Annotated in this window: 96 protein-coding genes, 1 tRNA gene, 6 pseudogenes and 1 riboswitch (1 of these 104 running past the window's edge); of the genes and pseudogenes, 52 read left to right on the top strand and 51 right to left on the bottom strand. The window is 53.2% G+C overall.

All coding sequences use genetic code 11. From position 1 onward, the window contains the following. Nucleotides 1–23 carry the start of a glycerol-3-phosphate 1-O-acyltransferase PlsY gene (gene plsY / locus HA51_RS12750; protein ID WP_084934861.1) on the bottom strand. 577 nt of this gene lie to the left of the window's left edge, so 23 of the gene's 600 nt are visible here — the first part of the coding sequence; its start codon is at nt 21–23; its stop codon lies beyond the left edge, outside the window. A 107-nt stretch (nt 24–130) separates the two neighbouring features. Between plsY and folB the strand changes: the two genes are divergently transcribed. Continuing rightward, nucleotides 131–490, top strand: a complete 360-nt coding sequence (folB, locus tag HA51_RS12745; RefSeq protein WP_084934860.1) for a bifunctional dihydroneopterin aldolase/7,8-dihydroneopterin epimerase — start codon at nt 131–133, stop codon at nt 488–490. Nucleotides 491–680: 190 nt separating this feature from the next. Beyond that, nucleotides 681–1499: an undecaprenyl-diphosphate phosphatase gene (gene bacA / locus HA51_RS12740; protein WP_084934859.1), complete on the top strand. Its 819-nt coding sequence runs from the start codon at nt 681–683 to the stop codon at nt 1497–1499. A gap of 17 nt (nt 1500–1516) precedes the next feature. Here the strand turns inward: bacA and HA51_RS12735 are convergent, their stop codons facing one another. Both HA51_RS12735 and HA51_RS12730 read right to left on the bottom strand, forming a co-directional pair. Beyond that, nucleotides 1517–2749, bottom strand: coding sequence for a multifunctional CCA addition/repair protein (locus HA51_RS12735; RefSeq protein WP_084934858.1), 1233 nt, complete (start codon nt 2747–2749; stop codon nt 1517–1519). Between the two features lie 140 nt (nt 2750–2889). Then, on the bottom strand, nt 2890–3513 hold the full coding sequence (locus HA51_RS12730; protein WP_084934857.1) for a TIGR04211 family SH3 domain-containing protein: 624 nt from the start codon (nt 3511–3513) through the stop codon (nt 2890–2892). A gap of 204 nt (nt 3514–3717) precedes the next feature. On the opposite strand from HA51_RS12730, the gene HA51_RS12725 reads away from it, so the two are divergent. The 3 genes from HA51_RS12725 (at nt 3718) to hldE (ending at nt 9405) form a co-directional block, all read left to right on the top strand. Next, on the top strand, nt 3718–5028 hold the full coding sequence (locus HA51_RS12725) for a CYTH domain-containing protein (protein WP_084934856.1): 1311 nt from the start codon (nt 3718–3720) through the stop codon (nt 5026–5028). 31 nt (nt 5029–5059) lie between these two features. Next, nucleotides 5060–7915 carry a bifunctional [glutamate--ammonia ligase]-adenylyl-L-tyrosine phosphorylase/[glutamate--ammonia-ligase] adenylyltransferase gene (gene glnE, locus HA51_RS12720; protein ID WP_084934855.1) on the top strand — a complete coding sequence of 952 codons (2856 nt, stop codon included), beginning with the start codon at nt 5060–5062 and terminating at the stop codon, nt 7913–7915. 65 nt (nt 7916–7980) lie between these two features. Continuing rightward, nucleotides 7981–9405, top strand: a complete 1425-nt coding sequence (hldE, locus tag HA51_RS12715; RefSeq protein ID WP_084934854.1) for a bifunctional D-glycero-beta-D-manno-heptose-7-phosphate kinase/D-glycero-beta-D-manno-heptose 1-phosphate adenylyltransferase HldE — start codon at nt 7981–7983, stop codon at nt 9403–9405. Between the two features lie 161 nt (nt 9406–9566). On the opposite strand, the gene ubiK is transcribed toward hldE, so the two are convergent. Continuing rightward, nucleotides 9567–9872: a ubiquinone biosynthesis accessory factor UbiK gene (gene ubiK / locus HA51_RS12710; RefSeq protein WP_034828368.1), complete on the bottom strand. Its 306-nt coding sequence runs from the start codon at nt 9870–9872 to the stop codon at nt 9567–9569. 171 nt (nt 9873–10043) lie between these two features. Further along, nucleotides 10044–10193: riboswitch (FMN riboswitch) on the top strand. A gap of 111 nt (nt 10194–10304) precedes the next feature. On the opposite strand from ubiK, the gene ribB reads away from it, so the two are divergent. Both ribB and ygiD read left to right on the top strand, forming a co-directional pair. Beyond that, nucleotides 10305–10961 (top strand): 3,4-dihydroxy-2-butanone-4-phosphate synthase, encoded by a 657-nt coding sequence (gene ribB / locus HA51_RS12705; RefSeq protein WP_084934853.1) that lies wholly within the window; start codon nt 10305–10307, stop codon nt 10959–10961. A 237-nt stretch (nt 10962–11198) separates the two neighbouring features. After that, nucleotides 11199–11984, top strand: coding sequence for a 4,5-DOPA-extradiol-dioxygenase (gene ygiD, locus HA51_RS12700; RefSeq protein ID WP_084934852.1), 786 nt, complete (start codon nt 11199–11201; stop codon nt 11982–11984). A gap of 37 nt (nt 11985–12021) precedes the next feature. Here ygiD and HA51_RS12695 read toward each other — a convergent pair whose 3' ends face one another. From HA51_RS12695 to tolC, 3 genes and pseudogenes are all read right to left on the bottom strand, one after another. Next, on the bottom strand, nt 12022–13185 hold the full coding sequence (locus tag HA51_RS12695; RefSeq protein ID WP_084934851.1) for a glutathionylspermidine synthase family protein: 1164 nt from the start codon (nt 13183–13185) through the stop codon (nt 12022–12024). Nucleotides 13186–13193: 8 nt separating this feature from the next. Next, nucleotides 13194–13884 (bottom strand): annotated as a pseudogene (locus tag HA51_RS12690) (DUF1190 family protein). A 141-nt stretch (nt 13885–14025) separates the two neighbouring features. Continuing rightward, nucleotides 14026–15499 (bottom strand): annotated as a pseudogene (tolC, locus tag HA51_RS12685) (outer membrane channel protein TolC). 212 nt (nt 15500–15711) lie between these two features. On the opposite strand from tolC, the gene nudF reads away from it, so the two are divergent. The 5 genes from nudF to parE are packed head-to-tail and all read left to right on the top strand — an operon-like array spanning nt 15712 to nt 20158. Next, nucleotides 15712–16347, top strand: a complete 636-nt coding sequence (nudF, locus tag HA51_RS12675; protein ID WP_084934850.1) for an ADP-ribose diphosphatase — start codon at nt 15712–15714, stop codon at nt 16345–16347. Further along, entirely contained in the window at nt 16344–16769 is a 426-nt protein-coding gene (locus HA51_RS12670; RefSeq protein WP_084934849.1) for a DUF1249 family protein, read from the top strand. Before nudF ends, HA51_RS12670 begins: the two co-directional genes overlap by 4 nt. A 33-nt stretch (nt 16770–16802) precedes the next feature. After that, nucleotides 16803–17630: a 3',5'-cyclic-AMP phosphodiesterase gene (cpdA, locus tag HA51_RS12665; RefSeq protein ID WP_084934848.1), complete on the top strand. Its 828-nt coding sequence runs from the start codon at nt 16803–16805 to the stop codon at nt 17628–17630. A 3-nt stretch (nt 17631–17633) separates the two neighbouring features. Beyond that, entirely contained in the window at nt 17634–18215 is a 582-nt protein-coding gene (gene yqiA, locus HA51_RS12660) for an esterase YqiA (RefSeq protein ID WP_084934847.1), read from the top strand. Between the two features lie 47 nt (nt 18216–18262). After that, nucleotides 18263–20158 carry a DNA topoisomerase IV subunit B gene (parE, locus tag HA51_RS12655; protein WP_084934846.1) on the top strand — a complete coding sequence of 632 codons (1896 nt, stop codon included), beginning with the start codon at nt 18263–18265 and terminating at the stop codon, nt 20156–20158. Between the two features lie 85 nt (nt 20159–20243). Here the strand turns inward: parE and HA51_RS12650 are convergent, their stop codons facing one another. Then, complete coding sequence (locus HA51_RS12650) at nt 20244–21521, bottom strand: MFS transporter (protein WP_084934845.1); 1278 nt, start codon at nt 21519–21521, stop codon at nt 20244–20246. A gap of 7 nt (nt 21522–21528) precedes the next feature. Beyond that, the gene (locus tag HA51_RS12645; RefSeq protein ID WP_084934844.1) at nt 21529–22656 is read right to left on the bottom strand and encodes a mandelate racemase/muconate lactonizing enzyme family protein; all 1128 of its coding nucleotides are present in this window, start codon (nt 22654–22656) and stop codon (nt 21529–21531) included. 107 nt (nt 22657–22763) lie between these two features. Here HA51_RS12645 and HA51_RS12640 point away from each other — a divergent pair, with 107 nt between their 5' ends. Next, nucleotides 22764–23474: a FadR/GntR family transcriptional regulator gene (locus tag HA51_RS12640; protein ID WP_084934843.1), complete on the top strand. Its 711-nt coding sequence runs from the start codon at nt 22764–22766 to the stop codon at nt 23472–23474. 72 nt (nt 23475–23546) lie between these two features. Here HA51_RS12640 and HA51_RS12635 read toward each other — a convergent pair whose 3' ends face one another. Then, nucleotides 23547–25814 (bottom strand): FepA family TonB-dependent siderophore receptor, encoded by a 2268-nt coding sequence (locus HA51_RS12635; protein WP_084934842.1) that lies wholly within the window; start codon nt 25812–25814, stop codon nt 23547–23549. A gap of 289 nt (nt 25815–26103) precedes the next feature. Between HA51_RS12635 and HA51_RS12630 the strand changes: the two genes are divergently transcribed. Beyond that, complete coding sequence (locus HA51_RS12630; protein ID WP_084934841.1) at nt 26104–27003, top strand: LysR substrate-binding domain-containing protein; 900 nt, start codon at nt 26104–26106, stop codon at nt 27001–27003. Between the two features lie 33 nt (nt 27004–27036). Here HA51_RS12630 and HA51_RS12625 read toward each other — a convergent pair whose 3' ends face one another. Together HA51_RS12625 and HA51_RS12620 are read right to left on the bottom strand one after the other, a co-directional pair. Next, nucleotides 27037–27345, bottom strand: coding sequence for a putative quinol monooxygenase (locus HA51_RS12625; RefSeq protein WP_084934840.1), 309 nt, complete (start codon nt 27343–27345; stop codon nt 27037–27039). Between the two features lie 31 nt (nt 27346–27376). Beyond that, a complete protein-coding gene (locus HA51_RS12620) occupies nt 27377–27958 on the bottom strand; it encodes an NAD(P)H-dependent oxidoreductase (protein WP_084934839.1) in 582 nt (193 codons plus the stop codon). A gap of 162 nt (nt 27959–28120) precedes the next feature. On the opposite strand from HA51_RS12620, the gene HA51_RS12615 reads away from it, so the two are divergent. Continuing rightward, entirely contained in the window at nt 28121–28885 is a 765-nt protein-coding gene (locus tag HA51_RS12615; RefSeq protein WP_211282933.1) for a transporter substrate-binding domain-containing protein, read from the top strand. Nucleotides 28886–28988: 103 nt separating this feature from the next. On the opposite strand, the gene HA51_RS12610 is transcribed toward HA51_RS12615, so the two are convergent. The 6 genes from HA51_RS12610 to HA51_RS12585 all read right to left on the bottom strand — a co-directional run bounded on the left by HA51_RS12610 (nt 28989) and on the right by HA51_RS12585 (nt 34491). Further along, complete coding sequence (locus HA51_RS12610; RefSeq protein ID WP_084934838.1) at nt 28989–29852, bottom strand: ketose-bisphosphate aldolase; 864 nt, start codon at nt 29850–29852, stop codon at nt 28989–28991. A gap of 284 nt (nt 29853–30136) precedes the next feature. Further along, nucleotides 30137–30988, bottom strand: coding sequence for a class II fructose-bisphosphate aldolase (locus tag HA51_RS12605; protein ID WP_084934837.1), 852 nt, complete (start codon nt 30986–30988; stop codon nt 30137–30139). Nucleotides 30989–30997: 9 nt separating this feature from the next. Further along, nucleotides 30998–32089 carry a PTS fructose transporter subunit IIC gene (locus HA51_RS12600; protein WP_084934836.1) on the bottom strand — a complete coding sequence of 364 codons (1092 nt, stop codon included), beginning with the start codon at nt 32087–32089 and terminating at the stop codon, nt 30998–31000. A gap of 11 nt (nt 32090–32100) precedes the next feature. Next, nucleotides 32101–32415, bottom strand: coding sequence for a PTS fructose transporter subunit IIB (locus tag HA51_RS12595; protein ID WP_034828411.1), 315 nt, complete (start codon nt 32413–32415; stop codon nt 32101–32103). Between the two features lie 24 nt (nt 32416–32439). Then, on the bottom strand, nt 32440–32910 hold the full coding sequence (locus HA51_RS12590) for a PTS sugar transporter subunit IIA (RefSeq protein ID WP_039328602.1): 471 nt from the start codon (nt 32908–32910) through the stop codon (nt 32440–32442). A gap of 18 nt (nt 32911–32928) precedes the next feature. Continuing rightward, nucleotides 32929–34491 carry a BglG family transcription antiterminator gene (locus tag HA51_RS12585; RefSeq protein ID WP_084934835.1) on the bottom strand — a complete coding sequence of 521 codons (1563 nt, stop codon included), beginning with the start codon at nt 34489–34491 and terminating at the stop codon, nt 32929–32931. Between the two features lie 410 nt (nt 34492–34901). Here HA51_RS12585 and parC point away from each other — a divergent pair, with 410 nt between their 5' ends. From parC to ftsP, 3 genes are all read left to right on the top strand, one after another. Beyond that, nucleotides 34902–37175: a DNA topoisomerase IV subunit A gene (gene parC / locus HA51_RS12580; protein ID WP_084934834.1), complete on the top strand. Its 2274-nt coding sequence runs from the start codon at nt 34902–34904 to the stop codon at nt 37173–37175. A gap of 38 nt (nt 37176–37213) precedes the next feature. Further along, nucleotides 37214–37951 carry a 1-acylglycerol-3-phosphate O-acyltransferase gene (locus HA51_RS12575; protein ID WP_084934833.1) on the top strand — a complete coding sequence of 246 codons (738 nt, stop codon included), beginning with the start codon at nt 37214–37216 and terminating at the stop codon, nt 37949–37951. A gap of 109 nt (nt 37952–38060) precedes the next feature. Next, nucleotides 38061–39488 (top strand): cell division protein FtsP, encoded by a 1428-nt coding sequence (gene ftsP / locus HA51_RS12570; protein WP_084934832.1) that lies wholly within the window; start codon nt 38061–38063, stop codon nt 39486–39488. Between the two features lie 34 nt (nt 39489–39522). Here ftsP and dkgA read toward each other — a convergent pair whose 3' ends face one another. After that, a complete protein-coding gene (gene dkgA, locus HA51_RS12565) occupies nt 39523–40350 on the bottom strand; it encodes a 2,5-didehydrogluconate reductase DkgA (RefSeq protein WP_084934831.1) in 828 nt (275 codons plus the stop codon). A gap of 206 nt (nt 40351–40556) precedes the next feature. Here dkgA and HA51_RS12560 point away from each other — a divergent pair. Then, nucleotides 40557–41464, top strand: a pseudogene (locus tag HA51_RS12560) (AraC family transcriptional regulator). Nucleotides 41465–41546: 82 nt separating this feature from the next. Here the strand turns inward: HA51_RS12560 and HA51_RS12555 are convergent. Then, nucleotides 41547–42209, bottom strand: a complete 663-nt coding sequence (locus HA51_RS12555) for a DedA family protein (RefSeq protein ID WP_084934830.1) — start codon at nt 42207–42209, stop codon at nt 41547–41549. A 107-nt stretch (nt 42210–42316) separates the two neighbouring features. Next, complete coding sequence (gene metC, locus HA51_RS12550; RefSeq protein ID WP_084934829.1) at nt 42317–43507, bottom strand: cystathionine beta-lyase; 1191 nt, start codon at nt 43505–43507, stop codon at nt 42317–42319. 259 nt (nt 43508–43766) lie between these two features. Between metC and exbB the strand changes: the two genes are divergently transcribed. The 3 genes from exbB (at nt 43767) to tcuC (ending at nt 46428) form a co-directional block, all read left to right on the top strand. After that, complete coding sequence (gene exbB, locus HA51_RS12545) at nt 43767–44495, top strand: tol-pal system-associated acyl-CoA thioesterase (RefSeq protein WP_205298319.1); 729 nt, start codon at nt 43767–43769, stop codon at nt 44493–44495. A 5-nt stretch (nt 44496–44500) separates the two neighbouring features. Continuing rightward, nucleotides 44501–44923 carry a TonB system transport protein ExbD gene (gene exbD / locus HA51_RS12540; protein WP_084934827.1) on the top strand — a complete coding sequence of 141 codons (423 nt, stop codon included), beginning with the start codon at nt 44501–44503 and terminating at the stop codon, nt 44921–44923. A gap of 182 nt (nt 44924–45105) precedes the next feature. Further along, the gene (tcuC, locus tag HA51_RS12535; protein ID WP_084934826.1) at nt 45106–46428 is read left to right on the top strand and encodes an MFS transporter; all 1323 of its coding nucleotides are present in this window, start codon (nt 45106–45108) and stop codon (nt 46426–46428) included. On the opposite strand, the gene HA51_RS12530 is transcribed toward tcuC, so the two are convergent. The 5 genes from HA51_RS12530 to HA51_RS12510 are packed head-to-tail and all read right to left on the bottom strand — an operon-like array spanning nt 46429 to nt 51664. Further along, nucleotides 46429–47391, bottom strand: coding sequence for a Csu type fimbrial protein (locus HA51_RS12530; RefSeq protein ID WP_084934825.1), 963 nt, complete (start codon nt 47389–47391; stop codon nt 46429–46431). After that, the gene (locus tag HA51_RS12525; RefSeq protein ID WP_084934824.1) at nt 47388–49829 is read right to left on the bottom strand and encodes a fimbria/pilus outer membrane usher protein; all 2442 of its coding nucleotides are present in this window, start codon (nt 49827–49829) and stop codon (nt 47388–47390) included. The genes HA51_RS12530 and HA51_RS12525 overlap by 4 nt, the downstream gene beginning before the upstream one ends. A gap of 10 nt (nt 49830–49839) precedes the next feature. After that, on the bottom strand, nt 49840–50538 hold the full coding sequence (locus HA51_RS12520) for a fimbrial biogenesis chaperone (RefSeq protein WP_084934823.1): 699 nt from the start codon (nt 50536–50538) through the stop codon (nt 49840–49842). Nucleotides 50539–50565: 27 nt separating this feature from the next. Beyond that, nucleotides 50566–51048 (bottom strand): Csu type fimbrial protein, encoded by a 483-nt coding sequence (locus HA51_RS12515; protein WP_425435735.1) that lies wholly within the window; start codon nt 51046–51048, stop codon nt 50566–50568. 49 nt (nt 51049–51097) lie between these two features. Beyond that, on the bottom strand, nt 51098–51664 hold the full coding sequence (locus tag HA51_RS12510) for a spore coat protein U domain-containing protein (protein ID WP_084934821.1): 567 nt from the start codon (nt 51662–51664) through the stop codon (nt 51098–51100). Between the two features lie 548 nt (nt 51665–52212). On the opposite strand from HA51_RS12510, the gene HA51_RS12505 reads away from it, so the two are divergent. The 3 genes from HA51_RS12505 to HA51_RS12495 all read left to right on the top strand — a co-directional run bounded on the left by HA51_RS12505 (nt 52213) and on the right by HA51_RS12495 (nt 58171). Next, nucleotides 52213–54315, top strand: coding sequence for a putative bifunctional diguanylate cyclase/phosphodiesterase (locus tag HA51_RS12505; protein ID WP_084934820.1), 2103 nt, complete (start codon nt 52213–52215; stop codon nt 54313–54315). Nucleotides 54316–54475: 160 nt separating this feature from the next. After that, on the top strand, nt 54476–56566 hold the full coding sequence (locus HA51_RS12500) for a putative bifunctional diguanylate cyclase/phosphodiesterase (protein WP_084934819.1): 2091 nt from the start codon (nt 54476–54478) through the stop codon (nt 56564–56566). Between the two features lie 174 nt (nt 56567–56740). Continuing rightward, entirely contained in the window at nt 56741–58171 is a 1431-nt protein-coding gene (locus tag HA51_RS12495) for an aminotransferase-like domain-containing protein (RefSeq protein ID WP_084934818.1), read from the top strand. Between the two features lie 222 nt (nt 58172–58393). Here HA51_RS12495 and HA51_RS12490 read toward each other — a convergent pair whose 3' ends face one another. Continuing rightward, complete coding sequence (locus HA51_RS12490) at nt 58394–58876, bottom strand: YlaC family protein (RefSeq protein ID WP_084934817.1); 483 nt, start codon at nt 58874–58876, stop codon at nt 58394–58396. Nucleotides 58877–59140: 264 nt separating this feature from the next. On the opposite strand from HA51_RS12490, the gene HA51_RS12485 reads away from it, so the two are divergent. From HA51_RS12485 to HA51_RS12435, 11 genes are all read left to right on the top strand, one after another. Continuing rightward, nucleotides 59141–59755, top strand: coding sequence for a cupin domain-containing protein (locus HA51_RS12485; RefSeq protein WP_084934816.1), 615 nt, complete (start codon nt 59141–59143; stop codon nt 59753–59755). A 124-nt stretch (nt 59756–59879) separates the two neighbouring features. Further along, nucleotides 59880–61319, top strand: coding sequence for a circularly permuted type 2 ATP-grasp protein (locus HA51_RS12480; protein ID WP_084934815.1), 1440 nt, complete (start codon nt 59880–59882; stop codon nt 61317–61319). Further along, nucleotides 61313–62242 (top strand): alpha-E domain-containing protein, encoded by a 930-nt coding sequence (locus HA51_RS12475; RefSeq protein ID WP_084934814.1) that lies wholly within the window; start codon nt 61313–61315, stop codon nt 62240–62242. The genes HA51_RS12480 and HA51_RS12475 overlap by 7 nt, the downstream gene beginning before the upstream one ends. Continuing rightward, on the top strand, nt 62239–63039 hold the full coding sequence (locus HA51_RS12470; RefSeq protein WP_084934813.1) for a transglutaminase family protein: 801 nt from the start codon (nt 62239–62241) through the stop codon (nt 63037–63039). Before HA51_RS12475 ends, HA51_RS12470 begins: the two co-directional genes overlap by 4 nt. An 18-nt stretch (nt 63040–63057) precedes the next feature. Then, nucleotides 63058–63762 carry a proteasome-type protease gene (locus HA51_RS12465; RefSeq protein ID WP_084934812.1) on the top strand — a complete coding sequence of 235 codons (705 nt, stop codon included), beginning with the start codon at nt 63058–63060 and terminating at the stop codon, nt 63760–63762. Nucleotides 63763–64025: 263 nt separating this feature from the next. Beyond that, a complete protein-coding gene (gene olsF, locus HA51_RS12460) occupies nt 64026–65744 on the top strand; it encodes a bifunctional ornithine lipid synthase OlsF (RefSeq protein ID WP_084934811.1) in 1719 nt (572 codons plus the stop codon). Nucleotides 65745–65866: 122 nt separating this feature from the next. Beyond that, the gene (locus HA51_RS12455) at nt 65867–66934 is read left to right on the top strand and encodes an ABC transporter ATP-binding protein (protein ID WP_084934810.1); all 1068 of its coding nucleotides are present in this window, start codon (nt 65867–65869) and stop codon (nt 66932–66934) included. A 25-nt stretch (nt 66935–66959) separates the two neighbouring features. Next, nucleotides 66960–67949, top strand: a complete 990-nt coding sequence (locus HA51_RS12450) for an ABC transporter substrate-binding protein (RefSeq protein ID WP_084934809.1) — start codon at nt 66960–66962, stop codon at nt 67947–67949. 2 nt (nt 67950–67951) lie between these two features. Then, nucleotides 67952–69694, top strand: a complete 1743-nt coding sequence (locus HA51_RS12445) for an ABC transporter permease (RefSeq protein WP_084934808.1) — start codon at nt 67952–67954, stop codon at nt 69692–69694. Next, nucleotides 69682–70800 carry an MBL fold metallo-hydrolase gene (locus tag HA51_RS12440; RefSeq protein WP_084934807.1) on the top strand — a complete coding sequence of 373 codons (1119 nt, stop codon included), beginning with the start codon at nt 69682–69684 and terminating at the stop codon, nt 70798–70800. Before HA51_RS12445 ends, HA51_RS12440 begins: the two co-directional genes overlap by 13 nt. Before the next feature lie 165 nt (nt 70801–70965). Then, a complete protein-coding gene (locus HA51_RS12435; protein WP_084934806.1) occupies nt 70966–73809 on the top strand; it encodes a sensor domain-containing protein in 2844 nt (947 codons plus the stop codon). A 194-nt stretch (nt 73810–74003) separates the two neighbouring features. Here HA51_RS12435 and ftnA read toward each other — a convergent pair whose 3' ends face one another. Next, nucleotides 74004–74513 carry a non-heme ferritin gene (gene ftnA / locus HA51_RS12430; protein WP_084934805.1) on the bottom strand — a complete coding sequence of 170 codons (510 nt, stop codon included), beginning with the start codon at nt 74511–74513 and terminating at the stop codon, nt 74004–74006. 238 nt (nt 74514–74751) lie between these two features. On the opposite strand from ftnA, the gene HA51_RS12425 reads away from it, so the two are divergent. The 11 genes and pseudogenes from HA51_RS12425 (at nt 74752) to mrdA (ending at nt 87779) form a co-directional block, all read left to right on the top strand. Then, nucleotides 74752–75855 carry a M20 peptidase aminoacylase family protein gene (locus HA51_RS12425; protein WP_084934804.1) on the top strand — a complete coding sequence of 368 codons (1104 nt, stop codon included), beginning with the start codon at nt 74752–74754 and terminating at the stop codon, nt 75853–75855. A 313-nt stretch (nt 75856–76168) separates the two neighbouring features. Then, nucleotides 76169–77758, top strand: coding sequence for a peptide chain release factor 3 (gene prfC, locus HA51_RS12420; RefSeq protein WP_084934803.1), 1590 nt, complete (start codon nt 76169–76171; stop codon nt 77756–77758). Nucleotides 77759–78017: 259 nt separating this feature from the next. Continuing rightward, nucleotides 78018–78605: a molecular chaperone OsmY gene (gene osmY, locus HA51_RS12415; protein ID WP_084934802.1), complete on the top strand. Its 588-nt coding sequence runs from the start codon at nt 78018–78020 to the stop codon at nt 78603–78605. Between the two features lie 95 nt (nt 78606–78700). After that, complete coding sequence (locus HA51_RS12410; protein WP_007893192.1) at nt 78701–78862, top strand: DUF1328 domain-containing protein; 162 nt, start codon at nt 78701–78703, stop codon at nt 78860–78862. Between the two features lie 181 nt (nt 78863–79043). Next, nucleotides 79044–80086 (top strand): annotated as a pseudogene (locus tag HA51_RS12405) (patatin-like phospholipase family protein). Beyond that, nucleotides 80083–80859: a TatD family hydrolase gene (locus HA51_RS12400; RefSeq protein WP_084934801.1), complete on the top strand. Its 777-nt coding sequence runs from the start codon at nt 80083–80085 to the stop codon at nt 80857–80859. The pseudogene HA51_RS12405 and the gene HA51_RS12400 overlap by 4 nt, the downstream one beginning before the upstream one ends. Nucleotides 80860–81149: 290 nt before the next feature. Continuing rightward, nucleotides 81150–81929: a deoxyribose-phosphate aldolase gene (deoC, locus tag HA51_RS12395; protein ID WP_084934800.1), complete on the top strand. Its 780-nt coding sequence runs from the start codon at nt 81150–81152 to the stop codon at nt 81927–81929. 79 nt (nt 81930–82008) lie between these two features. After that, complete coding sequence (deoA, locus tag HA51_RS12390) at nt 82009–83331, top strand: thymidine phosphorylase (RefSeq protein ID WP_084934799.1); 1323 nt, start codon at nt 82009–82011, stop codon at nt 83329–83331. Between the two features lie 90 nt (nt 83332–83421). Next, nucleotides 83422–84644 (top strand): annotated as a pseudogene (gene deoB, locus HA51_RS12385) (phosphopentomutase). Between the two features lie 33 nt (nt 84645–84677). Beyond that, a complete protein-coding gene (gene deoD / locus HA51_RS12380) occupies nt 84678–85391 on the top strand; it encodes a purine-nucleoside phosphorylase (RefSeq protein WP_034828492.1) in 714 nt (237 codons plus the stop codon). A gap of 510 nt (nt 85392–85901) precedes the next feature. Further along, the gene (gene mrdA, locus HA51_RS12375; RefSeq protein ID WP_084934798.1) at nt 85902–87779 is read left to right on the top strand and encodes a penicillin-binding protein 2; all 1878 of its coding nucleotides are present in this window, start codon (nt 85902–85904) and stop codon (nt 87777–87779) included. A 105-nt stretch (nt 87780–87884) separates the two neighbouring features. Here mrdA and HA51_RS12370 read toward each other — a convergent pair whose 3' ends face one another. From HA51_RS12370 to HA51_RS12350, 5 genes are all read right to left on the bottom strand, one after another. After that, complete coding sequence (locus HA51_RS12370; protein WP_084934797.1) at nt 87885–88595, bottom strand: GGDEF domain-containing protein; 711 nt, start codon at nt 88593–88595, stop codon at nt 87885–87887. Then, a complete protein-coding gene (locus tag HA51_RS12365) occupies nt 88592–88978 on the bottom strand; it encodes a DUF1987 domain-containing protein (protein ID WP_084934796.1) in 387 nt (128 codons plus the stop codon). Before HA51_RS12365 ends, HA51_RS12370 begins: the two co-directional genes overlap by 4 nt. A 7-nt stretch (nt 88979–88985) precedes the next feature. Next, nucleotides 88986–89537 carry a SiaB family protein kinase gene (locus HA51_RS12360; RefSeq protein WP_084934795.1) on the bottom strand — a complete coding sequence of 184 codons (552 nt, stop codon included), beginning with the start codon at nt 89535–89537 and terminating at the stop codon, nt 88986–88988. A gap of 11 nt (nt 89538–89548) precedes the next feature. Next, entirely contained in the window at nt 89549–90772 is a 1224-nt protein-coding gene (locus tag HA51_RS12355; protein ID WP_084934794.1) for a SpoIIE family protein phosphatase, read from the bottom strand. Nucleotides 90773–90873: 101 nt separating this feature from the next. After that, nucleotides 90874–92196 carry a methyl-accepting chemotaxis protein gene (locus HA51_RS12350; protein WP_084934793.1) on the bottom strand — a complete coding sequence of 441 codons (1323 nt, stop codon included), beginning with the start codon at nt 92194–92196 and terminating at the stop codon, nt 90874–90876. A gap of 195 nt (nt 92197–92391) precedes the next feature. Here HA51_RS12350 and HA51_RS12345 point away from each other — a divergent pair. The 4 genes from HA51_RS12345 to ymcF all read left to right on the top strand — a co-directional run bounded on the left by HA51_RS12345 (nt 92392) and on the right by ymcF (nt 94229). Beyond that, nucleotides 92392–92467, top strand: a tRNA-Phe gene (locus HA51_RS12345). A gap of 820 nt (nt 92468–93287) precedes the next feature. Further along, nucleotides 93288–93455 (top strand): YhfL family protein, encoded by a 168-nt coding sequence (locus HA51_RS12340; RefSeq protein WP_084934792.1) that lies wholly within the window; start codon nt 93288–93290, stop codon nt 93453–93455. A 407-nt stretch (nt 93456–93862) separates the two neighbouring features. Next, entirely contained in the window at nt 93863–94075 is a 213-nt protein-coding gene (locus tag HA51_RS12335; RefSeq protein ID WP_084934791.1) for a cold shock domain-containing protein, read from the top strand. Continuing rightward, nucleotides 94032–94229 (top strand): cold shock small protein YmcF, encoded by a 198-nt coding sequence (gene ymcF / locus HA51_RS27755; protein ID WP_425435734.1) that lies wholly within the window; start codon nt 94032–94034, stop codon nt 94227–94229. Before HA51_RS12335 ends, ymcF begins: the two co-directional genes overlap by 44 nt. Nucleotides 94230–94292: 63 nt before the next feature. Here the strand turns inward: ymcF and HA51_RS12330 are convergent, their stop codons facing one another. The 6 genes from HA51_RS12330 to HA51_RS12305 all read right to left on the bottom strand — a co-directional run bounded on the left by HA51_RS12330 (nt 94293) and on the right by HA51_RS12305 (nt 100878). Further along, nucleotides 94293–96335, bottom strand: coding sequence for an FAD-binding oxidoreductase (locus HA51_RS12330; protein ID WP_084934790.1), 2043 nt, complete (start codon nt 96333–96335; stop codon nt 94293–94295). 10 nt (nt 96336–96345) lie between these two features. Then, the gene (locus HA51_RS12325; RefSeq protein WP_084934789.1) at nt 96346–96963 is read right to left on the bottom strand and encodes a glutathione S-transferase family protein; all 618 of its coding nucleotides are present in this window, start codon (nt 96961–96963) and stop codon (nt 96346–96348) included. A 350-nt stretch (nt 96964–97313) separates the two neighbouring features. Further along, nucleotides 97314–98666 (bottom strand): PTS cellobiose transporter subunit IIC, encoded by a 1353-nt coding sequence (gene celB / locus HA51_RS12320; protein ID WP_084934788.1) that lies wholly within the window; start codon nt 98664–98666, stop codon nt 97314–97316. Between the two features lie 194 nt (nt 98667–98860). Beyond that, nucleotides 98861–100177, bottom strand: coding sequence for a 6-phospho-beta-glucosidase (locus HA51_RS12315; protein ID WP_084934787.1), 1317 nt, complete (start codon nt 100175–100177; stop codon nt 98861–98863). Beyond that, nucleotides 100170–100511, bottom strand: a complete 342-nt coding sequence (locus HA51_RS12310) for a PTS lactose/cellobiose transporter subunit IIA (protein WP_084934786.1) — start codon at nt 100509–100511, stop codon at nt 100170–100172. Before HA51_RS12310 ends, HA51_RS12315 begins: the two co-directional genes overlap by 8 nt. A 61-nt stretch (nt 100512–100572) precedes the next feature. Beyond that, on the bottom strand, nt 100573–100878 hold the full coding sequence (locus HA51_RS12305; protein WP_084934785.1) for a PTS sugar transporter subunit IIB: 306 nt from the start codon (nt 100876–100878) through the stop codon (nt 100573–100575). A gap of 292 nt (nt 100879–101170) precedes the next feature. Here HA51_RS12305 and HA51_RS12300 point away from each other — a divergent pair, with 292 nt between their 5' ends. Next, nucleotides 101171–102127, top strand: coding sequence for a MurR/RpiR family transcriptional regulator (locus HA51_RS12300; RefSeq protein WP_084934784.1), 957 nt, complete (start codon nt 101171–101173; stop codon nt 102125–102127). On the opposite strand, the gene HA51_RS12295 is transcribed toward HA51_RS12300, so the two are convergent. The 12 genes and pseudogenes from HA51_RS12295 to HA51_RS12245 all read right to left on the bottom strand — a co-directional run bounded on the left by HA51_RS12295 (nt 102119) and on the right by HA51_RS12245 (nt 114832). After that, nucleotides 102119–102442: a gamma-glutamylcyclotransferase family protein gene (locus HA51_RS12295; RefSeq protein WP_084934783.1), complete on the bottom strand. Its 324-nt coding sequence runs from the start codon at nt 102440–102442 to the stop codon at nt 102119–102121. The two genes, HA51_RS12300 and HA51_RS12295, sit on opposite strands and share 9 nt — an antisense overlap. Before the next feature lie 102 nt (nt 102443–102544). Next, nucleotides 102545–103351 carry an MrpH family fimbial adhesin gene (locus HA51_RS26945; RefSeq protein ID WP_139810676.1) on the bottom strand — a complete coding sequence of 269 codons (807 nt, stop codon included), beginning with the start codon at nt 103349–103351 and terminating at the stop codon, nt 102545–102547. Beyond that, nucleotides 103338–103838: a fimbrial protein gene (locus HA51_RS12290; protein ID WP_084934782.1), complete on the bottom strand. Its 501-nt coding sequence runs from the start codon at nt 103836–103838 to the stop codon at nt 103338–103340. The genes HA51_RS26945 and HA51_RS12290 overlap by 14 nt, the downstream gene beginning before the upstream one ends. Continuing rightward, the gene (locus HA51_RS12285) at nt 103831–104448 is read right to left on the bottom strand and encodes a fimbrial protein (protein WP_084934781.1); all 618 of its coding nucleotides are present in this window, start codon (nt 104446–104448) and stop codon (nt 103831–103833) included. Before HA51_RS12285 ends, HA51_RS12290 begins: the two co-directional genes overlap by 8 nt. Before the next feature lie 28 nt (nt 104449–104476). Further along, the gene (locus tag HA51_RS12280; RefSeq protein ID WP_084934780.1) at nt 104477–105241 is read right to left on the bottom strand and encodes a fimbria/pilus periplasmic chaperone; all 765 of its coding nucleotides are present in this window, start codon (nt 105239–105241) and stop codon (nt 104477–104479) included. Nucleotides 105242–105291: 50 nt separating this feature from the next. After that, complete coding sequence (locus HA51_RS12275) at nt 105292–107793, bottom strand: outer membrane usher protein (RefSeq protein ID WP_245840207.1); 2502 nt, start codon at nt 107791–107793, stop codon at nt 105292–105294. 13 nt (nt 107794–107806) lie between these two features. Then, nucleotides 107807–108355 (bottom strand): fimbrial protein, encoded by a 549-nt coding sequence (locus HA51_RS12270; RefSeq protein WP_084934779.1) that lies wholly within the window; start codon nt 108353–108355, stop codon nt 107807–107809. An 87-nt stretch (nt 108356–108442) separates the two neighbouring features. Beyond that, the gene (locus HA51_RS12265) at nt 108443–108976 is read right to left on the bottom strand and encodes a fimbrial protein (RefSeq protein ID WP_084934778.1); all 534 of its coding nucleotides are present in this window, start codon (nt 108974–108976) and stop codon (nt 108443–108445) included. Nucleotides 108977–109517: 541 nt separating this feature from the next. After that, complete coding sequence (locus HA51_RS12260; protein ID WP_084934777.1) at nt 109518–110912, bottom strand: MFS transporter; 1395 nt, start codon at nt 110910–110912, stop codon at nt 109518–109520. Nucleotides 110913–111038: 126 nt separating this feature from the next. Then, entirely contained in the window at nt 111039–112307 is a 1269-nt protein-coding gene (locus HA51_RS12255; RefSeq protein WP_084934776.1) for a c-type cytochrome, read from the bottom strand. Nucleotides 112308–112317: 10 nt separating this feature from the next. Further along, nucleotides 112318–114090 (bottom strand): GMC family oxidoreductase, encoded by a 1773-nt coding sequence (locus HA51_RS12250; protein ID WP_084934775.1) that lies wholly within the window; start codon nt 114088–114090, stop codon nt 112318–112320. Between the two features lie 14 nt (nt 114091–114104). Further along, nucleotides 114105–114832: pseudogene (locus tag HA51_RS12245) on the bottom strand (gluconate 2-dehydrogenase subunit 3 family protein). Nucleotides 114833–115343: the final 511 nt, after the last annotated feature.

The following is a 115343-nucleotide window of genomic DNA, read 5'->3' as shown; positions in this document are numbered from 1 at the left end:
ATACCAAGCGCGATAGCACTCATAGCTTCGTACCGTTCCTTTTGGGTCGTTTTGTTCTCGATAAGCGTGGATAATACGCATAATCCGCCGGAAGTGGTATCCGGCATAGCCAAAAACAGAGACTGACATCATGGATATCGTATTTATAGAACAACTCACCGTGTTCACCACGATTGGCGTTTACGACTGGGAGCAGGGTATGCAGCAGAAGCTGGTGCTCGATGTCGAAATGGCGTGGGACAACCGTCGTGCGGCGATTAGCGACGATGTGAATGACTGTTTGAGCTACGCAGATGTCACTGAAGTCATTCTCAATCATCTACAGGGCCAACGTTTTGCTTTGGTGGAACGCGTGGCGGAAGAAATTGCCGATCTGTTGATGAATCGTTTCAAAACGCCAGGTGTGCGCATTAAGGTCGGAAAACCAGGCGCAGTGGCCCAGGCTGCGACGGTTGGCGTGCGTATCGAGCGCGGGACTATTCCTAAATAAACCCTCCGTGATTGCCATCACAATGAAACCAAACCAAATTATGGTGTGTCTCAGTTGAGGCCGTTGCGCTATCGGACGCGAAGTGACCGATTTTCTTAAGGTTTCCTTCAGCGTGGCGCAGGCATAATTTTAGGCGGTAGCATCTTGCGACCGCCTTTTTACTGTTTAAAACGGATAGAGGAAAATTTTGATGGCAGATATTCATCAGCTTTGGGTCGCTGCAATCCTGGGGGTTGTGGAAGGCCTCACGGAATTCCTGCCGGTCTCTTCTACGGGCCATATGATTATTGTTGGCCACCTGCTGGGTTTTGAAGGGCAAACCGCCGAAACCTTCGAAGTGGTGATTCAGCTGGGTTCGATTCTGGCTGTGGTGGTGATGTTCTGGCGTCGCCTGTTTGGACTGATTGGTATTCACTTCGGCAAGGAGCCGCATGAAGGCACGGGAACCGGCAAACTGACACTGATTCACATCTTGTTAGGCATGGTGCCAGCGGTGGTGATTGGTCTGCTGTTACACGATCAAATCAAAAGCCTGTTTAATCCGATTAACGTGATGTACGCGCTGGTGGTCGGTGGCGTGCTGTTGCTGGTAGCGGAATATTTCAAACCGAAGCAGCCAAAAGCCGTCGGCATTGACGATATCACCTATCGTCAGGCGTTTATGATTGGCTGCTTCCAGTGTCTGGCGCTGTGGCCGGGCTTCTCGCGTTCAGGTGCCACCATTTCGGGCGGCATGCTGATGGGCGTGAGCCGCTATGCTGCTTCTGAGTTCTCATTCATCCTGGCGGTGCCGATGATGATGGGTGCTACGGTATTAGATCTCTACAAGAGCATGGGCTTCCTGACGGTGCAGGATTTCCCGATGTTTGCCGTCGGCTTTGTGACCGCCTTTGTGGTGGCACTGCTGGCGATCAAAATTTTCCTCGAATTGATTAAGCGTATCTCGTTTGTTTCGTTCGCTATCTATCGCTTCATCGTGGCGGCGGCAGTTTACGCTATCTTCATGTAAGCGCGGCGTGCGGCCAGTTATGCTGGCCGCACGTTGATCAATCCCTCCTGCACGGCAATCACCCGACGACGCGTCAACTCCTCCCGTACCGCTGGGCCTTTAAAGCCCGCAGCGACCACATCCTTGGTTGGCACCGCCTGAGACAATGCAAACGCCTGGCGCAGATAATCCCCTTGTGGATAAGCCATGCTTTCCATTCCGGTGCGACCACGTGCATCGGCTTCGCTGGTTAGCACCATCTTCTCCACGCGATCGGGCTTACGCCACGCATCAATGCGATCAAACAGAGCCACCAATGACTCTGCGGACTGACGTTCAATGGTGTGAACGATATCGTGGAATTCGGTGACGATCAGTGCCAGATCGCGTACCTGATTGGGCACGCGCAACCGCTGGCACAGCGCTTCGACAATCGGTACGCCGGCTAAACCGTGACCATGATGGCTTGGCCATTTCTCCGGTGGCGTGAGCGCTTTACCGACATCGTGGAACAGCGTGGCAAAACGCACGTCGAGCTGATCAGAGAGCGCAGCAGACATGGTCAGCGTCATCAACGCGTGCACGCCGGTATCAATCTCCGGATGCCATTTGATTGGCGCTGGAATGCCGTACAGATTATCCAGCTCAGGGAACAGCACCTGCAATGCGCCACAGTCACGCAATACCTGAAAATAGACCTGCGGATTGCGTGTTAGCAGCGCCTTCTCGGTCTCCTTCCACACGCGCTCGGCGGTGAGGTCAGCCAGCTCGCCGCTCTCTGCCATCTCACGCATAAAGGCTTGGGTTTCATCAGCGACACGGAAATTGAGATGGGCAAAGCGGGCAGCAAAACGCGCCACGCGCAGTACACGCAGCGGATCTTCATTGAATGCCGCAGAGACATGGCGCAGCGTGCGCTTTGCCAGATCCTGTTGACCATGATAAGGGTCGATTAAGCTGCCATCGTCAGCCTGCGCAATGGCATTGATCGTCAAATCGCGGCGCTGTAAATCTTGCTCAAGCGTGACATCCGGGGCGAACTGAGTCACAAAGCCGGTATAACCCTTGCCGTTTTTACGCTCGGTGCGCGCCAGTGCATACTCTTCGCGGCTGCGAGGATGTAAAAAAACCGGAAAGTCACGGCCAACCTGCTGGTAACCCTGTTCCAGCATATTGTCAGGCGTGGCGCCGACAACGACCCAATCTCTATCTTTTACCGGCAAGCGCAGTAAGGCATCACGCACTGCGCCACCGACCAGAAACGTCTTCACTCAACTACTCCAGAGGCAATGTAATCTGCGCGCCGTGCACGCATGTTGCGTTATTGTTGCATACTTTGGTTAAAAATCGGGCACGCCAAAAGGGGCATCTTACGATCCCCTGAAAGAAAACGACAAATCGATGTGGCGGTTTAGTTCATCCAGCGATCGTTTTTCTTGCGGCGCGGCACCATATGCGGCAACACCAAACCGAGCAATAAGCCTACACCCAGCACGCCACCGCCATACATGAACCACTGCATGATGATGGTGCGCTGTTTGTCATCCAGCTGGACGTTAGCGGCGCTGACTTTCTTTTGAGCGACAATCAGCTCATTTTTCAATTTCTGATTCTCGGCTTTCAGGCCATCAATCGTGCCATCGCTGTTAGCCACTTTGTTTTGCATTTCAGAAGTGCGCTGGTTCCAGCTGTTGTCGATGTTCCCTAACTTGGCGGTCAAATCTTTGACCTGCTGCTCAAGTTGCGGCACGCGAGTGCGCAAGCTGGGTTCAGCACTGAGCTGTGACAAGGGTATCCAGTTGGTCTTACCTTCAGCATCACGGATCTGGCCGTATTGGGAATCGTTGTTGACTTGCAACAAGGTGACTTCCTCTCCGGCATTCAGCTTGCCAATCAGACGATACTGATCGCCTGGACCGCTGCGTACCCAAGTGGATAATTCGTCGGAGATGTAACGCTTTTCGTCAGCAGCATGGACGGGGGCGATGGCGCTAAAAGCCAGCAAAGAAAGGGCAGCAAGAGTGATTTTTTTCATTCGATATCGTTTTTTCTTAATGGCGTAAAATTACCGGCACAGTCTGGGGACGCTTCTCAAAAATCTGAATGAGAACTATCCTGGTCTCAATCCAATGCGAAAAGGGTCGTAAAAGCACAAGAAAGCGGAGACAGCGGGCTTCCGGTGCATTACTCTTCGCCAGATTAAACTCGTAAGTGCCAGCAGCGTATTGAATAAAAAATTATGACCATCGAAATCGAATTAAAGTTCATTGCCACACCCCAAGCCGCCGAAAAACTCGGTGAAAAGCTTGCCGTTTGGCCACATCAGCACTTCGCCGCGCGCGAATTGACCAACATCTATTTTGAGACCGATGACAACCAGCTACGTCGCTGGGACATGGGCCTGCGCATTCGTGGCGTTGATCAACGTTATGAAATGACGCTGAAAGCCGCCGGTAAAACGGTAGGCGGTCTACACCAGCGGCCTGAATACAATGTCGATCTCACGGAACCTCAGCTGGATATCGCCCAGCTTCCAGCAGAAATCTGGCCCCAGGGCACCGACGTTGCCGCATTGCAGCAGCGTTTGCAGCCGCTATTCAGCACCCACTTCCAGCGTGAAGCCTGGCTGGTTCAGTTTGGTGAGAGCGAAATTGAAGTCGCTTTCGACCGTGGTGAAGTCGCTGCAGGTGAGCTGACCGAACCGCTGTATGAAGTTGAGTTGGAACTGAAAAGTGGACAGCGCGCCGACATGCTCAACTTTGCGGAAGCCTTAATGACCACGGGCGGCCTACGTCTTGGCAGTCTGAGTAAAGCGGCAAGAGGCTATCAGCTGGCGCAGGGCAATCCTGAACGCCCGCTGCGTGCACTCCCTCTGCAAAGAATCGCCGCAAAAGCCACCGTGGAGCAGGGGATGGTGAACGCCATGACCGTCGCGATGAATCAATGGCAGTACCATGAAGAAGTGTGGCTGCGCGGCAATCAGGATGCAAAAGAGGCTGTCGTTGAAGCACTCGAAACGCTGCGCCAGGCGTTCTCACTGTTTGGTGCCTTAGTACCGCGTAAGGCAAGCAGTGATTTGCGTCAGAAACTGACGCAGCTGGATGAGTTGCTGGCTGATACTGAAATCGAGGCTGAAACGGCCTGTTTTTCGGCGATCTCTGTCGAGGCTCAGTTAGCACTCACTCACTGGTTGGTAGAGTCACAGTGGCACAACTGGCTTGATGACAAGAACAAAAGTAAGTTGCAGGGATCGTTCAAGCGATTCAGTGACATCATGCTTAGCCGCATTGCCGCCGACCTGAGAGAGACTTTTGTCGATGTGCAGCTGTTCAATGAATTCCAGGACAAATTGACGCGTCTGAATCGCCAACTGCTGGCGGTGCATCTGCTCGCTGGGGCCTATCCCGCCGAAGAGGTGAATATCTGGTTGTCTGGCTGGCAGGAGTTGCAGCATGCAATTCGCATCCAGCAAGAGCGCGGATTGCTGCAGCTGGTTAACCTGGCCATTCGGCCATCGCCGTTCTGGCTGAATAGCGGAGTGAAACGCTAGGCCCGACGCACACATAAATCAGGGAGGGGAGATGTTGTTACCGTTACCGGCGCTGATGCAGGCGCAATTAGCTATTGTGGCAGAGCGGTTGAATACGCCGCCGTCAGCGTTTACGCCAGAACAGGCGGGTGCGCTGACCTTTAGTGACTTTGTGGTTGATAACCTGCAGCAGCACCCGGAGTGGTGGCAACAACTCCAACAGCAACCGCCCGCACCTGATGAGTGGCAGCACTATGCAAGCTGGCTAACTCAGGTGCTGGTGGGTGTGGATAATGAAAACGCTCTGATGCGTGAGCTACGCCTGTTTCGTCGTCATATGCTGGTGCGTATTGCCTGGATGCAGGCGCTGCAACACGCCAGTACTGAACAGAGTCTGACGCAACTCAGCACGCTGGCTGAAATACTTATCGCCGCTGCGCGTGACTGGGTGTGGCAGGATTGTAGCCGTGATTTTGGCACCCCTTGTAATGAAGCGGGCGAAGCGCAGCCTATGTTGATTCTCGGCATGGGCAAACTGGGAGGAGGCGAACTCAATTTCTCTTCCGATATCGACCTGATTTTTGCCTGGCCAGAAAATGGTGTGACAAAAGGGGGAAGGCGCGAACTCGATAACGCCCAGTTCTTCACCCGTATGGGCCAGCGCCTGATTAAAGTGCTGGATCAGCCGACCATCGATGGCTTTGTCTATCGTGTGGATATGCGTCTGCGTCCCTTTGGTGACAGTGGTCCATTGGTACTGAGCTTTGCGGCGCTGGAAGACTATTATCAGGAGCAGGGCCGCGACTGGGAACGCTACGCGATGGTGAAAGCGCGGCTGATGGGAGATGACCACGGCCACTGGAGCCAGGAATTGCAGCAGATGCTGCGCCCCTTCGTGTATCGTCGCTACATCGACTTCAGTGTGATCCAGTCACTGCGAAATATGAAAGGCATGATTGCCCGTGAAGTGCGTCGGCGCGGTTTGAAGGACAACATCAAACTCGGTGCGGGCGGCATTCGCGAAACCGAATTCATCGTGCAGGTCTTTCAGTTAATCCGTGGTGGACGTGAGCGCTCACTACAGCTTCGTTCTTTGCTGCCAACGCTCAAGGCGATTGGTGAGCTGTCTTTATTGACTCCTCAACAGATTGAACATCTGCGAGCCGCTTACCTGTTCTTGCGTAGGTTGGAAAACTTGCTGCAAAGCATTAACGACGAACAGACACAAACGCTGCCAGAAAACCCACTCGACCGTCAACGTTTGGCGTGGGCGATGGGCTTCTCTGACTGGAACGCCCTCATGGAGCAGCTTGAGCTGCAAATGGCGGGTGTGCGCAGTATCTTTGATGAGCTGATCGGCGATGATGCGCCGGATGTGGATGACCAACCTCAGTTGGTTGAATTTGCGGGTCTGTGGCAAGACACCCTGGAGGAGAACGACCTGATTCCCGTGGTGCCGCAGTTGGATGAAACGCAGCGCCACGCGCTCTTTAACGCGTTAAACAATTTCCGTCAGGATGTCAGTCGCCGCACGATTGGCCCGCGCGGGCGCTTAGCACTCGATCAATTGATGCCGCGCTTGCTCAGTGAAGTGTGTCCACGTGAAGATGCGGATCTGGTGCTGGGTCGTCTGACACCTCTCTTGCTGGGTGTGCTGACGCGCAGTACCTATCTGGAACTGTTGACGGAATATCACGGTGCGTTACGCCATCTCATCCGTCTTTGTGCCGCTTCGCCGATGATTGCCAGCCAACTGGCACGCCATCCGTTGCTGCTGGATGAACTGCTCGATCCTGCCACGCTGTACCAACCCACTGCCACCGATGCTTATCGTGATGAATTACGCCAGTATCTGCTGCGTATCCCTACCGACGATGAAGAGCAGCAGCTGGAAGCACTACGCCAGTTTAAGCAGGCGCAGCATTTACGCATCGCGGCTGCGGATATCGCTGAAACGCTACCGGTGATGAAAGTGAGTGATCACTTAACCTGGCTGGCCGAAGCCATCATTGAGTCGGTGGTACAGCAGGCGTGGCAGATGATGGTGCAGCGCTACGGCCGTCCTTCGCATCTCACCAGTGACAGCGAGCGCGGCTTTGCCGTGATCGGCTATGGCAAGCTGGGCGGTTGGGAATTGGGTTACAGCTCTGACCTTGATTTGGTCTTCCTACATGATTGCCCGGATGATGCGGAAACTACTGGTGAGCGGGTAATTGATGGCCGCCAGTTCTACCTGCGTCTGGCGCAGCGCGTGATGCATCTGTTCAGCACGCGGACCTCGTCCGGTATTTTGTATGAAGTTGATGCGCGTCTGCGTCCGTCTGGCGCGGCGGGAATGCTGGTGAGCACTTTTGCTGCATTCGACGAATATCAACGCAGCGAAGCCTGGACTTGGGAACATCAGGCATTGGTGCGCGCGCGTATTGTGTTTGGCGAGCCAGCACTCTGCGAGCGCTTCAATGAGATCCGTCGCGGCATTCTCTCTCTGCCGCGTGAACATCATACGCTGAGGAAGGAAGTGCGTGAGATGCGAGAGAAAATGCGTGCGCATCTCAGCAATAAACATAAAGGGCGCTGGGAAATAAAGACCGATGAGGGCGGTATCACCGATATTGAATTCATCGCGCAATATCTTGTCCTAGGATACGCGGCCGACCAGCCCGCTCTGACGCGTTGGTCAGACAATGTGCGAATTTTCGAGCTGATGGCGCGTCAGGAAATCATGGATGCAGAGGAAGCGCAGGCGCTAACACATGCTTACGTGACCTTGCGCGATGCGCTACACCATTTAGCGTTGCAAGAGTTGCCGGGGCACGTTGCACCAGAATCTTTTGCCACCGAGCGAGCCGTCGTGCATGACAGCTGGCAACGCTGGCTGGCCGCTACCGAATCTGATGGCGTGGAGTAAGTGAGCCGACAGGCTTTTATGCTACTATCCGCGCATTATTTTGACCGAAGTCTGGAGTCTCTGGAATGAAAGTAACGCTGCCCGCTTTTGGCAAAGCTGCTGTGCTGGTTGTTGGCGATGTGATGTTGGATCGCTACTGGTATGGGCCGACAAGCCGTATCTCACCTGAAGCCCCAGTGCCAGTGGTGAAAGTCGATACGATCGAGGAACGTCCGGGCGGCGCGGCAAACGTCGCAATGAACATTGCTGCGCTTGGTGCGGTATCGCGTTTAATCGGCCTGACCGGTGAAGACGATGCGGCACGTGTGTTGAGCGAAACGCTGGAGAAGGTGAAGGTCGACTGCGATTTTGTTGCCGTGAAAAGTCATCCTACCATCACCAAATTGCGCGTGTTATCGCGTAACCAGCAGCTGATTCGTCTCGATTTTGAAGAAGGCTTTGAGCAGGTCGATCCGCAGCCGATCCACGATCGTATGCGTCAATCGCTGGCACAGGCCGGTGCGCTGGTGCTGTCAGACTACGCGAAAGGTGCACTGAGCAGTGTGGAAACCATGATTCAGCTGGCGCGTGAAGCCAAGGTTCCCGTGTTGATCGACCCAAAAGGAACGGACTTTGAACGCTATCGCGGCGCAACCTTGCTGACGCCTAATCTGTCTGAGTTCGAGGCGGTGGTCGGCAAGTGTAAAACGGTCGAAGAGATTGTCAGCCGTGGTATGCAGCTGATCGCTGATTACGATCTCTCTGCACTGTTAGTTACCCGCTCAGAAAACGGCATGACGTTGCTGCAACCGGGTAAAGAGCCACTGCATCTGCCCACTCAGGCGCAGGAAGTGTATGACGTTACCGGTGCTGGCGATACCGTTATTGGAGTGCTTGCGGCCGTGCTGGCAGCCGGAGATAGCCTGGAAGAAGCTTGCTTCCTGGCGAATGCGGCGGCGGGCGTGGTTGTGGGTAAACTGGGTACGTCAACGGTCAGCACTGTTGAGCTGGAGAACGCTATTCACGCCCGTCCGGAAACGGGATTTGGTGTGATGACCGAATCCGAACTGAAAACGGCCGTGGCCATGGCGCGTCAGCGTGGCGAAAAAGTGGTGATGACCAATGGTGTTTTCGACATTCTGCATGCTGGCCACGTTTCCTACCTGGCGAATGCACGTAAGCTGGGCGATCGTTTGATCGTTGCCGTTAACAGTGATGCATCCACTAAGCGTCTGAAAGGTGAAACGCGTCCGGTTAACCCGCAGGAAAACCGAATGATTGTGCTAGGGGCGCTGGAAGCGGTTGACTGGGTAGTGTTGTTTGAAGAGGACACGCCACAACGTTTGATCGCTGAAGTGTTGCCGGACCTGCTGGTGAAAGGCGGGGATTATAAGCCAGAAGATATCGCGGGCAGTAAAGAGGTCTGGGCGAATGGCGGTGACGTGCGCGTGCTGAACTTTGAAGACGGTATCTCAACCACCAATATCATCAAGACGATTCGCAGCCATTAATGAAAAACGTAGCGGCGCAATTTATTGCGTATCTTGCAGCCAGATCAATGCCTGACAGATGCACGATAAATCGTGCCGCTACGAATCATTTTTCATTGCAGCACCACAGGTGACTCCAAGCCATCTTCGCTTGAGCGCACCGCGTTACGCCTTCTAAGCCCTTACTGCGGAGTATCGATTTTACCCGCTGGGTCTGGCGTCACCACTGCTGGAGCCGGTGCGGCAGGGCTCTCGCTCTCCAGTTTTGCCAGACGTTGTTCCAACGCGGCCAGCTTCTCACGTGTACGCAGCAACACCTGCGTCTGTACATCAAACTCTTCACGATTAACCAGATCCATGCGGGTTAATTGCGCCTGCAATACCTGACGAATTTTCTTTTCGACATCGTCGCCAAAGTCGCGAATCCCTTTTGGCATGGCTTCATGTACCTGGCGAGCCAGTTGTTCAATTTTTTTCGTGTCGATCATGGTAATTTCCTGGTTGCAGTGGCTGATAACAGCGCGTGTTCCGACTCAACAAACGTTAAGTGTAATGCCAGAAACGAAAAGGTTAAACCTGAAATCCGTAACGCAGGAAATGCAAAAGCATTTGCGCCTTTGTCGATTGCCCGTGCAGATGATTGGCGTTATAGTGACCTCGCTTATTCTCAGGGCGGGGCGAAATTCCCCACCGGCGGTAAATCAGCTTCGGCTGAAAGCCCGCGAGCGCTTTCGCTGCAAAGTGAAAGGTCAGCAGACCCGGTGTAATTCCGGGGCCGACGGTTAGAGTCCGGATGGGAGAGGGTAACGACATCAGCCGGGCTTACGCCCGCGTCACGTTTTTGCCATGTGTATTTTTTGCGCACTCCTAAGCACGCCCTGGTTCTGGTAACTCATATATTTTTTATAAGGTTTTTTACCATGAATCAGACGCTTCTTTCTGAATTTGGCACGCCGGAACAGCGTGTAGAACGCGCCATTAATGCGCTGCGTAACGGTCGCGGTGTAATGGTGCTCGACGATGAAAATCGTGAAAACGAAGGCGATATGATCTTTGCCGCCGAAACCATGACTGTTGAGCAGATGGCTCTGACCATTCGCCACGGTAGCGGGATTGTCTGCCTGTGTATCACTGAAGAGCGCCGCCAGCAGCTGGATCTGCCAATGATGGTAGAAACCAATACCAGCTCATATGGCACGGGTTTCACCGTGACCATTGAAGCGGCAGCCGGTGTGACCACCGGTGTATCTGCAGCCGATCGTATCACCACCATTCGTGCTGCTATCGCTGATGACGCTAAGCCGAGCGATCTCAATCGCCCTGGCCACGTTTTCCCACTGCGCGCTCGTGAAGGCGGCGTGCTGACTCGCGGTGGCCACACTGAAGCCACTATCGATTTGGTAACGCTGGCTGGATTTAAATCGGCAGGTGTACTGTGTGAACTCACCAACGACGATGGCAGTATGGCGCATGCTCCGGAAGCGATTGTCTTTGCGAAACAACACGATATGCCGGTTGTGACGATTGAAGATCTGGTGGCTTATCGCCGCGAGCACGAAACGCGCCAGGCAAGTTAAGCCGATAAATCGCATTAAGCTGCTGGTTCAACCTTCGTTCGGTCGCCAAAGTGGCGACCTGACAATGACTTAATGCGATTTTCTGTCGTTCTTTTTATCCCTTCCATCGCCTCAATCTTATTTAAATTCTTATTCAAATTCTCTGATAGAGAACATCATAGTTATCAGCGTTAATCCCGGCACGAAAGCGAGTATCGTAGCGACTAATAAAGCGACACTTTCGTCAGAGGAACCCTCATGAGCCACAACCGTATGCCCGCCCTGTTTTTAGGTCATGGCAGCCCGATGAACGTACTGGAAGACAACCCCTATACCCGCGCATGGCAGCATTTGGGTGCAACATTGCCGCGTCCACGCGCTATCCTGGCGGTGTCGGCGCACTGGTACACGCGTGGCACGGCGGTGACGGCAATGAACAATCCGCGCACCATTCATGATTTCGGCGGTTTTCCGCAGGCGCTGTTTGATGTGCGTTATCCAGCACCCGGATCGCCAGCGTTAGCGCAGCAAGTTATCGACCTGCTGGCGCCGATTGACGTCCATGCCGATCAGGAGTGGGGATTCGACCACGGCTCATGGGGCGTGCTGGCAAAAATGTATCCGGAAGCCGACATTCCCGTGGTGCAGCTAAGTATTGATGCGACTCAACCGGCTGAATGGCATTACGAATTAGGCCGTAAACTCGCATCGTTGCGTGATGAAGGCGTGATGATAGTGGCGAGCGGTAATGTGGTGCATAACTTGCGGATGTTGCGCTGGCAGGGTGCTGCTACAACCTATCCATGGGCTGAAAGCTTCAATGAATTCGTACGCGAAAATCTGGGCTTTGCAGGGGCTGCGGCAGATCATCCGTTAGTGAATTACTTGCAGCACGAAGGCGCAGAGATGTCGAACCCGACGCCTGAGCACTATCTGCCGCTGCTGTATATTCTCGGGGCACGCGCAGACGATGAGCAGATTAGCATTCCGATTGAAGGAATGGAGATGGGCGCGATCAGTATGATGTCCGTGCAGGTCAGCTAAATCGAGGCCACCCGAGTGATGCGGGTGGCTCCGCGTTTTATTCAATAAAGGTGTGCGGGTAAAAGCGAGACAGATCCTGAGTGATCAGTTCGCGATCTTCACGGATACCAATACCGGCGGGTTGATCGTCAATCAGCCAGCTACCAATTAGGGTATAGCTGTCGCCAAATTTCGGCAGTTGGTAGAACTGCTGAATTATCATCCCTTCTTCGCCATACGGGCCGTCAGCACGTGCAATTTCCTGACCATTTTCGATAATGCGAATATTCGCACCCTCACGTGAAAACAGCGGTTTCACCACGAACTTGTCCATTTGCGGGGCATTTTTGTCATCAGCAAAATAGGCGGGCAGTAAGTTAGGATGATTAGGGAACATCTCCCACAGCAGTGGCAGCAGGGCTTTGTTGGAAATAATGCTCTTCCAGGCGGGCTCTAACCAGCGCACACCGGCATCTGCCAGCTTAGTGGAGAACACCTCGCGCAGCATGAATTCCCATGGATAGAGTTTGAACAGGTTGCTGATCACCTGATCTTGCGGATCGGTGAACTGCCCTTTCTCGCCCAAACCGATCTCATCGATATACAGGAACTCATTGGCCAAGCCAGCTTCAGTGGCGCAATCCTGCATGTACTGTACAGTGGCACGATCTTCCTCAGTATCACGACAGCAGGCGAAGTGCAGCAGATTAAAACCGTGCTGCTGATGCAGCGCAGCAAAGCGTTCGATCAGCTTTTCTTGCAGGCTATTGAACTGGTCGCTGCCCTGCGGCAGATTGCCTGCCTTGATTTGATCTTCCAGCCAGATCCATTGAAAGAACGCGGCTTCATACAGCGATGTCGGCGTATCCGCGTTATTCTCCAGCAGCTTGGCATCACCTTTGCCATCCCAGGCTAAATCAAGACGGGAGTAAAGCGAGGGCTGGCGTAATTTCCATGAGTCGCGCACGAAATCCCAAGTGTGCTTAGGGATGCAAAAGCGGGCGAGCAGAGCATCACTGTTCACCACTTTTTCCACGGCCTGCAAGCACATCTGGTGCAATTCGGCGGTGGTATCTTCCAGTTGCTCAATCTGGGCCAGCGTAAACTGATAGTACGCATCTTCACACCAGTAAGGCTCGCCATACATGGTGTGAAACTGGAAACCGTATTCGTTGGCCTTATCGCGCCAGTCCGGGCGTTCGCTGATGGCAATACGTTGCATACTGCGGCTTAGCCTCCCATTGAGCGGCTGCTGCCAGTGCTGCTGCGGGTGGTGCCGGTGGCACTGCTGCGTTGCATCGTATTTTGCTTCGCGACGGTCTCACCAAATCCACCACGGGTAATCGTGGACGTGGTGGCCGGTTTTGGTGCCATAGCGGATTTCGGTACGTTCATGCTGCGACCAGAGGCTGCGGTACCGTAATTTTTGCCCGAAGCATCAACAAACTGACCGTTTGCCGGGCTGTTAGGGGTTTTTGGCGAGAACAGTGGCTGTTGTGCAAAGCCTGCACCACCGCCCATCATGCGGCCCATCATATAACCGGCCATCAGCGGCATCCAGAAGCTGCCACTTTGCTGCGCTTCCGCGTTATTCGTGGTGCCAACACCTGCCTGAGCCGGTGTCTGCTGGCACTGGTTTTCACCAAACTCAGCGACACAATCTTCACGGGTCGCATATTTTGGCGCGGTGCGTTCGGCCTCTTTCTTCGCGTCATTGTACGCCGTGGTGCATTGCGCACTCTGGCTTGGATTGGCTTTTGCACAATCATCCGCGTTTTTGATACATCGAGACCGTTTCATCGCTCTGTTCGCAGCCTGCCAGCATAAACACTGCGGTGACCGCGAGTGCAACTGGCGTTAAATGGCGTGCCTGCCAGCTTTTACGAAAAGCGGCATGACGAATATTTTTAGTCCGTTTCATTATTTTCATCCTGTGCCCAAAGGTGGGGCTTAGGATAGGTGATGAGGGGGGGAAATTGAAGCGACTCGCCTGATGGCTGGGGGATCTTTACGTTGTTATACGTTTGAATGCGAAAGGGGCCGCAAGCGGCCCCTTAAGGGATTAATTACCGAATGGATTTCCGCTACTGTGTGCGGCAGCCGGACGCGCTTTCGCAGCGGCTGACGGCGCAGTAGATTGCGGACCATTATTGACTCGTGCAGCCTGCTGGCTATTTTCCGGCGCGACCACTTCTGGTGAGGTGGTGATCTCTTTGCCCAGAGAACTGTTTAACAGCTGCAGATCCTGCTCATTCAGCGTACCCAGAGCGTATTTGATGTTCAGCTGGTTGATCAGGTAGCTGTAACGCGCATCAGAAAGCTGCTGTTTGGAGTTATACAGCGTGGTGGTGGCATCCAGCACATCAACGATGGTACGTGTACCGACCTGATAGCCCGCTTCCATCGCATCTAATGAGCTTTGGGCAGACACCACGGCCTGTTTGTAAGCATCGATGCTACTGATAGACGCGTTAACGTTGTTGAACGAAGAACGCACGGTCTGGATCGCACTGCGATGTGCCCCTTCCAACTGCTCGCTGGCGGCTACAAAGTTGTACTGCGCCTGTTTCACCTGCGAGGTCACTGAACCACCGCTGTAGAGTGGCATGGAGAAGCTCAGGCCAACCTGGTTAGAACCGGTGATGGAATCCGTGGTACCTGAACTCTGGTTAGCGCGGCTGCCGCCGTATTTGCTGTTTGACACGCCTGTTGAAGCGGTCAGACCCAGCGTTGGCATATGGCCGGTTTCAGCAGAACGAATCTGTTCACGGGCTAAATCCTGGCTCAAACGTGCAGACAACAGGTTCAGGTTGCGGCTTTCAGCTTGTTTCAGCAATGCTGCTACGGCATCAGGACGTGCAGTTTTGAAGCGATCGATATTCAGTGAGGCCAGCGCCAGATAATCCATACCGGTAATCTGACGCAGTGATTCCACCGCGTTATCGAGGTTATTACGTGCGGTCACTTCGCTAGCCAAAACGCTGTCATATTGCGCACGGGCGTTTTTGCACGTCAGTGATCGCGACCAAGCCAACGTTAAAACGCTGAGTGGTTTGGTCCAGTTCACGGTAGATCGATTGTTTCTGTGCTTCCGTGTAAGAAAGCGTATCAATCGCCTTCAATACGTTGAAATAGGCGGTTGCGGTATTCAGAATCAGATCCTGCTGAGCAACCTGATAGGTGACGTCCTGAATCCCGGCGGTTTTTTCCTGCAACGACAGCGCGCGCCATTTCGACATGTCGAAAATAGTTTGAGTTAATTGCAGAGAAGCGCTGGTCGTGTTGGAATGGAGACCGCTGCTGTCACGGTAACCGTTGTTATAGGTATAATCTGCGCCCAAGCCTAACTGCGGCAATAATGGACTACGCGCTTCATTAATTTTCTCAAAGGCGGCATCGCGGTCAGCGGCAGAAGCACGCAGATCCGGGTTGCTCAGGCGCGCCTGCTGGTAGACCTGCAGCAGGTTCTCTGCCTGGCTGGCAAGGCTGAATCCGCCCAAGCTCAGTCCAATAAAAAGTGGGAGCAGTTTTTTCATTTGCATTCCTTTTGATGCAGCAAATTGCACTGGTAGTGCTGCAGGTAAGCCAAAAAATAATCGCCGATTCTACAGAGGCGGCATGACAGATAAGTTGGCTGAACGTGCCTTCTCCCCCTAATTTACGTAAATAATTCAGAAAGAACCACTCGGACGGAGCACTAGGGTTGGCTTTTCTTCGCTCCATCCCAATCTGCATAAGGAACCAGATGATGGCGGGTGAAAAAAAATCCCCTGTGACTTTCACAAAAAACGATGTAGAAATTATTGCACGAGAAACACGCTACGATGGTTTTTTTTCCATTGTCAGCTACCGTTTCCGCCACCGCCGCTTTGATGGCGAGATGAGCGGTGAAGTGGTGCGCGAAGTTTTTGAGCGCGGACACGCCGCCGTGCTGCTACCCTATGATCCCTTACGAGACGAAGTGGTGCTGATCGAACAGATCCGCATCCCGGCTTTTGATTCCAGCCCAACGCCCTGGTTGCTGGAAATGGTGGCCGGCATCATCGAGCCGGGTGAAACCCCGGAAGACGTGGCGCGACGTGAAGCAGTAGAAGAAGCGGGCCTCAAGGTTGGCCGCGTGAAACCGATAGTGAATTACTTAGCCAGCCCCGGCGGAACATCTGAACGTTTGTCGGTGCTGGTGGGCGAAGTGGATGCCAGCCTGGCAGAAGGAAATCACGGGCTGGAGGAAGAGAATGAGGATATTCTTGTCCATGTGGTCAGCCGCGAACAGGCTTATCGCTGGGTGGAAGAGGGGATTATCGATAACGCGGCATCTGTCATCGCCTTGCAATGGCTGGCGTTGCACCATGAGAAACTACGACAAGAGTGGAAGCTAAAATGAAACAGCGCTATACCCCTGACTTTCCCGAAATGATGCGTCTGTGCGAAACCAATTTCGCCCAGCTGCGTCGCCTGTTGCCTCGTAATGATGAGGCAGGCGCATCGGTTGTCTATCAGGTGAACGGCGCCAGTTATCAGCTCACCATCCAAGAGTCGACGCGTTACACCACGCTGGTAGAAGTTCGCCAGGTGGCCCCTGCGGTCAGTTACTGGAGCCTACCCTCCATGTCGGTACGGCTATATCATGATGCGATGGTCGCTGAAGTGTGTTCCACTCAGCAGATCTATCGTTTCAAAGCGCGCTATGATTATCCTAATAAAAAACTGCATCAGCGCGATGAAAAACATCAAATTAACCAGTTCCTTGCGGATTGGTTGAGATATTGTCTGGCGCACGGCGCTGTGGCGGTGCCGGTTTGTTGATAGCGTATATGGCGTGGAGATAAAGGAAACGCTTTGGATAGCCTGCTCACTCTTCCTGCGGCAAATGGGGCCGATATCAGGATTTTACAAATCACGGATACCCATCTTTTTGCAGGAAAACATCAATCGCTGCTTGGGGTAAATACCTGGTCGAGTTTTGATGCGGTGCTGGACGCCATCATGGCGCAACAGCGCGATTACGATCTGACTATCGCCACTGGCGATCTCGCCCAGGATCACACCGTCGAAGCTTATCAGCACTTTGTTGCGGGCATTACACGTCTGCCGAAACCCTGTGTCTGGTTGCCAGGCAACCACGATTTCCAGCCTGCCATGGTCGATACGCTGGCCGATGCAGGGATTGCCGCTGATAAACACGTTTTATTGGGCGAACATTGGCAAATGGTGTTGCTGGATAGTCAGGTATTTGGTGTGCCGCATGGCATGTTGAGCGAATACCAACTGGAGTGGCTTGATATTGCGCTGCGCAAGCACCCTGAACGACATACGCTGGTGCTGCTACATCACCATCCGCTGGCGTCGGGCTGTACCTGGCTGGATCAACACAGCCTGCGCAATCCGCATCAGTTAGAGGCTGTGCTGCACCATTTCCCACGTGCGCGGAATCTGGTGTGCGGCCATATTCACCAGGAGCTGGATCTGGACTGGCATGGTCGCCGCGTGCTGACGTCACCCTCCACCTGTGTCCAGTTCAAACCGCATTGCACCAATTTCACCATTGATAATGTTGCACCGGGCTGGCGCTGGTTGACGCTGAAAGCCGATGGTTCACTGGAAACGGAAGTTAACCGTCTGCAAAGCGACATGTTCCGCCCCGATCTTGATTCTGAGGGCTATTAAACGATGGCGGCACTGATCTATCTGCATGGATTCAATAGTTCACCGCAATCGGCTAAAGCCACGCAGCTGCAACAATGGGTTAATGTGCATCATCCCCATATCAATGTGATGGTACCTCAACTTCCCACCTTTCCTGCAGAAGCGGCCAGTATGCTGGAAGAGTTGGTGATGCAGTACGCGGGCGAGCCCCTGGGCTTAGTCGGATCGTCGCTGGGTGGCTACTTTGCTACTTGGTTGTCACAATGTTTCATGCTGCCGGCGGTGGTCGTCAATCCGGCTGTGAAGCCCTTTGAACTGCTGGTGGATTATCTCGGCGAGAACCGTAATCCCTACACCGGCCAGCAATATGTGTTAGAGTCACGCCACATTTACGATCTGAAAGTCATGCAGATTGACCCTCTCGAAGCGCCCGATTTAATCTGGCTGCTGCAACAGACCGGCGATGAAGTGCTCGATTACCGCCAGGCGCTGGAATATTACAGCGCGTGCCGCCAGACGGTTGAAGAGGGTGGCAATCATGCCTATATCGGATTCGAACGCCATTTTGCGCAGATGATTGATTTCTTGGGATTAAACGTTCCCTGATTGCTGCGAGATGGGCCCCTATTCCTATTGCTAATCAGACAGTTACGATGAGCCAATCAAGTTATAATGCCGATGCCATTGAGGTCCTAACCGGCCTTGAACCGGTGCGTCGTCGTCCGGGAATGTACACCGATACCACGCGCCCAAACCATTTGGGCCAGGAAGTGATCGATAACAGCATCGATGAGGCGCTGGCAGGTCACGCCAAACGCGTGGAAGTCATACTTCATGCTGACCAGTCGCTGGAAGTCATCGATGACGGTCGCGGCATGCCGGTCGATATTCACCCAGAAGAGGGCGTGCCAGCGGTTGAGCTGATTCTCTGCCGACTGCATGCGGGCGGTAAATTCTCCAATAAAAACTATCAGTTCTCCGGCGGCCTGCATGGCGTGGGGATTTCTGTGGTTAACGCCCTGTCAAAACGAGTGGAAGTCACCGTACGTCGTAACGGCGAAGTGTATGACATCGCTTTCGAAAATGGCGATAAAGTACAGGATCTCACCGTTACGGGCACCGTTGGCAAACGTAACACCGGTACGCGCGTTCATTTTTGGCCAGACGAAAGTTTCTTCGATAGCCCACGCTTCTCCGTTTCACGCCTGACGCACGTGCTGAAAGCCAAAGCCGTGCTCTGTCCGGGCGTGGAAATCGTGTTTAAAGACAAGGTCAACGATACCGAGCAGACGTGGCTCTATCATGGTGGCCTCTCTGATTACTTAGCCGAAGCGGTCAATGGCCTGCCCACTTTGCCGGAAAAAGCCTTTGTTGGCAGCTTTGCCGGCGATGTGGAAGCGGTGGATTGGGCGCTGCTGTGGCTGCCGGAAGGCGGCGAACTGCTGACCGAAAGTTACGTTAACCTGATCCCTACCATGCAGGGCGGGACGCACGTCAATGGTTTACGTCAGGGTCTGCTGGATGCGATGCGTGAGTTTTGTGAATTCCGCAATATCCTGCCGCGCGGTGTAAAACTGTCGGCGGAAGATATTTGGGAGCGCTGCGCCTATGTCCTGTCGGTGAAAATGCAGGATCCACAGTTTGCCGGTCAGACCAAAGAGCGTCTTTCTTCACGTCAGTGCGCGGCCTTCGTCTCCGCTATCGTGAAAGATGCGTTCAGCTTGTGGCTGAACCAGAACGTGCAGGCAGCAGAAATGCTGGCTGAACTGGCGATCTCCAGCGCCCAGCGTCGTATGCGTGCCGCCAAGAAAGTGGTGCGTAAAAAGCTCACCAGCGGACCGGCACTGCCGGGCAAACTGGCAGACTGTAGCGCACAGGATCTAAATCGTACTGAACTCTTCTTGGTGGAAGGGGACTCAGCAGGTGGATCGGCCAAGCAAGCGCGCGATCGCGAATATCAGGCGATCATGCCGCTGAAGGGTAAGATCCTCAATACTTGGGAAGTGTCATCGGACGAAGTGCTGGCATCGCAGGAAGTACACGACATTTCGGTGGCGATCGGCATCGATCCTGATAGTGAAGATTTGAGCCAACTGCGTTACGGCAAGGTCTGTATTCTTGCGGATGCGGACTCTGATGGCTTACACATCGCCACCTTGCTGTGCGCGCTGTTCGTGAAGCACTTCCGCTCGCTGGTGCAGCATGGCCATGTTTACGTGGCTATGCCGCCGCTGTATCGCATCGATCTCGGTAAAGAAGTCTTCTACGCGTTGGACGAAGACGAGAAAGAGGGCGTGCTGGAACAGCTGAAGCGTAAGAAGGGCAAACCGAACGTACAGCGCTTCAAAGGTCTGGGTGAGATGAACCCGCTGCAGCTGCGCGAAACGACGCTCGACCCGAACACGCGCCGTCTGGTACAGCTGACTGTCAGCGATGATGATGTCGAGCAAACGCTGCGTGTGATGGACATGCTACTGGCGAAGAAACGTTCTGAAGATCGCCGTAACTGGCTGCAGGAAAAAGGCGACCTTGCCGACCTGGAAGCTTGATGTCATTGATGATAGAGAAACGTTAGCAGCAGAAATCCAAACGTAAACAGCCCCGAAAATTCGAGGCTGTTTTCATTAGAGGGCTTTATTGACCTTCAATTGGCAAAGCGCGTGCCATCCTCTTTACTCTTCGCTTTTGCATCTGTCCCCAAATCATCAGGGAAACCGCGCCGCAGATAACAATCACCCCAATTACCACGAATCCTGCCAAGTACGACCCCGTTTTCAGATACATCATGCCAACCAAGAAGCCTGCAATCGTGCCACCGCCGCCTGAACCTATACCGTTAATAATGCCTGCTGCGGGACCTGTGGCATTGGGGGACACGCTGCCCTGAATCAGTGACCAGATATTGGGCGAGAAGCTGCTGGCGTAATAGCCCATAGCCAGAGTAATTAATGCAATTTTCAGTACCGCATTGTCGATCAGTGGCAGTGAAATGATCAGACAGCCAGGGATCAGCAATCCGAGTGACGCAATCAGAACACGCTTATTGGTTTTGTCGCTGATTTTTGCAATCGGAATAGCGAGCAGCACAGCGGCCAGGTAGGGTACCGCGCTGGCAATCGCCTGAGAGAATCCGGTGAATCCCAGTGAACGAACAACCAATGGAATCCATAACGTAATCCCCCAAAACAGCATACTTTGTGCAATATAAGTGAATATCAGGAAAAAGAACGCGGGTCCGCCAAAAGAAGCGAGCGTTAGCTTTTCTGCACTACCAGCTGCAGCATTTTCATCCCGATAAGGTGCTTCGATTTCTGGGCGCAGATTGCGCAAATATAAGGGAACAATCACTACTAAACCTAATCCTCCAGTGATAAAAAACAGTATGCGCCAGCCGAACGCATCGTACATTGGAGTGAGAATTATAAAGCCCAGCGCCAGTGCCAGGTACTGACCGTAAAACTGTACCACGCTGTTTGCTCGGGTACGTTGTTGTGGCGAGAACCATGCACGTGCAAAACGCGATTGCTGAGGCCAGTAAATGCCTTCAGTGATTCCCAGGAGAATACGGCAAGCCAGTAACACCCAGATAGAATGAGTGAATCCAACGATGATGGTGGCGATGGACCATAAGGTCACGCACCAAATAGCGACACGCTTAGGGTCAGCTTTGCGAGTAAATAACCCGCCTAATACGTTGGCAATGGTATAACCAATCAGAAATGTCGTCAGCGCCCAGCTGGAAACCTCTGCGAAATTCGCCCCGGCGAATCCAAGATCTTTTGACAGTTCTGGCAGTGCGACAGACAAATTGGTTCTGTCGAGATAGGAAACAAACATTCCCAGCAGTAACGATCCTCCAATTTTCAGCCACGGGCTGTCAGAGGTGTCGTTGATTGTGGTTTTAGCTTGCATGGTTAATTCACCTTATACGCCTGAAGCGCTTCACGGTTGATTTCAATACCAAGCCCGGCCCCTGAGGAATAGCAATACGACCTTGCTGGTGTCTAATAGGATCTTTAATGATCGCCATCCGAACCGGATGTTCAGTCTGGTCAAATTCAAAGATGGGTTGTTTGGGATTGAGCGAAACAGGTGTATGCGTAGGGACCATGGCAATAAATTGCAACGATGCCGCGATGCCTATACCGCTGCCCCAAACATGGGGGTTAGTACGTACGCCAAAGCTCCACGCCATATCCGCAATTTTTTTACATTCAGATAAACCGCCTGCTGCACAAATATCTGGCTGAATAATGTCCATGGCATTTTGTGTGAGGATATCGCGGAAGCCTAACCGGGTGTATTCGCACTCACCGCCTGCAACGGGAATGGTTAGGGCGGCCTTAACGGCTTTATAGCCGACCAAATCTTCTGGCGGAACGGGTTCCTCAAACCAACTGATGTCGTATTGTTCGATGAGACGACCGAGTTGGATCGCTGACACCGCATCGTAAGCATGATTAGCATCCACCATCAGTTCCACATCAGGACCGATTGCTTCACGCACGGCGGCGGTAACGGCAGCATCCTCTTTTACACCAAATCCCACTTTAAGTTTTACCGCTTTAAACCCTTCGTTGACGTAACCAGCGGCTTCATCCGGCAGATACTCAAGTGGATTTCCCTCTTTACGGCGATACAGACCGGTGGCATAAGCTTGAACATCGTCACGCAGGGCGCCGCCAAGCAACTGGTAAGAGGGACAGGAGAAATACTTGCCACGAATATCCCATAAGGCGATATCCACACCGCTAAGCCCTTCAATGACTAACCCCTTTTGTCCGTGATCACGCAGCCTTGCGTAGATATCTTCCCAGAGCAAATCAGATTTCAACGGGTCGGCACCGATTAACCATGGTTTTATCCCCCTGACCACGGCTTCTGTCATCACTGCCGGGCCATAGCACTCTCCCCAGCCAATCAGACCGTTATCCGTTTCAATTTCAACTATCATCGCGGTTCTTGTGTCGTACCACGCACGTGAGTAAGCAAAAGGTGTTGTTAGCTTTGCAGACAGAATGTGCGTTTTGACATCTTTAATTTTCACTTGTGATTCCCCTACTGCCTGGTGTTGGCGTGTTACTGATATAATTAGCAGTAATGGTAAACTCATAAAATATGATAAATATGATTTTTTGACGGAGTTCATAAAATATGATTTTTTCTGCCTCATTGAAGCGCACGATGGCTGATCAGCTCGTAGAGGATTTGGGCCGTCAAATTATCGACGGACGACTCCAGCCAGGCGAGCTATTGCCCAATGAAACACAGCTGCTGGAAAATTACGGTGTGAGCAGGACGGTATTACGTGAAGCACTACAAATCCTGATTTCGAAAGGAATGCTCGATTCACGCCAGCGTAAGGGCACGACTGTTAGGCCGAAAACCAGCTGGCAGCAACTGGACCCCCAGTTTTTGGATTGGCACCACAGCATAGCCGGAGGGGGGAAAACCTTGACGCAACTGATGGAAGTGCGACGTATTGTAGAGCCTCCTGCTGCTGCATTGGCGGCAACACGCGCCAGTGTGGAAGAAAAAGCGCGCATTCAGGCCGCTTACGAGAAGATGTATGTGGCTAAAGGCAATGTGGAGCAATTTATTCGCGCTGACCTTGAGTTTCATACTGCCATTTTGGAAGCATCACAGAACCAATTCTTATTGCCGATCGCGCATGCTATTCGCACCACAATGTTGATGTCACTTCGCCTGACTAATCCCGATCCCAGCGAGAACCATGAGGTCTCATTGCCCCTGCATAAATCACTGGTCGATGCTATTTTGATCGGAGATGCGAGCGCAGCTTCAACAGCGATGTCTCAACATTTGGATGATACGGAGAGAAGACATCAGCGAGCGAGTCAGTGACCCACCTGTCAAAAATGGATTATGGAGTTTTGGCCGGTGGTCACACCGGCCAAGATATTCATCACGATGAAATTAGAATGAGGTGGTCAAACCGGCATAATAAGCGCGGCCCGGCTCATTATAGGTAGAAGCACCTTCATTCTCGCGGTAGATTCGTTTATCAAGCAAGTTGGTTACACCAGCACTTAATTTAAGATTCTTATTCACTTCATAATTAAATCCTAAACCAAAGATTGCGTAAGATCCCACTTCATTCTCGGATAAACCAGATGCTTCTTTGCGAATTTCAGCAGTGGTACGCGGATGCTGGCGGCCATACATTGTCCAACTTAATGTGGTCGCAAAATCAGGAGTGATCTGATAATCAAGCCAGCTATTCACGGTATATTTTGGAATCAGTGAAAGAGGGTTTCCAGTCGATTTATATTTTGAGGTAAACATATAAGTCGCATTGGTACGCCAGTTGAGCTTATCAGCAATAAGAGGAATAGTCAGGTTCGCTTCAAGGCCCTGTGTTAGAGCTTTACCGCCGTTTTGCCACTGATAAATATTATATTCAGAAGAATAACGCGCGCTGGCAACCTCTACGGTACCGAGAGAGGTATCCCCAGAGACGATTTTATTTTGATAATCGTTACGGAAATAGGTCAGTCCGGCACTATAACCCGCATCATTCCATTGCAATCCAATTTCTTTGTTGATGCTGACTTCAGGTTTCAGGTCACCGTTACCCATCAGATAGCAACCGTTACTGCCCCCAATGTCACATCCGTTGCCGCTACTGGCCAGCAAGTACCCCTCGGTTGACTGATAAAGGTTTGGTGCTTTGAAGACGCGTGCAATACCCGCTTTCAGTTGCAGAGTATCGGTTAACTCCTGCTGAATATTGAGGCTAGGGCTCCAGTTACTGCCGAAACGGTCGCTATAATCCAGGCGCAAGCCCGGGATCAATGTTGTCCCATTGAATGCATCAATACTGTCTTCGAGATAAACAGCACTCAATTCCTGGCTATTTTTTGTATTACGCTGCGAGGGATCACCGGATACACCATTAATTTCAATTCCGGTCGCATCGGTTTCTTGAATAGAAGCTGGGTCGTTCAATTTCTCTTTATTCCATTCAAAGCCCATCGTCAGGGTGTTATCCACCCATAAGCTAAACGGAATAGTGTACTCATTATTGACTCGCCAGGTTTTATAACGACTGGTGTTATAGGTATCGCTGTTGATCATGCCTTCAACTTTACCCGTTGAGCCTTCCTCCAATCTTGTATTGTGCGTGTCCTCGTAACTCAATGTGAGTTTCGACTGGCCCCAATCCCAAATGCCGTTGTGAGTAAGGCTGTAGGCTTGGCGATACATTCGGTTGGTTTCGGCACCATATAATTCCGGAACGATTGTGCTCAAGTTGCTATTGCTGTATTGCGTATCACCGGCATAAATATTACCCTGGCGGCTGTATGCGTAATTAAAATCCAGATATTGCCTGTCATTGATTTTCCATTGCAGTGCTGTGTTGATATCGCGGTTTCGGACACCTTCACGGCCTGCAGCGTAGGAACCATTTTCATTGGTATTAATATCATAAGCATCGGCATCGGTTTTATTGATGTTCCCATAGACGCGCATGGACAGAACATCATCAATCAGTGGACCGCTAAGGCTGAAGTTCATGCGCTTAGTCGCACCTTCATCTTTATCTTCTGGTTGATTGGTAAAAAGGGAAAGTGAGCCATGCCAGTCGTTAGTCGGGCGCTTAGTGGTGATGTTGACGACACCACCCATTGCGCCTGAGCCGTAATGGGCCGCAGCGGGGCCACGCAGTATATCGATGTGATCGACCATTTCTGCGGGAACCCAGTTAGTATCACCGCGCGAATCACGTTCACCTGTCCGGCTGTAGCGCACGGAGCTGCGAGAAGAAACAGGTACACCATCCACCAAAATCAGGGTGTTTTCTGGCCCCATGCCACGAATATCAATTTGACGGTTGTTACCACGACTACCCGTAGCACTGTTGCCCGTGAGGTTGACGCCCGGCATTTTGCGAATAATTTCAGAGAGGTCGTTCGCCGGTGGGGTGCGTTCGATATCTTCGTGGGTAATCAGCGACGCACCGGGCTGTTGCTTAAGCTTTTCTGCAGGGGCGTTGACCACCATTGTGTCTTCGTTTGTGGCTTTTTTCTTAACTTGATTCTGCGATGTTGGCTGATTATCAGCTGAACTACTCAGTTGAATTGTTGACGATTCAGCTGCATTTCCCGAGGTTATACCCGCTTGCAATAACAACCCGATCACTATTGAAAGAGTAGTTTTCCTTCTACCATAAATAGACTTCATATATTAACGCCTTGTCATTATTTACACGTATTTTTACGTGGTGATAATAAATATCATAATCATTCTCATTTATATTTACCTTTGAAACATAATGAAATGTTTGTTCTTTGTTTTTTACATGTGCTGTGGCAATTCTGCCATTTCAAATGGGATGAAATGCAATTGTGAATAAATAATGAAGGGAAATCTGACCGCTTAACTGTGCGTATGTTTCTGCAGACATAAAATGTGACGCGGCAGCGTCTGATATGATGTGTAGCGGATAGCCAAATGCGTTAAGGAAAAGAACCTGAAAATCACACTGGAAGAGTTACGCGCCTGGGTGGCGGTAGTGGATACCGGATCGATCACGGCGGCGGCCGATCAGCTCGATCAAACCAGCTCTGGCATCAGTCGTGCGCTGAGTCGGCTGGAAAGCAAGCTGCAAACCACCCTGATGCATCGCACCACGCGGCGTCTCGCTCTCACCGAGGAAGGGCTTATCTTTCTCGATCATGCACGCCAAATCCTCTCATCGGTGGAGCTGGCAGAAGAGCAGATCGCCCAGCGCCGTGACATTCCCTCTGGCAGATTGCGCGTGAATGCTAACGCGCCCTTTATGCTGCACGTGATCGTACCGCTGGTGGCGGAATTCCGGCTGCGCTATCCGCAGATTCAGCTGGAGTTGAACACCGACGACATCATGATCGATCTGCTGGAACAGCAAACGGATATTGCTATCCGCGTTGGGGAGCTTCGTGACTCTACGCTGCGCGCCCGTGTGCTGGGCAGCAGTGCGACGCGCTTAGTGGCCAGCCCGGCTTATCTGCAACAGCATGGCGAGCCTGCAACGGTAGAGGCGTTAGCAGCCCATCAGCTATTGGGTTTCAGCCAGTTGGATGCACACAATGTCTGGCCTGTTTGGCAAAATGAGGGGGAGTATTTGCAGATTAAGCCCACGCTGTCGGCTTCCAGTGGCGAGACGCTTCGCCAGTTGGCGTTAGCCGGGCAGGGCATTGCGCGCCTGTCTGATTTTGTCAGTCGAGAAGATCGTGCGCGTGGGGATCTGGTGCAGGTGTTAGAGCAGGAGACGCGTGAATTGCGCCTGCCGATTCACGCCGTGTATTACCGCAATCAATCCCTGACCTCTCGTATTACCTGCTTTCTCGATTTTCTGCGCGAGAAGATTGAACAAGACCGCCTGCTCTAAACAAGCCCCTGCACAGGCAGAGGCTTGAAGCAATTAGCGCACCGGCTCTAACACCAGGATTTTCACATCCACCACATCATCTTTAATGATGGTGCGGTGCGCATCCATATGCGGCATCTGCTGATGCTGCTCAAGATGGCGTAGCGATTCCCACTGCTCCAGCATAAAGATGGAATCTGGCGAATTCTGCTTCCACGGTACCTGTGCCTGATGGTCAACCAGCGCATCGTACTGATGACACCCGTCCTCTTCCAGCACGGTAGGGATCAGCTTATTAATGGCTTCCAGTACCACGTGGCGGCGACCTGGTTTGACACAAATTTCTGCAACGACAGTTAACATAGCGCTTCCTTTTTTCCCGGTGTGCTTACAGTTAAGCAAAAATCTGGCTGAGATGAGTCCGATAACGTTCAATATCGCGCGGCACGTCCGGCATCTTGATCACATCATTACAGATAAAGGTCGGCAAAGCTTCCATCCCGAGGAACTGGTTGGCTTTGTGGAAGTGCAGGTAGAGACCGTCTACGCCCACGCCTTCGAAGAACTGATCCGGATCGTTAAACGCCTCCAGCGGCGCGTTCCAGGTCAGCGACAGCATATATTTTTTGCCCTGAATCAGGCCGCCCGAACCGTATTTCTTGCCTGAATCGCTGCGGCTACGGCCGTCACTGGCATACAGTGAACCGTGACCTTCGGTGAACACGTCATCAATGTATTTTTTCACTGTCCACGGCTCGCCCATCCACCAACCTGGCATCTGGTAGATCACCACATCGCTATCGAGGTATTTCTGCACTTCTTCTGCTACGTTGTAGTCGCTATCGGCAACCGTGATCTGCACGTTATGGCCTAAATCACGCAGTTGGCTGGCGGCAACGTCAGTCAGGGTATGGTTCAGTTCGCCTTTGGAGTGGGCGAAGGTTTTACCGCCGTCGATAATGAAAATATTACTCATGGATGATTCGCTCCGTTTCCTGTTAATGGCGCACACTGTACGCGCGCAGGCGAGGCAGAAAAATGCGTGATTGATCACAAGACTTTTGCTAATAAAGCAATAATGCGGATGTTCATGAAACAATCCGCACGCAAACCAACATCAACAAAAAAAGAAGAACCCATGAAAACCGCAATACTGAGTGCATTACTTCTGGTGACGGGCGCTGCTCAGGCGCAATCCCACCTTGATGAGATTCGTAGCAGTAAAACCCTGAAAGTCTGTACCACCGGCGACTACAAACCTTACAGTTATTTGCGCAGTGATGGGCAATATGAAGGGCTGGATATCAGCATGGCTGAGTCACTGGCCGCAAGTCTGGGCGCTAAAGTGCAATGGGTGCCCACCACCTGGAAAACCATGAGTGATGATTTTGTGGCGAAGCAGTGTGATATTGCACTGGGCGGGGTTTCCGTCACCCTGAAGCGTCAGCAGATTGCCTGGTTTGCCCAGCCGCTGGGTGTGGATGGCAAAATCCCGCTGGTGCGTTGCGATGACAAAGATAAGTATCAAACGATAGAGCAGATCAATAAGCCGAGCGTGCGGGTGATTGAACCGGCTGGCGGCACCAACGAAGCCTTTGTGCACAGCCACTTGCCGCAGTCGGCGCTGCAATTGGCCGATAACGTCGGTATTTTCCAGCAGCTGGTGGATAAAAAAGCAGATGTGATGATCACTGATGCTTCCGAAGCGTTGTTCCAGATGAAGCACTACCCAACACTGTGCGCTATCAACCCGGATAAACCGATGCAATATGGTGAGAAGGCCTACATGATCCCGCGTGACGATATGAGCTGGAAACTGTACGTCGATCAGTGGCTGCATCTCAGCACTGCCACCGGTGAATATGCACAGATTGCTTCACAGTGGTTGGGTGTGATTAAGTAAAACAACGCGTGATGAATCACGCCGCTACAGACAAGTAAAAGTTTGTAGCGGCGCAATTTATTGCGCAATGCCAGGTCGGGGCGTAATGGCCCCATTTGCATGATTAACGATACAAACCCGCTTTACCCAATCCACCGAACAGGTTCATTTTGTAGCGAATCACCGCTTTGGCGGCGGTAATGGCTTCCGGATAAATCACGTTCGGATCCCACCAGGTTTCACGTGCCAGAATCTCGCGCAGTTTGGCGAAGTACGCGTACTTCATATCGCTGGAAATATTGATTTTGCCCACGCCAAGCGTCACTGCTTCGGCGATCTCCGTATCCGGGTTGGCTGAACCGCCGTGCAACACCAGTGGAATGGTGGTGCGCTGCGCAATGTCCCGAAGGATGTGCATCTGCAGTTCCGGCTTCATATCTTTTGGATAGATGCCGTGCGCGGTGCCAATCGCCACCGCCAAGGTATCGACGCCGGTACGCTGGATAAAATCTTCAGCCTGCGCCGGTTCGGTATAGATCACCTTACTGACGCCGCCTTCGACGGTGGTGCCGGTATCACCGATGGTGCCGAGTTCACCTTCCACCGACACGCCCACCGAATGCGCCAGTTTCACCACTTCTTTGGTCAGTGCCACGTTCTCTTCGTACGGCAGCAGCGAGCCATCGATCATCACCGAAGTAAATCCACACTGAATGGCGCGCAGCACCTGCGCAATCGATGCGCCATGATCGAGATGGATGGTGAAAGGCACTTTGCTTTTCAGCGTACGTTCACGCACATAGCCAAAGAACTCATCAGTCACGAACTCCAGCTCACTTGGATGAATCGAGATGATCGCTGGGGTATTGGTGGCTTCGGCTTCCTCTACTACGGCACGAATAAAGCAGCTATCTGCCACGTTAAATGCGCCGATGGCGTAACGGTGTTCACGAGTCGGTGCCAACATCTCTTTCATTGAAATCAACATGTTAATATTTCCTCAACGTGAGTTTTACCAGAGCCGACGCGTTCGCCGACCCGATGATGGATAAAAAGGGAATACTTCTGCAATCTGTAGCGGCGCGATTTATCGCGCGGTTCATGCCCTGCTTTAAACTGAGATTAACGGGGCGACTTTCCAATTGCGCATAAATGCGATTAATCACGTGCGCCCAATGAAACGGTGCGCATAAATGCGCACCCTACGGGGGGGCGGTGGCACTATTACCCCGTAGGGTCGCCATTTATGGCGACCTGCTAGCCGCACATGGCCTAACTTTTGCCAGCCGATCCCGACCAGCTCAGATACTCAATCACTACCTCGCGGCAGGCGGATTCCATCAGCCCAAGCAGGTCGGCCAGTTCCGCGTGCGGGTGCTGTTTCAGCGCCTGCTCAACGGCATTTTTACCGGCATCAAACACCGCTGCTCCGACGTTAATCTTCGCCACACCGTGCTGGCTGACTCGGCGAATATCCTCGGCAGGCGTGCCCGAACCGCCATGCAGCGCAAGGGGGCGTGTCGAGACGGCGTGCAGCTCCTGCAAACGCTGGAAATCAATCTTCGGCTTCACGCCCGCCGGATAGAGCCCGTGCGCGGTACCCACCGAAATCGCCAACAAATCAATATCGGTTTGTTCAATAAACGGCAGCACGTCAGCAACTTGCGTCATCTTCACCGACGCATCGGCCAGCTCATAAGTCGGCGCATCGGCGATATGCCCGAGTTCGCCTTCCACACAGACGCCTGCGGTGTGCGCCATTTTCACCACTGCAGCCGTCTGGCGAATGTTCTCCGCCAGCGGATCGGCGGACGCATCAATCATCAGCCCGGTGAATCCGGCGCGAAATGCCTGGCCAATCAACGGAAAGGCTTTGCCGTGATCTAGGGCCAGGGCAATGGGTACAGTGGCGGCGTTCGCCAACGCTTGCACCAGCGGCACCGCGACAGCGGGTGGAAAGTGCGTGCTGTGCCCTTGATACACATTCAGAATCAGCGGGGCGCGCTGCTGCTCGGCGGCTTGAATCGCTGCCCGAGCGGTTTCGAGGTTAAAGCAGTTGATCGCCAGCACCGCATACTGCTGTTTGGCGGCAGCCTGAATCAGGTCGTTCATCATGGCAAACATGGTGGCTCCTTATTCCAGAGTGAATTTGATCTCTTCATCGCGGACGCCAGGGGCTTCCACGTCATCGAACTCTTCATCTGCTTGAGTGACCGGTTTCTTCAGCACGGACAACATCACCCCGCACACGGTGGTGCCGATACCCAGCGCCAGGCAGAACAGCCAAGGTTTTTCAAACAGCGGCACCACAAACATCCCGCCGTGCGGCACTGGTGCGCCCACGCCCCACACCATAATCAGTCCACCGGCGATGGCAGAAGCCACCACACAGCTGCCGACCACACGGAACAGGTCACGCGCTGCAATCGGAATCACCCCTTCGGTAATCATGCAGATGCCCATCGGGAAGGCGGCTTTCAGCGCCTCTTTCTCGGCTTTGGTGTACTTTTTGCGCGACAGCAAGTACGACAGCGTGATGCCAAACGGCGGAATCATTGAGCCGACAAACTTCACTGCTTCCGGGCCATAAATGCCGTCAACCAGCATGCCGTCAGCAAACAGCGACATGGTTTTATTCACCGGCCCGCCGAAGTCGAAAGTCGCCATAGCACCGAGAATCGCGCCCATCACAAATTTCGATCCGCCTTGCATGGATTCGAGCAGAGCGATAAGCGCCTTCTGCAACCAAACAATCGGCTGGCCGATAAAGGTCATCATCAGCAATCCGGCGATGACGGTACTCAGCACGGGGAGCACCATAATCGGCATCAACCCCTGCATCGATTGCGGCAACTTAATCGTGCGGCGCAACAGCAGCACCGTGTAACCCACCAGGAAACCGCCGAAGATGCCGCCGATAAATCCGGTGCCAATCTGTCCGCAGATAAAACCGACGATCAACCCCGGTGCAAAGCCGGGACGATCGGCTATCGAGTAAGCGATCGCTGCGCTGATCAACGGTACGATCAGCCCCATGCCCCAGCCGCCGATCTGGTTCAACATCCAGGCGATAGTGCCGGGATGTTTACCGACATCCGGTCCGCCGATCACCTGGCCGAGCGCGATACAGATCCCAGCGGCGACGATCAGCGGGATCATCCACGAAATCCCAGTGAGCAAGTGGCCTTTGATCTCTTGGCCATACTGACGTTTGTTCTCGTTCATGGTGGATCTCCTCAGGCACGCGCCAGTGAATCCGCCACTTTTTCGAGGAATTTCACCGGTGACTTGATCACCACTTCGGTTTTCACTCGTACGATGGGTTTGCCCTGGAAGCGCTCTTCGCCGTTGATCTTCACATCAATGGCGAGAATCACCACGTCAGCGGCGGCGATATCTTCACGGGTTAGCGCGGTTTCGGTGCCAATGGTGCCCTGCGTTTCAACGTGGATGGTATGGCCCAGCGCGTGGGCCCCCTTAATCAGTTTTTCACGCGCAATGTAGGTATGCGCGATGCCTGCCGTGCAGGCCGCTACACAGACAATATTCATGTATCACCTCAGAGAGTTAGGGTGTTAACAGAGGTCGGTTTCGGCGTACTGACTAAACAGCCGGATGATATTGCTGGGGTCGTTTTCCACCAGCAATTGGGCTATCACCTCATCATCGGCCAGCGCGCTGGCCACCTGCGACAACAGGCGAATATGGGTGGTGTTCTGATCTTCCAGTCGCACGGCGAACAGGATGATGCAGCGCACCTGGCTGCCATCAAGCGTTTCCCACGGAATATCCTGTTGGGTACGGCCAATGGCGAGCGTGGTGTGGAGCACGGCGGAAGACTTGCCGTGTGGAATGGCGACATGGTTCTCAAAGCCGGTCGAACCTTCGGCCTCACGTAACCAAACGTCTTCAATAAACGCGGCCCGATCGGTGATGGCACCATCCTGATAAAGCAGGTCGGTGAGTTCATTAATCACCTCTTCTTTGGTGGTGGCAGTCAGCGCCAGGTTAACGCGACGGGGCGTCAGAATGCGGGAAATATCCATGGGTTCTACCTCATTCAATTAATGTTCAACCAAGGCGCAGGACGCACCGTCAGGCAGCTGGCTGCCAATCATGGCGTCAGTGACCCGCCGAATATCGTCATCGTTAAAAAATGCACTCACATAGACGGCCGGAATGGTGCCGGCATCGAGATGGATTGTGGTTATCACCAAATCCACCGGCTGGTTCTGGCAAAATGCGGCATGGTTGCTGGCAGATACCACGCCCGCAATTTCCCAGTCAGGGAAGGCGCGCAAAATGCGGCTTTTCAACAGGTGCGAAGTGCCCACACCGCTCGAGCACACCACCAGAATGCGTTTATGGGCGATTTGTCGCTCCAGTGCCGCCTGAAAATGCACACAGAGATAGCCAATTTCATCATCAGCGACGGGTGACAGGGCAAAGGTTCGCGCAGTCAATTGCATCGCTTGTTGCGTCAAAGAAAATATGCCCTTCATTTCCTGTTGAATATCTTCCAGCAGAGGATTGCGAATATGAATATGATATTTGAGTCGATTTAATAACGGCTTTATATGTACCAGTAATCCGTCAAATAATAATCGGTCCTGTGCTAAGTCCTGTTGAATAAATGTCGAGAATCGATCAATTAATTCACAGGTTATTTTTACGGATTCAGCCGTAGAAAATTGATTGTGCATGGGCGCATTATCACCACGCTCTTCCACCACAATGCCGGATGAAACAATATATTGATAAATAAATCCGACTTCATCTGTTGGCAAAGCGCAGCACATACGCTGCTCAATCTGCCTCACCATTTGCTGCGCAATAATCAAAATGCGCTGGTCAAGGTCCTGCATGGTGGTCAGGGTTGCCAGTGCCAGCGCATTACCCTGCGCCATACGATGCATCATGATCAGAATATGGGTGCAGAGATTCAGGTACCAGGCATCACCCAATGGGTAACTCAGCTGCTGCTCCATCTGCTGTAACAGTGCCTGTACAAAAGCCACATCCTCATCGCCAAAATAATGCACCAACGCTTGCTGGCTACCGGGGTCGAGACGAGGTAACAGTGGCGTACCGGCGACGTTTTGCTGCATCACGTCATTGATCAGTGAAACCATCGCCTGACGCAGCGTTTGTTCATGCCCTTCTATATGTGTGCCGCTTTGCCCGCGTTGTAGCGTCAAACCCAAGGGCTGTAACCACTCTTCTATGATTTTCAGGTCATTCACAATCGAGGCATGGCTGATAAAATAGCGTTCTGACAGTTTGCTGATTGAGGTAGCCCGCGGCGCGTCGCTCAACAGCTGTGAGGCAATTTTCACTCTACGGCTGTTCTGCCCCAGCGCATCAGCACTGCTTTCATCACCATTCAGCTGCTGCTCCAGTTGCAAACGTTGTTGGATATCATCGACCCGTAACCGCACGCCGCGTCCCGGTGTCTTTTCCAGCACCATGGACCAACTGCTCAGCCAGCTCTCTAGCCACTGTAAATCGCGATGAATGGTTTTCTCCGACACACCCAGTTGTAAGGCCAACTCTCTGATCGGCTGCGGTGCGGCATGTTGCAACAGTATTTTGACTAAACGGTGTTGTCGCGAAGTCAGTATTTGCATTCGGTCACCCTTTATTTTGGTCAATCGTTTTTAAGATTATTTCCTCGATATATTTATTTGGTGCCAGGAGCCAAGAGCGCAAAAGGTTTTTCTTATTGAGTATAAATTTAGAAAAGGACGGCGTAAGCAACAATACTAAATGTTGTCCATGATTACGGACAGCAGTAATACACCTAAAATGATGGGAATTTAATTGCGATCCTGCTCACATATAAATAGGCGTATTAATTGTGACATTGCTCGCATTCCTTTTTATTTTTCTAACCGATATCACGTTATTTAACACCACAGGATTCTTTTCGTCGTCACTGCCTTCCCTGTGACTAACACGCACGAATAAGGTACTATCCTCGCCAAATGACCGCCGGTTGTCCCGCCGTTGCGGGCCACGAAGTGAGGATGCGAGCTTAATGAGCGAATTGACGCAGGATGGTGCAGAGCGTCTTGCCCTGCACAAGTTTACTGAAAATGCGTACCTGAACTACTCCATGTACGTGATTATGGACCGCGCATTGCCGTATATCGGTGATGGGCTTAAGCCAGTGCAGCGTCGTATTGTCTACGCGATGTCAGAATTGGGCCTCAATGCGAGCGCCAAATTTAAGAAATCGGCACGTACCGTGGGTGATGTGTTGGGTAAATACCATCCACACGGCGATAGCGCTTGCTACGAAGCGATGGTGTTAATGGCACAGCCTTTTTCCTATCGTTATCCGCTGGTCGATGGTCAGGGGAACTGGGGCGCACCCGATGATCCTAAATCCTTTGCGGCGATGCGTTATACCGAATCGCGCCTGTCTAAATATGCTGAAATTCTGCTCGGTGAGCTGGGGCAGGGAACGGTCGATTACACCCCGAACTTCGATGGCACCATGCAGGAGCCGAAGATGTTGCCGGCGCGCCTGCCGAACATTCTGCTGAACGGCACCACCGGTATTGCCGTAGGCATGGCCACCGACATTCCACCGCACAACCTGCGTGAAGTGGCGGAAGCGGCGGTGAAGCTGATCGACAAACCCGATACCACGCTCGATGAGTTGCTGGATATTGTGCAAGGTCCGGATTACCCGACCGAAGCCGAAATCATCACCCCGCGTAGCGAAATTCGTAAGATTTACCAAAGTGGACGTGGATCCATCCGTCAACGTGCGGTGTGGAAGAAAGAAGACGGCGATGTGGTGATCACCGCGCTGCCACATCAGGTTTCCGGTGCACGCGTGCTGGAGCAGATTGCCAACCAGATGCGCAATAAAAAGCTGCCGATGGTGGAAGATCTGCGTGATGAATCTAACCACGAGAACCCAACACGTCTGGTGATCGTGCCGCGTTCCAATCGCGTGGATGTAGAGCAGGTAATGAACCACCTGTTTGCCACCACCGATCTGGAAAAGAGCTATCGCGTTAATCTGAATATGATCGGGCTGGATAACCGTCCGGCGGTGAAAAACCTGCTGGAGATCCTGTCCGAATGGCTGGTGTACCGTCGCGATACCGTGACGCGCCGTCTGAACTACCGTCTGGATCGCGTGCTGCGTCGCCTGCATATCCTCGAAGGTTTGTTGGTGGCGTTCCTCAATATAGATGAAGTGATCCACATCATCCGTACTGAGGACGAACCCAAGCAGGTCTTGATGTCGCGCTTTGAACTCAGCGACACCCAAGCCGAATCCATCCTTGAACTGAAACTGCGCCATCTCGCCAAATTGGAAGAGATGAAGATTCGCGGTGAGCAGGCGGAACTGGAGAAAGAGCGCGATCAGCTGCAGGCGATTCTGGCGTCCGAGCGCAAGATGAGCAACCTGCTGAAGAAAGAGTTGTTGGCAGATGCGCAAGCTTACGGCGATGCCCGCCGCTCGCCACTGCGCGAACGTGAAGAAGCTAAAGCACTGAGCGAAACCGAGCTGGTCAGCGCCGAGCCGGTCACTATTGTGCTGTCGCAGATGGGCTGGGTACGCAGCGCTAAAGGCCACGATATTGATCCAACCGGATTAAGCTACAAAGCGGGCGACAGCTATCTCGCTGCCGCACGCGGCAAGAGCAACCAGCCGGTGGCCTTTATCGACTCAACGGGTCGGAGTTATACGCTGGATCCGACCTCGCTGCCGTCAGCACGCGGGCAGGGCGAGCCATTGACTGGCAAACTGACGCCACCGCCGGGTGCCGCATTTGAACAAGTGTTGATGGAGCCGGATGAGCAGAAGTTGCTGATGGCTTCGGATGCCGGCTATGGCTTTATCTGTACCTTCGCTGATTTGATTTCCCGTAACCGTGCGGGTAAAGCGTTGTTAACATTGCCAGATAACGCCAAAGTGATGACACCGATGGCGGTCCATTCGGGCGATGATATGCTGCTGGCGATTACCCAAGCTGGCCGCATGCTGATGTTCCCTGTGAGCGATTTGCCACAGATGTCGAAAGGAAAAGGGAATAAAATCATCTCGATTCCGTCAGCGGATGCCGCAGCAGGTGTGGATAAACTGCAATGGCTGCTGATTCTGCCGCCTGGCAGCTCCCTCACCCTCTACGTCGGCAAGCGTAAGCTGATTATGCGTGATGAGGACCTGCAAAAAGTCCGTGCCGATCGTGGCCGTCGCGGTAGTGTGTCGCGTGGCTTGCAGCGTATTGATAGCGTGGAAGTCAACGCGCCAGCGCGCCCGAAGAGTGACGCGAGTAGCGAAGAGTAATACTGATCAGGCGATGGAATGCCACATTTGAGGAAGCTATGTTACTAATTTTACGCACGATCATTGTTGTTATCTATTCGATTTTGGTCTGTATTGTTGGCTGCATCTGGTGTCTGTTTTCACCGCGTAATCCACGTCACGTCGCGACGTTCGGCCATATGTTGGGCCGCCTGTCGACCGTGTTTGGTTTGAAAGTCGAGTTACGTAAACCGGCCGATGCAGAGAGTTATGGCAATGCGATTTATATCGCCAACCATCAAAACAACTACGATATGGTTACCGCCGCCAAAATCGTGCAGCCCACCACGGTTACCGTGGGTAAAAAGAGCCTGCTGTGGATTCCCTTCTTCGGCCAGTTGTACTGGTTAACCGGGAATCTGATGATTGACCGTGATAACCGCGCCAAAGCCCACGGCACCATCGGTGAGCTGGTGGCGCAGTTCAATAAAAAGAAAATCTCATTCTGGATGTTCCCTGAAGGCACGCGCAGCCGTGGTCGCGGCTTACTGCCTTTTAAAACCGGTGCCTTCCATGCTGCGGTGGCAGCGGGCGTGCCGATCATCCCGGTTGTGGTGTCGAACACTCACGGTAAAGTGAAGCTCAATCGCTGGAACAATGGTTTGGTGATTGTTGAGATGCTGCCTCCCGTGGACACCAAGCAGTTTGAAAGCACCTCTGTGCGTAAGTTAGCAACGCATTGCCGTGAATTAATGTCTGCTAAGCTAGAAGAATTGAACGCTGAAGTCGCCGAACGCGAAAAAAACGGTAAAATCTAATAATCCGCGGGGGTAGGGACTCTGCCTCCGCGCTCATCACAGCAATCACTCTTACAAGAACAACATGGACACGGCGTCTTCACGCCCCGCTCAAAAGGTCTGAAGTTTTATGTCTTGCAGCAGACGTCAGTTTATTCAGCTTTCCGCCGGTGTTGCGCTGGCTTCAAGTAGCATGCCTTATGCCGCGCACGCTGCGGCACCGCCAGGCGATGTGCCTCTTCCGATCCCTCCTTTGATTGAATCGCGCCGGGGTCAGCCGCTATTTCTGACGCTGCAACGCAGTCATTGGTCCTTCAGCGGCGACAGTAATAAAGCGCCGGTATGGGGTATTAACGGTCTATACCTGGGGCCAACGGTCCGTGTTTATAGCGGCGATGACGTCAAACTGATTTACAGTAACCGACTCAACGAACCGGTCGCCATGACCGTCAGCGGGCTACAAGTCCCGGGAGCATTAATGGGTGGCGCGCCACGCATGATGTCAGCGGGAGTGGACTGGGCACCGGTGCTGCCGATTCGCCAAGGGGCTGCCACGCTGTGGTATCACGCTAACACGCCAAATCGCATGGCCCCGCACGTCTACAATGGTTTGGCGGGCATGTGGTTGATTGAGGATGAGGTCAGCAAAGCGCTGCCGCTGCCTAAGCATTACGGCGTGGATGACTTCCCGCTGATTATTCAGGACAAGCGTCTCGATAATTTTGCTACGCCGGTCTATAACCCGCCATCCGAAGGCGGTTTTATGGGTGACACGCTGCTGGTCAATGGCGTGCAGAATCCCTACGTTGAAGTGTCTCGCGGCTGGGTGCGTTTACGCCTGCTGAATGCATCTAACGCGCGCCGTTTTGATCTGAACTTCTCGGACAATCGACCGTTTACGGTTGTGGCGAGCGATCAGGGCTTCTTGCCTGCACCGGTTGCCGTGCAAACGCTGTCACTGGCTCCGGGCGAACGCCGTGAAGTGCTGGTGGATATGTCGCAAGGTGATGAAGTCTCCATTACGGCAGGCACCGCGGCAGGTTTGATGGATCGCCTGCGCGGCCTGTTTGAGCCCTCATCGATTCTGGCCAACACGTTGGTGCTGAGCCTCCGTCCAACCGGTTTACTGCCATTGGTCACGGATAATCTACCGATGCGTTTATTGGCGGATCAGATTCTGGATGGTGTCGCCGTGCGTACACGCGAATTCCGCATCGGCGACAGCGTACCGGGTATCAACGGTGCGGTGTGGGACATGAACCGTATCGACACCACGGTGCAGCAAGGCACATTCGAGCGCTGGATTATCCACGCCGACCGTCCGCAGTCGCTGCATATTCAGGGCGTGATGTTCCTGGTGAAAAACGTCAATGGCGCGCAGCCGATGGGCGAAGACCGTGGCTGGAAAGATACGGTGTGGGTGGACGGTGATGTTGAGCTGTTGGTGAGTTTCCCGCAGAGTTCGTCGGATCACTTCCCGTTTATGTATTATAGCCAGACGTTGGAATTAGCCGACCGCGGCACAGCAGGGCAGTTGCAGGTCAACCCGGTGCCTTGAGTTAGCGGTGCGCATCAATGCGCACCGTACCAACCTACCCGTTAAAGCTTTCCGGATCTGGCCCCAAACGATTACCGCTATCCAGTTTGGTAATCTCGCTGATTTCTGTTTTTTCCAACCTGAAATCAAACACCTGGAAGTTCTCACGGATACGTTCTGGGGTGACAGATTTCGGAATCACCACTAATCCGCTATCCAGATGCCAGCGAATCACGATCTGCGCTGGCGTCTTGCCATACTTCTTCGCCAGCTCGCGAATAATTTCCTGATCAAATACCCCTTTTCCGCCTTGCGCCAGCGGGCTCCAGGATTCGGTCTGAATTTGGTGCAGCGCATTCCACGCATGCAGGGTGCGCTGTTGCAGCATCGGATGTAGCTCAATCTGATTGACCACAGGTGACACACCGGTTTCATCGATCAGGCGCTTCAGATGTGCTTCATGGAAGTTACAGACGCCGATGCTCTTGGTTAAGCCCTGCTGCTGCAACTCAATCATCTTTTTCCAGGCTTCAACGTAATGATCCTTTTCCGGGCAAGGCCAGTGCATCAGATACAGGTCAACGCTCTCTAACTGCAACTTCTTCAAACTGGTTTCAATTGCCTGCTGCCCATTCTGCTGATCGTCATTCCACAGCTTAGTGGTAATGAAAATATCGTCGCGTGCTACATCGGTATCCTGCAGCGCCTGGCCCACCGCTTCCTCATTTTTGTAGATGGCGGCGGTATCGATGGAGCGATAGCCCACCTTCAACGCTTCCACAATTGCGTGCCGGGCATCCTCAATGCTGGCCTGCCATACACCGAGCCCAAGCTGCGGCATCATATTGCCGTCGCGCAGTTTAATAATGGGTTGCTCTGCCATAGTTGCTCCTTATCTGTCGCAGTGACTTACTGTTAAAAGCGCTGCTGTTAAGTCTAGTCAACAAACTTAACCGGAGGATCATTGTGGCAACAGTGTGATCATTTTACCCTGGTCATTTCTGCCAGAATCTTGCCTGATTCTCCTGAATGGTGGAGCTTTAAGCAGCATTACGGCACACTGATTTTTTTGCTGTCTGAGAGAGTGTGATGCCGAACGATGCCCTTTGCCGCCGATTGGCGCAGCGTGTGGTGACGTTAGTCAACGATCAGCACCAGCGCTGTGTGCGTTGGAAAATGTGAAGCTGATTTATGCCTGCGAGACGATGCCGCGAACGCCCATGATGTATCAGCCCGGTATTGTGATTCTGTTTCAGGGACGCAAAACCGGCTACCTCGGCAGTACGGTATTTCACTATGACGCGACCAAATACCTGATGCTCACCGTGCCGCTGCCGGTCGAGTGTGAAACGGTCGCCACGGTTCAGGAGCCGTTGGCAGGCATATGCTTGAGTGTCGACATCGCCAGCTTGCAGGATCTATTGATGGATATCGGCGATGACGAACAATTTCAGCCGCAGTTGCATACCTCGGGCATTCATTCGGCCTACATGAGCGAAGAGATGCTGTGCGCGGCTGAGCGCTTGTTGGATGTGATGAATAAGCCGCGAGACGCACGTGTGCTGGGACCGCAGTTGGTACGTGAGATCATTTACTACGTGTTAACCGGGCCGATTGGCGGTGCGTTGCTGTCGCTGGTCAACCGCCAGACGCAGTTTAGTCAGATCGCGCGCGCGCTGCGTCGCATCGAAAATCATTTTGCCGACAGCCTCAGCGTTGAGATGTTGGCAGCGGAAGTGAATATGAGCGTATCGGCGTTCCACCACAACTTCAAAGCCGTGACGCAGACTTCACCGCTGCAGTACTTGAAGCGTTATCGCCTGCATCAGGCACGATTAATGATGTTACAGGATGGGATGAAGGCCAGTGCGGCGGCCGTGCGCGTGGGATATGAAAGCCCATCGCAATTTTCGCGGGAGTTTAAACGTTATTTCGGCGTCACGCCGGGAGAAGAGGCCAGTCGCGTGCGCCAAACGCTGCCGTTTGACGCCGCTTGAACGGCTGGTGCGCATGAATGCGCACCCTACGAAACTGTACCGAGCTATTGTAAGGTTGCCATTGATGGCGACCAAGGCCCGATTAGCTCGTTTTCTGACGGCGCTTCTTCCAGATCACCACGATGCTGCCGGTCAGGCCGACAAACAGCAGTACCATCGGCAGCACCATCAGCACGGCCATAACCTGATCTTCGTGGCGCTTGATAAACGGCACCTGACTGATACCGTAACCCATCGCGACCACAATACCGACCCACAGTGCGCCGCTTAGCCAGTTAAACAGCTGGAAGCGCCCATTCTGCAAGCCAGAAATGCCGGCCATGGTCGGTAACAGTGTGCGCACAAAGGCCAGAAAACGACCGACCAACAGCGCCATTAGGCCATGGCGGTTAAACAGATTCCACGCACGCTGATGATATTGCGCGGGAAGGTGCATCAACCAGCTTTTCACCAAACGGGTATTGCCGAGCCAACGTCCTTGCAGATAACTCAGCCAACAACCCAAACTGGCGGCGGTGGTCAGAATCACCATGGTCGGCACGAAATCCATCACGCCTTTGGCAATCATGGCACCCGCGAGCAGCAACAGGCTGTCACCCGGCAGAAAAGAGGCGGGTAACAAACCGTTTTCCAGAAACAGCGTCAAAAACATCACGCCGTAAACAACCCACACGACATCTGGATTGGCCAGCGCGGCAAAATCCTGATGCCAGAGCGCGTGGACAATCTCATGTAAAACACCCATCTGCTATCCCATCGAGTCACAAGGCTTCTATTTTAACCCTCTGTGCCATCGCATTTGTTGATCTCTCCTGCATGGCACGGAACGGTTTAGCTTTTGTTTATCTTTTTTTACTGTTTCAAGCGCGCAAAGCCCGCTTTCAGGTCAGTCAGCAAGTCATCGACATGCTCAAGACCAATGTGCAAGCGCACCAACGTACCGGAGAAATCAACACCACCTGCTGGGCGAATCTCTGCCAGTTCTTCCGGCTGATTGGCCAAAATCAGTGATTCATAACCGCCCCATGAATAAGCCATGCTGAAGTGGTGGAAATGGTCGAGATAATTTGCCAACTGCTCACGACTGAGCTTTTCATGCAAGATGAAGGAAAATAGCCCGCTGCTGCCGTTAAAATCACGCTGCCAGAATTCATGGCCTTTGCACTGTGGCAGGGCGGGGTGATTCACGCGAGCCACTTCCGGTTGTGCCGCCAGCCACTCGGCGACCTGCAAACCACTCTCTTCGTGCTGACGCAAACGGGTGCCGAGCGTACGCAATCCGCGGCTGGCCATATACGCCGTATCGGCATCCACCATCTGGCCCATCAAGTACGAATTTTCGCGCAGTTGCGGCCAGCAGCGTTCATTGGCGACCGCTGTACCAATCATCGCGTCGCTGTGACCAATGATGTATTTGGTGCCCGCCTGAATAGAAATATCGATGCCATGCTCCAGCGCGTTAAACAATACGCCCGCCGCCCAGGTATTATCGATCATGATAATGGCGTCAGGCGCTTTCGCGCGTACCGCGGCAACGATGGCCGGAATATCCTGCACTTCCATGGTGATGGAAGCGGGGGATTCGAGAAACACTACACGGGTATTAGGCTGAATCAGTTCACTGATTTCGCTGCCGATGCAGTGATCAAAAAAAGTGGTAGTGACATTTAGTTTGCTGAGAATTTTGGTGCAAAAATCCTGCGTCGGCTCGTAGACCGCACCGCTCACTAAGATATGTTCGCCTGCTTCAACAAAAGAAAGAATGGCATTGGAAACAGCTGCGGCACCGCACGGATAAAGAGCGCAACCTGCGCCACCTTCAAGTTCGGTCATGGCGTCTTGCAGCGAGAAGTGGGTGAGCGTACCGCGACGGCCATAGAAAAGCTCACCTGAAGCACGACCCGCCGTCGCGTGTTTTTTGTCAGCAACCGTGTCAAAAACCAGTGAAGAAGCGCGTTGGATAACGCTGTTGACTGAGCCCTGAGTGTAACGTTTGCTGCGTCCCGCGCTAACCAGCGTGGTATCAATTTTATTCGTTGCCATCACTGCCTTTCCTGACACGTGCTACAAAACATCCACGTTACCATGAAACGCCGCAGTGGGTTGATCCTGTTTGCGGATTATCAGATTGAAGCCAGCATTCTGTAAAACATTGTCAAATTGGGGTCAAAAAAAGCACCTTAGGTTTGTAAATAGTAATGAGAACTACTATCACTTCGCTCAATTTTTTTGCTATGATCCGCGCTTCAATCGTGAACTGTGCAACAGAAGTTGGAGACGCAGCGTGGTAGCCAGTGATTTGATGCAAACGGACCTCTCCGTTTGGGGTATGTATCAGCATGCCGATATCGTGGTAAAAATTGTGATGATTGGCCTTTTGTTGGCTTCGGTTGTCACTTGGGCGATTTTCTTCGGCAAGTTTGCTGAGCTGAGCGGGGCGAAACGTCGTCTGAAACGCGAACAGCAAGCGCTGGGCGAAGCCCGATCGCTTAACGATGCTTACCGCGCCGCTGAAAGCTTCACCAGCAACAGCCACAGTGCCGTTTTGCTGAACGATGCACAGAACGAGCTGGAACTCTCAGCCGGTACTGAAGATCTCGATGGGATTAAAGAGCGCACCAGCTTCCGCCTGGATCGTCGTGTTGCGGCCTTTAGCCGTCATGCAGGTCGTGGCAATGGCTTCCTCGCCACCATCGGTTCGGTTGCTCCGTTTATCGGCCTGTTTGGTACCGTTTGGGGCATCATGAACAGCTTCATCGGTATCGCGAAAACACAAACCACCAACCTTGCCGTCGTGGCACCGGGTATTGCAGAAGCACTGCTGGCTACGGCTATCGGTCTGGTCGCTGCGATCCCAGCCGTTGTGATTTACAACGTGTTTGCTCGCATGATTGCCAGCTACAAAGCCTCGTTAGGTGATGTTGCCGCTCAGGTGATGCTGCTACAGAGCCGCGATTTGGATCTCGGCAACGTGGATACGGCGAAAGAAGCCAACCGTCCAGCGGCGGCACAGAAACTGCGCGTAGGATAAGTATTATGGCGATGCGTTTAAACGATGACTCGGTAGGCGATGGCGAAATGCATGAAATCAACGTGACGCCGTTTATCGACGTCATGTTGGTTTTGCTGATCATCTTTATGGTCGCCGCACCATTAGCCACCGTGGATGTGCGTGTGAACCTGCCTGCCTCCACCAGCGCCCCGCAACCGCGTCCGGAAAAACCGGTCTATCTGTCAATCAAAGAAGATAAGCAGATTTACATCGGTAACGATGCGGTGACTAAAGAAACGCTGGTGAATGCACTGATGGCCCAAACTGAAGGTAATAAAGACACCACCATCTTCTTCCAGGCAGACAAATCAGTGGATTATGAAACGCTGATGAGTGTGATGGATCAGCTGCGTGAAGCGGGTTATTTGAAGATTGGTTTAATGGGCATGGAAACGGTGAAGCGTTAATCTTCATTATTTCTTGCTCACAAGGGTCGCTGTTTACAGCGGCCCTTTTTATTTGCCTTAACGCTAAGTTGTTAATTTCTTGTTACCGTTGGACTCACTTTTGTAAACTGCAATGGTGAAGGTGATCACATCTATTCCTGGCGCAACCCGCTACAACGGAAGAAAAACCCAGGAAGGACAATATGAGCGCGAGTCAATCTTTACAAAAGCCATCGCAAGGCGGTGCCAAAACTATCTTTAGCGTTACCAGTGGTAACTTTCTTGAGATGTACGATTTCATGGTGTTTGGCTATTACGCTACCGCAATCGCCAAAACCTTTTTCCCCGGAGATGATCCTTTTGCCTCACTGATGCTCACGCTGATGACCTTTGGTGCGGGCTTCCTGATGCGTCCGCTTGGCGCGATTATCCTTGGGGCTTACATTGACCATCACGGGCGTCGTAAAGGGCTGCTGCTGACGCTGGGATTGATGGCAGTAGGGACGCTGACCATTGCCTTAGTTCCCGGCTATGCCACTTTGGGTGCCGCCGCGCCGATTCTGATTCTGCTCGGACGTTTGCTGCAAGGCTTCTCGGCGGGTGTCGAGTTAGGTGGCGTGTCGGTATACCTGTCGGAAGTGGCGCCAAAAGGGCGTAAAGGTTTCTATGTCAGTTGGCAGTCAGGTAGCCAGCAAGTGGCGGTCATCTTTGCTGCACTGCTGGGACTTGGCCTGAATCATCTGCTGGCGAAAGACGCCGTCACAGAGTGGGGCTGGCGTATTCCGTTCGTGGTGGGCTGCATGATTGTGCCGTTCCTGTTCTGGATTCGCCGCATGCTGGAAGAAACTGAAGCGTTCAGTCAGCGTAAACATCATCCTTCCATGGGACAGATAATGCGTTCTGTGGGACAGAACTGGGCATTGGTGCTGGCAGGGATGTTGATGGTCGTGACCACCACAGTGATGTTTTACATGATTACGGCTTTTACCCCAACGTTCGGTAAAACCGTGCTGATGATGAGTGATGAGCAGAGCTTTATGGTGACGCTTTTTGTTGGCATCTCCAATTTGATCTGGCTGCCCGTCATGGGATCGCTGTCTGATCGGGTCGGTCGCCGTCCACTGCTGATTATTTTCACCATCCTGATGATTTTAACCACTTGGCCGGTGCTGCATTGGTTGGTCGGCTCACCGACGTTCGCACACTTGGTGGAAGCCGAATTGTGGCTGTCGTTTATGTATGCCAGCTATAACGGCGCCATGGTGGTTTATCTGGCAGAGATTATGCCAGCCGAAGTGCGCGCATCGGGCTTCTCATTGGCTTACAGTCTGGCAACTGCCCTGTTTGGTGGCTTTACACCCGCAATTTCCAGCTATTTGATTCACGCCACCGGAGATAAAGCGATGCCTGGCGTGTGGCTGTCATTCGCCGCTGTGTGCGGATTGATCGGTACGCTGTTGATTGGCCGCATGGTGAAACAGTATCAGGCGCGCCATAACGGCACGCCCGTGGGTGCTCCGCTGTAATTAGAATGACAAATCCACAGTCACGTTATCGGTGTAAGACCCTGCCGCTGGCGTGAGCTGTGTTGAAAGAATCTGCGCCGTGTAGGTAAATGCGCTGACAGTACCGGTGGTGGCCGGCGTGGTGGCCGTGCTGCTGCTCCAGCGTTCTGTACCGCTCGGTCCCCAGCGGTTAGTGCCGCTGGTTCCTTTGTAAATCTCATAAGCCAGCCGATTAGTGCCCGAAGCCATGTTGCGCGTGGTGCTGTAATAACTGCCATTACTTAATCCCACGGTGTAGGTGCTGCCTTTGCTACAGGTCACATTGATGGTCTGACTCACGGTGGAAAAACTGCTGACTAACGGGGCGCTGCCAAAACTCAAGGCGGGGGCTACAATGGTTGAGCAGTCGTTGCTGAGCACCAAGGTCAAGGTGATGGGAATAGAGAGCGTGCCCGTTTGCAAGCCAACACAGACGCTTCCCAAGCCGATCAGCGTACAAACCCGATAGGTTGCCGTAATCGTTATTTGAACCGTATACGTCCCTGCGGCTACGGTCTGGCCTGTGATCGTGGAGAAATAAAGTGGGATAGAGAAGTTAGAATTCCCGCCCAGACCTAACAGATTGAGTGCGCTGTAGTTATAGGTATAGCTAGCGCCTTGGATTAATTCAGTCGCACAGGCGCTATCGATACACATTTTTACCGGGATATTATCTGTTGTCGTATCTTTCTTTAAGGTTGCCCGCGAACCGGAAAGATTTGTTGCGCTCGTAAATTGATAAATGATGTAGTTATCAGAGCCGAGTGAAAGTAGCGATCCGCTCCCGCAATTAACCGCAGTCGCCGCAGAGGTTGGCGAGGATGTTGAAGCGGCTGTCAACGTGCTGGTTGAGGTGAAAGTGCCGCTGGCCGCTGCTGTGGTACAGGCGGCATAGCTTAACGCAGGGCAGATCAACAGTATCAGCAACAGCAGTATCTTTTTCATGGCGATATTCCGGCTTGAGCATCAGCGCTCGATGGCACCGCCGCGCCAGCGGGCAGCGGCGGTAAGGAACAAGTCAAGGGACCATAAGTTTGCAGCGCTTTAGGCTGCCCATTCTCAATCTCTAATGTGGTTTCGCAGCTGCGGCCATCCGGTGTGACAACCTGCAGGGGGTTGTGTGCAGTGAGATCTTCCATCCAGACAATGCCATCCCAACCAATGTATTCGGTGCCATGATTGGGGCGCAGCACTTGGCTGGAGAGCGGCAGGGGTTTGCCGGTCTGGTCATGCAAAATCACGCTGGCAGAGCGCAAGCGTTCAACGGGGAAGTTAAGCAGATAGCCACTCTGGCGTTTGACGGCAAAACGCTGTTCAACTCTCGGAGCTGTCATATCAGCAGGCAGGTCCAGTGTGTCGATATCGTATTTCGCCGCGTAATAACTGCTGATTGATGGCACCAGCAGATAACCTTGCTTGTCGGTGCGTCCCATCGATTGGTTTTCGTAGCGCACAGTGACGTCGGGATAGTCGGTTTTAACCAGCACAAAGGCATCATTAATGCTATTGGCAGCAAAAACTCCGCCATCCATCATCACCAGTGAACCGGTCACGTCGGCCCATTGCGTGCTGTAGGTATCGTCACCATAGAAGCCCGCCGAAGTATCAATTTTATTATTGCGCCAGCGCAAGCTAGCCTGGCGATACTGCCCACTATCGCTGCTCTGGTTAGCCCATGAAGCGTCGGCGGAGAAGCCACCGTCGGTTGGCATGGCGCGTGATACTGAAACACGCTGCGCACTGCCCCCTTGTTGGTCACGTTCAACGCTGAAGGAAGCCGAAGATCGCTCACCGAATGGAATCATCAGAGAGATGGCACCACTCCACTCGCCGCTGCTTTGATCGCGGCTGGCAGAGACGTACAGGCTACTGTCACGCCAGAGATTCTTACTCCATGAGAGGTTCCATAACCGGGTACGTTCACCATCAGAGGATGAGATATCAATATAGGCCGCGCCAAGGCTGCCGTAATCCGCCAGCGATACGCTAGCGTTATACTGACTGCTGCGCCGTGCGAGTGTGTAACTGTTATTGGTGCTGTCATACCCTTGGCTGCTGGCTAGGGCGAGATCGCCATACTGGCTACTGCGTAGGGTTTGTTGCATCCCCAAATTGAACCAGGAATTATTGTACTGATAGCCCCAACTGTACTGCGTGCCGGGCTGGCTCGACATTTGGCTCTTTGCCACCGAACCGTTAACCACGCCCAGGCTGCCGAGACGTACGACGCTACCGACGCCACCGGTTGCCAGGCTATCGCTGCCTTCTGCATGGCCTTCCACGGTGAGCCAATCCGTCAGGCCATAACGATATGAGCCGCTGGCGGCAGCGGCACCATAATCGAAGCTTTCAAAACCATAGTTCCGGCGGAGGGCACCGGCGGCCACCGAGTAATCTGACAATCCGCTTTTTAGTAGCGTGCTGGCCACGTAAAACGGCAACGTTGTGGTGACCTGTCGGCCAAGTGCATCCGTCGTGGTGACCACCGCCTCGCCCGCACCGTTGACGAAGGGTACGTTCGTGATCGACCACGGCCCTGCCTGCACCTGATTCTGGCTTGAGCGATAGCCATTGATAAACAGGTCAACCGTTGAGGGGACAGCAGCCTGCCCGGAAAACGCCGGAAGCGGATAGGTGATTAAATCTGGGCGCAGGCCAAAGTCGCGGCCAAACTGTATGCCGCCCAGGCGTACACTGTTACTCCAGCCAAGTGCATCGGTGGTTAAATCCCCTAAGCGCCAGCTGACAACGTTGTTCTCATCCTCATTGCTCCACCACGTGTCGTAGCGGATGTAGCCTTTGTTCTGGCCTATGGCTTCGCCCTCTAGCTGTTGCTGCCAAACGCCGGTGGTGGCGATTTGGCCCTGATTGCCAAAGTAGCGCAGCTCATTCCAGCCAGAAACGCGCGACCCCGCCGAACCGGTACGCGTCGCGTAGAGGTCATAGTTAAACAGCAAGCCGCTGCTGCTCCGTCCCGGGTAACGAGGGCCATTGGTGGCCCCGCCGAGACTCTGGTTAGGTAGCCAACTGGCAGGCACGCTCAGTAATAACCGCTGGCGTTGGTTGTCATACTCCACTTTGCTGCCCGGCAGTTGGTTCACATCAATCTGCTGCCCATTAAGCTTCTCAGGCGGTATTCCCGCTTGTTGCAGATCGGCACTGCGCACCCAGTAATCTCCGTTGCGTAAATTGACGGGGACAATCTGGCCACGCGCTTGCTGGTTTACCACTAGCTCAAGCAGCAGTTGCTGCCCACTGGCATTATTTTCCAGCGTAGGGGGCGGGGGCAGTTCCGAATAAGATTCTGCCAGCGCGGCGGCGGGCGACAGGCAACACAAAACGCTACCAACGGCGAATGCGCAGGGAGTAGGAAGTGGCCGCATCGGTCAGCGCTTACTGGCTAGCGTTACCACGCCAGTGTCCTTTATTCACTTCTGTTTGCAATTCCCCACTGACGGCGGTGTTGAGTGGCCAGCGATTACTGCCATGCGCCAGGACATAGCCAAACAAGCCTTGGCCTTGCCCACGGCCACCAATGCTGAGATTACTCAGGCGAGCATGTCCGTCACCTTGGTTGGTTATTTGCAACCAGCGCTTACCGTCTTGCGTCACTTGTTGCCAGCTAAGCTGTGATTTTGCGCTATCGGCGGTGAGGCCATTGCCATAAGTGAAAAGCGGCACTGAATAGCGCATTTGAAAATTCAGCCCTGCCTGATTGGGGGAAGGAGTTTTGGGCGTCGGGATCTCATCCAAAACCACGCGATAAGCCTGCTCCTTGCCCGCGGGCACCGGTGAAAGCTTTATCAGGCGAATCAATTGTTTTTGCCCCGCATCAATACGCACCATCGGCGGGCTGGCGGCTACCAGCTGCTGTGTCTGATACTGATCATGGCCATTGACCTGCTGCCAGCTAAACACCCGGATCTGCATCATTGTGGTGGCATTACCACGATTCTCCAGCCACAGCTCAGTGGCTTTATCGTCGGGGTTGATCACGGGGTCGATCGGCCAAATCATGACCGAGTTAGCGGCGTGCGCCAGCGGCATCATCGGAGCCAGAAACGCGAGGAGGAGGGGGGAGAGCGATCTCATAGTCAGAATCCTTCATCAATAAATCCGTTACCAGCTCAGGGTCACGGTGAGCGTATCGGTGTAACTCCCTGCGCGCGTAGGGCCGGGCAACTGCAATTGACCATAAATGGGCAACGTAATGTTATTGGCGTTGCTATAGGACAATGCGACTGCCTGATTCACAGGGATGGCCGTCGTCCGGGCGGCATTAGAGTAGAGGTAATAAGCGACGGTATTACCAAACGTTGCCTGTTTTAGATTCCGTGTAGTGGTGTAGTTACTCCCGCCATTTATCATCATGCTCAGGGTGGTGCCGGGTGTGCAGGCGAGCGTAATGGTGGTGCTCTGCACATAACTGGCGCTGACACTGCTGCTGGAAACCCCGGATTGGGTACCAAAATCAAGCGTACCAAACACGCCGGTATTCGTGCCTGAAACCACGCATCCCGCTACGATGGAGGCAGAGACCTGGAAGGATGCCGTCGGCAGCCCCCAGGCCGATGCACTGCACAGCAGCAGAATCACGGTCAGCGTATAACGCAGACGGATTAACGCCACTGGTTAACTCCAATAGACCAAATCAGTAATTCACGGAAACGTTAATCGTATCCGTGTAGGTACCTGCTGGGATGACCGGGTTGTAACCGCCACCCACTATGCGGCCATAAATGGCGTAGTTAGTCCCCAAAGTGGCGTCCGTGGTACCACTGGGCGCAATATTGGTGTTATTGGCAATCGCGGTGGTATAAGCGGCGTCGCTGTAGATGGTATAAGCGATGCCCTGTGTGTTATCTGACCCGAGACGGAGATAACGGGGCTGCGTACTGGCCGTACCATAGATGGTTGCAGGCGCTGTATTGCTGCCTGTCACCTGTACGTTAAAGGTTTGACCCGTAGTGCAGCGCACGTAGATACCGTTCCCGGATGTGCCCACCAAAGTGGCACCCAATGAATCAAAGGTGGCGGCACTGGTTCCGAAGTTCAGGCTACCGAAGTTAACGCCGGTGATGGCGGACTGGCCATTGACCAAACAACCCGTGGTCAACGTCAGCGTTGCGGCAATGGTCCCGGTGGTTGACGCTGCATAAGTTGTGACAGGCAACGCCATGCTTAGGCTGGAAGCCAAAAGAAAAAGCTTGAGTTTCATAATCATTCCTTACTGATTATCCAAGGTCAGTGCTTTTCCACCTGGTGACGTATTTATCTATTGAATCCAAATTCATTCAAATGCCGCAATTGGGCGCACTTCTTAAGTGCCCGCTATCTAAGAATAATCTTAGCTAGTGGGTTTATGATTTATATCAGTTTTCTTTACTATAGATCAGTAAATCGCTACCTGTGATGCTGCGCTTAGATTTTTCCTTAACCAATTCACACTTTTCGCCGATAACTTAGGAACTACAAGGGATAGAGGCTTGTTAAAAAAACTAAACAACCAGTGATTTAACCCTCTACCGCGACTCGCGGTTCAATGCTATGTTCGTGCATTAATCAGATATTATTAATTTTTCTGGCAGCGACAGATGATCAAAATAAAAAAAAACCGTGTAGTGCCTCTAGAATTGTCTGGATCGCTTCTCCTCTCTGCTTCATGGTGTGCAGCCATTACTCGCCCTTAATCAATGTTCTCATCTTCTTTGGTCTTTTTTGTCGTTACAGCACCTGCTCTACAGCGGGTAGTGTTTAGGAGCGCACATGTTGCTGGTTACCTGGGATAGCGTTCTGGTTACGGTTTCACTGATTGTGGCCTTTATTGCCGCCTTTACTGCGCTGGATACCGCCGGGCGCGTTGCGGTATCACGTGGCTGTCTGGCGAAGTTGTGGCTGGCGGCCGGTGGCACGGCCATGGGAATCGGTATCTGGGCGATGCACTTCATCGGCATGTTGGCCATGATGATGCCCATGACGATGCGTTACGACATCCCCCTCACGGCGATGTCTCTTCTGGTGGCGATTGTGGCGTCGATCTTTGCTTTTGCGCAGGGCGTGCAGGGGAGTCATCTCACTCGGCGTCGGTTGGTGCGCGGCACCTTGATACTCGGCAGCGGCGTGGTAGCGATGCACTACATCGGCATGAACGCGCTGATGATTGAACCGGCGATCCGCTGGGATACGCTATTAGTCGCGCTGTCGGTGATCATTGCTTATGCGGCTTCTGGCGCGGCATTGTGGCTGGCTTTCCATCTACGTCAGGGGGAGAGTGTGCTGATGATGCGCATTTGCGCTGCGTTAGTGATGGGGATTGCTATCGCGGGCATGCACTACACCGGTATGGCAGCAGCAGAGTACGCGATGCCGAGCACCATGAGCCATCTCCATGGTGTCAGTGAAGAGGGGCTGGCGGTATGGGTGACCATCATTACCCTCAGTATCCTTGGCTTGACGCTGTTGGTTTCGATGCTGGATGCGCAACTACGCGCTTCGCGTCTTGCCGCCAAACTGAAACGTGCCAACAATGAACTGCGTCAGCTGGCGATGCATGACAATCTCACCACGCTGCCGAACCGCGTCATGCTGGAGCAGCAGCTCAACGCGCAGATTAAACAGGCGACCTTGCAGGACGAAACCTTTGCGCTGATGTTCATGGATCTGGATGGTTTCAAAGCCGTCAATGATACCTGGGGCCATCACGTGGGGGATCGCTTGCTGATTGCCGTGGCTGAACGGCTACGAGTTCAACTTGGCGAGGACATTTTGCTGGCGCGGCTGGGCGGAGATGAGTTCGTTCTGCTTTGCCCCCAATATAACGCACTGCAAGCCTCATCACTGGCACAGCACTTAGTCAGTGCCATCGATGCGCCCTTTGAGTTGGACCGTTATTCGCTGCGCGTATCACTCAGCATTGGTATCGTCACCTTCCCAGAACATGGTCGTAGTCAGCAGGAGATGATGTTCAATGCGGACTCGGCCATGTATCACACCAAACACAGTGGCAGAAACGGCTGGTGCCTGTTTGAACCGGTGATGAGCGCGGTGGCACAGCATCAGTTGGCGCTAGCCAATGATCTGTGGAATGCGTTGGAATACCAAGAGATGTGCCTGTTCTATCAGCCAAAATTCCGTGCTGGCGGCACGGTGCTGATGGGCTTTGAGGCGCTGCTACGCTGGCAGCACCCGCGTCGCGGATTACTGATGCCAGATATGTTTCTGCCTCGCGCGGAAAAAACCGGGCAAATCATTGCGCTGGGTAATTGGGTGATTAACGAAGCCTGTCGCCAGTTGAAACAGTGGCACGATGAAGGCAACAAAGAATGGAGTGTGTCGGTCAATCTTTCGGCCCTGCAATTCCACCAGCGCGATCTGATCGATAGCCTGCGTCATGCTTTGCTGCGCCATCAACTGCCGGAAGGGGCATTGATGCTGGAAATCACCGAGAACATCGCCATGCGCGATCCGCATTTCAGCCAGCAACGGATTGCCGAACTGCATCGGCTTGGCGTGAAAGTCGCGATTGATAATTTTGGTATTGGCTACGCCAATCTGCTGCACCTTAAACATCTGGAAGCGACCGAACTGAAAATCGATCGTGTCTTTATCAACAGCCTGCGCGCTGACAGTGAAGACGCCACGGTGGTGAGTGCGATGTTGACGCTGGCGCAAAGTCTTAACCTGCGCATGGTGGCAGAAGGGGTGGAAACAGAAGAACAGCAACGTTTGTTGACCGGCCTCGGTTTTGACACGTTGCAGGGCTATTTACTGGGCAAACCAACCCCGGCAGATCGCATCGGTGAATTTACCGCTTCACTTAACGTACCAATGGCATTTTCTGATACTGTGCTGCCGTTGGCGGGTGCTTAACCCACAATTTTATTTTTCTTCCGCATCGGAAGGTTTCATCGTTCAAAGACTCAAATTGGCAGAGATCCTGCCGATAATTTCTACAATAAAAGCAATTAAATTGACTCTTCATTCATTACACCACAGCTGATTTAGAACGGCTTTAACATGGGAAATCACTATGTTAGTGACTTCGTACGATTCGTTTACCGTCATTGTCTCGATTCTGGTGGCAATGCTGGCTTCGTTTACTGCGCTGGATATGGCAGGACGCGTGGCTTCCTCAACCGGCAAGGTGGCGCTGGTTTGGTTGTTTGGCGGCGGATTCGCCATGGGCGTGGGCATCTGGGCGATGCACTTCATCGGCATGCTGTCGATGAGTCTCGACATGGTGATGAGTTATGACCCACTTCTGACGGCAACGTCGATGGTGGTCGCGATACTGGCCTCGATCTTTGCGTTGTGGCTGGTGTGTTCATCACGTGATTTACCGTGGCGACGTCTGCTCGGAGGCGCCTTGGTACTGGGTTCTGGTGTGGTGGCGATGCACTATACCGGCATGGCTGCACTGATGTTCATGCCGGGCATTACCTGGAACTGGGGCTGGGTCGCGGCTTCCATGGTGATTGCGCTGGTGGCATCCGGTGCTGCGCTGTGGCTGGCCTTTCATCTGCGTGAGGGACACGGGCGTGTGACCATCTTGCGCTTAGGGGCTTCGGTGGTCATGGGATGTGCCATTGCAGGTATGCACTATACCGGCATGGCGGCGGCTGATTTCCCGATGATGAGCCACGCTACCCACATGGGGGTGAATAGCAACTGGCTGGCGATACTGGTCACTGTTGTCACACTGGCGATTCTGGGGATTACGCTGCTGGTCTCGATGCTCGACGCGCGGATGCAGGCACGCACCTCAATCCTCGCCCGATCGTTAGCAGAAGCGAACCGCGAACTGGCACAGCTGGCGCTACACGATAATCTAACACGTCTGCCAAACCGCATTTTGCTGGAAGACCGTCTGGAACAGGCCATCAATAAAGCCAACCGCGAGAAGTCGCAGTTTGCGTTGATGTTTATGGATCTCGACGGCTTCAAGGCGGTCAACGATGCCTTCGGTCACCACGTGGGTGATAACCTGCTGATTGGTGTCGCCGAACGCATGGTTGCTCAGATGAAAGGGCATCACACGTTGGCACGCATGGGCGGCGACGAGTTTGTGCTGCTGATTGAGATCGATGAGCCCAACGATGCGGCAGCGGTAGCGGATGCCTTAGTCAAAGCAGTCGATCGCCCGTTTGATATCTCACGTTATGAGCTGGTGGTGTCACTCAGTATTGGCCTTGCGGTCTATCCTGGTGATGGCAAAGATGAACGCGAGTTGATGTTCAACGCCGATGCTGCGATGTACCACACGAAAAATAACGGGCGTAACGGTTACAACTTCTTCCAGCCCTCAATGAACACGCTGGCACAGTCCCAGTTGCAGCTCAACAATGACTTGTGGCAAGCGCTGGACAACGGCGAACTGCGTCTGTTTTATCAGCCGAAATATTGCGCGCCGAGCGGCCCAATCATCGGCTTTGAAGCGTTGCTACGCTGGGAACATCCGACGCGCGGTTTGCTGGCACCGGATAAATTCCTGCCGATTGCCGAGAAGACCGGAATGATCATCAATATCGGTAACTGGGTGATCAACGAAGCTTGCCGTCAGCTGCATAGCTGGCATCTGCAGGGCCATCCGCACTGGTCGGTGGCGGTGAATCTCTCCGCGTTGCAATTCGAGCAGAACAATCTGGTGGAAACCGTGACACAAGCGCTGGTGCAACACCAGATTCCGGCTGAGCTCCTGACGCTGGAAGTCACCGAAACCACAGCCATGCGTGATCCGGAAGAGAGCGTCCGTATTCTCACCGAGCTCACCAATATGGGGGTCAAAGCGTCGATTGATGATTTCGGCACCGGCTATTCCAGCCTGCTCTATCTCAAGCGCTTGCCGGCCAGTGAGCTGAAGATTGACCGCGCCTTTGTGAATGAGCTGCAGGCAAAATCCGAGGATGCCACCATCGTTTCAGCGATCGTGGCATTGGCGCAGTCGCTGGATCTCAAAGTCGTCGCGGAAGGGGTGGAAACGCAGGATCAGCAGGCGTTTCTCACCGGTCTTGGTTGCGATACGTTACAGGGTTATCTGCTGGGCAAGCCAGTGCCGCCCGATCGTATCCACGAACTGCCGAATTTTGTGGAAGAGATGCTGGAGCTGCAGCGACAATCTTAATGGCTTATGTGCGGTGATCCCCCTTCTGCCACCAGTGGGAGAAGGGGCGGTTTATTGCGCAGCTGAATTCGAGCGCCAAAGCAAAATCCCTGCCCAACAATCGCCCCTCTCGCTTGCGGGAGGGAGTGGGGTAAGGGAAAATAGCCCCGCAAATTCCTAAACATCGGAGGTCGGGTGGCGAAATATCAGCAGTTGGTTGACCAGTTACGGACGCAAATCGAAGCGCGCATCTGGCCGCCTGGCGAAAAGCTACCCTCCTTACGTCAGCAAGCGGAGCAGAGTGGCCTGAGTCTGATGACGGTGATGCACGCCTACGAAGTGCTGGAAAGTCAGGGCTGGATCCTGTCTAAACCACAGTCTGGCTACTATGTTGCACCGCGCGCGGCGGAGAGTCGCCCACGACTTCCTACCCAAGCTATCGCGAAGACCGATCAGGCTGATACCAACAGTTTTGTTTTTGACGTGCTTCAAGCGACGCGCGATCCGGCTATCATGCCGTTTGGTTCCGCCTTCCCCGATCCTGAGCTCTTTCCGCAACGCCAGCTGATGCGTTCGCTGGTCAAAGTCTCACATAGCCTTAAGCCCACCGATGCGCTTAACAACCTGCCACCGGGTAATGAAGCGCTGCGCAAAATACTGGCCCAGCGCTACGCTCAACAGGGCATTACCCTGTCGCCAGACGATATTGTCATCACTAACGGTGCGATGGAGGCCCTCAATCTCAGCCTCCAGGCGGTGACGGAACCGGGTGATTGGGTGGTGATCGAGAATCCTTCCTTTTACGGTGCGTTACAGGCTATTGAGCGCCTGAAATTGAACGCGATTGCCATCGCCAGCGATGTCGAACAGGGTATCGATCTCACGGAATTGGAGCAGGCTCTGCAACGCTGGCCGGTAAAAGCCTGCTGGCTGATGACCAATCGGCAAAACCCGCTCGGGTACACGCTCAGCATCGAACGTAAGCAGCAGCTGGTGGCGCTGCTGGCACGCTATCAGGTGGCGATGATTGAGGATGACGTTTACAGCGATCTCTACAGTGGGCAGGACAAGCCGCTTCCTGCCAAAGCCTTCGATCAGGATGGCAATGTTTTACACTGCGGCAGCTTTTCCAAAAATCTGGTGGCAGGATTTCGTGTCGGTTGGGTCGCCGCCGGGCGTCATGCGCAGCGCGTCCAGCGTATTCAGTTGATGAGCACGCTTTCAACCAGTGCGCCGATGCAGCTGGCGCTGGCGGATTTCCTTAGCACGCGCAGCTATGACACGCATCTGAAGAAGCTGCGTCAGACGCTGGCGAAGCGTAAGCAACTGGCACAGCAGGCATTGCGCCGCGTGTTGCCAGCGGAAACCCAGATTAGCGATACGCCAGGCGGCTACTTCCTGTGGATTGCCCTGCCGGGACAGATCAACACCACGCAGTTGTACCATCTGGCATTGAAGCAGGGCATTAGCATCGCCCCTGGCCAGCTCTTTTCAGGTAGCGAAGGTTTTAGCCACTGCTTCCGCTTCAATACCGCTTGGCCTTGGGATGCACGTGCTGAGGCAGCAGTGGAGACCTTGGGCAAATTGATTGCCGAACTGCGGGCAAAAGACCACACGGAATCGTAACAGCGTAATGTGCCGAAACCGCATGCAATCGTAACGACGCGATGTGTCGAAACCTCACGGAATCGTAACGACGCGATGTGTCGAAACTGCACGGAATCGTATCGACGCAATGTGTCGAAACCACATGGAATCGTAGCGGCGCAATTTATTGCGCATCAGTCAGCAGCACCGCCGCTTCAGAGGCGCGCGATAAATCGCGCCGCTACGCCTGTTAATGTGAAATCAGACAGTTGCCGCCTGTTTATGTCCCCACGTCAGATAATACACATCGTAAAAATCGACTTCGCCTTTCTGCTTCATCAAACGATCGATACCGCTACGCACGCTGTCTGGCGTACCGGGATTATCAACAATCTTATCCAGCGCTTGCTGTGATACCGGCTGCACGTAATACCACTCACCGTTGTAGCAAACGCGCAGATCCAGGGTGTCGATATCCTCAAAGCGGTATTTGGGATTGATGTCCATCAGCATCAGGAAACTCATCACCAGCACAAACACGGTAGCAAACCAGAACGCCGGCCAGCCGAGCATGTCGGTGGAGAAGATCAGCGCCACACACAGTGCATAACACAGGTACATGATGGCCCATAACCCAGGATGGGTTTTCAGGAAAGAGAAGCTAAAGCGGGGCAGATTATCGCGCTGGCCTTCACGGTTCAGCGTGGCGATTTCATCGAGCAGGATTTGTTTGATCGTGTCCATTGTTCACCTCTAATTATCACTGCCTGCCAGTTAAGCACATAACAGTGAAGTGAATCAGATACAGATCTGGCGTGTTTTTTTATAACAGTTTCGCGCAGAGTAGGACGCCAACTTTTTCCCGCCACAAAATGTTAAATATGTTGCTAACTAATTTGGCTTTAGTAAGCTAAATCATTCTTTTATGTGAATTTTGTTAGTGGGCGCACATTGCAATGCCCCCCGGCTTTGCCACAATTAAGTAACGTGGCTTCCCGGAGAAAGAGTATGACTGCCAACACTTCCAGCCTGATGTTACTGATGTCTTTCGCCGCCGGTACCTTTGCAGCAGGTTCATCGAGTAATCCGCAACATTTGATGCTATCGCAACCTTCTGGTGGCGTGCCTAACAACTTACTGCCGTTGATTATTTGGCCCGGTATTGCGCCGGACTATGATGAAGAAGAGCAGAGCGACAGCGCGGTCTGGTTCGAGAAAACCTTTACGGAGAACGGCTGGCCTGCAGCATGGCGCGCGCCGATCTTTCCCTACACCCATTACCATCCGAATACCCATGAAGTGCTAGGCGTGGCGTCGGGTTGGGCTGAAGTCCTGTTTGGCGGTGACAGTGGCCGCATGGTGACGCTGCGAGAGGGTGATGCGGTGCTGATCCCGGCTGGTGTCGGCCATAAGCAGGTGTTTGCTTCGGACGATTTTTTCGCCGTTGGCGCCTATCCTGAAGGGATGTCGCCTGAAACTGTGCGTGATGAGCCTTCTCGTTTGCGCGCCGCGAAAGATGAAATCTCGCGCGTGCCGCTCCCACACCGTGATCCCTTCACCGGCGGCGAGGGAGCGATGACGGATATCTGGCTGCCAATTGCGCAGCAGTTAATGCACCAGTAAGGTGCAATTCACGGTTATCCGGCGCTGCTCTGCTATCGGGGCGCGTGTGCCGTTTGGGGCCTGAGCCTCTGGCACACTTTGTGCAGGAGAGGATACAGGTCCTCTGACAAGCGCCGGGTAAATCATGAAAGAAAGCTACCAGATAGCGTCACACTTCTATGATGAGATGTTGCTAAGCGATGGCCAACACCGCCCGCACTATCAGCATTATTGGGAGTGGTTACAACAGGCGGATAAAGAGGCAGTGGCGCGTAAGCGCGAAGAGGCGGAACTGCTGTTTCATCGCGTGGGCATCACCTTTAACGTTTATGGGGACGATGGCGGCGCAGAGCGGTTGATCCCGTTCGATAGCGTGCCGCGTATTATTCCGGCGGGTGAATGGGCGATGCTTGATCGTGGCATCCGTCAGCGCGTGCAGGCACTCAACGCCTTTCTCCACGACATCTACCATCAACAACACATCCTCAAAGCCGGGATTGTGCCAGCCGAACAGGTGCTGGTGAACGATCAATACCAACCCTGCATGCAAGGCGTTGATCTGCATCGCAATATCTATGCGCATATCACTGGCGTCGATATGGTGCGTAACAGCGATGGCGAATACTACGTGCTGGAAGACAACCTGCGCACGCCTTCGGGTGTCTCTTACATGTTGGAGAACCGCAAGATGATGATGCGGCTCTATCCAGAACTGTTTGCGGAACAGCATGTGGCGCCGGTTGAGCGCTATCCCTCACACCTGTTACAAACGCTACGTGAGAGCTCACCAGTGAACGACCCGGTCGTCGTGGTGCTGACGCCAGGTCGTTTTAACAGTGCCTATTTTGAGCACAGCTTCCTCGCGCAGCAGATGGGTGTGGAGCTGGTGGAAAGCGCCGATCTGTTCGTCAAAGATGGTGCGGTGCTAATGCGCACCACCGCCGGGCCATGCAAAGTCGACGTGATCTATCGCCGCGTCGATGATGCCTTCCTCGATCCGCTGGCGTTCCGCGCGGATTCGATGCTTGGCGTGCCCGGCTTATTGTCGGTATATCGATCCGGCAATGTGGTGCTGGCCAATGCTATTGGCACTGGCGTCGCCGATGACAAGTCGATCTATCCCTACGTGCCCGACATGATCCGCTTCTACCTCGATGAAGATCCGATCCTCAACAACGTACCGACCTGGCAGTGCCGTAAACCGCAGGATCTCACCTACGTGCTGGCTAACCTCAGCAAAATGGTGGTGAAAGAGGTGCACGGCGCCGGCGGTTACGGCATGTTGATTGGCCCGGTGGCCAGCCAGCAAGAGTTGAGCGATTTCCGCGAACGCCTAAAAGCGCGACCGGATAACTACATCGCGCAGGACACGCTGTCGCTTTCCACCTGCCCGACCTTTATCGACAACGGCCTTGCGCCGCGGCATATCGATCTGCGTCCCTTTGCCTTATGCGGCGCGGATATTCGTTTAGTGCCCGGTGGGTTAACCCGCGTGGCGCTGACCGAAGGTTCGCTGGTGGTGAACTCATCGCAGGGCGGTGGCACCAAGGACACCTGGGTTCTGGAGGATGACGCATCATGCTAAGCCGCACGGCCAGTGGCCTTTACTGGATGGCGCGCTATCTGGAGCGCGCAGAACAACTCGCCAGGGTGTTGGATGTCACCAATCGGCTTTCACTGATGCCGGTGCGTGGCAGCCACGGTGATGAACTGCTGCTGCCGCTTAATCTCACCGGTACGCGCCAGCAGTTTGAAACCCTCAACGGGCGTTTCACCATGCCGCAGTTGTTCAACTTTTTTGCTCTCGATGACCGCAATGCCAGCAGTATTTTTTGTTGCTGGCAGGAAGCGTGGAACAACGCTCATGCGGTGCGCGGCAGTTTGTCTTCTGAAGTGTGGGAGAGCATCAACTCCACGTGGATCGAGATGCGCAATATGCGGCGGCGCGGCATTACCAGCGCGAATGCCGATAGCTTTTTCGACTGGGTAAAAGAGCGCTCGCATCTGTTTCGCGGTGCGATGTTCGGCACGTTATTGCGCGGCGATGCCATGAGTTTTATTCGCATCGGTACGTTGATGGAGCGCAGTGACGGTACCGCGCGGCTGCTGAGTGTGAATCAGCAGTTGTTGGAGCAAAATCCCGATTCAGTGCGCGAATATTATTGCCTCGACTCGCTGTTGCGCGCGGTGTCGGCGCGCGAAGCTTACAACGCGATCTTTAAACAGCAACTGATGCCGGATCTGGTCAATGAGATGCTGATCCTGCGCAGCGAAAGCCCACGATCGCTGCACTCCTGCATCGAAGAGATCGCGACCCAACTGGAACAGATCGGCAGCAGCGGCGAAGATCGCCCACGCTATCTGGTGACGGTGCTGCTGGCAGAAATGCGCTTCAGCACTTGGGAAAGTTTGACGCGTGAAGGGTTGTACAGCTGGCTTAACCACTTTCTTTCGCAGGTAAACGCGCTGGCGGAAAGCATCAATCAAACCTATCTGGAGGCGAAATGAGACTGAACATCGAGCACAAAACCTGGTATGCCTATGAGCAGCAGGTCACACTCAGTACCCAGTATCTGCGCCTGACGCCACAAAACTCGGTCCATCAGCAGATCCTGTCCTGGGATCTCGATCTGCCGTGTGAGGCCACGCGCACCCTGGATGCGTATGGCAATGTGATGCATGTGCTGACGCTGGATACGCCGCATCAGCAGTTAGCGATCGCGGCACGTGGGGTGGTGGAGATTCTGGATGACGGGGAGCTGGCGCCGGATCCTGAGTGCACGCTTTCGCCTCTGGTATTTTTGCGAGCGACACCGCTAACGCTGCCCGATGCCGCTATTCGCGACTTTGCGCTGCGTTACTGGCATGCTGAAAAGCCGCTGGTGAGCCTGGAAAAACTGATGAGCGAACTGTTGCTGAAAATGCCTTACCAGCCTGGCAGTACACTAGTGAGCGATACCGCGGCGAAAGTCTTTGCCGCCAGCAGCGGTGTTTGCCAGGATCACAGCCACGTGTTTTTAGCCTGCTGTCGAAGCCTGGGTATTCCGGCGCGCTATGTTAGCGGTTATCTCTATACTGATAACGTTGAACACGTTGCCATGCACGCTTGGGTTGAAGCCTGGCTGGATGGCAATTGGCACAGCTTTGATATCACCAATAACACCCGCAGCACGCGCCAGCATTTGCGTCTGGCAGTGGGCGTTGATTATCTCGATGCTTGTCCGGTACGCGGTATGCGTCTGGGGGGTGGCGGTGAAGATATGCTGGCGGTGGCCGCGGTGCAGCAGGTGCATGCGCAGCAGTAATTTTTTGCAGGCGTGACTATGACTTATTGTGTGGCAATGCGTTTATCGTCAGGGATGATTTTTGTGTCGGATTCACGCACCAATGCGGGCGTCGACCATATTTCCTCGTTCCGTAAATTGCACGTGTTTCAGGAGGATGATGAACGCACGCTGGTGCTGCAAAGTGCCGGTAATCTGGCGACCACGCAAAGCGTGATGAGCCTGTTGCGGCGCAATAGCCATGACAGCGATCGGCCCAACTTATTAAATGGCAAATCGCTGTATGACATTGCACTGCTAGTGGGAGAAACGCTGCGCGAGGTGATCAAGCGGGATGGCGAAGAGTTTGGCGGCACGCTGTTACTCGGCGGCCAGATTCGCGGTGAAGAGCCACGCTTGTTCCAAATTTATCCTCAGGGCAATTTCATCGAAGCCAGCGTCGATACGCCGTACTTCCAGATTGGTGAAAGCAAATACGGTAAACCGATTATTGACCGCGTGCTGCGCTATGAAACACCGCTCAGCCAGGCCATGCAGTGCGCGCTGATTTCGATGGACTCGACGCTGGCGAGTAATATTTCCGTGGGATTACCGCTGGATGTAATGGTCTATCACACCGACAGTTTCAGCGATAACGAGCAGTATCACATCACGGAACAGCATCCCTATTTCTCGCAGATTCGGCAGCTGTGGAGCAAAGGTTTGTTGAGCGTATTCTCTCAGCTGCCGCCATTAAAACTTTAGTTAAACCCACACTCATTGGCTTAGGTGCGTTTCGGTCGCCATAAATGGCGACCCTACGTGGTTCAGTGCGGTTTTCGTAGGGTACGCATTCATGCGTACCGGGTTAAATACACATTCATTGGATTAAGTGAGCGGCATTACGCAATTTATTGCGCATCCCTCTCTCCCCTGGTTTTCCGCTCCGCTTTCTCTACTGGTCATAAATCTGAAAACAAGCCCCTTTAACTTCGGTGCAATAAACCGCTGCGCACAAAAGGTGAAAGATGTTTTCTGTTGATCAGCTTCTCGATACTTACTGGCCAGGCCATCACCCCGCGAACTGGCAGAAACGCCTGCTGAAATGGGCCGTTCGCGAACATGAATTCCAATCCTTTGCTGACCGTAATCGCCACCTGAAAGGGGTGGATATGGTTGAGCAAGTGCTGGAGCACCTGGATGTGCGCTGTGAACTGAGTGAACGCGATTTGGAGCAGATTCCCACCCGCGGCCCGCTAGTGATTGTTGCTAACCATCCGCTGGGTGCGCTGGACGGCCTGGCACTGTTGGCGGCCGTTTCTCAGGTGCGCCGTGACGTGAAGATTGTTGCCAACCGCATGCTGATGATGCTGGAACCGATCAACAACCTGATGTTGCCAGTGGATAACATGGGCAACCGCACCAGCCGTGAACAGCTGACGCGCATGCAGCAGCACCTCGACAATCAAGGTGCGCTGATTATCTTCCCCGCAGGTGAAGTGTCCCGTCTTTCCAGCCGTGGTGTGCGCGATAGCAAGTGGCATCACAGTTTCCTACGTCTTGCTGCCCGTGCTCGCGCGCCGATCGTGCCGATACATGTGGTCGGCCGTAACAGCCTCACCTTCTACGCCGCGGCGAAAATTGCCTCGCCATTAGCGCTGATGATGCTGGTGCGCGAGATGTTCCGCCAGCGTGGTTCTCGCATCAAGCTGCACATTGGCGAGCAGATCCCGTTTGCTAACTGGCACGATGGTCACACGCCGGGTAAAGAGTTGGCGAAGCGGCTGCGTAAGCACCTCTATCGCATTGGCCAAGGCCGTCGAGGCCTGTTCCAGACCGAAGCGGCGATTGCGCGCCCGGAAGACCGTGCTGAACTGAAAAAGGCGCTGATGGAGAGTGAGCGTCTGGGCTCGCTGCCGGATGGCAAACAAATCTACCTGTGGCGACGTAACGGCGCGACTTGGGTGCCGCTGCTGCGTGAACTGGGTCGCTTACGTGAAATTGCGTTCCGCGCTGTGGGCGAGGGCAGCGGTCGCCGCCGTGACCTCGACAAATACGATGACGATTATTACCACCTGATTTTGTGGGATGACGATGCGCTGGAGATCGTGGGGGCTTACCGCTTTATTCCGGGCGCGGAGCAGTTGGAGCGTCGCGGTCTGGAAGGTATCTACAGCGACAGCCTGTTCCACTATGACGAGCGCATGTTGCCGATCATTAATCAGGGGCTGGAACTGGGTCGCAGCTTTATCCAGCCTGCATACTGGGGTAAACGCGGTCTGGATTACCTGTGGATGGGGATTGGTGCCTACATCGCCAAATACCCTGAAACGCGCTATCTGTTTGGCCCGGTGTCGATCTCTGGCGGCATGCCCTTGGCGGCACGCGATTTGTTAGTGGCGTTCTACCGCATGTATTTCCCCACTGAGCTACCGCTGGCGAAGTCACGTCGTCCGTATCCGGCTTCGCTGCCGGAAGTGCTGGCGCAGTTCACCGGCGACAATTACACGGAAGATTTGCGCCGCCTTAAACATCTGCTGGCTAACCTCGGCACCGCGATTCCCACGCTCTACAAGCAGTACTCCGAAGTGTGCGAACCGGGCGGCGTGCAGTTTATCGATTTCGGCAGCGATCCTGATTTCAACAACTGTATCGATGGGCTGGTGCTGGTGGATCTGTCACGCGTCAAGCCATCACGTTATGAGCGCTATATCGGCATGCATTTGCAGGCTGAGAGCGCGGAATAAGATCCAGGGAGGCTTTCGGGCCTCCCGTTTTGTTTGAGCACGGAAACGTCAAGTTGATGTCACGGGATCGTCATCTGATTGTCGTAGGGTCTTAGCCGGACTGTCAGATAAAGGCCAGAAACATGGCAACGATCACACTTCGCGGGTTGTGCAAATCCTTCGCCGCCCAGCCGGTACTTCAGGATATCTCTCTGCAGATTGCGCAGGGCGAATTTATCGCCGTGCTGGGTCCTTCGGGCTGCGGCAAAACCACCTTATTACGTCTGCTGGCGGGCTTTGAAACCGCTGATGCGGGTGAAATCCACGTTGGCGAACGCTGCTTTGCAGCACCGGGTGTGCATCTGCCACCGGAAGATCGCCAACTGGGCGTGGTGTTCCAAAGCTACGCTTTGTGGCCGCACATGACGGTGGCAGAAAACGTCTCCTACAGCCTGAAAGTCAATCGAGTGGCCCGCCAGGAACGCGACAGCCGCACCCAGCAGGCGCTGGAGCTGGTGGGGTTAGAAAATTTTGCCACGCGCCGTCCCGCCGATCTCTCTGGAGGTCAGCGTCAGCGCGTGGCGTTAGCACGATGTCTGGTCGCCAAACCAACGCTGGTGCTGCTCGACGAACCGCTGGCCAATCTTGATGTGCACCTGCGCGCCACCATGGAAGAGGAGTTCCGCCGCTTCCATCGTCACAGCCACGCCACCTTGCTCTACATCACCCACGATCAGCACGAAGCGATGGCGCTGGCCGATCGTATTGTGGTGATGGACGGCGGCCGCGTGATGCAGTTCGCCACGCCGCAAACTCTGTGGCGCGAACCGGCTAACGAAATGGTCGCCGGCTTTATTGATGACGGCAAAGTGCTGCCGGTTAGTGATATCGAACCGACTAGCGAGTGCAAAGCGCTCGCCACGCTGTGTGGCGTGCGCGTTACCTTGCGCTGTGCCCCCGAGCAGCGTCCGCTGCCCAACGGCAAAGCCAGTTTTCACGCGGTGGATTTCCGCTTAGCCGAGCCGGACGAACCCCAGTTTGCCGTCCGTGTGCAGCGCGTGATCTATCGCGGTAGCCATTATCAGATTGATGTCGCGCCCGTTGCGGCACCCGACACCAGCATCACGCTACAGGTGTCCGATACCCTTTTACCCGTTGTTGACGCGACCCTTGGTGTGGCGCTGCGCGACGGCTGGATCCTTCCTTCATAACGTTTAGATACTTAGGGAAATTGCTATGCGCACGTCGTTTAACGCTTTGATGTTAGCCAGTGGATTACTGATTGCCGCCACCAGCCAGGCGGAAGATGCACCCTCAGGCAAGCTGGTGATTTACACCTCGCAGGCACCAGAAATCGCGCAGCAAACCGTGGACGCGTTTAAAGCCGCTTATCCCAACGTGCAGGTCGAGTGGACGCGTAACGGCACCACCCAGTTGATGAACGTGTTGCAGACCGAGATGATGAGTGGGGGGGCGAAGCCGGATGTACTGCTGATTGCCGATGCCATCAACCTCGGCGCACTGAAAAATCAGAACCAGCTCTACACCTACGCGGATGCCCCACTGAGCCATATCAATCCTTCGTTCTACGACAAAGACAAAACCTTCTTCGGCACCAAAATCATCGCCACGGTCATCGCCTACAACACCCAACACGCGCAGCCGATTGATAGCTGGAACGCGTTGGCCGTAGAAGCCAACAAAGGCCAGATCGCCGTGCCAAGCCCGCTTTACTCTGGTGCGGCGCTGTACAAGCTGCACACCGACATCAACACGCCAACCATTGGCTGGAACTTCTATAAAAAGCTGGCAGCGATTGGCGTGGCACCGCAGGGCGGTAACGGTCCGGCGCTGAAGGCTGTCGCCAGCGGCTTGGATAAATACGGCATCATCACCGACGCTGACGTGATTCTGGCGAAGAAAAAGGGCTCGCCAGTCGATCTGGTGTACCCGAAAGAGGGCGTGTCTTACGTGACCGAGCCAGTGGCGATCATGAAGTCAGTGCACAATCTGCCCGCCGCTAAAGCTTTCGTGAATTTTATGCTGTCTGAGGAAGGCCAGAAGCTGGTGGTTGAGCAGGGTAACCGCCCGGTGGACGATCGCGTATCTGCGCCCGCAGGCTTCACGCCCATCAACAAAATTAAACTGCTGACGCCGGATGTAGCGAAAGCTATCAAGGAAGATGCCACGGTGCGCGATCAGTTCACCGCGCTGTTTGGCGGCTAAGCATGAGCGTGGTGAGCAACGAGTGGCGTCAACTGGCGCGCGGCGGTCAACGTTTCCGTCTCAACAGTGAGAAACTGATCTTAGCGCTAATGGTGCTACTGATTGGCTTGCTGTCGGTCGCGCCACTGTTGCGACTGGTGTGGACGGCGATTGCGCCGCAGGGTGTGCCAGACCTGGCACGCTTAACGCGACTGATTGCCAGCGATCGCGTACTGATCGCCAGCGGTAACACCTTGCTCATCGCCTTCAGTTCGACCTTGATCTCCGTGCTGCTCGGCACCGCGGCCGCTTGGCTGGTGGCGCTCAGCGATCTGCGCGCCAAGACGGCTTGGGTGTTCGCGTTTATCCTGCCGCTGATGATCCCACCTCAGGTGACGGCACTCGCCTGGCTACAGGCGCTGGCACCGTCCAGTCCATTAGCGCTGCTGTTTGGCGCACTTGGACTGCCGTGGTTTGCGCCTGGCGAGCAGCCACTCTATTCGCTGAGCGGCATTGTGCTGCTGCTCGGCACCCATAATGCACCGCTGGTGTTTCTCACCGTGCGTGCCGGTTTACGTCGTTTGCCCGCTGATTTGGTCGAAGCCGCCCAAGTGAGCGGGGCTTCACGCATGCGCGTGTTGTTCACCATCATTCTGCCGCTGGCACGCCCCGCGATCTTTGCCGGAGCCGCGCTGACTTTTGTGGCTGCGGCCGGTAATTTCGGTATTCAGGCGATGCTGGGCATTCCGGCACGTGTGCCGACGCTGATCACGCTGGTGTATCAACAGCTCAATGGCATCGGCCCCAGCGCGTTGCCGAACACCGCTGTGTACGCACTGCTGATTGCGGTGATCACGCTGGCAGGTATGGCGGCCAGCGCCTGGCTTGGCGGACGTCACGACGTGCGCGTCAACGGCGCGCCACGCTTGTGGCAACAATCGCTGGGGTGTGGTCGTTTAGTAATAGAAGGCACGGCCTGGCTGTGGATGGCGCTGACGCTGTTGCTGCCGGTTAGCGCGCTGCTGATCACTGCACTGACCCGTGGTTTTGGTCAGGCCCTGACGTGGCAAACGTTGACGCTGGAGAATTTCCGCAGCGCGCTGTGGGGCTATCCGGCGGTGCGGCATGCGTTTATGACCAGCCTTGGCTTGACCACGCTGGCGGCGATCATTTTGACCGCCACCGCATTGTTCCTCGCCTATTTCCTCAGCTGGCGGCGCACCAAACTGGTACGCGGCCTGTGGCTGGCCAGTGAGCTGACGTATGCGCTACCGGGCATTGTCACCGGTGTCGCTGCGATGCTGTTTTTCCTGCGCCCGCTGCCGATCATTAACGTGTCGCTTTATGGCACGGTGTGGATCATCCTCGCCGCCTATTTAGCTAATTTTCTCGCGCTGGTATTGCGACCAACGCTGGCCGGTTTTGCCCAGTTGGAGCCGGCACTCGACGAAGCCGCGCGACTGTGCGGTGCCGGTTTTATCCGTCGCATGCGTGACATCTTACTGCCACTGGCGGCGCCTTCCGCGCTGGCGGGCACGGTGCTGGTGTTTCTCACCGCACTCAATGAAATCCAGGTCTCGGTATTGTTAGTCACATCGCAAACCCAGACCATCGGACCCACCATCGTGTTCCTTGACGAAGGGGGCTCCGCCTCGCTGGCGGCCGCGGTAGGCTGCCTGATGATTCTGGTCGTTTGTTTGCTGATGGGATTGGCAACACGGCTGGCGCGGCGACTGCCGCAAGGGGTTTTACCATGGCAAGCGTAACGGTGATCAGCGGCGTTGGCGGCAAATTGCCTGCGGCATTTTTGCTGGAGATGGAAGGTTATCGATTATTACTGGATTTGGGGGCGGGGCCACAGCCCGGCGTGCGTCCCGACATTGATGCTATCGGGCGCGTTGATGCGCTTTGCCTGACACATTCGCATATTGATCACGCCGCCTCGCTCGATTGCTGGGCGCAAATTGGTTCGCCCCCGGTGTATGCCACTGAACAAACCTGGCTACAGCTGGGAAATGTGGATGTGCCAATGTACGCGCGCCGTTTGCTGCCATTACGCGGCCAGAGTGCCATTGGCCCGCTTAATCTGTTTACCGGTCGTAGCGGTCATTCTCCCGGTTCTGTGTGGTTTCACCTGCCCGTGGCGGGTGGGGTTACTTATATGGGTGACTGGAGCCGCGAAGCGCTACTGCTGCCGTTTGACTGCCCACCGCAGGCAAAACTGCTGATCACCGATGCCTCTTACGGCGACCGCTCACAGCGTTTGAGTGAACAGATGGATGCGTTAGCCATTGCCGCCACTCACGGTGCGGTCATCGCGGTACCCGAACACGGACGTGGACCCGAAGTGGCGTTGCAACTGGTGGCGCGCGGGCTGCCGGTGCAGCTGTGTCCACAAATCCGCAGTGAAGTCACGCAGTGGCTGGCGATGGATAAATTGCCTGCCACCACGGCGTTGGGCTTGGTGCGCCTGTTGAAACAGCCGCAGCCAGAACAGTGGTTGCCTTCAAGTGTGATAGTGGCTGCTGATGCGGTAGCCGATCAGGGTTTAGCTGCACAACTCAGTGGTCAACCCGGCTTTCGCCTGATTTTCAGCAGCCATGTGGCACCGGGCACGCGCGCAGCCGATTTGCTGGCCACCCAGCAGGCGCGTTGGCTGCCGTGGAACGTGCACCCAACCCTGGACGATCAGTTATGGTTAATTGCTAAAACCGGCGCACAACGTGTTATCCCGGCATTCGTTGCCGCCAGCGAATGCCCGCAGTTAGCCGCCAGTGCGCCACTATGCTGGCAGGCGCATATCCCCCTGCAATGCCATCTCGACAGCCCGCGCTTCGCCCAAGAACACCGTCAACGCAGCATAATATTTTGAGTATCCCGCTGAATGTTTTTTAGCCATTGCCGATAACCTGACTACCAACTTTTGTCTGTGGGCGATTAGCGCTTGTAAGCCAAGCGCTTTTGCGTTTAAGTCTGCACAGCAATTAAGAATTTTCTTAAGAAGCACCAATACCAGGCCAGCAATAGGCGAACAACAATGAATAATAACTCTGACGTCATGTACCGGCTACTGGTGCAGAGCGTGGTGGATTATGCCATTTACATGCTCAAACCCGATGGCACCGTAGCAAACTGGAATGCTGGGGCACAACGTGCCAAGGGTTACACACCGGACGAAATCGTCGGCAAAAATTTCGCGCTGTTTTATAGCGAAGAAGATCGAAAAAATGGCGCACCGCAGCGTGGGCTTTCTGTGGCGACAGCGGTGGGGCGCTTCGAGACGGAAGGTTGGCGTTATCGTAAAGACGGCAGCGCCTTCTGGGCTCATGTGGTGATCGATGCGATTCGCGACGACTTCGGCGAGCTGCTCGGCTTTGCCAAAATCACTCGCGACTGCACTATCCAGCAGGAGCAGCAGCGTAAACAGCAGGAACAGGAGCAACGTTTCCGTTTATTAGTTGAAGGCGTAACGGACTACGCCATCTACATGCTTGATCTCGACGGCAACGTCGAAAACTGGAATGCCGGAGCACAGCGTGCCAAAGGCTATGTGGCTGAAGAGATCGTCGGCCAGCACTTCTCGCGCTTCTACAGCGCGCAAGACCGCAAAAATCATATTCCAGAAAAGAACCTCACTACCGCCTTCAAAACCGGACGTTTTGAAGACGAAGGCTGGCGTTACCGTAAAGATGGCAGCGCGTTTTGGGCACATGTCGTCATTGATGCGATTCGTGATGATTCAGGCAAGTTAATTGGCTACGCCAAAATTACCCGTGACTGCACCGAGCAGCGCGAGTTGCAGCGTAGACAGCGCGAACATGAAAAAACCTTCCGTCTGCTGGTGGAGGGCGTGACGGATTACGCCATCTACATGCTGGATGTACAAGGCCGGGTGGTGAACTGGAACGCCGGGGCACAGCGCGCCAAAGGTTATGTGTCTGACGAGATTGTCGGGCAACACTTCTCCGTGTTCTATGGTTCACAGGAACGTAACGCCAATACGCCGGAAGCTAACCTCGGCATTGCGTTGAAAACTGGTCGCTTCGAGGATGAGGGCTGGCGCTATCGCAAAGATGGTTCGGCGTTTTGGGCGCATGTGGTGATCGACGCGATTCATGACGAAGAGGGTAAGATGATTGGCTTCGCCAAAATCACCCGTGATGTCACCGAACGCCGTGAGAATGAACAGCAATTGCTGCGAGCGCGGGATTTGGCGCAGGCGCAAAACGTAAAAATGTCGGAGCTTTCCTCTTTCCTCGACACCATCATCTCCAGCATCCCGTCATGCGTCATTGTTGAAGATGCCATCAGCCGCGAAATTCTGATGGTGAATGACAAAGCGGAGCAGCTGTTTGGCGTCAGTAAGTCACTGATCATGCACAAACGCCCGCACGAATGTATGTCTGCTGAGCTAAGCGACTATTTCAACAGCCTGGCGGATATCGCGCTGCGCAGCGAAGGTCTTCATTCACGTGAGCAGCTGCTGCTGACCGCGGCCGGGGAGCGCATTCTGCATACCCGCGCCACCACCATCAGCGGCAAAGATATGCGGCAGAATTATGTGATGCTGATTGTGGAAGATGTCACCGATCAGCGCGAAGTTGATGCGCGCATCCATCATATGGCCCATCACGATAACCTCACCAGTCTACCAAACCGTGTGTTGTTCCGGCAGAAACTGAGCGAAGCGCTGCGTGTGGATAATCAGCGCAACTCGTTGAGTGCCACGCTGTGCCTCGATCTTGATAACTTCAAAAACGTTAACGACGCGCTGGGGCATCAGATCGGTGATGATTTGCTGCGAGTGGTGGCGAAACGCCTGCGCACTGCACTGCGCGATCAGGACACGCTGGCACGTATTGGTGGTGATGAGTTTGCCATTGTGCTGCCCAGTATCAACAATGCACAAGAAGCGGCGGTGGTGGCACAACGCTTGATTGAGGCGATTCGACCGCCGATCAACGTGGAAGGGCACAACCTCTCTGTGGGGCTCAGTGTCGGGATCGCGTTAACCTCGCAGGCCACCAATACGCCGGAGCATATGCTGCGCTGTGCCGACATGGCGCTGTACGAGGCCAAGCGTAATGGGCGTAACCGTTTTGAACACTTCACGCTGGAGATGGATGACGTAGCGCGCAGTCGCCGTGTGATTGAGAACGATCTGCGTGATGCGATCACTGGCCGTCAGCTAAAACTCTATTATCAGCCGATCACCAACGAAGAAGGCATTATTGGTTACGAAGCGCTGATGCGCTGGCACCATCCGATCAAGGGATTGATCATGCCGAATGATTTCATCCCGATTGCCGAAGAGACCGGGCTGATTCATATGCTCGGTGCCTATGCCTTGTATGAAGCCTGTCGCGAGGCACAGAGCTGGGGCACGGAGCAATCGGTGTCCGTCAACCTGTCACCGTTGCAGTTTAAGAACAGCTCGCTGGTCTCAGTGGTCGAAGGGGCGCTGCGTGAGTCAGGATTGGCACCGCATCGCCTCGAGGTCGAGATCACCGAATCGGTACTGCTCGACGATACGCTCGGCAATATCCGCACGCTGCAAAGCCTGAAAGCGATTGGTGTACAGATTGCGCTGGATGATTTCGGCACCGGTTATTCGTCGCTCAGCTATCTGCGATCCTTCCCGTTCGACAAGATCAAAATCGATAAGTCGTTTATTAACGATATGGGCGACAGCCGTGAAGCGATGGCGATTATCCGGGCGATTACCGGCATGAGCCGCAGTCTGGATATTCAGATCACCGCTGAGGGTGTGGAGAATGGTGAGCAGTTCGCCAAGCTACGTGAAGAGGGTTGTACGCTGTTCCAGGGCTATTATTTTGGACGTCCACAGCCTTCCGAGCTGCGTTTGAAAACGTTGGAATAATGCCAGATCGCGCGATGAATCGCGCTCCTACCACGTAGGGGGCGCATTTATGCGCTCCTGGGTAAGTATGCGCTCCTGGCTGAATAGGTGATCCTGACCGTTTGTACGCTCGTCGCCATCTCAGTGCGCGATTTCAGCATAAAAAAACGCCCGGCATTGCCGGGCGTTGTGCTGTTTGCTGTGTGTAATCTTTATTATGACTGGCCGTGGCCTTCTACGGTCATGTGTCCCAGATCTTTATCCACCAGGAACAGGCCTTCGCCTTTATTGCCCACCAGTGCCAGTTTATCCAGTACGGATTTGAACAGCTTCTCTTCTTCGTGCTGTTCAGCCACATACCACTGCAGGAAGTTGAACGTTGAATAATCCTGTGACATCAACGCAGTGTGCACCAGGTCGTTGATGCGCTGAGTAATCAGCTGCTCATGCTTCAGCGCTTCTTCCAGCACGTCATTCAGTGAATTCCAGCTGACAGCAGGCGCGGCAATGCTGCCCAGCACCGGCAGTGCACCCGCATCGCTGACGTAGTCGAACAGACGCTGCATATGTTCCATCTCTTCGCGGGAGTGCATCTTCAGGAAAGAGGCGCCGCCTTCATAGCCTTTGTCGCTGCACCATGCGCTCATTTGCAGATACAGGTTGGCAGAGAAGAATTCCAGGTTCAGTTGATCGTTCAAGCGAGAGGTCATTTCAGCAGTTAACATGGCTGAGTCCTTTTTAATTTGTCAGGTGAAGTACGGTGAATTATGCATCAATCTATACTTTTTTGTGAAGGCTTTTTCGTCAAAAGGTTGAAATTATCTTATTGATTGTAAATGGAATTATTTCATTTATTGAATGCGAAGAATTCTCAGTTTTGACTCATTTTCATTCACGCTGGATTGATTATAGCTGCGCATCGGTGGATGCTGGAGCGAGCCTTTACTTGTCAGGAGCTTAGCGGTGTCGAACGTATTAGATCATTACCATTACCTGCATGAAATCCCGGAACTGGGATTCGAAGAATTCAAAACTTCTGCCTATATCGCTGACCAGCTTGAGCAGGCTGGCATCACCGTGAGGCGCGGAATTAATCACACCACCGGCATCGTGGCGGAAATTGACAGCGGCGTGCCGGGGCCGGTACTGGCGCTGCGTGCAGATATGGATGCGCTGGGCCACATCATTAACGGCGTCGCCTGTGCACGTCATACCTGCGGCCATGACGGACACTCTTCTGTGGTTCTTACCGCGGCGCAGGAACTGCTGAAAGAGGGCGCCATTAAGAAGGGCAAACTCAAGTTGCTATTCCAGCCCGCTGAAGAGTTGGGTGCGGGTGCGCTGGCAATGATTGAAGGCGGCGCGCTGGATGACGTGGAGATGATCCTCGGTTTCCATGTGCGTCCACTGGAAGAGTGCCAAGTGGGCCAGGCGACACCCGCAGTGATCTACTCGGCATGCAGCACACTGGAAGCGACCATTAAGGGTGTGCCAGCCCATGCTGCGCGTCCGCATTTAGGTGTGAATGCGTTAGATGCCGCGGTACAAGCGGTGCAGGCCGTCAACAGTATCCATCTCGCACCGGGTTTAACCTGGAGCGTGAAAGCGACGCGTTTCCTGTGCGATGCCGGTGTAACTAACTCAGTGCCGGATGAGGCGCGAGTGGTGTGGGATCTGCGTTCGCAGGAGAACGCACCAATGGATGTGTTGAAAGAGAAAGTCACTCAGGCGATTCAGCACAGCGTGGCTGCCTTGGGCGCAACGGCGGAAGTGGTGGTACTGAAAGAGATGCCTGCAGCAGAGATTCATGATGAAGCCACGGCGGTGATCCGTGCGGCGATTGTCGATGTGCTGGGTGAAGAAGGGCTGCTGGAGACCAAAACCACGCCAGGTAGTGAAGATTTCTTCTACTATCCGGTGAAAAATCCGCAAGTGAAAGCCGGTTTTTGGGGACTGGGAACGAACCTGGTGCCAGGCCTGCATCATCCTGATATGCGTTTTGAACTGAGTTCGCTGGAGATCGGGGTGAAGATCTTTAAGGCGGCGGTGGTACGCGTTTTAGGGTAACCATATTCATTATGTAGGGGCGGCATTGATGCCGCCCTGGCGTGCACGCATGCTTCCAGGTGCGCATGAATGCGCACCCTACGTGATCTTGTTGCTGTGCCCATCCCACGATTTCCCCGCCTGCCGAAATATTGTATGCTATGCCGCCTCAATGCTTACTGGATAACCGGACTGTTGCCAATGTAGATCGCGCACATCTTGCTGTGAACTGACGCTACTGCGTCACCATTGGTTCCGTTATCCCCCGGCTTTGCCCGGAACGATTTATTCGCAGCGCGCTGCCCGCGTGTTGCCCTTGAAGAAGAATTCACACATGTCTATTGCTTCCTTTTTAGATGAAGTGGCGCGCCGCCGTACGTTTGCGATCATCTCGCACCCGGATGCCGGTAAAACCACCATTACCGAAAAAGTGCTGCTGTTCGGGCAGGCGATCCAAACCGCCGGTACCGTCAAAGGCCGCGGCTCCAGCCAGCATGCGAAATCCGACTGGATGGAAATGGAGAAACAACGTGGTATCTCCATCACTACCTCAGTGATGCAGTTCCCGTATCGCGACAGCCTCGTAAACCTGCTGGATACCCCAGGACACGAAGACTTCTCCGAAGATACCTACCGTACGCTGACGGCGGTTGACTGCTGTTTGATGGTCATTGATGCCGCAAAAGGGGTTGAGGATCGTACCCGTAAGCTGATGGAAGTCACCCGTCTGCGCGATACGCCGATCATCACCTTTATGAACAAACTTGACCGTGATATCCGCGATCCGATGGAAGTGCTGGATGAGGTCGAGAGCGAGCTGAAGATCGCCTGTGCGCCGATCACCTGGCCAATCGGCTGCGGTAAACTGTTCAAAGGCGTCTATCACCTCTATAAAGATGAAACTTACCTGTATCAAACCGGTAAGGGCCACACCATTCAGGATGTGCGCATCGTTAAAGGTCTGGCGAACCCCGATCTGGATGCGGCAGTGGGTGAGGATCTGGCAAAACAGCTGCGCGATGAGCTGGAGTTGGTGCAGGGCGCATCCAATGAGTTTGACCACGAGCTGTTCCTGAGCGGTGACCTTACGCCGGTGTTCTTCGGTACTGCATTGGGTAACTTTGGTGTCGATCATATGCTCGACGGCTTAGTGGCCTGGGCACCGACGCCAATGCCGCGCAAAAGTGATACGCGTCTGGTAGAAGCCAAAGAAGAGAAGTTCAGCGGCTTTGTGTTTAAGATCCAGGCCAACATGGATCCGAAACACCGTGACCGCGTGGCCTTTATGCGTGTGGTTTCCGGCAAGTACGAGAAAGGCATGAAGTTGCGCCAGGTGCGTACCGGTAAAGACGTGGTGATCTCGGATGCATTGACCTTTATGGCTGGCGACCGTTCGCACGTCGAAGAAGCCTATCCGGGCGACATCATCGGTTTGCACAACCACGGCACCATCCAGATCGGCGACACCTTTACTCAAGGTGAAAACATGAAGTTCACCGGTATCCCGAACTTCGCGCCGGAACTGTTCCGTCGTATTCGTCTGCGCGATCCGCTGAAGCAGAAGCAGCTGCTGAAAGGGCTGGTGCAGCTGTCGGAAGAGGGCGCGGTGCAGGTGTTCCGTCCGGTGCACAACAACGATTTGATCGTCGGTGCGGTCGGTGTGCTGCAGTTTGAAGTGGTCGTCGCGCGTCTGAAAAGCGAATATAACGTTGAAGCGATTTATGAAGCTATCAACGTCTCGACTGCCCGTTGGGTTGAGTGCAGCGATGCGAAGAAATTCGACGATTTCCAACGCAAAAACGAAGTGAACCTGGCACTGGATGGTGGTGATAACCTCACTTACATCGCCCCAACCATGGTGAACCTCAATATCACGCAGGAACGCTATCCTGATGTGAAGTTCCGCAAAACGCGCGAGCATTAATCCCGCCTCACACCAGGGTCAGTGATTTTCACTGGCCCTGTTTTTCTCCTACAGACTCCTCCTAATTACGCTGCGTTTATCGTTTTTTGGCGAGATATCAACCACAAAAGCCAGCAAAACCTGTAATCCCTACTATGATTATCCTGTCGGACGAGAAAAGAGACCTTAAGGTTTCATTACGTCCATCAATGCAGCAACGCCGTTTGTTGCTGGCGCATTCGCAGTTGCGAGTGAGTTAACTGATAGAAGGATGATATCGATGAATAAGACTAAGATTGCTAAAACCCTGATTGCTGCACTAGCCAGTTCGGTCCTGCTGAGTGGTGCGGCGTTTGCTGCGGATACCAGTAGCACGGGTTCCAAAATCGATAGTTCTATGAAAAAAGTCGATGGTTTTATGGATGACAGCGGCATCACCGCCAAGGCTAAAGCCGCGTTAGTGGATGATGAAGCCATTAAAAGCACGGATATCTCAGTGAAAACCCACCAGGGTGTGGTCACGTTGAGCGGTTTTGTCGCTTCACAGGATCAGGCGGAAAAAGCCGTTGCGCTGGTGCAAAAAGTTGAGGGTGTGAAATCCGTCAGTGACAAGCTACACGTTAAAGACAGCAAAGAGACATCATTGAAAGGTTATGCGGGTGATACCGCAACAACCAGTGAAATCAAAGCTAAGCTCTTAGCAGATGACATTGTGCCATCGCGCAACGTGAAGGTGGAAACCAACGACGGCGTGGTGCAGTTATCAGGGAACGTGGCGACTCAGGCACAGTCCGATCGTGCTGAGAAGATCGCCAAAGCCATTGAAGGCGTAAAAAGCGTGAAGAATGACCTGAAGGTGAAATCTTAACGCAAGCCGATCGGCACTGTTATGGTGCCGAATCGTAATAAAAACAGTGATATGTGTATAAGCAGTTCGATTTTCACATGGTAAAGGAGAGGCTTATGTTTCGTTGGGGTATTATCTTTCTGGTCATCGCTCTGATTGCTGCAGCATTAGGTTTCGGCGGTCTGGCGGGTACGGCAGCATGGGCAGCTAAAATTGTCTTCATTGTCGGTATTATTCTGTTCCTCGTAAGCCTGTTCACCGGGCGTAAACGACCCTGACCGATTGCGTTAACACAACGCTAACCCGCGAGTCACTTAAAGCGGAGACCAGTCATTTGCGGCATAATCATTAGCCGCACCGATTGCACCATGCAATGGGTCAGGAAACTACAATGACTGGTTCTCCGGGATGTTGCCCTTGGCAGCTCCCTCAGAGCGGTAAAACACTGAGGGACATCCATTGGGAATGCGCATCCCGGTGTCATTAGACACCTTTGAGCCATTAGCGCTCACCCCGTTTAAATCCAATAAAATTGCTCTGGTTTGTGAAGGCGGCGGTCAACGCGGCATCTTCACCGCAGGCGTCTTGACGAATTCCAGCGTGCCGGATTCAATCCTTTTCATCTTATGCTAGGCACCTCAGCAGGCGCCCAAAACCTGTCGGCCTTCGTCTGTGCCCAGCCTGGCTATGCCCGCCGCGTGATTACGCGTTACACCACCAGTAAACAGTTTTTTGATCCGCTGCGCTTTGTGCGTGGGGGGCATCTGATTGATCTCGACTGGCTTATCGACATCACTAAACAAGAATTCCCACTCTCGCTGAGCAATGCCGAAGGGCTGTTTGCCAGAGGCAGCGAGTTCTATATGTGCGCCTGCCGGGGAGATGATTACCGCGCAGAGTACTTTACCCCCACCAGCCTGAATTGGCACGACGTGATCAAAGCCTCCAGCGCCATTCCGGGGTTCTATCGCAGCGGTGTGCTGATGGATGGCGTGAACTATCTGGATGGCGGTATCAGCGATGCGATTCCGGTGCGTGAAGCGGCACGACGTGGCGCAGATACCATTGTGGTGATCCGCACTGTGCCGTCGCAGATGTCATATACACCCAAGTGGTTCAAGCGCATGGAACGCTGGCTGGGTGACAGCGCACTGCAGCCGATGATCAATATTCTGCATCATCACGAAGAGAGTTACCGGGAAATTCAGCAGTTCATCGATCAGCCGCCGGACGATCTGCGCATCATTGAAATTTACCCTCCAAAACCGCTGGCGAGTATGGCACTGGGCAGCCGTGTGGCTTCGCTCAATCAGGATTACCATCTAGGGCGCCGTAGCGGTCGCTATTTCCTCGCCACGCTTGGTCAATGGCTGAGTGACGCCGAGCCATTGTTGCGTGTGACACCACCGGCTGCGGTCGCCAATGCGCCAGACAATCGCCCAGTGCATACGCCGCTGCTGGCGGATAACGATGCGGACTTTGATGCAGGATCGCTGGCATGAGATTTATCGATACCCACTGCCATTTCGATTTCCCACCGTTTGTCGATGACGCCACTGGCAGTATCGCGCTGGCCGCGCAGTCAGGTGTTGAACGCATTATTGTCCCGAGCGTGGATGCCAGCCGATTCGAGCGCGTCAGCCAGTTAGCACAGCAGCATGATGCGCTGTATGCCGCGCTGGGTTTGCATCCGATCAATATCGCTGAGCATAACGATGCACACTTGGGGGATCTGGAGCGCTGGCTGCAAACGCCGGACACAAAACGCGTGGCGATCGGCGAGATCGGCCTCGATCTCTATATGAATGATGCGCAGTTTGGTAAACAGACACGCTTGCTGGATGCGCAGCTAAAGCTGGCGAAGCAGTATGATTTGCCTGTGATCCTGCATTCGCGGCGTACGCACGATCAGTTGGCGATGCACCTGCGCCGGCACAATTTACCGCGCCGCGGCGTGGTGCACGGTTTTGCCGGAAGCCAACAGCAGGCTGAGCGTTTTATCCAACTCGGTTATGCGATTGGTGTCGGCGGCACCATCACCTATGAACGCGCCAGTAAAACCCGCAACACCATCGCCAATTTGCCGCTGGCATCGTTGTTACTGGAAACCGACGCGCCGGATATGCCATTACAAGGTTTTCAGGGCCAGCCTAATCGCCCAGAGCGGGCACGCAATGTTTTTGACGTGTTATGCCAGATACGCAGCGAACCGCCTGAAATCATTGCCGATGCGCTTTGGCATAACAGCCTGAGCCTGTTCGCGCTGCCTGCCTGAGTTCCTCCCGACAGATTCTGGATTTTCCACTGCTGTGGCCCGAACTGACTACAGTAATAACATCGGTGATACACTTCTTCGCCATTTATTGTGATAATATTCACAAACATCATTGCGGATGAAACGGGTTTAACAGGGTTTATATGTGATTAATATCACTAAAATACTGTATTTACATGACGAGTTTTCTTTCATCGTGTGACGGCTGATCCAATTTTATCGCGTAAGGATTGTTAGAATTATCACATTATCCGGTGGCATGGCCTGCCGGTTACCTTTTGGAGAACATCATGACCGATCTTAAAGCTGCCGCACAACGCGCCCTGCAACTGATGGATTTAACCACCCTGAATGAAGATGACACCGATGAGAAGGTGATCGCACTGTGCCGCCAGGCGAAATCGCCAGCGGGCAATACGGCTGCCATCTGCATCTACCCACGTTTCATTCCGGCGGCGCGTAAAGCACTGCGCGAGCAGGGCACACCAGACATTCAGATTGCGACCGTCACCAACTTCCCACACGGCAACGATGACGTTGAGATCGCGCTGGCAGAAACCCGTGCGGCAATTGCTTACGGTGCTGATGAAGTGGATGTGGTGTTCCCGTACCGCGCACTGATTGCTGGCAACCGCGACATTGGCTTTGAGCTGGTGAAAGCCTGTAAAGAAGCCTGTGCTGCGGCTAATGTCCTGCTGAAAGTGATCATTGAAACCGGTGAGCTGAAAGAAGAAGCCCTGATCCGCGCCGCTTCTGAAATCGCGATTGATGCCGGTGCTGACTTCATCAAAACCTCGACCGGTAAAGTACCGGTGAACGCGACGCCAGAAGTGGCGGCGATCATGATGCAAGTGATCCACGATAAAGGCGTACAGCAGCAGGTGGGCTTTAAGCCTGCGGGCGGCGTGCGTACTGCGGAAGATGCGGCGATCTATCTGAAGCTGGCTGACGACATTCTGGGCGAGGGCTGGGCCGATGCGCGCCACTTCCGCTTTGGTGCATCAAGCCTGTTAGCCAGCCTGCTGAATACGCTGGGCCACGCGACAGCGACCAGCAAAGCGGGTTACTGATCCCAGCCTCAGGGTCGCCATCAATGGCGGCCCAAAGAATGTTTGGTGCATTTCACAGCAATCCCCCGGGGAGGCAACCTTGTTCCTGCCACAAGAAATTATTCGAAAAAAACGCGACGGCCTGCCACTGAGCGAAGCGGAAATCCGCTTCTTCATCAATGGTGTGCGCGACAACAGCGTATCAGAAGGCCAGATTGCCGCGCTGGCAATGACCATCTATTTCCACGATATGAATCTGGATGAACGTGTTGCACTGACTATGGCAATGCGTGATTCCGGCACCGTGCTCAACTGGCAGTCGCTGAACCTCAACGGCCCGATCGTGGACAAACACTCCACTGGCGGCGTAGGCGATGTGACCTCGCTGATGCTTGGCCCGATGGTCGCCGCCTGCGGTGGCTATGTGCCGATGATCTCTGGGCGCGGCCTCGGCCATACTGGCGGCACGCTGGATAAACTGGAAGCCATCCCTGGGTTCGATATCTTCCCAAGCGATGACCGCTTCCGTCAGATCATTAAAGATGTCGGTATCGCCATTATCGGCCAGACCAACTCGCTGGCACCTGCCGACAAGCGTTTCTACGCCACGCGTGACATCACCGCCACCGTTGACTCGATCCCGCTGATCACCGCCTCGATCCTTGCCAAGAAACTGGCGGAAGGATTGGATGCGTTGGTGATGGATGTGAAAGTCGGCTCCGGTGCTTTTATGCCCACCTTCGAAGCTTCAGAAAACCTGGCGCAAGCCATTGTTGGCGTCGCAAACGGCGCAGGCTGCAAGACCACCGCGCTGCTCACCGATATGAATCAGGTGCTGGCGTCGACCGCCGGTAACGCGCTGGAAGTGCGTGAAGCGGTGCAGTTCCTCACCGGCGAGGCGCGTAATCCACGCCTGCTGGAAGTGACCATGGCGCTGTGTTCGGAAATGCTGATCTCCGGCAAGCTGGCAGAAAACGATGCTGAAGCGCGTCAGAAACTGCAAAACGTACTGGATAACGGCAAAGCGGCGGAGGTCTTCGCGCGTATGGTGGCAGCACAGAATGGCCCGGTCGATTTTATCGAGCGCATGGACCACTATCTGCCCGCACCAACACTAAGCAAAGCGGTGTACGCCGATCGGTCTGGCATCGTCAGTGCCATGGATACGCGCGCGCTGGGCATGGCGGTGGTGGCACTGGGTGGCGGACGTCAACGCGCCACCGATAGCATTGATTACAGCGTGGGCTTGAGTGACATGACCACGCTCGGCACGCAGATTGACGCCCAGCGCCCGCTGGCGGTGATTCATGCCGCGTCAGAAGCGCAATGGCAGCAGGCCGCAGAAGCGGTGAAAGCCGCCATCACGCTAAGTGACAGCGCGCCTGCGGAAACGCCGGTGGTGTATCGCCGCGTCAGCGAGTAACGCTTCTTCGTGCCAGGCAGCGGCTGTTCGGGTATACTGATCTGATCGCTTTTTTTGACTTGTCATCGCGCCGTTGCGCAGGAGACTTGCATGAAACGTGCTTTTATTATGGTTCTCGACTCCTTCGGGATCGGTTCCAGCAAAGACGCCGATAAATTCGGTGATGAAGGATCGGATACGCTCGGCCATATCGCCGAAGCGTGCTTCGAAGGCCGCGCCAATGAAGGTCGCGAAGGCCCGCTGCATCTGCCAAACCTGACCGCGCTCGGCCTGGGTAAAGCGGCTGAACTCTCTACGGGGCGTTTCCCGCAAGGGCTCGACGCCAATGCAGAAATCATTGGTGCCTATGCTTATGCCAGCGAGCTGTCATCCGGTAAAGATACGCCGTCAGGCACTGGGAAATCGCCGGTGTACCGGTGCTGTTTGACTGGGGCTACTTCAGCGACAAAGAGAACAGCTTCCCGCAGGAGCTGCTTGATGTGCTGGTGAAACGCGCCAATCTGCCGGGTTATCTCGGTAACTGCCACTCTTCGGGTACGGTGATCCTCGACCAACTGGGCGAAGAACACATGAAATCCGGCAAGCCGATTTTCTACACCTCGGCGGACTCGGTATTCCAGATTGCCTGTCACGAAGAGACGTTTGGTCTTGATCGTCTGTACGAGCTGTGTGAAATCGCACGTGAAGAGCTGACCAACGGTGGCTACAACATTGGCCGTGTTATCGCGCGTCCGTTTGTCGGTGACAAAGCGGGCAACTTCGAGCGTACTGGCAACCGCCACGATCTGGCTGTGGAACCGCCTGCGCCAACCATGCTGAAAAAGCTGGTGGACGAGAAGGGCGGTGAAGTGATCTCTGTGGGTAAAATCGCGGATATCTATGCTGAGCAGGGCATTACCCAGAAGGTGAAAGCCACCGGGCTGGATGCACTGTTCAATGCCACCATCGAGCAGATGAAAAAGGCGCCGGACAACTCCATCGTGTTCACCAACTTCGTTGATTTTGACTCCACCTGGGGCCATCGCCGCGATATCGCCGGTTATGCCGGTGGACTGGAGTTCTTTGACCGTCGCTTGCCGGAGCTAATGGAATTGGTGAAAGAGGGTGACATTTTGATCCTCACCGCTGACCACGGCTGCGATCCAAGCTGGCACGGCACTGAGCACACGCGTGAGCACATTCCGATTTTGATTTATGGCCCGAAAGTGAAGCCGGGATCGCTGGGTTACCGCGATACCTTCGCGGATATCGGCCAGACCATTGCGAAGTATTTTGGCCTGTCCAGCATGGACTACGGTAAAAGCCTGCTGTAAAACAGCCCACCAATTTTAATAAGGAAAATAACCATGGCAACGCCTCATATTAATGCAGAAATGGGTGATTTCGCGGACGTCGTACTGATGCCAGGCGATCCCCTGCGCGCTAAGCACATTGCTGAAACCTTCCTGGAAGATGCAGTAGAAGTGAACAACGTGCGCGGCATGCTGGGTTACACCGGGACTTACAAGGGCCGCAAAATTTCAGTGATGGGCCACGGCATGGGCATTCCATCTTGCTCGATCTACACCAAAGAGCTGATCACTGATTTTGGCGTGAAGAAAATCATCCGTGTGGGTTCCTGCGGTGCGGTGCGTGCCGATGTGAAACTGCGTGATGTGGTGATTGGTCTGGGTGCCTGCACCGATTCCAAAGTGAACCGTATGCGTTTCAAGGATCACGACTTCGCAGCGATTGCCGATTTCGACATGGTGCGTAATGCGGTTGATGCGGCAAAAGCACTGGGTGTGGATGCGCGCGTGGGCAACATCTTCTCGGCCGATCTGTTCTATACGCCAGATCCGCAGATGTTCGATGTGATGGAGAAGTACGGCATTCTGGGCGTGGAAATGGAAGCGGCCGGTATTTACGGTGTGGCAGCGGAGTTCGGTGCTAAAGCGCTGACCATTTGCACCGTGTCGGATCATATCCGTACTCACGAGCAGACCACGGCAGCAGAGCGCCAGACCACCTTCAACGATATGATTAAGATCGCGTTGGAGTCGGTGCTGCTGGGGGATTAATCCCGTCTGTTTTGTTTGGTGCGCATCAATGCGCACCCTACGAAACACCCGAGCGCGTAGGGTTGCCATTTATGGCGACCTGGTTAATCACCGCACTAAACATCCCAGTACGTAGGGTTGCCATTTATGGCGACCTGGTAAACACCCTACGAAACACCCCAGCGCGTAGGGTCGTCATTTATGGCGACCTGTTAATCACCGCACGAAACACCCCGCGCGTAGGGTCGTCATTTATGGCGACCTGTTAATCACCGCACGAAACACCCTGCGCGTAGGGGCGTCATATATGGCGACCTGTTAATCACCACACGAAACACTCCAGTACGTATGGTCGTCATTTATGGCGACTTGGTTAATCACCGCACGAAATCATCTATGCCATTTGGGGCGTCCTGATCCCCCCTCGTAAACATCTGACACACTTTTAGCCAAGCTTGTGCATCTTCGTGCTGGCTCTAAAGCAATCTCTGCTTATCATTAGCGTGATAACAAAGAGACTAAGCCCCCCTGATGAATTTCCGTAATTTCGAAGCTGAAGAGAAACTGTTTGTCCGCCGTGCGCTTGTCGCCTTTGCCCTGGTTGTCATCTGCTTCATCATTCTTGGCGTGAACCTGTATCGTATTCAGGTGGATCAGCACAGCTATTACCAGACGCGATCCAATGAAAACGACATCAAAATGATCCCTATCGCCCCAACGCGTGGGTTGATCTACGATCGCAACGGCATTCCGCTGGTGCGTAACGTCACCTGGTACGACATCCTCGTCACGCCTTACAAGATCGACAATATGCAGGAGACGCTGAAAGAGCTGACACCGATTGTTGATCTGACGCCGGAAGAGATCGAAATCTTTGAGCACGAACTTAAACAGAACAGCCGCTATAAACCGGTCGAGCTGAAGGGCGAACTCACCGACGAGCAGGTGGCGCGTTTCTCCGTGAACCAGTTTCGCTTTACCGGCGTTAGCATTGATACTTATGAAGATCGCGAATATCCGTATGGCGCCGATTTGGCGCACGTGGTGGGCTATGTTTCAAAGATCAATGACAACGACTTCAAGCGACTGAACGCGGAAGGCGTCGGTGAAAACTACGCGGCTGACCACAACATCGGAAAGCAGGGTATCGAAGGCTATTACGAATCAATTCTGCACGGTAAAACCGGTTATCAGGAAGTGGAAGTGGATAACCATGGCCGCATCGTGCGCGTGCTGAAAGAGGTGCCGCCGGTTGCCGGGCAGAACGTATACCTGACGCTGGATCTGCATCTGCAGCAGTATGTTGAGAGTCAACTGGCTGGACAACGCGCCGCTGCCCTGATTGAAGATCCGCGCGACGGTAGCGTGTTGGCGATGGTCTCCGCACCCAGTTACGATCCTAACCCGTTTGTGAAAGGCATCAGCTACAAAGCCTATAAGACGCTGCTGCAGGACAAAGACCTGCCGCTAATCAACCGCGTAACGCAAGGTTTGTATCCCCCTGCGTCCACGGTGAAACCTTATATGGCCATGTCTGCGCTGCTGAGCAAAGTCATCACGCCGAGCACCAGCTTCTTTGGCGCGCCCACCTGGACGCTGCCGGGCACCGATCGTAAATACCGCGACTGGAAAAAATCTGGTCACGGTATGTTGGATGTCACTAGAGCGATTGAAGAGTCTGCGGATACCTTCTTCTATCAGGTGGCCTTTATGATGGGCATCGACCGCATTCATACCATGCTGAGTCAGTTTGGCTACGGTAAACCTACCGGTATCGACCTCAACGAAGAGTATGCCGGACTACTGCCGAGCCGCGAATGGAAGCAGAAGGTGCATAAACATGCCTGGTATCAGGGGGATACGGTATCCGTCGGAATCGGACAAGGCTACTGGATTGCTACCCCGATTCAGATGGTGAAAGCGCTGGTGGCATTGATTAACAATGGCCGGGTGATCAACCCCCATCTGCTGGAAAAATCGCAGCGCGGCACTGAGCAGCAGCTCTACCAGCCGAAAGATCCACAGCCGCAGATTGGCGATCCGAAATCGCCTTACTGGTCTTTAGTACGTCACGCGATGTTCGGTATGGCTAACGCGCCAAACGGCACCGGCTACAAAGCCTTCCACACCGCACCTTATGGCATCGCGGCGAAGTCAGGTACCTCGCAGGTCTTTAGCTTGAAGCAGAACCAGGTCTACAACGCCAAGATGATCCCCACGCGCCTGCGTGACCACATCTTCTATACCGCTTTCGCACCGTTTAATGACCCGAAAGTGGCAGTGGCGTTGATTCTGGAAAACGGGGGAAGCGAAGGGGTGACGGCTGCACCATTGATGCGCAATATTCTGGATCACATTTTCCTGCCGCCACCGTCTGAGCCGCCAGTCGCAACTGCGCAGAAGAACTAATTTGCGCGAGACCGCACCCTACGTGGCGGTGCGATTTATCGCACGAACCTGATGCGGCGCTATTGCTGATCTATGCGCAATAAATTGCGCCGCGACAGTTATCGGCTAACGGAAAAACACCCGGTTGCGACCGTGGTTTTTCGCATCATACAGTGCCACATCAGCATTGTTATACAGGGTTTCGAAATCAGAACCTGGTTTGCCATAGCTCACGCCGAGGCTGGCCGTCACCAACTGGCCCGGCAGCACCGCCAGCGGTGAAGCATTCAGTGAAGCGTGAATTGCGCCCGCGACGATCACCGCATCGGAGAGACGGTAGTGGGGCAGCAGCACGGTAAACTCCTCACCACCGATACGGCCAATGCTGGCATCTTCCGGGCAGTGCGTCTGGATACGTGACACCAGGCCGCAAATCACTTTATCGCCCATCGGATGACCAAACTCATCGTTGATCTTCTTGAAGTGGTCAATATCGAGAATGATCAGCGCCGCTGGGCCATTGCTCAACGTATTGGTAATACGCTGAATAATGGCACCACGGTTCCACACTGCTGTCAGGGGATCGTGGCTGGCTTTGTACTCCAGCTCCTGCGCCAGCTGATGCAGCTGTTCATTGACGCGGTTGAGTTCACGTTCGGCGCGGTCACTGCGTGAGATCATACGATAGGTCTCACGCATCAAACGCTGATAATGGCGATTCACCATTTGCAGCGCATCACGGTAATCCTCCGCACTGAGCGAGCCTTGCGCCGCAACATCCTGTGAACGAGTCAATACTTCGCTCTCTTCGCGGAATAGCTCGTTCAGGTCCATCATGATACCAATTCCGCTCGCAGATTGACCTGCAGATCGGTGAAGTCGAGCGCCAGTTCCTGGCCGAACTCTTCTGAGACATCATCTTCTTCGTCGAAGAACCAGTTCAGCTCAACCGTCTGGCCGTTTTGCGCCAGCTGGTTGAACAGATCGAACAGGCTGAACAGCATCTTGGTGCTGGAGCTGTTGAAATAGCGCAGCGCGATATTCACTTCGACCTGGCCGCCATTTTCAGGCTTCCAGCTTTCCAGCGCATCGAGCAGTGGTCGATAGAAGGCCGCCGCATTCTCCGGCCAGGACTCTCCACGCAGGGCAAACTGGCCAGTTTCGAAATCGAAATTGACGTCGGGGGTGCTTTCTGTGGCAGCAATAACAAGGTTTTGCATAAACAAGTCAATCCTGGTGAATGGTGGCTTTGAGCCAAAACGTGGCGTAACCACTGGAAGCCAGCGGACGCAGTTCATACTCCAGCGGTTCACTGACATCTCGGGCAAGCGTCAGTAATCCTATATTGGCCCCTTTGCTTGTTGCAGGGCTCTCGGCACGCAGACCTACTCGGTAAGCCTGTTTGATCTCTTCATTGCTCATGGTGCGCAGCAAATCCAGCCAGTAACGCAGTTGCTCGCAGGCCACTTCATCGACCTGGTTACTGCTTTCCAGCACGTAGTTGTCGCCATCCACGTGCAGGGTTACGGTGCCGAAGCGAAAATCCTGCTCGGCGTGGCTCATGATGCGGCTATCCTGCGAGTAACGCAGGATGTTCTGTACGATTTCAACAAAGCTTGAGAACAAGCGGCGACGCACTTTCACCGGCGCCTGCTGATTCTCCAGAAAGACCTTGATCACCTCGCCCATGGCGGTGATGTTCTGCGGCGAGAAAAAGCCAGTATAGTGCAGCGCAACGCTTTCGGGCGGAACGCGGCTAAGGCTTGAACCTGAGTTCATAAGGTGCTCATTCAATAACGGAAGCCAAACCAGGTGACGTCATCGCGTCGCGGCTGGTTGCCTTGCCAGTTGAGAAATTCCTGCTCGAAGGTCGCTGACAGCTCGGTCATCGGCAGGGTTTGATATTGCGTTACCAGCGTCTGAATGCGCTTTTTGCCAAACATAATGTGTCGCTCGCCGCCCGGCTGATCGGTGACGCCATCGGTCATGATCAGCAGCATGTCGCCCGGATTGAGCGTGCGCTGGTGCTGTGGCCAGATGTAATCCTGCGGGGTGTCGGTATAACCCACACCAACGCGATCGGCCTTTAGCGATTCCGCATCGCCAGCGGCAGGGTGCAACAGCGCGTGCATACGTGCGCTGGCCCAAGTGAGTTGATGCTGTTGCTTATCAAGGTGCAGCGCAATCGCATCACAGCCGTCATTGGATAATGAGGTTTGCTGCGAGGCATTCAGCTGACCGAGAGTTTGCTTAATATGGCGATTGAGTGATTGCAGCAGATCGGACGGTGCGCGACGATTTTTCTGCAAGGCATTTTCCAACGCCGATTGCAGGATTACCGTCATAAAGGCACCCGGAATGCCGTGGCCGGTACAGTCGGCAATCAATGCCAACCAGCCGTGTTCATCCTGATGGAACGCATAATAATCGCCGCCCACCCCATCGCGTGGCTGCCAGTACAGGCACCAGTCGTTGAGCTGCTGCGACATTTGCTGCTTTGAGCGATCGAGCATCGCGTCCTGAATCACGCGTGCATAATCGATGCTCTGCAAAATTTGTTGATGCTGCTGCGCCTGTAAATCGGAAACGGTACGGATCAGGTCGATACCTAAACCGATGCCAATGTAGCGGCCTTGATCAGTGAGGATAAAGCCGTCAGTTACCGATTTATCGCCGGTTGCCACCACCTGCTGCGCGACCCGGTCGAGCTCGGTATCGGCATCGATTACCAGCGGCTCTTTGTCCATAAACGCGATGCAGCTTTTGCGGTCATAGAGTTCGCGGAAGAACGGGCGCGACATCTGCGACAGGAATATATGACGGTTTATCATGCCAAACGGCGTACCGTTCTCCACCACCGGCAAGCCAATCAAATCTTTGTGTTCCGTAAACAACGCCATCACTGCGGTGTTGTCCATGGCTGGACTAACAAACGGCACTTCAATGCACAGCGAACGCGCACGGGAACGGCTCGACAAGGAGGCTAATCCTGCGCGTAAATCAGGCAACTGCATGGGAGTATTCTGGCATTGGTTAGGAATTATCCTAGATTACTGCACTGCCATGACAGTTTTATGTCACAGCAGTGCAGTAGAAGAAGAGCTAAGAGGAAAAATTACTCTTCTTTCAAGGCTTCAGCCACATGACTGATCGCCCGCACCACTTCGCTGGAGCTATCGCGAATTTCAGAGATCACGCCACCCGCTTCTTTGGCGAGTACCACGCCATGATCGGCACGTTTAAGGTTCGATTCGATGCCTTTCAGCGCTTTTTCCGCCAACATATGGTTCTGCTGCACCTTGTTCTCGATCTCGGTGGTGGCGCGGTTAATGTTCGCCGCCAGCGTGCGTACCTCATTGGCGACCACGGCAAAACTGCGGCCATGTTCACCGGCGCGCGCGGCTTCTACCGCAGCATTCAGCGCTAGCAGGTTGGTTTGATCGGCGATGCGGCGAATGCTCGCGACAATCGCACCGATGCGATCGGAAGACTCGCTCAAGTTATTAATATCGCCGGAAATGCCGTGCAGCTCGCCCGCCAGCTCGTTGATGGTCTGCACGCTGTTCTCAATCACCGTCGCACCGAGGCGGGTGCTTTCGCTGGTTTGCAGCGCAGTTTGATAGGCCTGCTGCGCCGCTTCACGCTCCAACTGGTTTTTCTCGACCTGAGCGGTGACATCGGTGGCGAACTTCACCACTTTGTAGAGTTCTCCCGCCTCGTTAAACACCGGGTTGTAAGTCGCACGCAGCCACACGGTGCGCCCCTGCTTGTTGATGCGTTCAAACTGACCGGAGATATACTCGCCCTGATTCAACTTATGCCAGAAGCGGCGATACGCTTCGCTGTTACGCATCTCCACAGGACAAAACTGGCTGTGATGTACACCGGCCACTTCATTGGCACGATAGCCCATGGTTTTCAGGAAGTTGTCGTTTGCCATCAACACTTCGCCTTTAAGGTTGAAGGCGATAACGGCCATGGAGCGTTCAATGGCGGCAGTCATGGCGCGCTGTTCCTGAGCATCTATGATGCGCGCCGTAATGTCGCTCGCCAGCTTAACGATTTTGATCACCCGGCCGCTGCGATCCTGCACCGGCACATAGTTGGCTTCCAGCCAGATTGGGCGGCTGTTCTTGGCTACGCGCAGGAATTTATCGCTAAAACCTTCACCACGATTTAAACGGCGCCAGAAATCACGATACTGCGGTGAGTGAACCAGGTCTTCAGTACAGAAGATGCTGTGATGCTGGCCGACAATCTCAGGCAGTGTGTAGCCCATACGCTCAAGGAACAGCGCATTGGCCGTGAGAATCTGGCCTTCCGGTGTGAATTCGACCATGGCGATAGCATCCTGCAACGAGTTAAGCGTTGCACTGCTATGGCCGCGTTTCTGCCACGCAAGGCGTGACAAGACTCCTGATGTAATTGTGCTGAACATGGTGGACCTTATTATTGGTATTAGTCGTCAGCACGGTTATCGGCTCCTGCGGTTAAAAATCCACCACTAAAGTTAGTAGTTGCAGAAGTTTTTTTACCAGTTGGTCTGAAGGTTGCTGTAAAAGCCAGCAGTCAGCGTGTTTTTGCTGAAAAGCGTTTGACGGTGCGGCCTGAGTAGGGTTTAATGCGCCCCGTTGCCCGGATAGCTCAGTCGGTAGAGCAGGGGATTGAAAATCCCCGTGTCCGTGGTTCGATTCCGCGTCCGGGCACCAACATTCTGAAAACCCAGCCTTTATGGCTGGGTTTTTGCTTTTGTGCGGTAGGGAAACTGAATTACTGCAGGACGAGAGGGGTTTGCATGCGGTTAGGCGAATCTTTTCCTGCTTCATCTGGTCTCACTTACCTTATGAAGGGCCTCCTCTATTAAATGCTAAACCATTATTCATCCGTTACTCACCCCAAGCGATAAACGTTAATTATCCCACTGTTAATATGTCAATTTTAGTGATAACTAAAAACGCAGATGACAGAATCTTAAAAATTTAGATCGAGAATTCTTTCAGCACAACTTTCCTCATTCCATAAAATGATTTTAGCAACATGAGTGTTTAAGTCATGACTAAAACATCTGTCAGGTCTGTCAATGTATTTTTAACAGCCGATAAAGTAATGAAATAATAAGTGACTTTACATGTTCTACAGATCATTGTTTTGTTGGATTTCATCATTTTCATGTCTCTTTCAGAAATCACAATCCATCCATGATAGATTGCTGGCTTCAACGGTTTTTATCGCCTTCAGAGGTTAGTTAGCGCATCGTTTATCTTACTATTACATGATGCATAAGAAGATTTTTCTGACATTGATGGATATTGTCAGGTTCCCACTACATGATTTTCATTTAAAGATCCAATAAATAGATACCAGATGACGTTTTTTAATGAAGGTTATCGGGCGATAATTTAATTCGTAGGAGCTGAAAAGTTCTTATTTTTTTTGATTTATCATCCTCAGTTGATGCTTGCTCAAGCAAGCATTGTAGAAGGTGGTCTGTGTTATTTAATTAAACTATTAACATATGGATGCGTTATTATGAATAAGTTGGTTAAGTTTTCAATGGCTGCTGCGGTAGTGGCTTTTCTCTCCGGCTGCACTGGAAGTGTTTATAACAAAGAAAAAAACTGTGATTACGATTATCTGCTCCATCCTGCTATTTCAGTGTCAAAAATGATTGGCGGTTGTGGGCCGGTAGCAAAATAATCGGCACTGTTTGCATGCGGTCAGCCACTTAAGGGTGCTGGCTGCATTTTTTCGTTATTGTCTTTTAGCTGGGTTTCTCTCTATTAAACGCTGACTAACAACTTTCTCTGACGTATACACGTTTTAAATTTTAGTTAACGTATTGTTTTAAATGATTTTATGGTGATTGCTTGATGCGTTTTCTCCTAAGTTAGTGTTTTATTTATCTTTTGTCTTGCAATCGTCAGGGATGCATGCGTAAATGAAATCTCAGTCTGATATGCAGACAGTTTCAAAGTTGGTTCAAATTTTATCTCTCATCTACGTTAGTGCCAAAAACAGCCTCTCTCTTTGAGTTTTATCTCAGTTCTAATTTTCCCTGCAATTCAGATATCCCAGCCGTATGGCTTATTGAAAAGGTAATAATTTTGTCTAATAAAATTCTTGGCTCTGTAAAGTGGTTTAATTCTGAAAAAGGCTTCGGCTTTATTTCACCTGAAGATGGTAGTAAAGATGTTTTTGTACATTACTCCGCTATAGTAGGTAGTGATTATCGTTCTCTTGAAGAAGGACAGCGCGTTGAATTCTCCACTCAGGATGGTCCAAAGGGCCCATCAGCAACCCATGTTACAGGTCTCTAATATTAATTTGTTCACTCAATTTATGAAGTGCCCTCAATGTCAGGGCTCCCAATATCGCAAGTCGGTATTTGATGTTAGTCAAAAAAATCCTCACGGTGCGATCTGCATTTTCTGCAAGTCCATGATGATTGAGAATAAAAATAGCGTTAAATAAGCGCATGTGACCCGTTGTCTATTGCGATAGACGACCTCACAATCTCTGAACCGCTATACCACGCTATATTTCGAGCAGAATCGGCTCGATATCGCCATTCTGCTGTGCCGGCTGCGCGCAGCAGATCAATATCTCACCTTCTGCAACGCTTGCCGTCGGCGCTGTAGGGTAGGTCACCGCTCCTTTAATTAATCGCGTTTTACACGATCCACAATGCCCTTCGCGACAGCTGTACTCCGGGCTTAACCCCCGCGCTTCGGCCAGTTCCAGCAGTGATCCGCTTTGCGGTGTCCAGCGAGCCTCTTTCAGTGACGTCATAAATTTGATCGGCACATCGCTGGTTGAGACCGGTGGCAACTGTGTTTTGGGTTCAGCAGCATCTTCATGTCGTTGCAGCGATGAGGGGCCAAAAGCCTCGGCGTGAATACGCTTGTCGGCGATGTTGTAGCTGCGCAACCCGTCATACATTGCCTGTGTAAACTGCGGCGGTCCGCACAGGTAAAAGTCGTAATCGTTGAACGGCAGCATCTGGGAGAGCAGCGCCATATCAATGCGCCCAGCGATATCGTAATCAAAACCCTGCTCCGCCTCGTCCGTCTGGCTCAGCACGCGCACCAGCTTGAACGCGCCCTGTGCAGCCGCTAGCAGCGCATCCAACTCGCGCACAAAAGGACGTTCAGCTTTGCTCCGTGCTGACTGAATAAAATAGGTTGGGCGCATGCGCTGCTTGCGGCGTCCTTCATAAACCAGGTGACGCAGCATCGCCAACATCGGGGTAATGCCCACGCCAGCTGCGATCAACACCGCCGGACGAGTTTCCTGGGCATCGATAATGAAATCACCGGCAGGCGCACGGGTTTCAATTTGATCGCCGACCCGAAGATGATCGAGCAGATAGCGCGATACCACGCCATCGCGCTTGACGCTGATGCGATAAAAACCGTCTGACGGCGCCACGGACAAGGTATAGTGGCGAATCAGTGGTTTCTCTGTATCGGGCAACTGCACGCGAATGGGCAGATGTTGCCCGGCCTGATGCGGCAGTAATCCGGCGCCATCATCCGGCATCAGATGAAACGAACGAATCGACGCGCTTTCATCGATAATCTTCGTCACTTTAAAGGGGCGCCAGCGCTGCGCCAGTTCGCTGGCGCGCAGGCGTTCGGCGGCAGACTGCCAGTCGCCCGTAATCTCTGATGCTGGTGAGACACCATCCGGCGCGGTTTGCCAGCGTAAGGCGAGGGCGGCACGACGACGCACAATACGGCGAGCGCGGAAGGTCCACAGCCGTTCGGCACCCTGGAATGCAGCGATTTCCGGCGCGTCGAGGATCACGCTGGCATCACCGGTCATTTGCAGCGTATCGCCGCTGCGATAATCGACAAACAGCAGCCCAGCTTTGCCGTTCTGGTGGATGTTACCCAACGTGGAGAAGAACAGGTTGCCGTTAAAATCGGGAATGGTCAGCAGACCGTCGTCACTCACGCGCACAAAGCCAGGTTTGCCACCGCGATGTGAGGCATCCACCTGCTGCTCAGCGTAAGTGGCAACGTAAAATGCATCCGCGTTGTTGATAGTGGTGTGTGCCGCCTCATCCAGCGTGGTCATCTCCTCGACCTCGCCGTGAAACGGTTCGCCGGGCAAATGCGCGAAGCGGAAGTCTCGTAGCTGAATATAGCGCGGGCAGTTGCCAAAACTCTGCATCACCTGCACACGAAAACCGCCGCCAATGGCGCTGAGCACGCCATTCATGCGGTTACGGCGGCGCGTGTGCAATTCGATACCGAGCAAACCAACCGGCGCGCCATCAGCGATCCCCTCCGCAGCAGGATCGCTGGCGTCCGGGTAGGCTTCAATATCCAGCATGGTGGCATTGGGCGAGAAAATAAAACCGGGTTGGCCTTCCAGCAGCGTGGCCCAGGCATCACCCTGTTTATCGACGCTTCCCAGCACGATAAACGGCAGTTGTGCGTAAAAATCGCGATGCTGGTCAGGCATATAGTCGCGAATCACGCGCTGGCCAACCTCTGCCATGCGCTCGGCCACGCCTGCTTGCTGTTGCAGGGCTAGCTCACCTGCATGCCATACCGGAAGTTTCTCGCCCATGATGGTTCACTCACGCGATGCTGCGCAGACCGGCAGCGGTTTGCGGGAAAGGAACAAAGCCTGGCAGCGCTTCGATACGGCGCAGCAGCGCATTGACCGCCGGATAGCCGGAAAGATCGACATTGCCCTCCGGCGCGCCAACGAGATAGCTGTACTGAGCGACATCCGCAACGGTGGGATGATCGCCAACCAGCCAGTCGCGCCCGGTCAGATGCTGCTCCATCAATGCCAAAAGGGTATGCGCACGGGCGATCACTTCGTCTGGATTAAATGAACGACCAAACACGGTAATCAGGCGTGCCGCGCAGGGGCCATAGGCCAGCTCACCAGCCGCCACAGATAACCAGCGCTGTACCTGAGCTGCACCCAAGGGATCTTCTGGCAGCCATTCACTGCGACCCGATTTTTTCGCCAGATAAACCAGAATGGCATTGGAGTCAGAGATATAAACGCCTTCATCTTCCAGCACTGGCACCTGACCGAAAGGGTTGATGGCGAGAAACGCCGGGGATTTATGTTCACCGTTGGCAAGGTCAACATCGATGACCTCGTGTGGCAGGTCGAGCAAAGACAGGAACAGACGCGCACGGTGCGCATGGCCAGAAAGTGGGAAGTGGTAGAGTTTCATCAGTGATGTCCTTTATTGGTGGCCGGGGTGATCCCGAACGCTGTCTAAAGGTTGTCACAGCCTGTTGCGCGGCAGAATAGCCAGGTTTGCGAAGTCATTATTGCGGAAAGTGGAAGAATGGAGTCGGCGTTTATTCACTGTCGCCATAAAGGGTGTAATGCCGCTCACTTAAACCAATGAGTGCGTATTTAAGCCGGTACGCATGAATGCGCCCCCCTACGAAAACCGCACCAAAAATTGTAGGGTCGCCATTAATGGCGACCGAAACGCACTCAAGCATTGCACCATAAATGGCAACCCTACAAAACCGTGGAGCGGATTTAGTAGGGTGCCCAGTGATTGGCCTTGAACTATGAAACCACGACACTCCCCGCCACAGCCTGCGCCTGCTGTTCGCTTTGCTGCTCTTCGCGATACTTAAGACGATCCCAGATACGGAAGAACGGATAGTAGATCACCATCGAAATCGCCAAGTTCACCACCTGCAATACGGTGCCGGAAATATGGCCGCCGGTAGCCAGATAACCGCTGACAAATATCGGGGTAGTGAATGGCAGGGCAATGCCGGCAGGTGGAGCAACCAAGCCGGTGGTCATGGCTGCCCAAGAAACAATTACCAGCACCACTGGCGTCAGAATAAACGGCAGGAACAGGTAGGGGTTCATCACCAGCGGAATACCAAACACCAGTGGCTCACTGATGTTAAACAGAGCTGCCGGTCCAGCAATTTTACCGAGTTGCTTCATCTGACGACTGCGTGAGCGAATCAGCATAAAAATCACTAACCCCAGCAGGGCGCCAGTGCCGCCGGGCGCTATCCACAAATCATAAAACTGCTGCGTGAAGATGTGGGGAATCGGCTGGTTGTGCTGGAACGCCTCAAGGTTTTCACTCATGTTGGAGAGCCACACTGGCTGGATAAACACCAGTACAATGGCATCGCCGTGTAATCCAAGCGTCCAGAGAATGCCGATCAGCAGCACGGAGAAAATCATCCCGGGCAGCGTGCCGCCAACGTGATGCATCGGCAAGCCAATCACGGTGGCGATCAGGTTGTTGATATCGCCAAAAGGTGAGGCTTCTACCACGAGGCGGATCACCAGCACCACCGCCAACACGCAAAAGCCCGGCACCAGCGCGAGGAAGGATTTTGCCACCGCGGGCGGCACGCCTTCTGGCATCTTAATCACCAGATTGCGGCTGTGGACGAAGCGATAAATCTCCGTCGACATCAGTGCAATCACAATCGCCACGAACAAGCCCTGGCTGCCAATCAGCGAGATCGGCAATACGCCCGTCACCAGCTGTGTAGGTGCGCCTTCTACCGGAGCAAAAAGCGTCTGCTGCGGAATGGTCATCACAAAGGCGACTAATGCCATTGCACCGCTGGTTAACGGGTCCAGCGTGCGGTACTTCTCCGCCAGTCGATAGGCGATACCGAAGCTGGAGATCAGCGCCATGATGTCGTAGGTGGCGCGCACCGGATAGAGCAGTTTGTTGCGCCAGCTATCACCAAACAGATCCGCCATCAAATGGCCCCATGCGGGTATCGGTAGGTAGGCGAAAATCAGGAAGAAGCTGCCAATCAACATAAATGGCATGTTGAGAATGATGCCGTCGCGCACCGAGAGCACATGCTTCTGGCCAGCGACTTTCAGCGCTGCGGGCAACACATAACGTTCAATAAAAGATCGGTTGGACACAGGGCCTCCTCAGGCTCAATGGCGCAACAACATGATGATAAGTGGTCCTTTTGCACATTCTGTAGCGGCGGATATCTCGCGCCGCTAACGTTGGTGCAGGTAACCTTACATTGCTAAATGCCGTTCAATTACGCAGCGGCACGGTTTATCGCGCCTGTCTGAAGCCGCATCCTCGCGATTGCACCGCTACGACACTATTCAGCCGATGAGAACTGCGGTAACCACTGCTTGTTGAGCGTCAGCACCTCTTCCAGCAAGGCTTCAGCCGTCGTGACATCGCCCACCAACGGATTGCCCAGCAGGGCCAGCAGTGCCTGCTGACGATCGCCGTGAACCGCGGCTTCGATGGTTAAGCGCTCAAAGGCTTTAATCTGCTGCGTCAGACCGTTCATCAACGGCGGCAATTCCCCGAACACCAGCGGGTGTGCGCCTTGGGCATCCACCAGGCAATTGACCTCAACTACCGCATCATCCGGCAGACCATGAATCGCACCGTTGTTGCGGCAGTTCACCACCAAGTTTTTGCCGGTATTGTTGTGGATCGCGCTAATCAGTTCGACAGCCACTTCAGAGTAATAAGCGCCACCCCGGAAGCTTAACTGCTCTGGTTTATGCGCCAGATGGGGATCGGCGTATAACGCAAACAGCTCCGCTTCGACTTTCATCACTTGCTCTGCGCGCGTGCCTTCATGGCCGTTTTTGGCTTTATCCTGCTCTTCAGCCAGCATCTGCGGCGTTTGCCAGTAGTAGCGATGATACGGACAAGGAATGGCGTTGAGCGCGCGCAGGAACTGTGGTGACCACGGCATATCTTTGATGTTGTTCATGGTCAGCGATTGGCCGTCACACAGTTGCTCGATCACCTGGCCGGTGACATCTTCGCCTCGACAGGTGACCTGATGCACCCACACCAGATGATTCAGCCCGGCAAAGCGCAGCTGCACGTCATCCCATGGTGCGTTAAGCATGCCAGCAATCATATGATGCATATTCACGGGCACATTACACAGACCAATAATTTTGGCTTTGCTGTAGCGCGATACCGCCTCAGTCACTATCCCTGCGGGATTGGTGAAGTTGATAATAAAGGCATCGGGCGCCAGCTGTTCCACTTTACGCGCGACTTCCAGCATCACCGGAATGGTGCGCAGGGCTTTGGCAAAGCCACCAACGCCAGTGGTTTCCTGGCCGAGCCTTCCATATTTCAGTCCAAGACGTTCATCTGCGGCGCGTGCCGCCAACTGGCCGACACGTAGCTGAGTCAACACGTAACGGGCATCGCGTATGGCGTCGTCCAGCTCAAAGTGCACGCTGACTTTTACCTGCTCTAATCCATTCTGTTGCAGCATACGGCGGGTGAGATCGGCAATGATATTCACTTTCTCACGTCCCGATTCCACATCCACCAGTGCCAGTTCGGTCACGGGCAGCTGTGCATAGCGGTTAATAATTCCTTCGACCAGTTCGGGTGAATAGCTGCTGCCACCACCAATTATCGCTATCTTAAGCATCAGTTCCTCCTGCCGCAGTGCGGCGGTAGAGTTCAATGATTTCGCCTGCCAGATCCTGAATCAGCATGGCGTTCATCAGGTGATCTTGGGCATGTACCAAAATCAGGGTGACAGGCAGTTTGCCGCTGCCTTCATCGAGGCTAATCAGCGCGGTTTGTTGCTGGTGCGCGTCTTTTACGCTCTCTCTTGCCGCCGCTAGCTGCTGTTCAGCAGTGACAAACTGGCCTTCACGCGCCAACCGCAGCGCGCTCAGTGCCGCACTGCGGGCGGCGCCAGCCTGAACCAGCAGCAGCATGATCTGTTCTTCAAACTCGATAACCACTTCTTCGGACATGCAGAATCCCCCACAGCATAAGGCCGTGTTTACGTCGGTCAGATTGGGTAAAACGGGTGAGTTAGGAGGCGTGTAACGCCAGTGCTTTATCCAGCACCTGTTCACCACGCATCATGCCGTAATCCATCATGTCGATAACGGCGACAGCTTTGCCTTGCGGCGCTGCTATAGCGGTCAGCCGGGCGGCTTCAAATTGTACCTGGGGGCCAAGCAGCACGACGTCAGCATCAGGCAGGATACGTTCGAATTCCGCCACGGGTACCGCTTTGATATCAATCTTTAGTCCGCGTCCCTGAGCGGCACTCAGCATTTTGTTAACCAGCATGCTGGTGGACATTCCTGCTGCACAGCAAAGTACGATACGCATATGATTTCCTCCTGTGATTTGTCGAGGCCATTTAAGACCCGTCGCACAGGCGGTGTAAATACCCTTTTGGCAGATGAATTTCTGATGAATGGATATTTAATTAATTTAAATCAATTTGTTATGTTGTGATTTAATGTGAAAATATTTTTCATGACTGTGATCGATGCTGTAATTTTTCGTTAACATTGGCGTTTTAAACCCGCTTATACGTGCAAATAGTCGAAAAAAAACTCACATTGAAAAATATTTTCATGCATGATGGTGCTTCACAATTCTAGGATGTGGTGAGCGGATGGATATTGTCTGGCAACTGAGACAGCAGTCGGCACATACGGATGCGCCGGAATCAAAGCTGGCACGTTTTATTCTGGAAAACCTGCACGTTAGCGCGCAGGCCACCATGGAAGAGCTGGCGACACAGGCAGGCGTAAGCCCGGAAGTGTTACGGCGTTTTGCCGCTTCGGCGGGGTGCCGGGATCTGGATGATTTTCTGCATCAAGTGCGCAAAGCCGGTCAACATCAGGAAGAGGTGTTTATCGATGTGATTCGCCAGCGCCAGCCTTCACTGACGCAGCAGGAGAATCGCGTTGCGGTAGCAATTTTGAACGATACCGCGTTTGCCGCATCTGCCACCATTGAACAGCTTGCCGGGCGTGCCGAAGTGAGTGCCGCCACCATCACCCGTTTTGCCCGCTCGGTGGGGTGTGAGGATATCCGTGATCTGCGCATGCGGCTGGCGCGTGCCAGTTCTGTCCCTTCAGCGCGGACCACGCAAGCTATTCCTCAGCTTGAGGCCATTCAGCAGGCGCTGGCCCAACAGTGGTCGCAGGCTGAAAATGCCACTTGGGAACGTGCAGCGAGCGCGTTACAAAAAGCCCGTAGCGTGTTGTTGATTGGCGCGGCAGGGCAGACAACACCGCTGGTGGCGGAAGTGCATCAGCGGCTGTCGACTGCGGGGCTGTCACTGGCATGGATTCAGGATGATAATCTGCTGCGCATGACGTTAAGCCGATTGCAGCCAGATGATTTGCTGCTAATTCTCGCGCCAGATGCCGTGAGCAGCAGTGTGCTCAGTGCGGTACACCATGCACACATACAGAAAAGTGCGGTGATTGCGATCTGCCCGACGGGGCAGGATTTGGCGAACCAAGCCGACATCTGGTTGCCGTTGCCTGATGCCCGACACGCGCGCAGCTATGGCATTCTTTGCGCGCTAGATCGACTGGAAACGTCACTGGCATCATTTTAACGCGTAGATTTCTGACATCAGCGTGCTGCCATCTTGCAGCACCACTTCAACCGGCACGCGCTGATAACCTTCGCCTTCAAACTCATCAAGCATCGACCAGTGTGCGGCAAGGTTATCCGAACTGAAGACAAAGCCGTTGATCTGCGCACCCTCTGCATTGAGTTCAATACCAGGAAAGCCCATCGCTGCCCCCCAGCCCGCTTCACGCAAGTTGCCGAGCACATAACCTTGCTGCCAGCTTCCGCCTATATTTTCCATGATATGCGCATTAGGACGGCCAGGGCCGAGCGTGCCGTAAACGAAAAGACTGTGCATTAAACACCTCATAGTAATCAGAAGTATTCGAATCTAACGTTTATCAGGCGAATCGCCAACGGCCTAACACCATAGCAGTAGTGGTCATAAGTAAATAAGGCGTTACAGAACATCAAGAATGACGGTAGAGCTGCCAGTAAAATTGCCAAGTGTCGGTACGCCGCTGAGTGTTGCATTCACCCTAACTGTGTTATTGCCTGTAAACAGAGAAAAATTGCTGCCCTGAGGATAACCATTAAAGGTGAGTGTTGCTCGGGTTCCATTATTCAGTGTGACGTTACTACCTGAGGTAAAACGGATAGTAGCCGCTCCCGAACAGGTAATATTAATTGAGGTACTTTGGCTTGAACCGTTATATTTATCTTCCTGCAAATTGCCGAAATTAATGATGCCAGCGCTGCCAGAACATACCGGGGGAGGTGGACTTGGCCAAACGCGAGCGCAGGAAACATACCCGCCAGCACCACCAATCCTTCCACCCCAACATACGCTGACATCAGTTGCATTTGATGGCAGAGTCGTTGAAAAGGGATAGGAAGTGCCATATCGACTTATCCAGGCTCTACGGCCCATCTCCATGAAGCGGTGAGAGACAAAGCCTGTTACCCAACGCTCTTCATGGCGCCATCCGGTGGTTAAGTATCTTACTCTGACGCCCCATTCACAGTCCGTTATCCATGATGCACAACTGTCTGGGCCAGGATAAGGAATGCCATTATCTTGCGCGACTCCAGTTAACAAAGTCCCATTAAGCGTCGCTTTTTCCATGACTATTTGAGCCTTGACGGGCAAAACGTACAAAATCAAAAGCGTAGTAAGTATTCTTATCATATGGATACCTTTGAAAGACTCGGCTAAATAATTGAGTGATAAATTGAATTTTTTCTTGCTACTCTTATCGATACTCAACAACTATGGTCGCGGTAGCGCCAAATAAACCAACACTGATGGCACCGGTGCCATTTCTCACTAACACAGCACTTAATACAGGTTGTGTAGGGTAAGTAATATTGGCCCAGGAATTTAGTGGGAATTTATAACTGTTATTTTTTACTTCTATAGCTAAATTGTTCTTGCTGGTCCCCAGTAGTGTGTTATTGAAAGGTGAACCCGTACCAGTTATTTTTATTTTGAGTAAATTTGATGCTGAACCTGTGCAGTCTAATGTGTAAGGGATCACTCTTTCATGATTTTTACCATCAATACTTTCAGGCAATATCCCTCCACCAAAATGTACAAAAATTTCACTGCCATTATTGATTGTACAGGGAGGAGCCAGAACCTGCCCCTTAACTGTGATGCCTACAGAAAAAGCATGTGCATTTTGAAAACAGAATAAAAAGAGTGAGGTTATGACGAGTAAATAGCGCTTTGTCTCTTTTTTTCTCTTATTCATAATTGAGCCTAAAATTAATGTTGGCTGAGTAGGTTCCTCCTCGCAATTCTCCACGGGTACGCTCTGCGGTAATGTAGTACATCACCGCATTATCAGGTGTTAAGCGTAATGACTTCCCTTTCTGGCCAATTTCGACATTGTTTTTTGAGGCATCTTTGAGTCTCAACGCTATGCCACTGGCACCTCGGACTTCCACCAGTTGTGGGTTACTGGGGTCCTGCGTGCCGGTAAAGGTGAAGGATACCGCGGGCTGATGGGCACTCCAGGCTACGTTGTCTTTTTCAGAGGACTCAGTTGATGAGGTGCGTATGCAATCATGCAAAATAAGTGAAACTGCGACTAATACCCCCTGATCGCCAACGTTTTTTAAGTTTGCAGTGGATAGATGGCCCAAATTCACCGTCTGATCGGCCGATAGCATATCTAAACGGCAAGCGCTCTCTGTTAATGTGCCGTGAACACGTAATATGCCATAGTTGCTCGCGGCAAAATCCTCCTTGAAAATAGCCATTGCAGGGGGCGATAGCAGTGTGGTCAAAACCATGATGCATGTAATAGTGAACGGTGATTTCGCGATACACGCATTCTTGCTGGCTGCATTCTTTTGCATCTTTTCATCCCAGAATCATGATTTATTTTTAGCTGCTTTGATCACTTACGCTGCATGTCTCACCGCGGCATTTAAAGGTCAGCGCAGGTTGACCGCCATAATCATTAACGTAGACCAATACAGGATTTGCCCCTAATGTGGCTGCACTGCCTCCCAAGAGTTCTTCAGAGAAAGGGGCAATCATCATGGCCTCGAACCCTTTAATGACGTCACCCTCTTTTTTCGCACTGGCACCAATCAACGTGATGTAATAAGGCGTTGGATTTTTTACCCAGTATTTATCCCCTTTTTTGGTTAACAGCAGCTTCTCTTGAAAGGGCGCGGCATGTTGGGCCGATGCGGACTCAGCCAGTGCAGCAGGACGATAAAAAAGCTTTATACGAGTTTGCAACGCAATTTGCAGCACATTCGGTTTGTCACTTCTGGGCGGGATTTCTCTCAAGTTAAAGTAAAAAAGTGACTCCCGATCTTGAGGCAGTTTTTTAAAAGCATCAGTAGCAACCAGTGACTGTACTTTCACTTGAGTCTCTGACTTGGGTTCTATTCGCTGTACCGGAGGGACAACAATAAATGCGCTATGACTTTCAAGTTTGTTTTCATTTTCATCTTCAAGCCACCCCTGCGCTAAGTAGGGCAGCTCATTGTTTTTGTTACTGACGGTCAAACTCACTGACTTCTCAGTGCCTGGGTAAATAATGCGCGTTCTGTCAAGAGATATAGCGGCTAACGCTGACTGCGTCATAAAGCTTAACACGACAAGCGAGAAGGCATTTTTAAACGTTATTTTATTCATTTACATATGCTCTGTTTTATTTTTGATAGGTTCACTTCATGAACATGAATTTAAGTACAGGAAAGCGATAAGTTAGCCGACATATTGGCAGGTATTTGTTGTGGCAAATTTATCCGACATTGATCTTCATCATTCCAGCGCAATGTCATTGATTCACCGGGTTGAATACCACTCAGATAAACACTGCCGCCATCATTTATGATCCCTGTCTCTTGGTTCTTTTTATTAAAGACACTTGCGCCAAAGGGAGGAGGGGAGCCATCCGCTAATCTCACAGTCGCCATTGATTTCTCACCTGAAATAACATTAAAACGACGATATCCAATCGCGCCTTCCGTGAATGTGCCTTGGGCGACTGATTTTAAGGCTTCCATATTGTCGTCCAGTTTGTCGACATTGATACGTACGCTATTACGATAATAGCTACTCACATCAGCAATGATAGCCTTGCCAAACTGATTCGTTTTCACGGAATGACCAATTCCTGAAAACGGAACGCCAGCAACATCTTCGGTATCCACCAACATTCGCGTACCGCCCGCCAGGCTCGCGCTGTGCAATGCGCCACCTTGTGGCGTTATCGTTGCGCCGCCTTGCAGTGATAACCCTAGGGCTTGATATTGTCCTGCCCGATAGCTTGCTGAAGTGTTGAACTGTGCATAAGTGCTTTTGTGCGTGTAGTAGCCACCTAAGTCAGTACCGGTGCTGGCAATGCCCCCATTGATTTGATAGGAGTCAGTGTCACTGACCCGACGGTAATAGCTAACATTATTGAGTGTATTTCCTTTCGCGTATGAACCATTGTAACTTGCGGTGCCTGACTGCCCCCAAGGCAGCGACAAAGACATATACATGCCGCTATCACTCATCTGATTAAACTTATTACGGTAAGCCGTCAGTGAGAGATTTACGTTTTTAAATTTTGCGAAATCAACACTGCGTGAAAGTGAAAAGTCATAGCGATGATTGGCGTCTTGATTCCAGTATGTTTGATGGTTGTAATTGAGATAGGTCGTCAGGTTTAGTGACTCAAATTGCTGATTCAAAGAGAGGGTATACATCTCTTTATTACGGCCTGAGTTTGTTTCACCCTTGAACGTATTGACGTATTCCCCCATAGAGCGGAAACCACTGTCTGAGAAGCGATAGCCAGCAAAGGTCACTTGGCTCCCTAATTGGTCAAACCGTTTTGCATAACTTATCCGCCAGGCATTACCTCGCTGGGTCTCTTGATGAGCAAATTTTGCCGCTGAGGTCGTAACGTCCGTGGATAACGCGCCCAGTGCGAGGAGGTCCCGTCCAATTCCCAGCGACAAAGCATGATAGTCACCGCCGCCAATCCCTCCGCTATACAGCGACCAGCCGTTGCTGATCCCCCATGCGAATTCCCCAGCAGCAAATAAAGGGCCTTCAATGTTGTGTGCAAAATCGGAGGGTTTACCTACGGTGGTTTTATAACGAAATTGCCCTGGCCGGGTTAGATACGGAATAGTGGCCGTATTCACCTGGAATTGGTGTACTTCGCCATCTTGCTCTTCAACTCGGACATCAAGGTTGCCTGAAACGGCACTATCAAGATCCTGAATACGATATGGGCCCGCAGGGATTTGTACTTCTTTTATAATCCTTCCCTGCTGGCTGATAATCACCTTCGCATTGTTTTTTGCCACACCACTGATTTCAGGTGCGTAACCGCGCAGATTTGGGGGCAGCATATTGTCATCTGACATCAGATTTAAACCGGTATAGCGAAAGCTGTCGAAAAGGTTTGAGTTGAGGTAGTCCTCACCTGCCGTTAATTTCGCGCCAATTCTTCGCAATGCTCGATAGCCATAAAAACGGCTCCAATCCCAGCGAGTTGGGGATTGTGCGCCGGTGTCCCGGCGATCGTGGCGGGCTTGCCAATCAGCGCGGAAACGCCATGCATCAAAATTGGCGCCGGTCGTGCCATTACCCGAGACATTTGTGCCACTTTTGGCTCCCTGTACCTTTTGGCTGACATTCTGCGCATTAACGTTGTAGTCAAAGAGCAGGCCAGAAATGCCTTCTTCCCAACGAGCTGGAGGATCCCAGGTCGGGCTGCTGTACTCGAGGTAAGCTTGCGGGATGCTGATGAATAGGGTTGATTTACCGAGATCGGTTCGTGACGTCACGCCATTCAGACTCTGAAAATCGAGGCACTCTCCGTTATGCCACCATTTCAAGCGAGAGAGCGCCGCTTCTTTTAATCCAATGAGCGGGATTATCTCAGGTGAAATGCAAGAGAGGGTTTCATTTTTATCCTGTTCTGAAGGGTAAAAATAAATGACTCGCTCAGGCAATGTGCTCGCGTTGATGTTAATAGCAAGAGTGTAGCTTCCCGGTAAGATAAAACCTTTGCGCGAAAACTGGCTGAGATCGATATTACTGCGATCCTTGAGATCCAGTACATCCGTGTTAAATTGAACTTTAGTGGATGCCATGGACGTTTTCGCAAAAACTGCCAGGAAAATAACCCCAAGTGTGATAATGGATAATATTGAGGTTGAATTGCGAGCGAAAAATATCGACACAATAATATTCCTGTTAGTTGTAATCTATTCTAAAGCGGATGGTTAAATGCAGGTCGCCCGGTTGGATAATATCCTGATTACTAATCAAGTTAAGGGTGTAATCAAATTTCATATCCTTTTCTAATCTCCCATGTGGAAGATGCCTGCCAGGTGAAGCAATATTTCCTTGTGGATCGCTTATCATGATCGCAATACCGTTAGCAGATCCTAGGTTTCTGAAGTGCCCAAAATCGTTTTCGCCATCAAACATTATTCTGAATATATTGTTTGTTGATGATTGTGTTTCATATTCGTTAAATGAGCAGCCATAGAGTTGAATGGAAAAAATGTGCTCAGGGCCGCGACCCTCTTTGATAATATGACTAACAGCATGATTGCCGATGTTGAGTGTTTGATCCGGTTCACCGACGTCAATAGTACAAGGGGTACCCATTATCGAGCCGGTAATATTGACATGTCCCGTATTTTGTCCAGCGATCATCGCTTCGGCGCCTGATGATGCACTGCTATAAACGGATACCAGGATTGTGAAGGTGAAGGAGATTGAGAGCCAAAATTTCATTTTCCTGCCCCCAAATCATTAAGGTTTTACAAAACCTGCGGCATGATTGCCGCAGGGGTATCGCTCATTATTGGGGCTAATTTCTGATTAGTTGTAGCTCAGAACGAAATTGGCGGGTACCTGGAACGTACCTGGCACAATTGTTGAGGTTGACCCACCGCCTTTAACATTTGCGGTAAAGCTCAACGTATTGCCACCGTTAAAGATCTGTTGTTCAGCAGTAGGTGTGTTTATTTTGACTTTAGCGCCGTCATTGGCGAATAACTGAATAGATGCACCACCCGCAGTGCCACCGACCAGCGCCAGGCTATCGGAATCATAAGAAGAAGGGGCTCCCGTGAAGCGGGTCGTGACTTTATCTTTGGTACCTGCAGTGGCAATCACGCAATCTTCTAATTCAATGGTGAAACGCTGAGGTGTTGAACTGCCGGTATTGCCATTTTCAGCCAGTACGACATTTGAAATGGCACCCAGTGAAACCGTTTGATCCACTGAACCAGGAGCAATTGAGCATGGCGCATCAATAATAGAACCAGTAAAGGTGACTTTTCCAGATTTAGCATGTACAGAGGAGACGGCAAACAGACTTAACATTGACAAGGCAATAATACTCTTTTTCATTTAATATCTTCCATTTTTGTTATTTTTCCATGTTTTCTCTTTTAAAAGAGTCATGGTGTTTTGATGTTTCTTAGGACGTAAAGGGACATGGCGCCCTTATTTCGTCTTCAGAGACCAGCATTTGCACGCTGTTAACAGGTGCTCCTTCATCACGCGATATCAATAGGCATGATATGTTTCGCTTAGCCATTTGGATTTCTAATGCATTGGCTTGTATGCGAGCCATTATGGAGAGGGTGTATTTATAGGGGAATCGGATTTCGATGGTGTTTTTGTAGTGAATAAATGGGGTGTTTGTCAGGGTTATATTACATCGGGCAAGCATGGAGAGGCGCAAGCTATCTACAATATTGCATTAGGAATGCTGGAAGGTGATTTTAATTAAAAATAACACGATTAGCGGCGAGTGAATGTGATAGCCGCCATAATTAATTATGTCTTGTTACGGTGATGCGTAATAACGAACCCTTTTCTTTCAGGGGTAAGGCTGCCTTTTACGATGCTATTCGCCCGCAGCTTATACGGCTACGGGCGCTCTCGACTACCGGCTGAGAACCTGTGCTCCGGCATTCTTCTCCAGTCGCCACACGTCAAACAACGACATTAACACCAGCAGTGCGACACCGGCAAAAGCGATGCGTATATCGCTTTGTGTAATGGTGGTGTGTTCATGCCACAGCATTGAACCGCGTAGGAACAAGGCTGCTAGAGCAATTCCTGCGCTCATGCTGAACTGGAAGAAGATGCTGAACATCACAGAGGCATCACCCATTTTGGTTTGCGGTACATCCGCGAATCCCAGGCTGTTGTAGCAGCTGAATTGCAGTGAACGTGACAGCCCACCAACGAACAGGATCGTGGCGATGGCGAAGTAACCGAGTGAAGGGCTGAGCAGCATGCAGCCCAGCATGGCTGCCAGACTGATTACCCCATTTATCATTAATACCTGACGAAAACCCCAGCGCTTCATCAACCAAGTCGTAGCGGGTTTCATTGCCAGGTTGCCCGCAAATACCCACAACACCATGCTACCCGCCTGTGCCGCACTCCAGCCGAATCCCAGTTGGAAAAGCAGAGGCAGCAGAAAAGGCACGGCGTTAATTGAGGCACGGAACAGTGAACCGCCCACGGCAGCATTGCGGAAGGTGTTAATGGTGAGTGTGTTGAAAGGTAGCAGCGGCTGCGGATGGCGGAAGCTGTGGCGATAGGCCAGCACGCTGCACAGGATACCCAACAGCAACAGCGGAACGCCGAGGTTTAGATGCATTTGACCGAGGACTTCTAACGCAAGAATCAACGCTGTACAGGCAGTGGCTGTCAGCACGAAACCGCGAACATCAAATGGGCGCCGTTGTTCGGCTTTGAACTGCGGTACCAGATATCCGGTGGCGATGATCGCAAGGATACCTAGCGGAATGTTGAGCCAGAAGATCCATGGCCAATGTCCGTAGGTGACAATCAATCCACCCAAGGGAGGGCCGAGCACGGGTGCTATCAGTCCCGGCCAGGTGATAAAGGCGATGGTTTTCACCATGTCCTTCTTTTCCGTCACGCGCAGCACCACCATACGACCGACCGGTACCATCATTGCGCCGCCGATGCCCTGCAAAATTCGGCTCAATGTGAACATCGGTAAGGTATCGCTGATACCGCACATCACCGAAGCGAGGGTAAAAATTAGAATGGCGCTCGCAAATACGGTACGTGCACCAAAACGTTCTGCCAGCCAGCCGCTCATGGGGATCCCCACCGCGACGGCTAATAAGTAAGCACTTACGCCCACATTCAACGCCACCGGATTGGCAGCGAAATCCCGTGCCATTTGCGGAATGGCGGTGGTGATGACCGTGGCGTCAAGGTTTTCCATAAAGAAGGTAACCGCAACCAGTAGCGCTAATAGCGGGGTACGGTGTGGCTGTGATGTTTGATGCGTCATGATGATTTCCCCTGCTTCCTGTGCCCTGAGGATGTTATTGAAATGTGATCTGACAGGCAGTTTTATACCTCACTGCAGCTTAAGCAAGCGTTTACGCTGTTTCACCAACGTAAACGCATCAATACCTTACTTCTTATCCGCAGATAGCGACTCGCGCACCTTCTTCACCTCTTTTGCCGAAACCGCCGGAGCATCATTGCTCCAGCCGCTGCGAACAAATGTAGCCAGTTGCGCGACTTGCTCATCACTCAGACGTCCTGAGAAGCCCGGCATCGCCATCACAGAAGGCGCTTTCGGCGTAGACGGGGTTTGCGCGCCCTGCAGGATAATGTTGATGAGTCCGGTAGGATTATCTGCTGTCACAATGTCGCCGCCGTTCAAGCGCGGGAAGATGCCTTTCGCCCCGTTGCCATCGGTCCAGTGACAGGCTTCGCAGTTGTTCATATACAACATTTGACCCGCGCTCAGATTATGTCCCTGCGTCAGGAAGTCAGCGGTTTTCTGCGTTTCCTGATCGACAGCAGCACGACGGTTTTTCACCGGCACATCCGCAGGTAATGACTTCAGGTAGCGGGCAATCGCCTGCAAATCCGCATCATTCATATGCTGCATGCTGTGTTCCACCACACCCGTCATCTCGCCGCCGACGGAGGCAAAGTCGTTGCGCCCGGTCGCCAGATAGTCGGTGATATCCTTCACGCTCCAGGTGGGCATGCCGCGCAGAGCAGGCACCGGCCAGCCGTTGAGTTCGCCGCCTGCCAGATAATGCGAGTTGGATTCGTTGAGCGCTTTTTCCTGCATGCCGATACCGCGCGGCGTGTGGCAACTGCCGCAGTGACCCAGGGTTTCCACCAGATACTTACCACGATTCAGTTCTTCAGGTGGCGTTGGCAGGGGGGTAAAAGGCTTATCTTCGGTAAACGCTTTATTCCAGAACCACATACCCCAGCGCTGGCTGAACGGGAACATCAGCGAGGTTTCCGGCGCTTTTTCCGCTACCGGCTGCACGCCCTTCATAAAGTAGACATACAGCGCATGGATATCCGCATCGGTCACGCCGCGGTAGTCGGGATAGGGCATGGCCGGATAGAGATTTTTACCATCGCGGCGCACGCCTTTGCGCACGGCATCGGCAAACTCCTGCTCGGTGTATTCACCAATACCCGCTTTAGGGTCTGGGGAGATGTTGGTGGAATAAATCACACCCATTGGGCTGGCAATCGCCAAACCGCCGCCGAAGTCTTTCCCACCGGCCACGGTGTGACAGGCGGTACAGTCACCGGCGCGCGCCAGATATTCACCTTGGGCAATGAGCGCCGCGTCGGATTGATCCGCCGCCTGCGCGGCGCTGCTCAACAACCCGGCAATCAGCAGATAACGCAGTTTTAGTTTCATGGTTATCTCCTTATGCCTGCACCAGCGGACCGGGGTTATTCAGATACTGTTCGCGAATCGCTTTCGCAGACCAGTAAGCCAAGCCTGCCACCATCGCAGAAGGGTTGGCGTAGAAGTTCTGCGGGAAGGCGTTGGCACCCATCACGAAGACGTTGTGCACATCCCAGCTTTGCAGATAACGGTTAAGCGCCGAGGTGCGCGGGTTGTCACCCATGATGGCGCCACCCGCGTTGTGGGTGTTGACGTAATTCGGTGAACTGGCGAAGTGGCTGTCCATTTTTAGGATGTTGTGCGAATACTCACTCGGATTGAGATGCTTAGTGATCGCTTCCATCTTTTCTTTCATGAACTGCAGCATGCGCAGGTCGTTCTGCACGTAGTCGTAGGTCACGCGCAGCAGCGGCATGCCGAAACGATCTTTATAAACCGGATCGAGATCGAGATAGTTGCCACGCGTCGCCATATTGCTGCCTTCCAACTTCACGCCCATTGAATGGCCGTAGCTGCGCTTGAGGCCTTTCTTCCAGCCACTGCCCCAGGCGGGCGCGTCTTTGCGCACCGGGGCGGCCATTGGCGTACCGGTGGGCTGCGAGCTGTAAATTTTGGCGCCGCCGATAAAGCCCAGCGCGGCAGTGTCGATATTGCCAGTACCAAAATCGCTGATCACCGTACCTGTCGGTCCGGCGGTGGCGAACGGGTTGAATTCGAGATCGTCAAAGAACAGCGTAAAGCCACCGCCGTACTGGTGGGTGTAGTTACGGCCAATCACGCCTTCCTCAGTAATCGGGTTGTATGGCTTGCCGATTGAGGAGTTGAGCAGCAGACGCACGTTATTCAGGCCGAAAGTCGAGAGGATCACGATACTGGCCGGCTGGAAAATCTCGTCGCCGTTTTCGTCGATATAGGTTACGCCCGTCGCGGTTTTACCATCGGCATGTTTCTCCACGCGAATCACGTTGGCACGGGTTTTATAATCGAAGTTTTTGAACTGCTTCAGGCGGTCAAGGATCGCCGTTTGCGGTGAGGCTTTGGAGTAGTTGAGGCACGAGTAAAACTGGCAGAAACCGCAATAGTTGCAGGGCGCAATCTGCTGACCATAGGGGTTGGTATAGGGCACCGACACCGCCGCGGAAGGCATGGAGTAGGGGTGATAGCCCATCTCCTGCGTGGCCTTGCGGAACATCGTGGCGTTAAGGCTGTCTTCCAGCGGTCGGTTAGGGAAGGCGCTGGAACGCGCACCTTCAAACGGATCGCCGCCTTGCTGGATCTCACCACGCAGGTTGCCAGTTTCGCCAGAAGAGCCGCAAACTTTATCGAAGAAATCCATATGCGGTTCAATCTCTTCCCAGCTCACCGGAAAATCTTCGATACGCAATTCTTCATCTAACTCGCCGCGTTTGAAATGTGCATCGGCGAAGGTTTTCAGTTTGAGATCGATCGGCGTCGGGCGGGTGATCATCCCTGTCCAGTGAAGTCCGGCACCGCCCACGCCATCACCAAGACGGAAGGCACCCAGCTCACGCATTGGCAGCGCGGTTTCTGCTGCGTTATGACGGATAGTGAAAGCGGCATCATGCGGGCTCTGCATGATTTTATGGCGTTTAGTGAAGGCCAGTTCATCTGCGGGTTTTGGATAGGCATAGTCGCTGTTAAGACGATCTTCTCCGCGCTCCAGCGCGCGCACTTTTAATCCGGCCTGCGCCAGCTCAATTCCCATAATTGAGCCCGCCCAGCCGAGGCCCACGATGATGACATCAACGTGGTCGTTGGTTTTTTCATTTATTTTTCCAGCAAGAATCAGGCTTGTTCGCCGCTCAGTGACACCGGGCCAAGGGGATATTTAATATTGTGGATTTTGATCCACTGCGGATAACTGGCACGCGCACCGGGGAAATTAATCATTTTCCACGCCGCCATGTTTTTATTTCCGCCATATTGCGGATCGGCCAGATAGCCTTCTTTGGTATTTTCCAGCAGGCGGGTAAAGAAATAGCCAGCGTTAAGATCGCTTCGCCAAACTGTGAAAAATCCACCGTGTTTTTTTGCAGGTCGGTGAGCACGTTGTCTCTGACTTTTGCCGGTAAATCGCTGAAGTTTTGGTTGTATTTCATGCGGGTGTACTGGTTGGTCAGCGCGATACCCTTGCGATACAGCACCTGTAACGGGAACGGCATCTGGTAGCCAAACAGCTTGCTGGCGTGGCTATCAAACGGGCCATCCATGTACCAGTCATCGCCTTTGCCGTATGGCGTGAGCATCTGCTTATCAATAAAGACCGGCACGTGGGTATCCAGAGCGCCAGGACCCTCGTGGTCTGAGGGAATCAGGCGATCGCAGGCGGCCATGATGAATTTCCACTCATCGGCAGAAAAGAATTCAGGCTGGTAGCGTTCTAATTCATCAGCGGGGCTGGGCACGGCGGCAAATACCGAACTGACGCCGCCTTTCATGCCCAGTGTGGCAATACCAATTAACGAACCTATGATAAAAGGCCGTCGTCCAATGCGACATGTTTCATCTGCCATGGATATGTGTTTCTCATTATGGTGTTGATAATGGTGAAGCAGCCTGGTGTGTTATTTCGGGTGAAATAGGTGCTGCATTTAACTTAATAAATAATGTTATTGGCTTGTAACGGCGCATAGTATGCACTTCCCGTTACGCTTATCATTAGCTCTGGTTTATATAAACTATTTGAATAATCCAACTTTTAAAAAGTCACTTATTTTCATGTGGTTATCATGATTATCAAATAATGCTGTTACAGCTTGTTATGTTTTGAGATCTTTTTGACATGTTTGTGCTGAATAAGTGATCAATAAAAGAGGGTGTGAGAATTAACAACTGGTTAATTAATGCATTATTTTGCGGCGGGCTATCAGTAAGCCGGTGCGCATGAATGCGCACCCTACGAAAAGCACGCACATTCCTTGTAGGGTTGCCATTCATGGCGACCAGAAGCGCGCACATTCATCGTAGGGTTGCCATTTATGGCGACCAGAAGCGTGCACATTCATCGTAGGGTTGTCATTCATG

Origin of the sequence: Pantoea rwandensis, assembly GCF_002095475.1 — a bacterium.
Lineage (GTDB): Bacteria > Pseudomonadota > Gammaproteobacteria > Enterobacterales > Enterobacteriaceae > Pantoea > Pantoea rwandensis.
The sequence above is the reverse complement of the archived record's forward strand: the minus strand, read 5'-3'. Positions and strand labels throughout refer to the sequence as shown.

What these genes read in the sequence shown, in the direction of transcription:
- folB (WP_084934860.1), top strand. Translation starts at nt 131, where the DNA reads ATGGATATCGTATTTATAGAACAACTCACCGTGTTCACCACGATTGGC.
- bacA (WP_084934859.1), top strand. Translation starts at nt 681, where the DNA reads ATGGCAGATATTCATCAGCTTTGGGTCGCTGCAATCCTGGGGGTTGTG.
- HA51_RS12730 (WP_084934857.1), bottom strand. Translation starts at nt 3,513, where the DNA reads ATGAAAAAAATCACTCTTGCTGCCCTTTCTTTGCTGGCTTTTAGCGCC.
- HA51_RS12725 (WP_084934856.1), top strand. Translation starts at nt 3,718, where the DNA reads ATGACCATCGAAATCGAATTAAAGTTCATTGCCACACCCCAAGCCGCC.
- glnE (WP_084934855.1), top strand. Translation starts at nt 5,060, where the DNA reads ATGTTGTTACCGTTACCGGCGCTGATGCAGGCGCAATTAGCTATTGTG.
- hldE (WP_084934854.1), top strand. Translation starts at nt 7,981, where the DNA reads ATGAAAGTAACGCTGCCCGCTTTTGGCAAAGCTGCTGTGCTGGTTGTT.
- ubiK (WP_034828368.1), bottom strand. Translation starts at nt 9,872, where the DNA reads ATGATCGACACGAAAAAAATTGAACAACTGGCTCGCCAGGTACATGAA.
- ribB (WP_084934853.1), top strand. Translation starts at nt 10,305, where the DNA reads ATGAATCAGACGCTTCTTTCTGAATTTGGCACGCCGGAACAGCGTGTA.
- ygiD (WP_084934852.1), top strand. Translation starts at nt 11,199, where the DNA reads ATGAGCCACAACCGTATGCCCGCCCTGTTTTTAGGTCATGGCAGCCCG.
- HA51_RS12695 (WP_084934851.1), bottom strand. Translation starts at nt 13,185, where the DNA reads ATGCAACGTATTGCCATCAGCGAACGCCCGGACTGGCGCGATAAGGCC.
- nudF (WP_084934850.1), top strand. Translation starts at nt 15,712, where the DNA reads ATGGCGGGTGAAAAAAAATCCCCTGTGACTTTCACAAAAAACGATGTA.
- HA51_RS12670 (WP_084934849.1), top strand. Translation starts at nt 16,344, where the DNA reads ATGAAACAGCGCTATACCCCTGACTTTCCCGAAATGATGCGTCTGTGC.
- yqiA (WP_084934847.1), top strand. Translation starts at nt 17,634, where the DNA reads ATGGCGGCACTGATCTATCTGCATGGATTCAATAGTTCACCGCAATCG.
- parE (WP_084934846.1), top strand. Translation starts at nt 18,263, where the DNA reads ATGAGCCAATCAAGTTATAATGCCGATGCCATTGAGGTCCTAACCGGC.
- HA51_RS12650 (WP_084934845.1), bottom strand. Translation starts at nt 21,521, where the DNA reads ATGCAAGCTAAAACCACAATCAACGACACCTCTGACAGCCCGTGGCTG.
- HA51_RS12640 (WP_084934843.1), top strand. Translation starts at nt 22,764, where the DNA reads ATGATTTTTTCTGCCTCATTGAAGCGCACGATGGCTGATCAGCTCGTA.
- HA51_RS12635 (WP_084934842.1), bottom strand. Translation starts at nt 25,814, where the DNA reads ATGAAGTCTATTTATGGTAGAAGGAAAACTACTCTTTCAATAGTGATC.
- HA51_RS12625 (WP_084934840.1), bottom strand. Translation starts at nt 27,345, where the DNA reads ATGTTAACTGTCGTTGCAGAAATTTGTGTCAAACCAGGTCGCCGCCAC.
- HA51_RS12620 (WP_084934839.1), bottom strand. Translation starts at nt 27,958, where the DNA reads ATGAGTAATATTTTCATTATCGACGGCGGTAAAACCTTCGCCCACTCC.
- HA51_RS12615 (WP_211282933.1), top strand. Translation starts at nt 28,121, where the DNA reads ATGAAAACCGCAATACTGAGTGCATTACTTCTGGTGACGGGCGCTGCT.
- HA51_RS12610 (WP_084934838.1), bottom strand. Translation starts at nt 29,852, where the DNA reads ATGTTGATTTCAATGAAAGAGATGTTGGCACCGACTCGTGAACACCGT.
- HA51_RS12605 (WP_084934837.1), bottom strand. Translation starts at nt 30,988, where the DNA reads ATGTTTGCCATGATGAACGACCTGATTCAGGCTGCCGCCAAACAGCAG.
- HA51_RS12600 (WP_084934836.1), bottom strand. Translation starts at nt 32,089, where the DNA reads ATGAACGAGAACAAACGTCAGTATGGCCAAGAGATCAAAGGCCACTTG.
- HA51_RS12595 (WP_034828411.1), bottom strand. Translation starts at nt 32,415, where the DNA reads ATGAATATTGTCTGTGTAGCGGCCTGCACGGCAGGCATCGCGCATACC.
- HA51_RS12590 (WP_039328602.1), bottom strand. Translation starts at nt 32,910, where the DNA reads ATGGATATTTCCCGCATTCTGACGCCCCGTCGCGTTAACCTGGCGCTG.
- HA51_RS12585 (WP_084934835.1), bottom strand. Translation starts at nt 34,491, where the DNA reads ATGCAAATACTGACTTCGCGACAACACCGTTTAGTCAAAATACTGTTG.
- parC (WP_084934834.1), top strand. Translation starts at nt 34,902, where the DNA reads ATGAGCGAATTGACGCAGGATGGTGCAGAGCGTCTTGCCCTGCACAAG.
- HA51_RS12575 (WP_084934833.1), top strand. Translation starts at nt 37,214, where the DNA reads ATGTTACTAATTTTACGCACGATCATTGTTGTTATCTATTCGATTTTG.
- ftsP (WP_084934832.1), top strand. Translation starts at nt 38,061, where the DNA reads ATGTCTTGCAGCAGACGTCAGTTTATTCAGCTTTCCGCCGGTGTTGCG.
- dkgA (WP_084934831.1), bottom strand. Translation starts at nt 40,350, where the DNA reads ATGGCAGAGCAACCCATTATTAAACTGCGCGACGGCAATATGATGCCG.
- HA51_RS12555 (WP_084934830.1), bottom strand. Translation starts at nt 42,209, where the DNA reads ATGGGTGTTTTACATGAGATTGTCCACGCGCTCTGGCATCAGGATTTT.
- metC (WP_084934829.1), bottom strand. Translation starts at nt 43,507, where the DNA reads ATGGCAACGAATAAAATTGATACCACGCTGGTTAGCGCGGGACGCAGC.
- exbB (WP_205298319.1), top strand. Translation starts at nt 43,767, where the DNA reads ATGCAAACGGACCTCTCCGTTTGGGGTATGTATCAGCATGCCGATATC.
- exbD (WP_084934827.1), top strand. Translation starts at nt 44,501, where the DNA reads ATGGCGATGCGTTTAAACGATGACTCGGTAGGCGATGGCGAAATGCAT.
- tcuC (WP_084934826.1), top strand. Translation starts at nt 45,106, where the DNA reads ATGAGCGCGAGTCAATCTTTACAAAAGCCATCGCAAGGCGGTGCCAAA.
- HA51_RS12530 (WP_084934825.1), bottom strand. Translation starts at nt 47,391, where the DNA reads ATGAAAAAGATACTGCTGTTGCTGATACTGTTGATCTGCCCTGCGTTA.
- HA51_RS12525 (WP_084934824.1), bottom strand. Translation starts at nt 49,829, where the DNA reads ATGCGGCCACTTCCTACTCCCTGCGCATTCGCCGTTGGTAGCGTTTTG.
- HA51_RS12520 (WP_084934823.1), bottom strand. Translation starts at nt 50,538, where the DNA reads ATGAGATCGCTCTCCCCCCTCCTCCTCGCGTTTCTGGCTCCGATGATG.
- HA51_RS12510 (WP_084934821.1), bottom strand. Translation starts at nt 51,664, where the DNA reads ATGAAACTCAAGCTTTTTCTTTTGGCTTCCAGCCTAAGCATGGCGTTG.
- HA51_RS12505 (WP_084934820.1), top strand. Translation starts at nt 52,213, where the DNA reads ATGTTGCTGGTTACCTGGGATAGCGTTCTGGTTACGGTTTCACTGATT.
- HA51_RS12500 (WP_084934819.1), top strand. Translation starts at nt 54,476, where the DNA reads ATGTTAGTGACTTCGTACGATTCGTTTACCGTCATTGTCTCGATTCTG.
- HA51_RS12490 (WP_084934817.1), bottom strand. Translation starts at nt 58,876, where the DNA reads ATGGACACGATCAAACAAATCCTGCTCGATGAAATCGCCACGCTGAAC.
- HA51_RS12485 (WP_084934816.1), top strand. Translation starts at nt 59,141, where the DNA reads ATGACTGCCAACACTTCCAGCCTGATGTTACTGATGTCTTTCGCCGCC.
- HA51_RS12480 (WP_084934815.1), top strand. Translation starts at nt 59,880, where the DNA reads ATGAAAGAAAGCTACCAGATAGCGTCACACTTCTATGATGAGATGTTG.
- HA51_RS12475 (WP_084934814.1), top strand. Translation starts at nt 61,313, where the DNA reads ATGCTAAGCCGCACGGCCAGTGGCCTTTACTGGATGGCGCGCTATCTG.
- HA51_RS12470 (WP_084934813.1), top strand. Translation starts at nt 62,239, where the DNA reads ATGAGACTGAACATCGAGCACAAAACCTGGTATGCCTATGAGCAGCAG.
- HA51_RS12465 (WP_084934812.1), top strand. Translation starts at nt 63,058, where the DNA reads ATGACTTATTGTGTGGCAATGCGTTTATCGTCAGGGATGATTTTTGTG.
- olsF (WP_084934811.1), top strand. Translation starts at nt 64,026, where the DNA reads ATGTTTTCTGTTGATCAGCTTCTCGATACTTACTGGCCAGGCCATCAC.
- HA51_RS12455 (WP_084934810.1), top strand. Translation starts at nt 65,867, where the DNA reads ATGGCAACGATCACACTTCGCGGGTTGTGCAAATCCTTCGCCGCCCAG.
- HA51_RS12450 (WP_084934809.1), top strand. Translation starts at nt 66,960, where the DNA reads ATGCGCACGTCGTTTAACGCTTTGATGTTAGCCAGTGGATTACTGATT.
- HA51_RS12445 (WP_084934808.1), top strand. Translation starts at nt 67,952, where the DNA reads ATGAGCGTGGTGAGCAACGAGTGGCGTCAACTGGCGCGCGGCGGTCAA.
- HA51_RS12440 (WP_084934807.1), top strand. Translation starts at nt 69,682, where the DNA reads ATGGCAAGCGTAACGGTGATCAGCGGCGTTGGCGGCAAATTGCCTGCG.
- HA51_RS12435 (WP_084934806.1), top strand. Translation starts at nt 70,966, where the DNA reads ATGAATAATAACTCTGACGTCATGTACCGGCTACTGGTGCAGAGCGTG.
- ftnA (WP_084934805.1), bottom strand. Translation starts at nt 74,513, where the DNA reads ATGTTAACTGCTGAAATGACCTCTCGCTTGAACGATCAACTGAACCTG.
- prfC (WP_084934803.1), top strand. Translation starts at nt 76,169, where the DNA reads ATGTCTATTGCTTCCTTTTTAGATGAAGTGGCGCGCCGCCGTACGTTT.
- osmY (WP_084934802.1), top strand. Translation starts at nt 78,018, where the DNA reads ATGAATAAGACTAAGATTGCTAAAACCCTGATTGCTGCACTAGCCAGT.
- HA51_RS12410 (WP_007893192.1), top strand. Translation starts at nt 78,701, where the DNA reads ATGTTTCGTTGGGGTATTATCTTTCTGGTCATCGCTCTGATTGCTGCA.
- HA51_RS12400 (WP_084934801.1), top strand. Translation starts at nt 80,083, where the DNA reads ATGAGATTTATCGATACCCACTGCCATTTCGATTTCCCACCGTTTGTC.
- deoC (WP_084934800.1), top strand. Translation starts at nt 81,150, where the DNA reads ATGACCGATCTTAAAGCTGCCGCACAACGCGCCCTGCAACTGATGGAT.
- deoD (WP_034828492.1), top strand. Translation starts at nt 84,678, where the DNA reads ATGGCAACGCCTCATATTAATGCAGAAATGGGTGATTTCGCGGACGTC.
- mrdA (WP_084934798.1), top strand. Translation starts at nt 85,902, where the DNA reads ATGAATTTCCGTAATTTCGAAGCTGAAGAGAAACTGTTTGTCCGCCGT.
- HA51_RS12370 (WP_084934797.1), bottom strand. Translation starts at nt 88,595, where the DNA reads ATGATGGACCTGAACGAGCTATTCCGCGAAGAGAGCGAAGTATTGACT.
- HA51_RS12365 (WP_084934796.1), bottom strand. Translation starts at nt 88,978, where the DNA reads ATGCAAAACCTTGTTATTGCTGCCACAGAAAGCACCCCCGACGTCAAT.
- HA51_RS12360 (WP_084934795.1), bottom strand. Translation starts at nt 89,537, where the DNA reads ATGAACTCAGGTTCAAGCCTTAGCCGCGTTCCGCCCGAAAGCGTTGCG.
- HA51_RS12355 (WP_084934794.1), bottom strand. Translation starts at nt 90,772, where the DNA reads ATGCAGTTGCCTGATTTACGCGCAGGATTAGCCTCCTTGTCGAGCCGT.
- HA51_RS12350 (WP_084934793.1), bottom strand. Translation starts at nt 92,196, where the DNA reads ATGTTCAGCACAATTACATCAGGAGTCTTGTCACGCCTTGCGTGGCAG.
- HA51_RS12340 (WP_084934792.1), top strand. Translation starts at nt 93,288, where the DNA reads ATGAATAAGTTGGTTAAGTTTTCAATGGCTGCTGCGGTAGTGGCTTTT.
- ymcF (WP_425435734.1), top strand. Translation starts at nt 94,032, where the DNA reads ATGGTCCAAAGGGCCCATCAGCAACCCATGTTACAGGTCTCTAATATT.
- HA51_RS12330 (WP_084934790.1), bottom strand. Translation starts at nt 96,335, where the DNA reads ATGGGCGAGAAACTTCCGGTATGGCATGCAGGTGAGCTAGCCCTGCAA.
- HA51_RS12325 (WP_084934789.1), bottom strand. Translation starts at nt 96,963, where the DNA reads ATGAAACTCTACCACTTCCCACTTTCTGGCCATGCGCACCGTGCGCGT.
- HA51_RS12315 (WP_084934787.1), bottom strand. Translation starts at nt 100,177, where the DNA reads ATGCTTAAGATAGCGATAATTGGTGGTGGCAGCAGCTATTCACCCGAA.
- HA51_RS12310 (WP_084934786.1), bottom strand. Translation starts at nt 100,511, where the DNA reads ATGTCCGAAGAAGTGGTTATCGAGTTTGAAGAACAGATCATGCTGCTG.
- HA51_RS12305 (WP_084934785.1), bottom strand. Translation starts at nt 100,878, where the DNA reads ATGCGTATCGTACTTTGCTGTGCAGCAGGAATGTCCACCAGCATGCTG.
- HA51_RS12300 (WP_084934784.1), top strand. Translation starts at nt 101,171, where the DNA reads ATGGATATTGTCTGGCAACTGAGACAGCAGTCGGCACATACGGATGCG.
- HA51_RS12295 (WP_084934783.1), bottom strand. Translation starts at nt 102,442, where the DNA reads ATGCACAGTCTTTTCGTTTACGGCACGCTCGGCCCTGGCCGTCCTAAT.
- HA51_RS12290 (WP_084934782.1), bottom strand. Translation starts at nt 103,838, where the DNA reads ATGAATAAGAGAAAAAAAGAGACAAAGCGCTATTTACTCGTCATAACC.
- HA51_RS12285 (WP_084934781.1), bottom strand. Translation starts at nt 104,448, where the DNA reads ATGCAAAAGAATGCAGCCAGCAAGAATGCGTGTATCGCGAAATCACCG.
- HA51_RS12280 (WP_084934780.1), bottom strand. Translation starts at nt 105,241, where the DNA reads ATGAATAAAATAACGTTTAAAAATGCCTTCTCGCTTGTCGTGTTAAGC.
- HA51_RS12270 (WP_084934779.1), bottom strand. Translation starts at nt 108,355, where the DNA reads ATGAAATTTTGGCTCTCAATCTCCTTCACCTTCACAATCCTGGTATCC.
- HA51_RS12265 (WP_084934778.1), bottom strand. Translation starts at nt 108,976, where the DNA reads ATGAAAAAGAGTATTATTGCCTTGTCAATGTTAAGTCTGTTTGCCGTC.
- HA51_RS12260 (WP_084934777.1), bottom strand. Translation starts at nt 110,912, where the DNA reads ATGACGCATCAAACATCACAGCCACACCGTACCCCGCTATTAGCGCTA.
- HA51_RS12255 (WP_084934776.1), bottom strand. Translation starts at nt 112,307, where the DNA reads ATGAAACTAAAACTGCGTTATCTGCTGATTGCCGGGTTGTTGAGCAGC.